At 71.1% G+C, this 82,582-nt stretch carries 66 protein-coding genes, 1 pseudogene and 1 riboswitch; of the genes and pseudogenes, 35 read left to right on the top strand and 32 right to left on the bottom strand.

Features of this window, described 5'->3' with window-relative positions; all coding sequences use genetic code 11:
- Window positions 1–181: 181 nt before the first annotated feature.
- Both ABZS54_RS09910 and ABZS54_RS09905 read left to right on the top strand, forming a co-directional pair.
- Entirely contained in the window at window positions 182–586 is a 405-nt protein-coding gene (locus ABZS54_RS09910; protein ID WP_355532955.1) for an SSI family serine proteinase inhibitor, read from the top strand.
- A 184-nt stretch (window positions 587–770) separates the two neighbouring features.
- Window positions 771–2,054, top strand: a complete 1,284-nt coding sequence (locus ABZS54_RS09905; protein ID WP_355532953.1) for an APC family permease — start codon at window positions 771–773, stop codon at window positions 2,052–2,054.
- Between the two features lie 113 nt (window positions 2,055–2,167).
- Here the strand turns inward: ABZS54_RS09905 and ABZS54_RS09900 are convergent, their stop codons facing one another.
- On the bottom strand, window positions 2,168–2,482 hold the full coding sequence (locus ABZS54_RS09900; RefSeq protein WP_355532951.1) for a PadR family transcriptional regulator: 315 nt from the start codon (window positions 2,480–2,482) through the stop codon (window positions 2,168–2,170).
- A 210-nt stretch (window positions 2,483–2,692) separates the two neighbouring features.
- Entirely contained in the window at window positions 2,693–3,835 is a 1,143-nt protein-coding gene (locus tag ABZS54_RS09895) for an FAD-dependent monooxygenase (protein ID WP_355532949.1), read from the bottom strand.
- Window positions 3,836–3,934: 99 nt separating this feature from the next.
- Here ABZS54_RS09895 and ABZS54_RS09890 point away from each other — a divergent pair, with 99 nt between their 5' ends.
- Both ABZS54_RS09890 and ABZS54_RS09885 read left to right on the top strand, forming a co-directional pair.
- Window positions 3,935–4,537 (top strand): TetR/AcrR family transcriptional regulator, encoded by a 603-nt coding sequence (locus ABZS54_RS09890; protein WP_355532947.1) that lies wholly within the window; start codon window positions 3,935–3,937, stop codon window positions 4,535–4,537.
- Window positions 4,538–4,795: 258 nt separating this feature from the next.
- Window positions 4,796–5,236 (top strand): hypothetical protein, encoded by a 441-nt coding sequence (locus ABZS54_RS09885; RefSeq protein WP_355532945.1) that lies wholly within the window; start codon window positions 4,796–4,798, stop codon window positions 5,234–5,236.
- Window positions 5,237–5,641: 405 nt separating this feature from the next.
- Here ABZS54_RS09885 and ABZS54_RS09880 read toward each other — a convergent pair whose 3' ends face one another.
- From ABZS54_RS09880 to ABZS54_RS09870, 3 genes are all read right to left on the bottom strand, one after another.
- Complete coding sequence (locus ABZS54_RS09880; RefSeq protein WP_355532943.1) at window positions 5,642–6,244, bottom strand: dihydrofolate reductase family protein; 603 nt, start codon at window positions 6,242–6,244, stop codon at window positions 5,642–5,644.
- Between the two features lie 97 nt (window positions 6,245–6,341).
- Window positions 6,342–6,932 carry a TetR family transcriptional regulator gene (locus ABZS54_RS09875; RefSeq protein WP_355532941.1) on the bottom strand — a complete coding sequence of 197 codons (591 nt, stop codon included), beginning with the start codon at window positions 6,930–6,932 and terminating at the stop codon, window positions 6,342–6,344.
- 221 nt (window positions 6,933–7,153) lie between these two features.
- Window positions 7,154–7,462 (bottom strand): hypothetical protein, encoded by a 309-nt coding sequence (locus ABZS54_RS09870; protein WP_355532939.1) that lies wholly within the window; start codon window positions 7,460–7,462, stop codon window positions 7,154–7,156.
- A 236-nt stretch (window positions 7,463–7,698) separates the two neighbouring features.
- Between ABZS54_RS09870 and ABZS54_RS09865 the strand changes: the two genes are divergently transcribed.
- The 6 genes from ABZS54_RS09865 (at window position 7,699) to fxsT (ending at window position 18,710) form a co-directional block, all read left to right on the top strand.
- Window positions 7,699–9,867 (top strand): tetratricopeptide repeat protein, encoded by a 2,169-nt coding sequence (locus ABZS54_RS09865; protein WP_355532937.1) that lies wholly within the window; start codon window positions 7,699–7,701, stop codon window positions 9,865–9,867.
- A gap of 126 nt (window positions 9,868–9,993) precedes the next feature.
- Entirely contained in the window at window positions 9,994–10,182 is a 189-nt protein-coding gene (fxsA, locus tag ABZS54_RS09860) for an FxSxx-COOH cyclophane-containing RiPP peptide (protein WP_355532935.1), read from the top strand.
- 41 nt (window positions 10,183–10,223) lie between these two features.
- A complete protein-coding gene (locus tag ABZS54_RS09855) occupies window positions 10,224–11,372 on the top strand; it encodes an FxsB family cyclophane-forming radical SAM/SPASM peptide maturase (protein ID WP_355532933.1) in 1,149 nt (382 codons plus the stop codon).
- Entirely contained in the window at window positions 11,369–13,501 is a 2,133-nt protein-coding gene (locus tag ABZS54_RS09850) for an AAC(3) family N-acetyltransferase (protein ID WP_355532931.1), read from the top strand. The genes ABZS54_RS09855 and ABZS54_RS09850 overlap by 4 nt, the downstream gene beginning before the upstream one ends.
- Before the next feature lie 32 nt (window positions 13,502–13,533).
- On the top strand, window positions 13,534–14,727 hold the full coding sequence (gene fsxC, locus ABZS54_RS09845; protein ID WP_355532929.1) for an FxsC protein: 1,194 nt from the start codon (window positions 13,534–13,536) through the stop codon (window positions 14,725–14,727).
- Window positions 14,724–18,710: an FxSxx-COOH system tetratricopeptide repeat protein gene (fxsT, locus tag ABZS54_RS09840; protein WP_355532927.1), complete on the top strand. Its 3,987-nt coding sequence runs from the start codon at window positions 14,724–14,726 to the stop codon at window positions 18,708–18,710. Before fsxC ends, fxsT begins: the two co-directional genes overlap by 4 nt.
- 205 nt (window positions 18,711–18,915) lie before the next feature.
- Here fxsT and ABZS54_RS09835 read toward each other — a convergent pair whose 3' ends face one another.
- On the bottom strand, window positions 18,916–21,237 hold the full coding sequence (locus ABZS54_RS09835; protein ID WP_355532925.1) for a UvrD-helicase domain-containing protein: 2,322 nt from the start codon (window positions 21,235–21,237) through the stop codon (window positions 18,916–18,918).
- Window positions 21,238–21,780: 543 nt separating this feature from the next.
- Here ABZS54_RS09835 and ABZS54_RS09830 point away from each other — a divergent pair.
- Window positions 21,781–22,980, top strand: a complete 1,200-nt coding sequence (locus ABZS54_RS09830) for a hypothetical protein (RefSeq protein ID WP_355532923.1) — start codon at window positions 21,781–21,783, stop codon at window positions 22,978–22,980.
- A 170-nt stretch (window positions 22,981–23,150) separates the two neighbouring features.
- Here ABZS54_RS09830 and ABZS54_RS09825 read toward each other — a convergent pair whose 3' ends face one another.
- From ABZS54_RS09825 to ABZS54_RS09800, 6 genes are all read right to left on the bottom strand, one after another.
- Entirely contained in the window at window positions 23,151–23,927 is a 777-nt protein-coding gene (locus ABZS54_RS09825) for an enoyl-CoA hydratase (RefSeq protein ID WP_355532921.1), read from the bottom strand.
- A complete protein-coding gene (gene mmsB / locus ABZS54_RS09820; RefSeq protein WP_355532919.1) occupies window positions 23,924–24,850 on the bottom strand; it encodes a 3-hydroxyisobutyrate dehydrogenase in 927 nt (308 codons plus the stop codon). The genes ABZS54_RS09825 and mmsB overlap by 4 nt, the downstream gene beginning before the upstream one ends.
- Window positions 24,847–25,926, bottom strand: coding sequence for an enoyl-CoA hydratase/isomerase family protein (locus ABZS54_RS09815; RefSeq protein ID WP_355532917.1), 1,080 nt, complete (start codon window positions 25,924–25,926; stop codon window positions 24,847–24,849). The genes mmsB and ABZS54_RS09815 overlap by 4 nt, the downstream gene beginning before the upstream one ends.
- Entirely contained in the window at window positions 25,923–27,065 is a 1,143-nt protein-coding gene (locus ABZS54_RS09810; RefSeq protein ID WP_355532915.1) for an acyl-CoA dehydrogenase family protein, read from the bottom strand. The genes ABZS54_RS09815 and ABZS54_RS09810 overlap by 4 nt, the downstream gene beginning before the upstream one ends.
- 4 nt (window positions 27,066–27,069) lie before the next feature.
- A complete protein-coding gene (locus tag ABZS54_RS09805) occupies window positions 27,070–28,569 on the bottom strand; it encodes a CoA-acylating methylmalonate-semialdehyde dehydrogenase (RefSeq protein ID WP_355532913.1) in 1,500 nt (499 codons plus the stop codon).
- 197 nt (window positions 28,570–28,766) lie between these two features.
- Window positions 28,767–28,937, bottom strand: a riboswitch (cobalamin riboswitch).
- A 155-nt stretch (window positions 28,938–29,092) separates the two neighbouring features.
- A complete protein-coding gene (locus ABZS54_RS09800) occupies window positions 29,093–29,545 on the bottom strand; it encodes a pyridoxamine 5'-phosphate oxidase family protein (protein ID WP_355532911.1) in 453 nt (150 codons plus the stop codon).
- Window positions 29,546–30,132: 587 nt separating this feature from the next.
- Between ABZS54_RS09800 and ABZS54_RS09795 the strand changes: the two genes are divergently transcribed.
- The gene (locus tag ABZS54_RS09795) at window positions 30,133–31,260 is read left to right on the top strand and encodes an acetate/propionate family kinase (RefSeq protein ID WP_355532909.1); all 1,128 of its coding nucleotides are present in this window, start codon (window positions 30,133–30,135) and stop codon (window positions 31,258–31,260) included.
- Window positions 31,261–31,343: 83 nt separating this feature from the next.
- On the opposite strand, the gene ABZS54_RS09790 is transcribed toward ABZS54_RS09795, so the two are convergent.
- Together ABZS54_RS09790 and ABZS54_RS09785 are read right to left on the bottom strand one after the other, a co-directional pair.
- Window positions 31,344–33,707, bottom strand: coding sequence for a phosphoketolase family protein (locus tag ABZS54_RS09790; protein WP_355532907.1), 2,364 nt, complete (start codon window positions 33,705–33,707; stop codon window positions 31,344–31,346).
- Window positions 33,708–34,293: 586 nt separating this feature from the next.
- Window positions 34,294–34,914: pseudogene (locus ABZS54_RS09785) on the bottom strand (epoxide hydrolase); the annotation flags it as partial.
- Between the two features lie 310 nt (window positions 34,915–35,224).
- Between ABZS54_RS09785 and ABZS54_RS09780 the strand changes: the two are divergent.
- Window positions 35,225–36,505 carry a serine hydrolase domain-containing protein gene (locus ABZS54_RS09780; protein ID WP_355532905.1) on the top strand — a complete coding sequence of 427 codons (1,281 nt, stop codon included), beginning with the start codon at window positions 35,225–35,227 and terminating at the stop codon, window positions 36,503–36,505.
- A 50-nt stretch (window positions 36,506–36,555) separates the two neighbouring features.
- Here ABZS54_RS09780 and ABZS54_RS09775 read toward each other — a convergent pair whose 3' ends face one another.
- Both ABZS54_RS09775 and ABZS54_RS09770 read right to left on the bottom strand, forming a co-directional pair.
- Window positions 36,556–36,831: a hypothetical protein gene (locus tag ABZS54_RS09775; protein ID WP_355532903.1), complete on the bottom strand. Its 276-nt coding sequence runs from the start codon at window positions 36,829–36,831 to the stop codon at window positions 36,556–36,558.
- A gap of 334 nt (window positions 36,832–37,165) precedes the next feature.
- Window positions 37,166–37,576: a hypothetical protein gene (locus ABZS54_RS09770; RefSeq protein ID WP_355532901.1), complete on the bottom strand. Its 411-nt coding sequence runs from the start codon at window positions 37,574–37,576 to the stop codon at window positions 37,166–37,168.
- 231 nt (window positions 37,577–37,807) lie between these two features.
- On the opposite strand from ABZS54_RS09770, the gene ABZS54_RS09765 reads away from it, so the two are divergent.
- Entirely contained in the window at window positions 37,808–38,029 is a 222-nt protein-coding gene (locus ABZS54_RS09765; RefSeq protein WP_355532899.1) for a hypothetical protein, read from the top strand.
- Between the two features lie 243 nt (window positions 38,030–38,272).
- On the opposite strand, the gene ABZS54_RS09760 is transcribed toward ABZS54_RS09765, so the two are convergent.
- On the bottom strand, window positions 38,273–38,491 hold the full coding sequence (locus ABZS54_RS09760) for a hypothetical protein (RefSeq protein WP_355532897.1): 219 nt from the start codon (window positions 38,489–38,491) through the stop codon (window positions 38,273–38,275).
- A gap of 232 nt (window positions 38,492–38,723) precedes the next feature.
- Here ABZS54_RS09760 and ABZS54_RS09755 point away from each other — a divergent pair, with 232 nt between their 5' ends.
- From ABZS54_RS09755 to ABZS54_RS09735, 5 genes are all read left to right on the top strand, one after another.
- The gene (locus tag ABZS54_RS09755; protein WP_355532895.1) at window positions 38,724–40,859 is read left to right on the top strand and encodes an MMPL family transporter; all 2,136 of its coding nucleotides are present in this window, start codon (window positions 38,724–38,726) and stop codon (window positions 40,857–40,859) included.
- A gap of 413 nt (window positions 40,860–41,272) precedes the next feature.
- Window positions 41,273–42,322 carry a twin-arginine translocation signal domain-containing protein gene (locus ABZS54_RS09750; protein ID WP_355532893.1) on the top strand — a complete coding sequence of 350 codons (1,050 nt, stop codon included), beginning with the start codon at window positions 41,273–41,275 and terminating at the stop codon, window positions 42,320–42,322.
- Between the two features lie 303 nt (window positions 42,323–42,625).
- On the top strand, window positions 42,626–44,719 hold the full coding sequence (locus ABZS54_RS09745) for a SpoIIE family protein phosphatase (RefSeq protein ID WP_355532891.1): 2,094 nt from the start codon (window positions 42,626–42,628) through the stop codon (window positions 44,717–44,719).
- Between the two features lie 177 nt (window positions 44,720–44,896).
- On the top strand, window positions 44,897–45,982 hold the full coding sequence (locus ABZS54_RS09740; RefSeq protein WP_355532889.1) for a hypothetical protein: 1,086 nt from the start codon (window positions 44,897–44,899) through the stop codon (window positions 45,980–45,982).
- Window positions 45,983–46,015: 33 nt separating this feature from the next.
- Window positions 46,016–46,555 carry a hypothetical protein gene (locus tag ABZS54_RS09735; protein WP_355532887.1) on the top strand — a complete coding sequence of 180 codons (540 nt, stop codon included), beginning with the start codon at window positions 46,016–46,018 and terminating at the stop codon, window positions 46,553–46,555.
- Between the two features lie 325 nt (window positions 46,556–46,880).
- Here the strand turns inward: ABZS54_RS09735 and ABZS54_RS09730 are convergent, their stop codons facing one another.
- A complete protein-coding gene (locus ABZS54_RS09730) occupies window positions 46,881–47,378 on the bottom strand; it encodes a carboxymuconolactone decarboxylase family protein (RefSeq protein ID WP_355532885.1) in 498 nt (165 codons plus the stop codon).
- A gap of 96 nt (window positions 47,379–47,474) precedes the next feature.
- Between ABZS54_RS09730 and ABZS54_RS09725 the strand changes: the two genes are divergently transcribed.
- Window positions 47,475–47,828: a GNAT family N-acetyltransferase gene (locus ABZS54_RS09725; protein ID WP_355532883.1), complete on the top strand. Its 354-nt coding sequence runs from the start codon at window positions 47,475–47,477 to the stop codon at window positions 47,826–47,828.
- Between the two features lie 16 nt (window positions 47,829–47,844).
- Here the strand turns inward: ABZS54_RS09725 and ABZS54_RS09720 are convergent, their stop codons facing one another.
- The 3 genes from ABZS54_RS09720 to ABZS54_RS09710 all read right to left on the bottom strand — a co-directional run bounded on the left by ABZS54_RS09720 (window position 47,845) and on the right by ABZS54_RS09710 (window position 52,447).
- Entirely contained in the window at window positions 47,845–48,807 is a 963-nt protein-coding gene (locus ABZS54_RS09720; RefSeq protein ID WP_355532881.1) for a helix-turn-helix domain-containing protein, read from the bottom strand.
- Complete coding sequence (locus tag ABZS54_RS09715; protein ID WP_355532879.1) at window positions 48,804–49,640, bottom strand: amidohydrolase family protein; 837 nt, start codon at window positions 49,638–49,640, stop codon at window positions 48,804–48,806. The genes ABZS54_RS09720 and ABZS54_RS09715 overlap by 4 nt, the downstream gene beginning before the upstream one ends.
- Before the next feature lie 113 nt (window positions 49,641–49,753).
- Window positions 49,754–52,447: a SpoIIE family protein phosphatase gene (locus tag ABZS54_RS09710; protein ID WP_355532877.1), complete on the bottom strand. Its 2,694-nt coding sequence runs from the start codon at window positions 52,445–52,447 to the stop codon at window positions 49,754–49,756.
- A gap of 1,030 nt (window positions 52,448–53,477) precedes the next feature.
- Between ABZS54_RS09710 and ABZS54_RS09705 the strand changes: the two genes are divergently transcribed.
- The 5 genes from ABZS54_RS09705 to ABZS54_RS09685 all read left to right on the top strand — a co-directional run bounded on the left by ABZS54_RS09705 (window position 53,478) and on the right by ABZS54_RS09685 (window position 59,770).
- Entirely contained in the window at window positions 53,478–53,987 is a 510-nt protein-coding gene (locus ABZS54_RS09705) for a SigE family RNA polymerase sigma factor (RefSeq protein WP_355532875.1), read from the top strand.
- Between the two features lie 62 nt (window positions 53,988–54,049).
- Entirely contained in the window at window positions 54,050–55,276 is a 1,227-nt protein-coding gene (locus ABZS54_RS09700) for a hypothetical protein (protein ID WP_355532873.1), read from the top strand.
- Window positions 55,277–55,512: 236 nt separating this feature from the next.
- Entirely contained in the window at window positions 55,513–56,016 is a 504-nt protein-coding gene (locus tag ABZS54_RS09695; RefSeq protein WP_355532871.1) for a GtrA family protein, read from the top strand.
- Window positions 56,013–58,376 carry a hypothetical protein gene (locus ABZS54_RS09690; RefSeq protein ID WP_355532869.1) on the top strand — a complete coding sequence of 788 codons (2,364 nt, stop codon included), beginning with the start codon at window positions 56,013–56,015 and terminating at the stop codon, window positions 58,374–58,376. The genes ABZS54_RS09695 and ABZS54_RS09690 overlap by 4 nt, the downstream gene beginning before the upstream one ends.
- A 194-nt stretch (window positions 58,377–58,570) precedes the next feature.
- On the top strand, window positions 58,571–59,770 hold the full coding sequence (locus tag ABZS54_RS09685; protein ID WP_355532867.1) for an erythromycin esterase family protein: 1,200 nt from the start codon (window positions 58,571–58,573) through the stop codon (window positions 59,768–59,770).
- A 128-nt stretch (window positions 59,771–59,898) separates the two neighbouring features.
- Here the strand turns inward: ABZS54_RS09685 and ABZS54_RS09680 are convergent, their stop codons facing one another.
- Together ABZS54_RS09680 and ABZS54_RS09675 are read right to left on the bottom strand one after the other, a co-directional pair.
- Window positions 59,899–60,789, bottom strand: coding sequence for an SDR family oxidoreductase (locus ABZS54_RS09680; protein ID WP_355532865.1), 891 nt, complete (start codon window positions 60,787–60,789; stop codon window positions 59,899–59,901).
- Window positions 60,790–60,825: 36 nt separating this feature from the next.
- Window positions 60,826–61,767: an EamA family transporter gene (locus ABZS54_RS09675; protein ID WP_355532863.1), complete on the bottom strand. Its 942-nt coding sequence runs from the start codon at window positions 61,765–61,767 to the stop codon at window positions 60,826–60,828.
- Window positions 61,768–61,858: 91 nt separating this feature from the next.
- On the opposite strand from ABZS54_RS09675, the gene ABZS54_RS09670 reads away from it, so the two are divergent.
- Window positions 61,859–62,371 (top strand): MarR family transcriptional regulator, encoded by a 513-nt coding sequence (locus ABZS54_RS09670; RefSeq protein ID WP_355532861.1) that lies wholly within the window; start codon window positions 61,859–61,861, stop codon window positions 62,369–62,371.
- Between the two features lie 27 nt (window positions 62,372–62,398).
- Here the strand turns inward: ABZS54_RS09670 and ABZS54_RS09665 are convergent, their stop codons facing one another.
- Window positions 62,399–62,908 carry a hypothetical protein gene (locus ABZS54_RS09665; RefSeq protein ID WP_355532859.1) on the bottom strand — a complete coding sequence of 170 codons (510 nt, stop codon included), beginning with the start codon at window positions 62,906–62,908 and terminating at the stop codon, window positions 62,399–62,401.
- A gap of 766 nt (window positions 62,909–63,674) precedes the next feature.
- The gene (locus tag ABZS54_RS09660; protein WP_355532857.1) at window positions 63,675–63,911 is read right to left on the bottom strand and encodes a phosphopantetheine-binding protein; all 237 of its coding nucleotides are present in this window, start codon (window positions 63,909–63,911) and stop codon (window positions 63,675–63,677) included.
- A 325-nt stretch (window positions 63,912–64,236) separates the two neighbouring features.
- Here ABZS54_RS09660 and msrA point away from each other — a divergent pair, with 325 nt between their 5' ends.
- The 3 genes from msrA (at window position 64,237) to ABZS54_RS09645 (ending at window position 67,099) form a co-directional block, all read left to right on the top strand.
- Entirely contained in the window at window positions 64,237–64,785 is a 549-nt protein-coding gene (msrA, locus tag ABZS54_RS09655; protein ID WP_355532855.1) for a peptide-methionine (S)-S-oxide reductase MsrA, read from the top strand.
- A gap of 278 nt (window positions 64,786–65,063) precedes the next feature.
- On the top strand, window positions 65,064–66,137 hold the full coding sequence (locus tag ABZS54_RS09650) for a proline racemase family protein (protein ID WP_355532853.1): 1,074 nt from the start codon (window positions 65,064–65,066) through the stop codon (window positions 66,135–66,137).
- Window positions 66,134–67,099 carry an ornithine cyclodeaminase family protein gene (locus ABZS54_RS09645; protein WP_355532851.1) on the top strand — a complete coding sequence of 322 codons (966 nt, stop codon included), beginning with the start codon at window positions 66,134–66,136 and terminating at the stop codon, window positions 67,097–67,099. The genes ABZS54_RS09650 and ABZS54_RS09645 overlap by 4 nt, the downstream gene beginning before the upstream one ends.
- A gap of 144 nt (window positions 67,100–67,243) precedes the next feature.
- On the opposite strand, the gene uppS is transcribed toward ABZS54_RS09645, so the two are convergent.
- From uppS to ABZS54_RS09630, 3 genes are all read right to left on the bottom strand, one after another.
- Window positions 67,244–69,106, bottom strand: a complete 1,863-nt coding sequence (gene uppS, locus ABZS54_RS09640; RefSeq protein ID WP_355532849.1) for a polyprenyl diphosphate synthase — start codon at window positions 69,104–69,106, stop codon at window positions 67,244–67,246.
- A gap of 269 nt (window positions 69,107–69,375) precedes the next feature.
- The gene (locus ABZS54_RS09635) at window positions 69,376–69,663 is read right to left on the bottom strand and encodes a hypothetical protein (RefSeq protein WP_355532847.1); all 288 of its coding nucleotides are present in this window, start codon (window positions 69,661–69,663) and stop codon (window positions 69,376–69,378) included.
- Window positions 69,664–69,706: 43 nt separating this feature from the next.
- Window positions 69,707–71,215, bottom strand: a complete 1,509-nt coding sequence (locus tag ABZS54_RS09630) for an MFS transporter (protein WP_355532845.1) — start codon at window positions 71,213–71,215, stop codon at window positions 69,707–69,709.
- A 923-nt stretch (window positions 71,216–72,138) separates the two neighbouring features.
- On the opposite strand from ABZS54_RS09630, the gene ABZS54_RS09625 reads away from it, so the two are divergent.
- The gene (locus ABZS54_RS09625) at window positions 72,139–74,202 is read left to right on the top strand and encodes an ABC transporter ATP-binding protein (RefSeq protein WP_355532843.1); all 2,064 of its coding nucleotides are present in this window, start codon (window positions 72,139–72,141) and stop codon (window positions 74,200–74,202) included.
- 90 nt (window positions 74,203–74,292) lie between these two features.
- On the opposite strand, the gene ABZS54_RS09620 is transcribed toward ABZS54_RS09625, so the two are convergent.
- Both ABZS54_RS09620 and ABZS54_RS09615 read right to left on the bottom strand, forming a co-directional pair.
- Window positions 74,293–74,739, bottom strand: a complete 447-nt coding sequence (locus ABZS54_RS09620; protein WP_355532841.1) for a PPOX class F420-dependent oxidoreductase — start codon at window positions 74,737–74,739, stop codon at window positions 74,293–74,295.
- A gap of 272 nt (window positions 74,740–75,011) precedes the next feature.
- Window positions 75,012–75,752 carry an NAD(P)H-binding protein gene (locus ABZS54_RS09615; protein ID WP_355532840.1) on the bottom strand — a complete coding sequence of 247 codons (741 nt, stop codon included), beginning with the start codon at window positions 75,750–75,752 and terminating at the stop codon, window positions 75,012–75,014.
- A gap of 147 nt (window positions 75,753–75,899) precedes the next feature.
- Between ABZS54_RS09615 and ABZS54_RS09610 the strand changes: the two genes are divergently transcribed.
- Window positions 75,900–76,406: an Rrf2 family transcriptional regulator gene (locus ABZS54_RS09610; protein ID WP_355532838.1), complete on the top strand. Its 507-nt coding sequence runs from the start codon at window positions 75,900–75,902 to the stop codon at window positions 76,404–76,406.
- Between the two features lie 174 nt (window positions 76,407–76,580).
- Window positions 76,581–77,000, top strand: a complete 420-nt coding sequence (locus ABZS54_RS09605; RefSeq protein WP_355532836.1) for a TOBE domain-containing protein — start codon at window positions 76,581–76,583, stop codon at window positions 76,998–77,000.
- Between the two features lie 317 nt (window positions 77,001–77,317).
- Here ABZS54_RS09605 and ABZS54_RS09600 read toward each other — a convergent pair whose 3' ends face one another.
- On the bottom strand, window positions 77,318–78,889 hold the full coding sequence (locus ABZS54_RS09600; protein ID WP_355532834.1) for an ABC transporter substrate-binding protein: 1,572 nt from the start codon (window positions 78,887–78,889) through the stop codon (window positions 77,318–77,320).
- A 435-nt stretch (window positions 78,890–79,324) separates the two neighbouring features.
- On the opposite strand from ABZS54_RS09600, the gene ABZS54_RS09595 reads away from it, so the two are divergent.
- Both ABZS54_RS09595 and ABZS54_RS09590 read left to right on the top strand, forming a co-directional pair.
- The gene (locus ABZS54_RS09595) at window positions 79,325–80,452 is read left to right on the top strand and encodes a M20 family metallopeptidase (RefSeq protein WP_355532832.1); all 1,128 of its coding nucleotides are present in this window, start codon (window positions 79,325–79,327) and stop codon (window positions 80,450–80,452) included.
- Window positions 80,453–80,851: 399 nt separating this feature from the next.
- Window positions 80,852–81,364, top strand: coding sequence for a DUF6328 family protein (locus tag ABZS54_RS09590; RefSeq protein WP_355532830.1), 513 nt, complete (start codon window positions 80,852–80,854; stop codon window positions 81,362–81,364).
- A gap of 131 nt (window positions 81,365–81,495) precedes the next feature.
- Here ABZS54_RS09590 and ABZS54_RS09585 read toward each other — a convergent pair whose 3' ends face one another.
- Window positions 81,496–81,900, bottom strand: coding sequence for an STAS domain-containing protein (locus tag ABZS54_RS09585; protein WP_355532828.1), 405 nt, complete (start codon window positions 81,898–81,900; stop codon window positions 81,496–81,498).
- A 191-nt stretch (window positions 81,901–82,091) separates the two neighbouring features.
- On the opposite strand from ABZS54_RS09585, the gene ABZS54_RS09580 reads away from it, so the two are divergent.
- Window positions 82,092–82,475 carry a helix-turn-helix domain-containing protein gene (locus tag ABZS54_RS09580; protein ID WP_355532826.1) on the top strand — a complete coding sequence of 128 codons (384 nt, stop codon included), beginning with the start codon at window positions 82,092–82,094 and terminating at the stop codon, window positions 82,473–82,475.
- Window positions 82,476–82,582: the final 107 nt, after the last annotated feature.

Genomic DNA, 82,582 nt, shown 5'->3' with positions numbered 1-82,582 from the left:
CCAAAAACCCCAAAACCAATACTTTTTTGTGGTTAGTGTTGTTCTGAGGTGTGAACTACCTATCGGCGGCTGGGGGGTCGGTTACCGCCGACTCCGGGGTGGGGGGGGTATGCGTGCGGATCCGCCCCGCACCTTCGTTACCCTCGCGCGCGATGTCGTGCGCCCGTTTCGGGAGTCGCCCATGTTGTTCCGTCGCCTCGTCGTCGTCGCGGCCGTGGTCGTTGCCGCCGCCCAGTGCCCGATTTCCTCCGCCGTCGCCCGGGCGGTGGACCGCCTCACCGTGACGGTGGCCGACAATCCCGAAGGGGCGCAGACGTACACCCTGGAGTGCCATCCGGCCGGGGGCAGCCACCCGCAGCCCGCGCCGGCATGTGACCGACTGGACGCCGCGACCGCCGGTGGCAGGGACTCCTTCGCGCCGGTTCCCGACGGCGCGCAGTGCACGATGATCCATGGGGGACCCGCCACCGCGCGCATCGCCGGAACGTTTGCGGGACGTTCGGTGGACGCCCGCTACAAGCGCACCAACGGATGCGAGATCGCCCGCTGGGACGACCTCGTGCCGGTGCTGCCGCAGCCGCGCTGATCCGCATCCGGGGCAAACCGTGGGTTCGGGGCTGCTCGCCGGGCCGGGCCGACGCACGGTGCGGGCTCCGGCGGGCACGGGTGCTCCGGTTCGGTCCGTGCCTTGCGGCACGGCCCGGGATGGCACGGCAGCGACGCGGTCCTATATCGTGTCCCGATATCGGGAGCCGTAACAGGCGTGGACCATGTTCGAGGAGCGAGCGGTGGGGGCGTCGGCGGCATCCGCTGAAGTGGGGCAGCTGAAGCGGCATCTGGGTGTGTTCGATGCCGTGGTGATCGGACTCGGGTCGATGATCGGCGCCGGGATCTTCGCCGCGCTCTCCCCGGCTGCCGACGCGGCGGGGTCCGGCCTGCTGATCGGGTTGGCGCTGGCCGCCGTGGTGGCCTACTGCAATGCCACCTCCTCGGCTCGCCTGGCGGCCCGCTATCCGCAGTCCGGCGGCACGTACGTCTACGGGCGCGAGCGCCTGGGCGACTTCTGGGGCTACCTGGCCGGCTGGGGCTTCGTGGTCGGCAAGACCGCCTCGTGCGCGGCCATGGCGCTGACCGCCGGCTCCTACATATGGCCCGCGCAGGCACACGCGGTCGCGGTCGCCGCGGTGGTGGCGCTGACCGCGGTGAACTACGTCGGCGTACAGAAGTCCGCATGGCTGACCAGGGGGATCGTCGCCGTCGTCCTCGCCGTCCTCGCCGCCGTGGTCACCGCGTGCCTGAGCGGCGACACGGGCGACACCGCGCACCTTCGCATCGGCGCGGACGCCGGCTTCGGCGGGGTGCTTCAGGCGGCCGGGCTGCTGTTCTTCGCGTTCGCCGGCTTCGCGCGCATCGCCACGCTCGGCGAGGAGGTCCGCGACCCGAAGCGCACCATCCCGCGAGCGATCCCGACCGCGCTCGGCATCACGCTGGTGGTGTACGCGGTCGTCGCCGTGGCCGTACTCGCGGTGCTCGGGCCCGACCGGCTCGCCCACACCGCCGATCCGGTGGCCGAGGCGGTGCGCGCCGCCGGTGCGGCGGGACTTGCCCCGGTGGTCCGCGTCGGGGCGGCGCTCGCGGCGCTCGGCTCGCTGCTGGCGCTGATCCTGGGGGTTTCGCGTACCGCGCTGGCGATGGCTCGCGACCGACATCTGCCGCACGCACTGGCCGCCGTGCACCCGCGGTTCGGGGTACCGCATCGCGCCGAACTCACGGTCGGCGCGCTTGTTGCCGTCCTGGCCGCGACCACCGACGTACGCGGCGCGATCGGTTTCTCCTCCTTCGGTGTACTGGCCTACTACGCCGTCGCCAACGCGGCCGCCTGGACGCTCACCCCCGCCGAGGGCCGCCCGGCGCGGATCGTGCCGATCCTCGGTGCGGCAGGCTGCCTGGTCCTGGCCTTCGCACTGCCGTCGGCCTCGGTGCTGTGGGGCGCCGCGGTGCTCGCGGCCGGTGCCGCCGGCTACGGCCTGCGCAGGGCGACCGGACGCGCCTGACGGACCGGGCCCTTGCTCCGGGATTGGTGCCGGTGCCGTAACCGGTGTCGGGCCCACACCGCCCAGGGGTGCGCCCAGGTCATGAGTGCCCACCGGGCCGGGGCACGCCCCGGCTACGGGCGCGGTCGGTCCGCCTCGGGCAGCACCTCGCGGGCCAGCTCCGCGAGCGCGCGTCGATCCTCGGCCAGCGCCGCCCGTCCCGCGTCCGTTGCCCGGTAGACCCGCCGCGTGCGGCCTTCGACGACCCGCTGCTCGGAGGTCAGCAGGCCGTCCGCCTCCATCCGGTGCAGGGTCGGGTACAGCGTGCCGGGGCTGATCCGGTAGCCGTGGCCGGCCAGTTCCCGGGACATCCACGCACCGTGGACGTCCTCCTCGGCCGCGTGATGCAGGATGTGCAACCGCACCGCGCCCCGCTGGAACTCCCTCACCCGTCAACCGCCTTCCCGCTCCACCGCTGAGGTGACGAACCCGATATCGAACTCCGATACTACGGGCGCCCGCCGGCCACAACGTTCCCCGACGGTCTGCGGCCTTCCCTCGTCGGACGGCCGAGGAGCGCCGTCCGCGCGGCCCCGGCGAGCGGCCCGGGACGCGGTCGCTCAGGGATTCGGTGGTGCCGGTCTCGCGGTGCGGCGCGCTCAGCGACGGGGGTCGTCGTTGTCGAAGTCGGGTACGTCGGCGGACAGCAGGTGTTCGGCGGCACCTTCGAGGGCTTTGGCCGTCTCGACGGAGCGGGGGAGCATGCTCTCCTCGTAGCTGCGGATGGCGTCGTCGACGGTGGCGGCGTGCGCCAGCGCGAGGGCGAGCTCGCGGGCGTCGAGCATGGCGAGGTTGACGCCGACGCCGAGCGGGGGCATGAGGTGGGCGGCGTCGCCGAGCAGGGTCACCGTCGGGCTGTGCTCCCAGGTGTGCGGGACCGGCAGGGCGAAGAGCGGGCGGTCGACATAGGAGCCGTCGTTGTCGGCGATCAACCGGCGCATGCGGGGCGACCAATGGGCGTACTCGTCGAGGAGCAGGGCGCGGATGCCGTCGGTGTCGTCGGCGGTGAAGCCGCTCCTGGTGATCCAGTCGACCGGGGCTCGTCGGATGATGTGGACGCGGATGCGGTCTCCGCTGTTGCGTTGGGCGAACAGGCCGCGGTTTCCGTCGGCCGCAGCGGCGCTGCCCGGGCCGACCAGTTCGGCGATGTCCGGATGCCGGTTCTCGACGTCGGAGAACCATGCCTCCAGGAAGCTCACCCCGATGTACTCGGGTACGGCGAGGGACACGGCCGGGCGTACCCGGGAGAAGGCGCCGTCGGCGCCGATGACCAGATCGGTCTCGACAGTCGTGCCGTCGGCGAAGTGCAACCGCCGCGGTCCGTCGGCGAGTCCGCCGACCGTGTCGAGGGCGCGGCCCCAATGCACGGTTCCCGGTTTCAGCGAGTCGAGCAGCAGGTCGCGCAGCCGGCCGCGGTCGATTTCCGGCTTGAAGCGATCGTCGGCCGCCGGGACCTTGTGATACGTGATCTTGCCGGTGCGGTCCATCTGGCGCATTTCCTGCCCCTCGGGGCGGGCCAGTCGGAAGAACTCGGCGAGTAGCCCGGCTTCGCGCAGGGCGGTCTGGCCGTTGTCGGCGTGCAGGTCGAGGGTGCCGCCTTGGTCGCGCGCGTCGGGGCCCGGGGCGCGGTCGTAGACGGTGACCGTCATGCCGCGCTGCTGCAGGATCCGGGCGCAGGTCAGTCCACCGGGTCCGGCGCCGATGATGCCGATCCTTGCGTGGGCGGGTTCGGGAGAGTTCATGGTCGTTCCCTTCGTCGATGAGGATAGAAAAGCAGACCGAGTAGAAAAGTGCAACGAGACAACTTTTCTTCTGATGCCACTATCGGATACGCTCAAGTCATGACCTCGTCCCCTGTAGGCCGTCGCGAACGCAAGAAGGCGGCCACCCGGCAAGCGATCGCCGATGCCGCACTGCAGCTCTTCCTGGAGCGTGGCTACGACCAGGTGAGCATCCGGGACATCGCCGACGCGGCCGACGTGTCGACCACGACGGTGTTCAAGCACTTCACCGGCAAGGAAGCGCTCGTTTTCGACCGGGAAGACGACCGGGAGTCGGAACTGGTCGCCGCAGTGCGGCAGCGACCCGCCGGCCTGAGCATCCTCGACGCGCTCCGACGGCACGTCCTGGACACCTGGCTGCTGCTTTCGGAGCATCCGCAGATCGCCGAGTTCAGCGATCTGGTCGACTCGACGCCGGTGTTGCGCGCGTACGCCGAGCACATGTGGACTCGGCACGCCGGCGCCCTCGGCGCGGCCGTCGCCGACGAGATCGGCGTGGAGCACGACGACCTCGCATGTATGGCCCTTGCTCGATTCGTCCTGGAGATCCCGGCTCTCACGCGCGGCCGGCAGGATCGCCGAGCCGCCGTCGAGGCGGTCTTCGACATCCTCGCGCGCGGCTGGGAACCGCCTGGCAAGCAGCCCGCCCGCCGCGGCGGTTAGGTGTATTCGCGTTGGCGGAGCGGCCGGAGGGAGTGCCCACTGCGATCCGCTCTCGGGCCTCTCCGGGCGATCCGGGTGGCTTCGTATCCCGTGCGTGGACTGCGGCATTCGTGGCATTGTGCCCCCCCATTCGGCGCGCTCCGGACGCGCGGGTGGGGTGGGCGTGCTGGAGTCGATGGCGTGCCGGGCTGTGGGTGCGAGGACGAACGTGTCCGCGGCCCGGTCGACGTATCGGCGACGGGTCCCGCAGGAGTTGCGATGACATCCGACATCCACATCGAAGACCTGGACGAGGACGGCCCCTGCCCGCTGGGCGCACGCTCGACGCACGCGTGCGGCGGGCCGACCGACGAGTGGGGTGTGCCGATGTGGGGTCGAGTGCCCGGCATCGGTGAGGTCGGCGACAGCCTGCCCGGCTGTGGGGTGCACGTGGGCGAGGTCCTGGTGACCCGGGACCCGGAGCTGTGGGTCGGCCTGCTGTTCGAAACGCCCGCCGGCAACACCGATCCGGACCGCGAGGAGCGGGCGGCGGTGACGGAGTTCGCCGAACGCCTGGCCCTGGACGTCATCGACCAACGAGCCGGCGATGCCGACGACCCGGACGACGTGCTGCGGCCGGTGAGTGCCGACGAACTCGTGCGGGCGGTGGAGTACGCGGTGGGCGCTGTCGGCGTCCATGTCGGCGTCGGCGTCGGATAGCAGACGCCACACCCGGCCCGATCCGGGCGAGTTCACGGCGGGCCCGGGGTCGCCCGCTCCCCGCCACCTGGTGCGCAGGCCCCGACAGTGAACACACCGTAACGCCACGAGCCGAGGACTTCATCGAGAAGTGCGACACCGCCACCTGCTCAACTGACGGCTCGGCGCGTGAGCGCGACGTCTCGGGTATGCGGGCGACCGGCCGAGGCCGGGTGAGGGTGGCCGCGGATGCGTTCGGGAGCGTGAACGCATCCGGGCCCGAGCACCGACGATGCCGGCCGGTGCAACGACGTGGGAGCAACGAAAAGATGGCTGTCGCAGCCCGAAAGGATGCGATACCCGGTAGTCCCCTGCCGCCGCCCTCCTGGGCCCCGTGCGCGAGGAGGGCGGCGGGCGGCCGGGGGACTACGGCGTGCCGGTGCCGCGGTCGTAGGTGAGGAAGGCTGCTCCACCCTTGAGGATGGTGTGGTCGACGAGTTCCCAGGCGTTGGGAGCGAAGGCCGCGGTCCGCCCGAAGAGGGGTATGCCGGAACCGATGGTGAGCGGGCTCAGTTTGACGATTACGCGGTCGATCTCGCCGTAGACGGCGCCGGCCAGCTCCCCGCCGCCGACGAGCCAGATGTCCTTGCCGCCGTCGCGCTTCAGTTCTCGTACCCTCGCCACCGGGTCGTCGGCGACGAGTTCGACTCCGGGGTCCGGGCTTTCGGTCAGCGTTCGGGAGAACACCAGGTGCCTGAGGTGGGGGTAGGCGTCGGTCACGCCGGCCGCGAGGCCGATCGCGTAGCTGTTGCGGCCCTCGATGACGGTGTCGAAACGGGTGCCTTCGGCAGTGACGCCGAGCGCGGTCCGCGCGGGGCCCGGCAGGGTCTCGGGGTACTCCTCGATGAGATGCCGGATGTAGTCCTCGGACGGGGACCAGAAGCCGCCGGGGCCGGTGGGGTCGGAGCCGTCGGGCCCGGCGATGAAGCCGTCGAGCGTGGCGGCGATGAAGTACACGAGCTTGCGCAAAACGAGTCCCTTTGTCGATCTGTTGCGATTGTGATCGCGGTTGCGATGGAGTTCAGGGTGGCGGTGTGCGCCGGCCGGGGTGGGTGCCGGCGCGGCGTTACTTTGTGGTCGTGGGGAACGGAGCGACGATGCGCTCCACTGCCCGGGTGACGAGTTCGTCGCGCTCGGCGTCGGTGAAGACGCCCGGCAGCGTGAGTTGCTCGACGACCAACCAGTTAATTGCCAGGTACATCAGTAGGACGGCGGTTGCGCCGCCGGGCAGGCCCGCGGCCTCGTGCAGAGTGACGTTCTCGTCGATGTCGGCCCGGACCCGCTCGGTGAGCAGGGTGCGCAGCTTCGGCTTGCGGGTGGCCTCCAATCGAAGCTCCAGCAGCGCCAGATGCCCGGACGGGAAGGCGGTGACTCTGCCGACACTCTCCCGCAACATCGCGCCGTACGACGCGGCGTCCCGCGCCTGGTCGAACATCTCGGCGAGCGCGTCCTCTTTCGGCCTGAGCCGCTCGTAGACGCGGGCGCCGGCCTGGACGAGCAGATCGTCGCGGTCGCGGAAGTAGTTGGACGCGGTGCCGACGGGCACCCCCGCCTCCTTGTCGACGGCGCGCTGAGTCAGGCCGCGCGCACCATCGCGGGCGAGCACCTCGATGGCACCGTCGAGCAGCGCGGCCCGACGGGCCGGGTTTTGACGCATCTCGCACCCCCTCCTCGTTCCGAAGTAGGTCGAGTGAAGCACTTCATGCAAAGTACGTCAAGTGAAGTGCATCAAATGAAGTACTTCAAGTGGAGTGGTTTGAATGCCATGCGAGGTTGCGCGAATTCGGCGCCGCTCCAACGAGGGCCGCCCGGAACGTGCGCGGTCCGTGTCGCGGCCGAGGCGCCCGACGCCCCACGGCGGTGCCCGGCCGCGAAGCCTCAGCGTCGGACCATCAGTTGCAGCAGGTCGGCCAGCGGGGCCAGGACGTCGAGCGTGGCGTCCGCGGTCCGGCGACGACGTCGGACGGGCTCCGTCGTCGCGTCGTCGGCATCCGGGCGCACGACGTCCTCGCCCGCGGGCTCGGACCCGTCGGACCCGTCGGCCCGGTCGGCGCCTCGGGCGCGGTCGGACGGAGCGGGCCGACCGCTGTGCCGGTCGGCCGACCGCACGTTCGCGACCAGTGCGACCACGGCACGCACCAGGATCAGCAAGAGCACCGTCAGATGCGGGACTTCGGACATGTTCAACGCAATAGTGTTCATCGGACCCTCGCTTCTCCATCCCTCCCGGGCACCTCATCCCGGCTAGGCTTCGAGTACAGCCCGGTACGGGGCCGGGAGTTCGGATCCAATACGTGATCCGGACGAAAAAGACATCCACGGTGCGGGTTCGGGTGTCCAAGCGTTGCTGTCACGTGTCTTGTCCGGGTGTCCAAGACAGCTGCGGTCGCGGATCCGACGCGCAGTGCGCGAGGGGGTCGAGCGTGACCGAGGCGAGGATGCCGCAATCGTGGACGGAGTTCCGCGCGTCGTTGCGCCGGCTGCGGGCCATGGCGGGGGACCCGACGTTTCGATCCCTGGCCGAATCCTCCGAGCGGTCGGCCGAGAACCCGTCGGTGCCGATGCGACCCTTCTCGCACAGCACGGCCCAGAACTACATGGACAATCGCAACACTCCGGTGGGTACCCAGTGGGACCCGGTGCGATCGGTCCTGATCTGCCTCCTGTGCCACGCTCGCCAGGGCGAACTGCCGGTGGAGCCACCGCTCGACGACATGGTGTGGTGGGAACGGGGCTGGCAGTCGCTCGTCGACGGTTCGGCGCCGCGGGGACGTTCGCCGCGGCGGCCCGACGCGTCGGTCGCCGCGGAGCCGTTCGGTGCGTGGGACCGGACCCCACCCGACGGTTCGTTGCTCGGAGTGCCCTGGGCGGAACTGGGCTTCGGCCCGACGGCCGAGCCGGCGCACCTGGCCAAGCTGTTCGTGATCATCGGCTTGGCGGAGGAGGTCGGTGCACCGCAACTCGCCTGCACGAGCGCCGAACTCCTCGAACGATGGGCGCGCGCCGAGCTGGGCCCGAACCATGCCACGAGCCTGGCGGCCCGCTACGCGGTGGCATTCTTCGCCCAGCACGTGCGTTCGCCGGCTGCGGCGCTGCACCTGACCGGCAAGCTCCTCGACGACTGTGCCCGGGTACTGGGCGAGGAGCACCCGATGACCCGTCGCGTCGGCCTGCTCCGCGCGGAACTCACCTGGCGGTGCGGCTGGTTGCAGGACGCCCGGGCCGAGTACGCCCGGCTGATCCGCACCGGCAGCGCCCGGCACGGCCCCCGGGACCGCATCGTGCTGTCGGCGCGGCGCGGCGGTGCCATGGTCGCCAAGGCGCGCGGCGACTGGTTCTCCGCCCGCGACTTGCTGGCCGACCTGGTGCCCGATTTCCGGGCCGTGTTCGGCGCGGATGACGCCGCGACCTTCGAGACCGAAAGGGCGTACGCGCTGGCCATCGGGGACACCGGCGAGGTACAGCCGGCCCGCGAGTCGCTCGTGGAGCTCGTCGAGCGGGCCACCCGGGGCATGCGCCCGGACCACCCCACCGTGCTGGCCCTGCGGCGCTCGCTCGCCGCGCTGACCTGGGCGGTCGGAGACGAAGCCGAAGCTGTTCGGCTCGCCGAGGCCGTCGCGGCGGACGGCGCGCGGGCCCTGGGCGCCGAGCATCCGAGCACCCTGGAGAGCCTGCACCTGCTCGCGGTCCTGTGCACCGACACCGAACCGGAGCAGGCCAGACGCCTGTTCCTGGACGTCGCCGAGGCCCGCGAACACAACCTGGGCCGGGACCACCCCGACACGCTCAGCGCCCGGCACGGGCTCGCCCTGGTCCTCAATTGGCTCGAAGGGCCCGCGCCCGCCCTGCGCTTGCTCGACGAGGTACTCGAGCGGCAGCGCCGGGTGCTGGGATCCGACCACCCGTCGACCCTGGGCACCCGACACAACCGCTGTCTGGTCGTCCACGAACTCGGCGACGTGGAGGCCGCCGTGTCGGCGCTGGAGCGTGTGCACGAGGACCGTGAACGTGTGCTCGGCGTCGCACACCCCTCCACCCTCGCGACGCTTCACCGGCTGGCCATGTCGAGTTGGCAGTTGGAGGGCCCGGAGGCGGCGCGCGCCCGGCTGGAGGACGTGCTGGCGCGGCAGGAGCTTGCGTTCGAGCACGATCACCCGGCGGCGCTGGAGACCTGGCACGCCCTGGCGATGGTCGTGCGAGCGCTGGAGGGTCCCTCCGTTGCGCTGCCCATCCTGGCCCGGGTCCTCGATCGCCAGCGCGCCACGCTGGGCTCCGATCACCGGGCGACCCTGCAGACCATGCACAACCTCGCGGTCGTCACGGACGAGTCGCTCGATCCGCGCGAGTCCCTGCCGCTGTACGAGGAAGTGCTCGGGCGGCAGCAGCGGTTGCTGGGCGCGGGTCACCCGGACACCCTGCGCACCGCGTTGAACCTGGCCCTCGCGACCGCGGGTGCACGCGGGCTCGCCGCCGCTCGCGCCCTGTTCGTCCGGGCGCTGGACCTGCACCGGATCCACCTGGGCGCATCGGACCCCGGCACCCTGCACGCACAACGCGTCTTCGTCGAGCGCTATGGCAGCGAGTCCGCCTGAACGGCGTCGATAATCGGCTAGGCTAAGCAACGCAGTTCATCGACCCAGTAATTCGGCAGGGACCACCGTTGTCGGCTGCCGCGTGGACGGAGGCCTGGCCGCGTGTCTCCTGCCGAGGAACCGCCGATGGGCACACACACCGAGGCGGCGGCGGACGACGTGCGATCGGACGTACTCGATCTCTCCGATGTCACGCCAAGTGATCTGGACGCACTGCCGGACACGGCGTTGGCCTCGGCCCTGCGGCGGGTGTTGCGGGACGCGCTGAGCGACGAGTCCGTCTTCTGTGCCTTCGATTCGGCGTTCGAGGACTGACCGGTGCCCAGGCGCCGGGACTCGGTCTCCGAGGAGGCACGATGACGGAGCCGCCGCCCTTCCGCCAATTCGTGGTGAAGCTGCACAGCCGCTGCAATCTCGCGTGCGATCACTGCTACGTCTACGAGGCACGGGACACGTCCTGGCGCAGCCGGCCGCGCGCGATGGCCGCACCGACCATGCGCCGGCTCGCGCAACGCATCGCCCGGCACGCCGATCGACACGCGTTGCCCGTCGTGCACGTCGCGCTGCACGGTGGTGAACCGCTGCTGGCCGGTCGGGACCGGGTCGACACACTGGCCCGGACACTGTGTGCGGCCCTGCCCGCGGGCACCGCCTTGAACCTGTCCGTGCAGACCAACGGCACGCTCCTGGACCCCGAGTGGATGGCTCTGTTCCACCGCCACGGCATCCGCGTCGGAGTCAGCCTCGACGGTGACGCCGATGCCAATGACCGACACCGACGCCGGCGCGACGGAACCGGCAGCCACGCCGCGGCCACCGCCGGGATCGCGCTGCTGCGCCGACCCGAACACCGCCGCCTGTACGCGGGATTGTTGTGCACCGTCGACCTCGCCAACGACCCGGTCCGCACCTACGAGGCGCTGCTCGGGCACGAGCCCGCCCGGATCGACTTCCTCCTCCCGCACGCCAACCGGCAGTTCCCGCCCCCGGGACACGACCCGCTCGGCACGCCCTACGCGCGCTGGCTGCTCGCGGTCTTCACCCGATGGTACGAGAGCCCCGTACGCGAGACGTCCGTGCGGCTGTTCGACGACATCATGGCGGTGTGCCTCGGCGGCTCCTCGCGTTCGGAGGCCGTCGGGCTCTCGGTACCCGGATTTCTCGTGGTGGCCACCGACGGGGCGATCGAGCAGGCCGACTCGCTGCACTCCAGCTACGACCGAGCGGCGGCCACCGGCCTGAACGTCTTCGCGCACGACTTCGACGCGGCCGGCCGGCACCCGCAGATCGCGCAGTGGCGCCTTGGCGAGGCGGGGCTTGCGGACGTCTGCCGTGCGTGTGAGGTGATGAAGCTGTGCGGCGGTGGAATCCGTGCGCATCGTTACCTGCCGGCGTCGGGATTCGCGAACCCTTCCGTCTACTGCGCCGACCTCAAGGAACTGACCGGGCACATCCGCGATCGGGTCCGCGCCGACACCCGCGAACTCCTGCGGAGCCTGTCGTGATCCCCCGGCTCGTCGGCGTGCGGCTCACGGCGCAGGACTTCGGCGAACTGGCCCGCGGCCGGCCCGGGCCCGCCGCGCTGCAGGCGCTGCGTACCGGCCAGCTCAGTCGTCGGCTGCTCCTGGTCCACACGCTGGCCCGAACGGCCCGAACACGCTTTCCCTCCCCCTGGCGGCAATCCGGGGGCGAGCGAGCGCAGGCGGTGCTGACCGAGGTCACCCGGCACGACCGCGGCGCCCTGGAGTCCGTCCTGATGCACCCCCACCTGGGCGTCTGGGCCATGCGCTGCCTGCGCGGGCTGCACGGCAGGTCGCCCGGATTCCGGGTTCGGGACGAACTCGCCTGGTTCACCGCCGTCGCGGCCGCCGCGGCCACCCGCGCCGGGCTGCCGGTCCGGCTCGAACTGCCGGTCCGCGCCGGGATCGTGTCCCTGCCCACGCTCGGGTCCATGCGGGTGCCGGCGGGCATCGTCGTGGTGCGGCTCGAAGACGGGGTGATCCACCTCCCCGGCGGCAAGGTCCGCGTGCCGATCGTGGACGCCGCCGCTCCCGCCCGCGATCCGCGATCGAGCACCGCCGAGGACACGCTCCCGTACTGGCAGCCCGCGCGCGTCGTGACCGCCCGTGCCCCCGATTCCGGACCGGTGCTGCGCGTCGTCCTGGAGGACGGCGACCCCTATCGCGACGCGCATCGCGAGGACATCGGGTCGCCGCTCACGCCGGAACGGGCCGCGCGGTGGGACACGGCGCTGCGCCACGCGTGGGCCGTGCTGTGTGAGCACTTCCCGGATCGGGCCCGGATCTGCGCGAGCCTGTGCACGAGCGTGGTGCCGCTCGCGGCGCGCTCCGGCCGGGCGATGAGCGTCACGGTGCGCGACGCCCACGGCGCGATCGGGATCACCGAGACGGCCGATCCGGTACGTCTGGCGGAGACGCTTGTGCACGAGGCGAGCCACATCGCCCTGGGCGCCCTGACGGATCTCGTGGACCTGCACGAAGGGGACGCGACCCAGCGGTACACCGTGGGCTGGCGACCGGATCGCCGCCCGTTGGAGGCCGTGCTCCAGGGCACTTACGCACACCTCGCGCTGACCGGTCTGTGGGGCCACTACCGACACCTGGTGCCGCCGGTTGCCCGGGCCCGCGCCGAACGGCGGTTCGTGCGCTACCGCGACCAGGTGGACGCGGCGTTGGCGGCGCTCGGCAACTGTCGGCAACTGACGGTTCCGGGACGGCGATTCGTCGACCACATGGTCGAGGAGGCCGCCGACCGGGCCCGCGACGCCCACGACGCCGCCCGGGTGAACCCGCGGCACCCCGGCATCGTGCGAAGCCGCCCGGTCGCGCGCACGGCAAGCGCGACGGCCACGGCACTGACGGAGTCGGGGCTCGGGAGCGGATCGGTGCTGCTCGTCCTGGCGCCGTCGACCCCCCTCGGTGGCGTCGACGGCGGTCCCGACGTGCTCACCCGTGCGCTGCGCGAGGTGCTGGGCGAGCGCGGAACCCTGGTGGTTCCCACGGCCACCAGTGACAACACCGACCCCTCGACCTGGCATCGCACGTGTCACAGCCCGGTCCCCGCCGACTGGTGGCCGGGACTGCGCTCGGAGATGCCGCCGTTCGAACCCGAGCGCACGCCCAGTCACCGGATGGGCGCGCTCGCCGAGCACGTACGCCGACTGCCCGGAGCCGTGCGCAGCGACCACCCCAGGACCTCGTTCGCCGGGATCGGGCCACACGCCTCGGCCCTGATGCGCGATCACGCGCCCGACTGTCACTACGGCGAACGCTCACCGCTGGGCCGCATGGAGCAGGCCGGGGCGCACGTGTTGTTGTGGGACGTCGGCTTCGCCGCCAACATCACCTTCCACCTGGCCGAGTATCGCCTCGGGCAGTCGCCGACGACCGGGTACCGCAGCCTGGTTCGCGACGCCCGAGGCGACCGGCGGTGGGTCGAGGCGATGGACACCCGGCTGAGCAACCACGACTTCGCGGCACTGGGAGAGGCGTTCGAACGCACCGGGGCGGTGCGCGTGGCGGCGGCCGGGCAGTGGCGGACGAGGCTGTTCAGATTGGACGAGGCCGTCGGCTTCGCCACGAACTGGTTGCGCGAGCACCGCCCGGATCGCTGATCCTGGAATCGTGTGATGTGTGAAGGGGACGCATGGGGGACCACTACTTCTACCTGAGCCACGTCCGCAGGATGGACGATCTGTGGGTCCGCGAGTTCTTCGGCGACCTGTCGCTCGTGGTGGCCGAACGCACCGAACGACCCACGGGCCAGGTGGGTGTGCTGCCCGACCGGCGCCTGGGCCCGCCGTCGGCCGAGCTGATGGACCGCTGCCTCAAGCTGGTCGTTCTGCATTCTTCGCGCTACTTCGCGCGGGAGGACTGCACCCGGGAGTGGGCCTTCTTCCAGCAGCGAACGGAGGTGCACTGGTCGCGCACCAAACGCGCCATGGACGTGATCGTCCCGATCATCTGGACCCCGATGCCGCCTGGTGTGGAGCGTATGGCGCCGAGTGGGGACTGGCCCGCCGAGATCCGGGTCTCGTCCCCGACCTACGAGCGGGAAGGGCTGTTGCACCTGCTGCGGTTCAAGCCTCGCTACCGCCGGGAGTACGAGGAGGTCCTGCACGCCGTCGCGGACCGCCTCCTGTCCCCGGCGACATCCGCCCGCGCCCGGGTCGCGCCGCTCGGCCACGGTCTCAACGGGCGTGCGCGGCCGGCTCCGGTCGCCGCGCCGCGCCACACGGTGGACTTCGTGTTGTCCGGCCTCGGGGTGGACGAGCTCCCGACCGAACGCACGAGTCGAAGGTTCTATGGAGCCGATCCGCTGGACTGGGCACCCTACGACCACACCGAATCGAAATCCCTGGTCGCGCTCGCCCGGGAGACCGCGGGCGAGTTGGAGTTCACCTCGACCGTGCAGCTTCTCGACGAGACGCTGCCCGCGTCGGCCGACCGGCACCCCAATCCCGGACAGCTGACCGTGCTTCTCGTGGACGCCTGGATCACCAGGACGGCAGCCCTGCGCTCGCTGCTGGCATCCGTCGACGACGCCGTGGTCTCGGCCGCCGTGCTGGAGCCCAGACCGCGCGACGACACGGAGTCCGCGGCCCACGCCGACGTGCTCGACGCCGCCCTGGACCGATGTCTGCCGCGACTGCGTGGCAAGTACCCCGTACAAAGCGGTTGTTGGGCGGTTCCCGATCGCGATCGCTTCACCCGCGCCCTGCGTGAGACGCTGGCACGGGCACAGAACGACGCGATGAAGGCGGACACGCACCGACGATCCCCCGTCATGCCGACCGGAAGTTTCGACAGGCTCCCCCTGCTTGGAGGTTCCTCCTCGTGAACCAGGACCCGGCCGCCCCCGAACCTTCGGCCCCCGGCACCGTGGTGACGTTCTACTCCTTCAAAGGCGGCACCGGCCGGACCATGGCGCTGGCCAACGTCGCGTGGATCCTGGCCGGGAACGGCCTGCGTGTGCTGACCATGGACTGGGACCTCGAAGCACCGGGTCTGCACCCGTACTTCGGCCCCTTCCTGCGCGACCACGGACTCGACTCCACGCCCGGCGTGATCGACCTGGTGCGAACCTTCGACATGCTCGAACCCAAACCGGCTCCCGAACACCTTCACGAGTACGCCCGGGTCGACCGATACGCCTCCTCGCTGCGCTGGGATTTCGCCGACGGCGGCTACATCGACTTCGTCTCCTCGGGCAAGCGCACACCGGAGTACTCCGAGACGGTCAACACCTACGACTGGCGGGGCTTCTACGAACGGCGCGACGGCAAGAACCTGTTGCTCGCGTTGGCCGCGGACATGCGCGAGCACTACGACTACGTCCTCATCGACAGTCGCACCGGGTTCAGCGACACCTCCGGGATCACGACCCTGCTGCTCCCCGATGTCCTGGTGAACTGCTTCACGCTCAGCACCCAGGCCGTCGACGGCGCCGCGAGCGTGGCCCGGGACGTACAGTACGCGGCCCCTCGGGTGCGGATTTTGCCCGTGCCGATGCGGGTCGACTACTCGGAAATGATCAAACTCGAGGTCAGCCGGGACTACGCCCGCCGAAGGTTCGAGCCCTTTCTCGCCCACCTCTCCGCCGCAGGGCGGGACAAGTATTGGGCGGACGTGGAGATTCCCTACAAGCCCTTCTACTCCTACGAGGAGATCCTGGCCACCATCGGGGACCGCCCGCGCCAGGACACCAGCCTGCTGGCCGCGTACGAACGCCTGACCTCGGTGATCAGCCGCGGCCGGGTCGGGTCGCTCGTGGCGATCCCGGAGGAGCAACGGCGCACACTGCTCGCGCGGTTCGAACGTCTGCGGGCGCACGAGGCCGAACCGGCCTTCGCCAGGGTCCGTATCGAGTACGCCCTACGGGACCGGATGTGGGCGAAGTGGATCGCCGTACAGTTGCGCTCCGTCGGGATGACGGTCACGCTGCGGGCCGCCAGTGTCTCCGCCGAACCGCCTCCGATGCCGGAGGGTTCCGCCGGCGGGGCTGCGGACGTGGTGATCGCGTTGTTGTCGCACGAGTTCGCGCTCACTCCGCTCGCCAGGGAGGTCCTGCAGCTCGCCGGCGACACCGGGCCTGACGCGCCGCGGGTGATCAGCGTGCAACCGTTGGAATCCGTGCTCGACGAACCGGTGTTGCTCAACCTGCCCGGCGCCACGTCGGTCGCGCTGAACAACCTCGACGCGGAGGAGGCGCGTGCGGTGATCCTCGGCGCCTTCGCCCTGTCCCCGCCCGATACGGCGGTGCCGCCCGACCCGAGATTCCCGGGCCAGGGGGCAAAGGTGTCCAACGCCCAACCCCGCTATGGCGTCTTCACCGGTCGTGACGATCTCCTGGAGAACCTTCGCGGCCTGTTGGGCGCCCACCCCCTCGACGGCACGAGCCCACCCGGGGTTGCCCTGGTGTACGGCCTCGGCGGCATCGGCAAGACCCAGATCGCACTGGAGTACGTGCACCGCTACGGCGCGCAGTACGACGTGATCTGGTGGGTCGGCGCCAACCAGCACAGTCGCATCCCGCCGGCCCTGGCGGAGCTGGGCGAACACTTGCACGTGGGGGGCTCGACCGTCGCGGAGCGCAGCCAGGCCGTGTTGACCGCGCTGGAAAGCGACGTCAACGGGCCGTGGTTGTTGGTCTACGACAACGCGGACAGCGAGGAGAATCCCGAGGGGCTCCGGCGCTACCTGCCGGAGCGGGGCCCCGGGCATGTGATCATCACCTCCCGCGACGCCGCCGCCCGAGGCGAGTCGGAGCCCTTCCAGGTCAACGTCTTCTCCCGCCCGGAAAGCATCGCACTGCTCCGGCGGCGCGTCGCGAACCTGTCCGTGCACGACGCGTCCGCGGTCGCCGCCGAACTCGGTGACCTCCCGCTCGCCGTCGAGCAGGCCGCGGCCTGGCTGAGGCAGACCGGCATGCCGGTCGACACCTACCTCGAGCGGGTCCGCAGGCAGGTGGGCCGCACACTGGCCGCCGTCGGCAGCATGGGGGAGGGCACGGCCACCTCCGATCGCACCCCGCTGACCGCGATCTGGCGGCTGTCGGTGAACCGGCTGAAGGCCGAACGCCCCGCCGCCGCACGCCTTCTGGAACTGTGCGCGTTTCTGTCGCCCGAGCCGATCGCCACCCGACTGCTGTACGGCAACGTGATCGGCGGTCATCTCGCGGAGCTGGAACCGGCGGTGCGGGATCCGATGGTGCTCGGCGACCTGATCCGCGACCTCGGCCACTACGCGTTGGCCCGCGTCGAACGGGAGACGGTGCAGGTCCACCGGCTGCTCCAGGCCGCGGCGCGCGAGTGGCTGGCCGAGGACGCCGACGCGTACGAGGCGACGCGGCAACTGGTGCACGAGGCACTGGCCGCCGCCCGACCGATGACCGGCGTGAACGAGGAAAGCCCCGAAGTGCGTTCGCAGTATGCCGAGTTGTTGCCGCACCTCCAGGTCTCCGGAGCGATCGACAGCGCAGCTCCCGCCGTGCGCGAATGGATCGTGGGCCAGGTCCGCCACATGTGGCGCACCGGCGACCACGAGGCGGCGGTCGACCTCGGCGACGAGGTGCTGACCCGCTGGCGGGAGCGGATCGTTCCGGACGACGCGGACACCCTGCGGCTCGCCGCACAGGTCGCGAACCCGCTTCGCTCGCTGGGCCGTTACCAGGAGGCACACGACCGGGACAGGGACACCCTGACCAAGCAGCGCCTGCTGGTCGAGCCGAACCAACGCCACATCCTGGTCACGGCCCGCAACTACGGCGCCGACCTGCGCGCACTGGGCCTGTACCGGGAATCCTTCGAACAGGAACAGAGCACGTACGAACTGAGCAAGCGTGCGTTCGGCCCGAACGATCCGGACACTCTGCGCGCCGCGAACAACCTGAGCATCTCGCTCAACCTCGTGGGTCGCCCGATGGAAGCCCTTCGACTCAACGAGGAGAACTATCGTCGCCGTCGCCAAATCTTCGGTGACAACCACCCGGCGACCTGGCACTCGGCGAACCGGTTGGCCCTGGACCGCCGGGAGACCGGCGACTACCAGGGATCGCTGAGCCTGTTGCTGGACACACGCGAGCGGCAGGTCGCCAAGGAGGGCGAGAGCGCGGACGTGGTCCTGGTCACGGATCGATTCCTGACCGTGACGCATCGGCGGTTGGGCGATGCCGAGGCCGCGTTGACGCTCAGTCGGAGCATCCTGACCATGCTGCGCGGCCGCTTCGGCGAACTGCATCCGGACACGTTGGCTTGCGCGATCGGGTATGCGTGCGATCTGGCCACACTGGCGCGCGAGCGCCCCGCGAATTACGGGGAGGCGGTGGACATCGCGACGGAGACCTACCAGCGGTATCGCGATCGCCTCGGGGACACGCATCCGTTCTCGCTCGCGTGCGCCACCAACCTGGCGATCTTCAACACGCTGTACGGCGAAGCCGCCCTCGCCCTCCAGTCGAGCACGGCCACGCTGGGCTGGATGGAGGAGGTCCTGGGCGCGGACCACCCGATGACGTTGGCCTGCCGGACCACCCGAGCGGGCGCGCTCTCGGTCCTGGGCCGGCATGAGGAGGCGGCGGCCGAAGACGCCCTCGCCAACGCGGGGTTCCGCCGGATCTTCGCCCCCGACCGTCCTCCGCGGGTGCTGTGCTCCGCGTACAACGCGGCGCTGGAGCGCCGGCTGTTCGGAGCACCGGGAGCCGAACGCGAGGTAAGCGAGGCGATGGCACGCGTCGAGTCCCACTCGGGCAGCCGACATCCCACATACCAACAAATGCTCCGAGGCCGCCGCATCAACTTCGACGTGGAGATCCCCCCGATCTGACCGGGGCAGGCGTCGGAAGGATCGTTGTGGCCACGCCCTGTTCGGGAGTACGGGCCCTCGGGAGTCGGTGAGGTCGGTCGCGACCGGATCCCGCCGGACAGGGCCGGTCCGGTCCGGCCCCGGCGGAGCCCGGGAGGGCGCGGGACGCGGCGGGCGGGCCGAACCCCGCCCGCGCGCTCCGTTCACCTCGCCCGGACCGCCCCCGTCACCCCGCTTGGACGAGGCCGGTGAGCCCCGGAGGGAGGTCGCGGGTGTGTACGACGCCGAGTCGCTGCGTTGCCCGGGTCAGTGCCACGTACAGGTCGGCCAGCGCGAACGCGGCCGGCTCCACGACGATCACGGCGTCGAACTCCAGGCCCTTGGCCTGCTTGGGGTCGAGCAGCACCAACGGCCGCGTGAGGTCCGGCTCGACGCCTCGTTCGGCGTGCGGAACCGCCGCCGCCACCGCATCGATCAGCTCGCGCGGCGCGATCACGGCAAGGCGCCCTTCGACCGGAGCCTCCGGATCGCCGCCGGTCCCGTCCCGGGCGCCATCCCGAGCGACCCCCTCGTGGGCGACCGCCCACGCCACGGCCGCCGGCAGGTCCGCGGTGTGGCGCGACCACGGCTTGACGCCGGTCGAGCGCACCGACTCCGGCGGCTCGAACCCCGGCTCGGCGGCCCGCATCACGTCGGCCGCGACCTCCATGATCTCGGTCGGCGTACGGTAGTTCACGCCCAGCCGGACCCGCTCCCAGCGGCTCTCGACATACGGCACCAGGATGCGCTCCCACGACCCGCACCCGCCCGGCTCCGAGGTCTGCGCGGGGTCGCCGACCAGGGTCATCGACCGGGTGGGGCTGCGCCGCATCAGCAACCGCCAGGCCATCGCCGAGAGCTCCTGGGCCTCGTCGACCACGATGTGGCCGTACGCCCAGGTGCGGTCCGCCGCCGCGCGCTCGGCGGAGGTGCGATGGTCGAGCTCCTCCTGGCGTGCGGCGAGGCGCTCGGCGTCCACGAGGTCGTGGGCACCGAGCACCTCGGAGTCCTCGTCGTCGCGGTCCTCGAACTCCTGTGTGCGCGAGCCATACGACAGGTCGAGCACGCCCTGCGCGTACGCGATCTGCCGCCGGCGCTCGGCCGCCGCCGCAGCGCGCGCCAACGAGTCGTCCTCACCCAGGAGTTCGGCGGCCTCGTCGAGCAACGGTACGTCGGCCACCGTCCATTCGTCGGTCATCCACGTCCCGAACACCGGGTCGTACCCGGCCGGACGCCGGACCGCCGCAGCGTCTTCGTCGGATAGGTACACCGGTTCGGCCAGGTAGTCCGCGAGCAGCCCCTGCGGGGTGAGGCGCGGCCACAACTCGTCGACGGCCGCCTGGACGGCCGGGCTCTCGGCGACCGACATCGCCAACTGCGCGATCTCTTCCGAGCCGAGGAAGTTCGGCCCGCCGAACGGGTCCGCGCCGAGCCGGTCGACCAACTGCTCCGCGAGGCCGTCGATCACGCGCGCCGCGAAAGCCGCGCGGGCGAGGTTGTGCGGCAGCAGCGTCGCGCGCGCCTTGCTCCGGGCGGCCTGAGCGATCCCCGCGTCGAGGAACAGATCGCCGTCGTCGTGCCCGATCACCAACGGCGTCCCGGGCACCGTCTGTTGGTCGGCCACGAAGCGGGCGAGCACCTCGGCCATCGCGGCCCGTCCCTTGACCTCGGAGGCCTCCGGGGTGTCGACGGCGGTCGCGGTGACGCCCGGGAACAACTCGCCGGGTGTGGCGAACTGCACGCCCGTCTCGCCGAGCGACGGCAGGACATCCTCGATGTAGCCGAGGAAGGCAGGGTTGGGGCCGACCACGAGCACGACGCGGCGGGTCAGGTGCGTGCGGTTCGCGTACAGCAGGTACGCCGCGCGGTGCAGTGCGACGACCGTCTTGCCGGTGCCCGGGCCGCCCTCGACCACGAGGACGCCGCGATGCGGCGCACGGATGATGCGGTCCTGCTCGGCCTGGATGGTCTGCACGATGTCGTGCATGCGCCCGGTGCGGGCCGCGTCGAGCGATGCGAGCAGGACCGCGTCGGCGTCCGAGCCCTCGAAGCCGGTGCGGCTGTCGTCCGTGAGGTCGAGGATCTCGTCGTGCAGCGCGGTGACCCGCTGCCCGGACGTGGTGATGTGCCGCCGGCGCCGCAGGCCCATCGGGGTGTACCCGGTCGCGAGATAGAAGGGCCGTGCGACGTCGGCGCGCCAGTCGATGACCAGCGGGGTGTGCCGGGCGTCGTCGCGGCGGATACCGATCCTTCCGATGTGGTGGTCGGCGCCGTCGCGGAACAACAATCGCCCGAAGCACAGGCCGTTCGCGCCGGCATCGAATGCCGCGAGCAGGCCCGAATGCTCGAAGACCGCGATGTCCCGTTCGACGCGCGCCTGTCGGGTGCCGTCGTACTCGCGCCCGAGTGCGCTCGTCACGGCGGCCTCCGCCTCGGCACGCAGGTCCGCGAGGCGTGCGTACAGCACATCGACGAATTCCTGCTCGTGTCGCAATTCGGCGTTTGACAATTCGACTCCCGGGCGGCTACTATGTCTCCATAACGCTTCCGAATACCGTGTGGACACCGATATTCAGAACCATTAACTATACCTCGTATAAAACCCCGGACGTCAAGACGTCCGGGGTTTTATTGCAAAGGTCCGCAACGCCGTGAGCGAGCGTGCACGCACCCACGGCACCCCGGTGACGAGTGAACCGCCGACCCGCCCGCGGCACGTACGGCCCCGACCACCGGCGAACTCCGAGTCGGGGGCGATTGCCTTATCCGGCACGGTAGTTGCCGAGGGTCGCCCCTAAGGGCCGGCCCTCTTCGCGGGCGGCGGGCATGTCCCGGGGCGGGCATGTCCCGGGTACGGATGGACCATCGCCGACCGCAGCCGCAGGTGGTCGTGTGGTGCCTGAGTTGCGACAGGCGGCGAGGGGGCGAAGAGTTGTCCTTGTCGATACGTGTGCACCGTTGAGTCCTGGTCTCCGGTGAACGTGGGCCGTCAGTGGCCGAGCCGACAACGGCACAGCAGCACAGATCACCTCGGAACACACCTGGAAGCGTCATGTGCAAAATCGCGCGGCGACAGATCACCCGCATCGTCGGTACGTCCTGCTTGGCGGCCGCACTCGCCTTGCCCACCGCTGCCGCGGCAGCGCCGCACACCCTCGCTCAACAGCGTACGACCGGTGTGCCCGCCGATACTCCGGCGCCACCGCCGTACACACCACCCGCGCCACAGCCGAACACTCCCGGGCCGAACACGCCGGCACCGAACACGCCGAAGCCGAACACACCGGCACCGAACACACCCGGTTCGGAGCAGCCGAAGTCGCCGGGCGCGCCGAGTTCGGGTGGGACGACGAGCGCGCCCGGTACGGGGGGGCCGACAACTTCCCAATCGCCGCCGCAGTTGCCGCCGAATACGAAGAAGGAGGTGGAGGCGAAAATCGCGGCGCTGAATGTACCGGAGGACGTGAAGCAGAAACTGAGAGACGGGCTGAACAAGGCGTTGAACGCCATTCAGGACCCGCTGACATCTGCGGCGGCGAAAGCCGAGTACACGCGGGTCGTGACGGAAATCAACAACGCACTGAAGATCATCCAGAGCCCCACGACATCGCCTGCGGACAAGGCGACGTACACGAAACTCGTCCGGGGAATCAACGAGTCGGTGCGCCTGAGTCTGGACCCGAAGATCGCGCCGGCGGACCGGGACGTGTACCGGAGACTGGCGGCCGACCTCGCCAACTCCATGAAGGGGATCCAGAATCCCAAGCTGTCGCCGGCACAGCGCGCGTACGCCGTGAAGGTCCTGGAGGGGATCAGTGACGGGTTGTTGGCCGCCCAGAATTCGACGACGGCGCCGAAGAAGGCGGCGGATGTGCAACAGATCCAGAAGACCCTGCAGGAGAGCAGCGCAGCGCTGGCGACTCTCCAGGACCCGAACGCGCCGCAGCAGGCGAAGGACGCGGCCAAGAAGACCCTGGATGACCGGGCCGCCTCGGTCCAGAACCCCAAGTACCAGGAATTCTTGGCGGAGGTCAAACGCTACAACCCGTCGGATGCCTGTCTCGCGGCGATCGACAGCCGCACGAATCAGGCTGGTTGGCCGCAGGGATCCCTCTGGGGGTTGACCGACGATGCGTGCTCCGACACCTTGACCCAGGCCGTCGGTGACAACAGCAGTCGGTGGAACCCGCTGTTCCAATGCGTGCAACAGAACGCGTTCTCCACGTGCCTGGTCTACATCCCGCAGGACTGAGAACGACCGCGCCGGTGCCGAGCGTCGGGTGAGCCCACGCAGGCGGGCGTAGTGGTCCGGAACGGCCGGGCCGGCCTTTGTGCCGGCCCGGCTGTCCGCGTTCCCGCCGTCGCGGCAGGTCGCCCAACGGCGCGACGGGCGAGGCAACCCGCCCGCATCGGGTCGGCTGCTCAGCGGTGGATGAACGACGGCGAGCGCTTCCCGGTGAACGCCGCCATGCCCTCCTTCTGATCTGCCGTGGCGAACGTGGCGTGGAACAGCCGCCGTTCGAAGCGCACGCCCTCGGCCAGGGTGGTCTCGAAGGCGCGGTTGACGCTCTCCTTGGCCATCATCGCGATCGGCGCCGACATGCCCGCGATGGTCTCGGCGGTGGCCAGTGCCTCGGTGAGCAGGTCGGCGGCGGGGACGACGCGCGAGACCAGGCCCGCGCGTTCGGCCTCGTCCGCGTTCATCGTGCGGCCGGTCAGGCACAGGTCCATCGCCTTGGCCTTGCCGATCGCGCGGGTCAGCCGCTGCGAACCGCCGATGCCGGGGATGACCCCGAGCTTGATCTCGGGCTGGCCGAAGACGGCGGTGTCGGCGGCGAGAAGGATGTCGCACAACATCGCGAGTTCGCACCCGCCGCCGAGCGCGTAGCCGGAGACTGCGGCGATGGTGGGCTTGCGGACGTCGCCGAGTCGGTCCCACGCGGAGAACCAGTCGGAGAGGTAGACGTCCATGTAGTCGTTGGGCTGCATCTCCTTGATGTCGGCGCCGGCGGCGAACGCCTTCGCGGACCCGGTGATCACCAGGGCGCCGACGTCGGGGTCGCGGTCGAGCGTGGTGGCGGCGTCGACGACCTCGGCCATCACCTGGAGGTTGAGGGCGTTGAGCGCCGCGGGCCGGTTGAGCGTGATCAGCGCGGTGCGATCGTGGCGCTCGATCAGGATGGTCTCGTACTCGGTCATGCGGGGTCGTTCCCTTCGCCGGATGCGGTGTCGGTGCGGTCTCTGATGGCGTGGATGACGGCGGAGAAGTCGCGGTCGGCGCCACCGTTCTCGGCGAACGCCTCATACATCTCGGCCGCGTGCAGGCCCAGTTCGGCGGACACGCCGCCCGCGCGGATCGCGTTGGCGGCCAGCCGCAGGTCCTTGGCCATCAGGGCGCCGGCGAAGCCGGGCCGGTAGTCGTGGTTGGCGGGACTCGCCGGTACCGGCCCGGGCACCGGGCAGTTCGAGGTCAGTGCCCAACACTGCCCGGAGGCGGCCGACGCGACGTCGAACAACGCCCGGTGGGAGAGCCCGAGGTGCTCGCCCAGGACGAACGCCTCGCTCACCGCGATCATCGTGGCGCCCAGGATCATGTTGTTGCAGATCTTCGCGGCCTGCCCGGCACCGGGAGGACCGCAGTGCACCACGCGGCGTCCCATCGCGGTCAGTACGGGCTCGATCGCGGCGAAGTCCTCGTCGTCGGCGCCGACCATGAATGTGAGCGTGCCGGCGACCGCGCCGACCACACCGCCGGATACCGGCGCGTCCAGGGCCCGGCGGCCGGACGCGCGCACCGCGGCGTGCGCGGCGTGTGCGTCGGCGACATCGATCGTCGAACAGTCGACGAAGACCGCACCGACCGGCGCGGCGGCCAGGAGGCCGGCCGGGCCCTGGTAGCAGTCCAGAACGTGTGCCCCGCCGGGCAGCATGGTGATCACCACGTCCGCGTCGGCGACGGCCTCCGCAGGTGAGCCGGCGATCCGCACGCCGCTGTCCCGGGCCTGCTCCAGAGCCGTGGGAGCCACGTCGAATCCGGTGACGACGTGCCCAGCCGCGACCAGGTTGGCGGCCATCGGGCCACCCATGTTGCCCAGTCCGACGAATGCGATGGTGCCGGTCATCGGCCGACCTCCGTGGTCGCGGACGCGAACTCCAGACCCGGGGCACCCTCGGCCGGCGCTCGGAAGAATCGGTCGACGTCCTCGGGCCCCACCGCCTCCAGCGTCGCGGGCGACCAGCGGGGCGCACGATCCTTGTCGATCACCTGGGCGCGGATGCCCTCGGCGAGGTCGGGCGCGCTCAGCGCCGCGCTCGACACCCGGTACTCCTGCTCCAACACGGCTTCCAGGCAGCCGAGTTCTCGGGCCCGGCGCAGGCTTGCCAGGGTCACCTTGAGCGCGGTTGGCGACTTGGCGCGGATCTGCTCGGCGGCCTGCTTCGCCGCCGGTTCCCCGCTGTCCTCGAGGCGATCGAGGATCTCCTCGACGCTGTCGCACGCGTAGCACGCGTCGATCCAGCCGCGCCGCCCGGCGAGTTCGCCGGCCGGCGCCGGCTCGGCGAAGCGCGCGACGACGTCCACCGGTTCGCGCGTGGCCAGCGCATCGATCATCGCGTCGAGGCGGTGCGAGGGCACGAAGTGGTCGGCGAGGCCGCAGGCGATGGCGTCGCCGGGGCCGATCGCGGATCCGGTCAGCGCCAGATGCGTGCCGGACTCGCCCGGGACCCGGGCGAGCAGGTGGGTGCCGCCCACGTCCGGAACGAAGCCGATTCCGGTCTCGGGCATGGCGATCGTCGAGCGATCGGTGACGATGCGCAGCGCGCCGTGCGCGGAGATGCCGACGCCACCGCCCATCACGATGCCGTCCATGACGGCGACGTACGTCTTGGGGTAGCGGGCGATGCGGGCGTTGAGCCGGTACTCGTCGCGCCAGAAGTCCAGGCTCGCGGTGCCGCCGGCGACGGCGTCGGCGTGGATGGCACGAATGTCGCCGCCCGCACACAGGCCGCGTTCGCCCGCGCCGGTGATCACCACCAGCCGTACGCCGTCGTCGTGTTCCCACGCGGTGAGTGCGGCGTCGATCCGCCGAACCATGTCGTGGGTGAGCGCGTTGAGCGCCTTGGGCCGGTTCAGGACGATCCGGCCCAGTGCCGCCTGCCGGTGGGTCAGCACCGGGTCCCGGTCCGTGGTGGGGGTCATCGGGCTGCTCCGATCAGTCCGCGCGCGACGATCACGCGCATGATCTCGTTGGTTCCTTCGAGAATGCGGTGCACCCGCAGATCGCGAACGATCTTCTCGATGCCGTAGTCGGCGAGGTAGCCGTATCCGCCGTGCAGTTGCAGCGCGCGATCGGCCACCGAGAAGGCGGTGTCGGTGGCGAACCGCTTGGCCATCGCGCACAGTTGTGGTGCCCTGGGGTCGCCCTCGTCGAGCGAGGAGGCGGCATGTCGCACCAGCGTGCGGGCGGCCTCGAGTTCCGTTGCCATGTCCGCGAGTTGGAACCGCAGGGCCTGCGCGTCGATGAGCCGCGCGCCGAACGCCTCGCGGTCGGTGAGATGGCTCACGGCGGCCTCAAGCGCGGCCTGCGCGCCGCCCAGCGAGCAGGCGGCGATGTTGATCCGGCCGCCGTCGAGGCCGCCCATCGCGATCTTGAACCCGTCGCCCTCGGCGCCGAGCCGGTGCGCCGCGGGCACCCGCACGCCCTCCAGGACCACCTGACGAGTGGGCTGGGCGTGCCAGCCCATCTTGCGCTCGTTCGGCCCGAAAGACAGCCCGTCGGTGTCGGCCTCCACGACGAACGCGGAGATCCCGTGGGCGCCGTCCGCGCCGGTGCGCGCCATCACCACGTACACCGCGGAGGATCCGGCGCCGGAGATGAACTGCTTGACCCCGTGCAGGACGTAGTCGTCGCCGTCGCGGGTCGCACGGGTGGTCAGAGCGGCGGCATCCGATCCCGCTCCCGGCTCGGTCAGGCAGTAGCTGGCCAGTTCGCGCATCGAGCACAGACCCGGAAGCCAGCGTGCGCGCTGCTCCGGCGTACCGTGCCGGTCGATCATCGAGGCGACCATGTTGTGAATGGAGTAGTAGGCGGCGATGGTCGGGCAGCCGCCGGCCAGCGCCTCGAAGATCAGTGCGGAGTCGAGTCGATCGAGCCCCGAACCGCCTTCGTCCTCGCGGACGGTGATGCCGCCGAGGCCGAGGTCGGCGCCCTTGCGCAGGACGTCGACGGGGAAGTGGCCGGTGCGGTCCCATTCGATCGCGTGCGGGGAGAGGTGTTCGCGGGCGAAGTCCCGGGTGGTTTCGACGATCGCGAGCTGGTCGTCGGTGAGCGCGCTCACCGGGTCAGTCCATCGTGGGGATGTCGAAGTTCGCGCTCTCGCGCGCGGTCGAGGGCCAGCGCGAGGTGATGGTCTTGGTCCGGGTGTAGAAGCGGATCGAGTCGGGCCCGTGTTGGTTCAGGTCGCCGAATCCGGATCGCTTCCAGCCGCCGAAGGTGTGATAGGCCACCGGCACCGGGATGGGCACGTTGACGCCGACCATGCCGGTGTTCACCCGGCGGCCGAAGTCGCGGGCGGTGTCGCCGTCCCGGGTGAAGATCGCCACGCCGTTGCCGTACTCGTGTTCGCTCGCCAGGCGCAGCGCGTCCTCGTAGGAGGCCGCGCGGACCACCGACAACACCGGGCCGAAGATCTCCTCGCGGTACACCCGCATCGAGGGCGTCACGTGATCGAACAGCGACGCGCCGAGGAAGTAGCCGTCCTCGTGGCCGGGTACGCGTACGTCGCGGCCGTCGACGAGCAGCTTGGCGCCTTCGGCGACGCCGATGTCCAGGTAGCCGCGCACCCGTTCCAGTGCATCCCGGCCCACCAGGGGGCCGAAGTCGGCGTCCCGGTCGTGCGAGGGGCCCACGCGCAGTGTGGCGATGCGGGCGACGAGCTTGTCCACCAGTGCGTCGGCGGTCTCGGCGCCGACGGGCACCGCGACGGAGATGGCCATGCAGCGTTCGCCGGCGGAGCCGTATCCGGCGCCGATCAGCGCCTCGACGACCTGGTCGAGGTCCGCGTCCGGCATCACGATCAGGTGGTTCTTGGCCCCGCCGAAGCACTGGGCGCGCTTGCCGTTCGCGGTGGCCGTCGTATAGACGTACTCGGCGATCGCCGTCGAGCCGACGAAGCCCAGGGCCTGCACGCGCGGATCCTCCAGGAGCGTGTCGACGCTCTCCTTGCCGCCGTGGACCACGTTCAGGACGCCGGGCGGCAGTCCCGCCTCGAGGAAGAGTTCGGCCAGGCGCAGCGGCACCGAGGGGTCGCGCTCGGAGGGCTTGAGCACGAACGCGTTGCCGCAGGCGATGGCCGGGGCGATCTTCCACAACGGGATCATCGCCGGGAAGTTGAACGGGGTGATGCCGGCGACCACGCCGAGCGGCTGACGCAGCGAGTGCACGTCGATGCCGGTGCCCGCGTTGTCGGTGAACTCGCCCTTGAGCAGGTGTGGGATGCCGATGGCGAACTCCACGACCTCCAGGCCGCGTTGCAGGTCGCCGTGCGCGTCGGCGATGGTCTTGCCGTGCTCGGCCGACAAGAGCTGGGCGAGCGATTCGCGTTCGGGCTCCACCAGTTGAAGGAAGCGGGCCAGAACCCGGGCGCGTCGCTGGGGGTTCCAGTCGGCCCACGCGGGTTGTGCCCGTTCGGCGTCGGCGATCGCCGCCAGGGTGTCGGCGCGATCCGCGAGCGGAACGCGTGCCTGTACTCGTCCGGTGTTGGGGTCGTACACGTCGCCGAACGCGCCGGAGGCACCGAGGACGTGCTTGCCGCCGATGAAGTGGGAAAGCTCGCGGACCATGAACGACCTGTCTCTCGTCAGGTGCGATCCGGAGGAGGGCATGACCCGCCCACGCAACCTCGGCGCGGGTGCGCGTGGTTGCCCGGTGCGGGTCGACGTCGAAATGATCAGGAACTCCTGGGGAGTTCGACGTTCGCAGGATCATCCGGGGCGGGTGCGCGGACCGGTGTCATGCGTGTTTGCTCCATCCTCGTGGACAACACGGATATACCCGCGGCCGGTATCCTGACTTCCGGATCCACGCACGATGCCCGCCTTCCCGGCCTTCGCCAGTGGCTTGGTGCTGCGGCAGCGCACTCCCCGGTCACAGTGGCGGGACCATGCCGGATTCACACCGACTTCCCTGCACCGCGGACCTTGTTGTTGAAGACGATATAGTCGGACGTCCTAGTAAGTCCAGCGCCGGCTCCACCCGGTACGGTCACCGACCGGCCCGCGGCCCGCCGGCCATCGGCCGCGTTGCGGCGCGGCATTTCGGGATCGGGCGGAGGATGCGCCGGGGATACCGGGTGAACGGCGGCTTTTACGCCTGTTGGGCGTCGGGAACCGCGGACGGCGTGCCGATTGTTCGGCGTTGGCTGAGGAGACCGGTGACGAACTCCGAGCTGACCCGGATCCACGCCTGCTCCCCTTCGTCGCCGTCGACCTCGGGGAGCAGGCGATCCAGATGGGCGACGGCCGAGGGATCGTGGACTCGCGAGGCGTGGCCGGTGACCGTGCCGGTCCAGCCGGTCCGTGCGGCCGGGTCGATGTGGTCGGCCTGGAAGGCGACCACCGCATCGAGTGCGGCCTTCGCGAGCGGGGAGCCGAGCGGAGCCCGAAACACCACGCACTCCCGGTCGAGCGCGAAGGCCACCACGTGAACGGCCGGAAGCGCGCCCTCGCTGACGACGACACGGCCCACCCGGGCGCTCGCCATCAGCTCCAACGTCTCCCGGCGGCCGAGGGCGCGTTTTGTCACGGGGTGTTCGCTCATTTCTCAACCCTCGAATCCCGTCCGGGCGCCGACCAGGGCCGAACGGCCCTGTGTCGGTCGGTTCCCTCTTGTCGACGCCGCGCCCGATGCCGGCGCGCTCGGCCGTGCGCTCGGGCCGTGGCTTCAGCCTCCCGCGGGCGTGACGCCCGAACCAGGGCCGACCGGCCCGAATCGGCGGGTCCAACAGCCGGTTGTCGCCGAGACGCCGGCTCGGCCGACCGGCCCCGAGCGGGGCCGATGCGCGCGGCGGTGCGAGCCCGGTCGTGACTGCCCGTGGCCGCCCGAGCATGGGTATGGTTTCGATTGGCGCGCCGTCGACGCGTCAGGGCCGTACGGCCCCAGGCCCCGGGCCGTTCGGCCCGGGTGCGCGAAAGCGCGATGCGGTGTCCTGAAAACCGCATCGACGCATGGACCTCGGAGGCCGTCGCCGTGTTTTGCCTTGCCCATCCTGGGACACCCCGCCCACCCGCGCGCCGTCGCCTCCTCGGCCGCCGCGAAGCACGGTACGCCGTACGGTTGTTCGAACAGCACCGGACCCACCGCCGGCCGCGAGCCGGGGCGCGTCCCGGCCGACGTGGTGGTGCGCGATGAGCGCTGACGCGACCCGGTCACAGTCAGCCGTCCCCGGTCGGGTCCTGGTCGTCAACGCGGGCTCGTCGAGCCTGAAGGTGTCGGTGGTCGAGTCGGACGACACGATCGAGTGCACCTCGAACCTGCGCTGCGCCGACACGTTTCCGTCCGCGGCGCTCGCCGAGTTCGTGCACGCGGCCGGGCCCGTCGAAGCCGTCGGACATCGCATCGTGCACGGTGGTGCGGACTTCACCGGCCCGGCCCGGCTCGATCCGCACGTGTACGAGCGGATCACCGCGCTGCGCCCGCTCGCGCCCCTGCACCAGGACCGGGCGCTCGCCGGCATCGACGCGATCCGCGCATTGTGCCCGGACCTTCCCGCGGTCGCCTGTTTCGACACCGCCTTCCACCGCACCTTGCCGACCGAGGCGCACACCTATGCGCTCCCGCAGGCGTGGCGCACCCGATGGGGTCTGCGGCGCTACGGCTTCCACGGGCTGTCGCACGCCTACGCCTCGGCGCGGGCGAGCGAACTGGTCGGCCTACAACCGTCGTCGGCGCGTGTGGTCAGCTGCCATCTCGGCGCGGGGGCGTCGTTGGCCGCGGTTCGGGGCGGGGTCTGTGTCGACACCACGATGGGCTTCACTCCCACGGAGGGCCTGGTGATGGCCACCCGCGCCGGTGACCTGGACCCGGGCATGCTCGTCTGGCTGCTTCGCAACGGCGTCGAACTGGAGGAACTGGAGCGGGTGTTGGAGCACGAGGCCGGTCTGAGCGCGCTGGCCGGGCAGGGCGGCGACATGCGTGCGATCCGAGCGGACGCCGACGCGGGCGATCCGCGCGCCCGATCGGCACGGGCGATCTACGCCTACCGGGTGCGTACCCGGATCGCCGCCATGGCCGCCGCGATGGGCGGCCTGGACGTGCTGGCCTTCACCGGGGGAGTGGGCGAACACGACGACGCCCTGCGGGCCGCGACGGTCGCCGAGCTGGGCTTTTTGGGCGTGGCTCTGGATCCCGGTGCCAACGCGCGGGCATGGGCCGACGCCGACATCGGCGCCTCGGGTGCATCGGTGCGTACCGTGGTCGTCACCGCCCGCGAGGACGTGGCGATCGCCCGCGAAACCCGCGAGACGGCGGGCTGAACGCCGATCCGCCAACGGGAAACGCGCCACCCGTCGTGCGCCGGCACACGACGGCGTGAACGGATGGCGCGGCTTCCCGCGCGTCAGTGGCGACCGGGCGGGTCCGTCGACCAGGTCCAGTCGCGGACCTCGGGCATGTCCTCGCCGTGTTCGAGGATCCAGGCGCGGTGTCGGGTACGGGCGTCGAGCATGCTCTGGCGCACCGACGCGGCGCGCGCACCCAGGCCGGGGACGCGGTCGATCACGTCGATCACGCGTTGGTAGCGGTCCATGTCGTTGAGCACGACCATGTCGAACGGGGTCGTCGTGGTGCCGTACTCCTTGTATCCGCGCACGTGCAGGTGTTCGTGGTTGTGCCGGCGGTAGGCGAGGCGGTGGATCAGCCACGGGTAGCCGTGGTAGGCGAAGATCACCGGGACGTCGGTGCCGAACAGCGCGTCGTACTCGGCGTCGGGCATGCCGTGCGGGTGCTCGCTCTCCGGGAGCAGCCGCATCAGGTCCACCACGTTGACCACACGCACCCGCAGTTCGGGCAGGTGACGGCGGATCAGATCGACGGCGGCGAGCGTCTCCAGCGTGGGTACGTCGCCGGCGCAGGCCAAGACCACCTCGGGGTCGCCGTCGTCGTTGGAGGCCCACTCCCAGACGCCGGCGCCGCGGGTGCAGTGCAGGACCGCCTCGTCCATGGTCAGCCAGTCCGGGTTGGGCGTCTTGCCGGCGACGATCACGTTCACCAGGCCGCGACTGCGCAATACGTGATCGCCCACCGACAGCAGGGTGTTGGTGTCCGGCGGCAGGTAGACGCGGACGACCTCGGGCCGCTTGTTGATCACGTTGTCGACGAAGCCGGGATCCTGGTGCGAGAAGCCGTTCTGGTCCTGGCGCCACACGTGGGAGGTGAGCAGGTAGTTCAGCGATGCGATGGGGGGCCGCCAGCCGATCTCGCGCGAGGCGTGCAGCCACTTGGCGTGCTGGTTGAACATCGAGGACACGATGTGGGTGAACGCCTCGTAGCACGAGAACACGCCGTGCCGCCCGGTCAGGAGGTAACCCTCCAGCATGCCCTGGCAGGTGTGTTCGGACAGGATCTCCACGACCCGCCCGTCCGGGGCCAGGTGGGTGTCGAGGTCGGTGACCGGTTCCTGCCAGGCTTTGGCGGTGGCGCCGTAGACCGCGCCGAGTCGGTTGGACTCGGTCTCGTCGGGGCCGAACAGGCGGAAGTCGCGGCGAGTTGCCGTTCGGGCGAAGACCTCGCGCAGGTATTCGCCCAGCGCCCGGGTGGGTTCCGACGAGGAGGCGCCGGGTTCGACGACCTTGACCGCGAAGGCGTTCGGGTCGGGCAGCGGTAGATCCCGCAGCACCGTACCGCCGTTGGCCTCGGGTACCGCGCCCAGGCGCGTGTCGCCGGTGGGCACGTTGGCGAGCACGATCGGGGTGGGTCGGCCGCCTCGGTCGAAGAGTTCGTCCGGGCGGTAGGAGCGCATCCATGCCTCGAGCAGGGCCAGGTGCTCCGGGTTCTCGCGCACCCCGGCCAGCGGGACCTGATGTGAGCGCCACGTGCCCTCGACGGGCACGTCGTCCACGGTGTGCGGTCCGGTCCAGCCCTTGGGGGTACGCAGCACGATCATCGGCCACCTCGGGCGCCCCTGCGCGGTCGCCTTGAACTCGGCGATCTCATCCAGCGCTTCCTCCAGCGCGGCGGCGAACGCGGCGTGCACGCGGGCGGGTTCGTCGCCCTCGACATGGATCGCACGCCAGCCGTACCCGGTCAGCAGCGCGTCCAGTTCCGCGCGCGGCATGCGGGCGAGCAGCGTCGGGTTGGCGATCTTCCAGCCGTTCAGGTGCAGGATCGGCAACACCGCTCCGTCGGTGCGCGGGCTGAGGAACTTGGTGCCGTGCCAGGACGCGGCGAGCGGGCCGGTCTCGGCCTCGCCGTCGCCGACCACACACGCCACGACCAGGTCCGGATTGTCGAACGCGGCGCCGAAGGCGTGCGAGAGGCTGTAGCCGAGTTCGCCGCCCTCGTGGATCGAGCCGGGCACTCCGGGCGCGATGTGGCTGGGCACGCCGCCCGGATAGGAGAACTGGCGGAACAGCGTGACCATGCCGGCCGCGTCCTTGGAGACGTTCGGATAGCGCTCGCTGTAGGTGCCGTCCAGCCACGACGCGGCGAGTGCGGACGGGCCGCCGTGCCCGGGGCCGGTGACGTGCAGGGCATGGGTGCCGCGTTCGCGGATCACCCGGTTCAGGTGTGCGTAGATCAGGTTCAGGCCGGGGGAGGTGCCCCAGTGCCCGAGCAGGCGCGGCTTGACGTGCTCGGGGCGCAGCGGTTCGGTCAGGAGCGGGTTGCCGCTGAGGTAGATCTGGCCCACCGCGAGGTAGTTCGCCGCCCGCCACCAGGCGTCGACCGTCGCCAGGTCCGGACTTTCGGGAATCGCCATCGTCATCGGTCTACCTCTCGTGGGACGTCGGAACTGCCCTCGTTCCCACGCTCGCGCCCTTCACGCGCACAGTGAAGGGCCGAACGGCCCTATGGGGACCGGGCCCTCCCGGGCGGATACGCGTCACCGAGCCGGCCGAGCGCGTCCGCAGCGCCTGTACCGTCGGCCCCGACCACCCCGTCCCGAACGGATCGTCCGGTCGATGGGGCGTGGGCGCTGCTCGACTACACGCCGATCCCCATCGCGATCCGGGCGCAGGCCGACGCATTCACGTGGCTCGCGGCGGCGGCGCTGATCCTGGCGTGGCCTCTGATCGCACCGGTGTGGCGTCGGGTCCTCGCCGGCCGGCCGCCGGCGGCGTGGTGTGATCGGGGCGGGCGGGCCTCCTCGGCTCGTCCGCCAAAGTCGTTTCGGTCCCCGCACGCGAGCCCGGAACGCGGCGACGGCGACGGCGAGTTCACTCCGGGCGAAGAGCAACAGGCGTCGTGGTCGAGGGCCCGGCCGCTTCCCCGGGCGATGGGTGCGACGGCCGGACCGATCATGGGTACGCACGGAAGATGGTGACGGGTTCGACCACCGTCTCCGCGAGGGCCGAACGGTGCACGGCCACGACCCGGTCGGGGTGGTCGAGGGCGAGGTAGCGGCTCACGTGGCTGCCGATGTCGCCACCGGACGCGCCGAAGCGCGGATAGCCGAGGATGTCCATGAGTTCGGCCCACAAGGCGGCGACGGCGATCGCGTCGAGCGCCGCGCCGGTGGGACGGTCGGAAAACCCGTGGCCCGGCATGTCGGGCACGACCACGTCGAACGCGTCGGCGGGATCGGCGCCGTGCGCGCCGGGATCGGTGAGGAGCGGAACGACCTTCGTGTAGCGCCAGAACGAGTCCGGCCACCCGTGGCCGAGCACCAGCGGCAGCGCGGGCCCGTTCGGCGCGACGGCCCGGGCGTGCACGAAGTGGATCCCGAGGCCGCCGAGCGGGACACGCAAGCACGGGAGCCGGGCGAGTGCCGCCTCCTGCGCGGGCCAGTCGAACCCGTCCGCCCAGTAGGCGACGAGCTCGCGGAGGTAGTCGAGGTCGGTGCCGAGCGACCACCCGGCCTCCTCGGGCGTGTCCGGCCGGCGCGTCGCACGCAGCCGCGACCGCAGATCCTCCAGCGCGGCGGGCGCCGTCTGCGAGGTGAACGGCTCGGGACGAGGCAGAGCATCCGACATGGCACGCATGCCAGCGCGGCGACAACCGCCGGATCGCAAGCGGAGCGGCCGGCGAAGGCGTTCCCGGGACGGCTCGGTTGCTCGATGCGCGGGCTGATCCGCTCATCGGGCGGGTCGGCCGCCGGTCGACCGGGCGTGGGCGATCGCGTACCGCGACGACGACCGGATCGTGGCCGCGACCCCACTCGCTCCCACCTCCCGACGTCGCCCGGTCCGGCGCGAACACGCCCACCGGTGGCGCAACATCGGCCGCGAGTCGAAGGCGCGAGGTATCTGTGGTTCCCTCGCTCCCGAACGAAACGGACCCCTTGTGCGAATCCGACAGCCGCGTCCGCTCCTGATCCCCGCACGACGTCCGCACCGCACCGGGTCGGCCCGGCGCCGTGCCCGACTCGCCGCAGTGGCGGTGGCGGCGCTGCTGAGCCTGACGGCCGCAGCGCCGGCGCCGGGCACCTCGGTGCGATCGGACGCACCCGCCGGATCCGCACAGCGGGTCCCGTCCTTCGCCGAGACCCTGACCCCCGAACTGATCGCCCTGATGCAGCGGCTGCGCGTGCCCGGTGCGATCGTCTCCATCCGCACTCCCGAATGGGGTACGTGGACCACGACCCTGGGCACCGGCAACCTGGCCGACGGGACACCCATGCGCACCGCGGACCACATGCGGGTCGGGAGCATCACGAAGACCTTCACCGGGACGATCATCCTGCAACTCGTCCAGGAGGGGCGGTTGTCGCTGGAGGACCCGGTGGCCGCATTCCGGCCGGACGTGCCCGACGGGCAGCACATCACCATCCGTCAGCTGCTTCAGATGACCAGCGGTCTGTACAATTACACCGAGGATCCCGACTTCAACCGCACCCTGGACGAGCGCCCGCAGACCTCGTGGACCCCCGACGAACTGTTGGCGATCGCGTTCCGGCATCCGTCGTACTTCCCGCCGGGAGGCGGGTTCCACTACTCCAACACCAACACCGTCCTGCTCGGACTGATCGCCGAGAAGCTCACCGGCCGCCCGCTCGCCGAGCTGTTCGAACAACACATCTTCCGCCCGCTCGGCATGTCCGAGAGCAGCCTGCCGAACGACTCCGGGCTGCCCCTCCCGCATGCGCACGGCTACGAGTTCATCGGCAACGTCGAGAGCCTGACCGCGCCGGTGCTCACCGGCAAGGACGCGGCCTGGGCCGACTGGTCAGCGGGCAACCCCAAGGACGTCACGGACGCGAACCCCTCGTGGGCCTGGGCGGCCGGCGCCGCGGTCTCCACCGTCGACGACCTGCTGCGCTGGGCCCCGGCGCTGGCCACCGGCACCCTGCTCAGCCCGGAGATCCAGCGCGAGCGGCTGACCTTCGTGCCCACGTCCGACGCACCGGGCGCGCCCGGCTACGGTCTCGCCATCGCCGACTTCGCCGGGTTCCTGGGTCACGACGGGCAGTTGCCCGGCTACAACAGCTTCGTGGGATACAACCCGCAGTCGTGCGCGACCATCGTGGTCCTGGCCAACCTCAACCAGTCTCCCGACGGCAACGCCCCGGCCGACGAACTCACCAAACTCATCCTCGCGAAGGTCTTCCCCGGGTCGCACTCGTAGCCTCCGACCCGGGACGGCTGGTCGGGTGCGCACGCACGGAGCGCACCCGGCTATCCGGGGTGGGCGTTCAACGCGTGCTCACCGGTGCGGAGTTCGCCGTCCGCCCCGAGCAGGGCGGCGCGCGTGCCCGGTGCTGCGGCCCGCCAGGTGGGGCGCAGACCGAGGAGGAAGGCGTGCCGGTACGCGGATGCGATCGCCGTCGCGCCCGCCTCGTCCAGTACCTCCGTGTCCATCAGGTCGAACGTCACCTCGTCGACGTCGTCGCCCAGGGCGTTGATCCGCGCCACGAGGTCCTTGCGCAGACGATGCGCGAGGGATGCGTCCACGACCCTCGGTATCACCACCCGCGCACAACCGTGTTCCACCAGACACTCACGGTCCCAGGCGTCGGTCACTGCCTCCCCCATCCCCACGTCGAAGAACACGCCCGCAGGGCGAGCCGTTCCGCTTCCTCGAGTCCACCGCACGCCGGGAGTCCCCGTGCGGTCCGATACGCAAACGAGACGAAAACGAGGGCATCGGGTTCGGCGGCCGGCCGGCCCACACCGGCACCTTCGACGGCCGCCGAAGCGTAGCCGGAGGCGGGTCGGATCGCCACGCGGATCGACCACGAATTCCGGTTCGGGCGGGTGAAATCGGTCTCGGGGCGGGTCCGAGCGGTCACTCGGCCCATCGGGGCTGCGCGGGTTCGGCGGGGGTACCGTCCCCGATCGCCCGGGCGCCGAGCGCGCGTGCCGTCCGGGCGAACGCGCGTACCCGGGCGTTGTCGCCGGCGGTGGCCCACACCAGCGCCCATTCGGTGGGCGGCGCGTCGTGGATCGACAGGAACGTGATGCCGGGAGGCGTGTAGCACCGACGCACGTGGGCGTTGACCGGGCTGACCGCCTGACCTGCGGCGATCAACACCAGGATCTCGTGGAAGGTGCGGCCGGCCGGACCGCGCGCTGCGCCGTCCGCCGGGCGTGTGCCGGGGCACCATGGCGTTCGGGGCGGATCGTTTCGGTACTCCTCGACCTGTGCGACCAGCCGCCGGATGGCGGCCACGTCGCGCTGTCGTTGCGGATCGTCCACCGGGTGTCTTCCTGTTCGGGGTGCCGAGGGGTGGAACGGCGAGAGGTGGATCGGCGTGTCGGGTTCCGCCGGGTCGATCGGTTCGTGGCGGGTCGCGTTCGAACGCGACCGCCGAAGCGGCGTCGTCGAGTCGGCGGGGCCGGTCGACCCGGGTGCGGTGGCCGCGGGTCCCGCCGGCGCTCGTGCGCTCCGGCGGTCGAGTGCCACGACATCCGTTTCATCGGCTTCGACGTGGCGATCGTGGCCTGCGTCGAGCACGTCTTCGACAACCGGTGCACGCCGCTGCGCGACGGCCCGGACAGCCGACTGCCCGTCCGGATGGGACAACTGACCTACGTCCTGGTCCGGCACCCCGATGCGGGCGCCGACCGGGCGCCCGGCGCGGAGGGTGAGCCGGATGCCGAGCACGGGTGGCTGATCAGCAGCGCCCAGACCACTCCGATGGCGATCTGAACCGCACGCATACGCCCACCGTCCGCGCCGAGCGTCGACCCGGCGACGATCCCCGAGACGAGGCGGCCCCGGCCGAGAAAGCCCCAGCCGAGAAAGCCCCGGCCGAGAAAGCCGAGACGAGGAAACCCCGGACGACGACGCCCCGGAGGAGGAAGCCCGAGAGCGGGCCTTCCCCGCGGCCGCAGTCCTCGGACGCGGCCGCCGCGGCCGCGCATCCACCCGGAGACCCTCGGAGTACGTACGTCACCCGGCGTCGCCCGCCGGCCACTCGTCGCCGCCCTCCCAGGCCACCCGGTCCCGATCGGCCGGGTCGAGACCGAGCCGGGCGGCGAGGCCGTCCAACTCGCGGCGGCTGTGCAGTTGCCGGTAGGTGCCGTCGGCGAGCATCACCAGCCGGTACGAGTCACCCGGGCGATACGCCTCGACCACGAGGTCGAAGCGGCCGTGCGCCTTGTCGCTCATGGCTTCCACGGTCGCGCACCCGGGCCCGTTCGGCCACCCCGGTCGGCACCCGCTCCCGCTCGTCCGAGGCGGCCCGCTCGAATCACCCGAAGCGGTCGGCGGAGCGGCCCGATCACCGCGCACGCTGCCCACGTGCCGTTCCAGCGGACGCGCGATGCAGTGCCCGATGCCATCCTGAGGAGAGTGTCCTCGGGCGACGCCGGAACACGTTCGAGCGGTGGAGGTGTCGGGGATGGGTGGAGCGGGGCGAGTCGCGCGACTGGTCTGCGGCCGGCGCGCCAAGTGGATCATTCTCGTGCTCTGGATCCTGGTGCTGGCCGTTGCCGTGCCGGCGGCGAGCAAGCTGATGGACGCGGAGAAGAACGACGCCTCCGCGTGGTTGCCCGGCAACGCCGAGTCGACCAAGGTCGTCGACCAGTCGAAGGCATTCCTGCCGCAAAACGTCACGGCCGTCGTGGTGTACGCCCGTGAATCGGGCCTGACCCCGGCCGACGACGCGACGATCGCCGCCGACGCCGCGCGCATGCGAACCCTCACCGAACACGGGATCGTCGGCGCCCAGGTGCAGGGCCCCGTCCCCGACCGCGCCAACGCCCCACGCGCCGCGCTGGTCCTGGTGCCGATCACCTTCGGTGACAACGGGTGGAACAGCATCGCCGATGCCGTGGACGACATCCGCGCGATCGTGGACACCCACCCCGACACCGGACTGGAAACCCACATCACCGGGCCGGGCGGCGTGGCCGCCGACAGCAGCGACGCGTTCCAGGGCATCGACGGAACCCTGCTGTTCGCGGCCCTGGGCGTGGTCGTGGTGATTTTGCTGCTCACCTACCGCAGTCCGACGCTGCTCCTGGTCCCGGTCTTCTGCGTGGTCGGTGCACTGTTCGCCGCCCAGGCGGTGATCTACGTACTGGCCCGGCACGCGTCCCTGGTGGTCAACGCGCAGAGCGCGGGCATCCTGACCGTCCTGGTGTTCGGCGCCGGCACCGACTACGCGCTGCTGCTCGTCGCCCGCTACCGGGAGGAACTGCGCCGACACGAGGACCGGCACGAGGCGATGGCGCTCGCCCTGCACCGCGCCGGCCCTGCGGTGATCGCCAGCGCCTCGACGGTGATCCTCAGCATGCTCTGCCTGCTCGCCGCCGAGATGAACTCCACCAACGGCCTCGGGCCAGTCGCCGCGATCGGTGTCGCGGTGGCCCTGCTGGCGATGCTGACCCTGTTCCCGGCGGTGCTGCTGATCGCCGGGCGGTGGATCTTCTGGCCCGTCATCCCGCACCTGGGCTCGCCCGAACCGACCGAGACCGGACGGTGGGCCCGGATCGGCCGGCGCATCGCCCGCCGGCCGCGCGCCGTGTGGATCGGCACCTCGGCGGTCCTGGCCGCGCTGTCCCTGGGCCTGTTGGCCCTGAACGCCACCGGCCTCACCACCGCCGAGAGCTTCACCGACAAGCCCGACTCGGTGGTCGGCCAGGAGGTCCAGGCACGCTACTTCCCGGCGGGTACCGGGCAACCGCTCCAGGTGGTCGCCGACACCCGTTCGGTGGACGCGGTTCGCGTGACACTGGCGGCGGTGCCCGGCGTGGTGCCCGACAGCGTGCGGGTGCCGCCGGGCGTGCCGGTGGAGCGTGACGGGCGGTCGTACCTGGAGGCGACGCTGGTCGACGCCGCCGACAGCAGCGCGGCCCGGAACACCGTCGACGACGCCCGTACCGCCGTGCACGCGGTGCCGCAGGCCGACGCGCTCGTGGGCGGCGGCACCGCGGCCCAACTCGACAGCAACCGGGCCTCGGTACGCGACGAGAAACTGCTGATCCCGGTCATCCTGGCGGTCGTGCTGGTCATCCTGGCGCTGCTCCTGCGCGCCCTGGTCGCACCGGTCGTGCTGATCGCCACCGTGGTGTTGTCCTACACCGCGGCGCTGGGCATCAGCGCACTGGCGTTTCGGCACGTGTTCGACTTCGCCGCCGAGGACACCTCGTTCCCGCTGCTCGTCTTCGTCTTCCTGGTCGCCCTGGGCATCGACTACAACATCTTCCTGACCACGCGGGTGCGCGAGGAAAGCATCCGCACCGACACCCACACCGGTGCGCTGACCGGGCTCGCGGCGACCGGCGGTGTGATCACCTCGGCCGGCCTGGTCCTGGCCGGCACCTTCGCGGCGCTGGCCACGCTGCCGATCGTCGGATTCGCCGAAATCGGTTTCGCGGTGGCCCTCGGTGTCCTGCTGGACACCCTGGTGGTCCGCTCGGTGGTCGTCACCGCCCTGATCCTCGACCTGCGCGAGCGCATGTGGTGGCCGAGCGCCCTGTGGCGCAGAGGTGCCCGAGCCGCGGACGCGCCGCCCACCCACCGACGTCCGTGAGGACGAACTCCGGGCGGTGGGGCGGGCCGACCCGCGGGTGGTCGGCGGTGCCCGGCGCCGACCACCAGGTACGGCCGCGCCGACGCCCGGCTGATGCGCGACTTCCGCGCTCAGGACCTGCCGGCCGCGTGCGGTAGACCGGACGGGGCAACCCATGGTGGTGGGCCGGCCCGGCCGGGTACCGGCTCGCGGTCCCGGTCGTGCCGCGTCCACGAGCCGATCCGCCTGCGCCCGCATCGCGGCCCGACCGGGCGCAGATGCGGGATCGCGGCGGGCGAACCGGAGGGCGGATCCGCGACGGGTGGGCGGCGGAGGCGACGTCGGTGTCGTCGGTGTCCGGGCACGCGACGCGCGATGCCGTGCGGCGGGCCGGCACGTGGTCCCGAGGATTCCACCCATCGAGGAGCAATCGTATGGACCACCCCACCCGACGCGGCGTACTGACCGCCGCTGCCGCCGCCGCCGCGGTACTGGCCACCGGCGTACCATCCGCGTCCGCCGTACCGCAGCTGCGACCGGGGCCGTTCGGCGCCGAACCGTATCCCGACGTGGTGAACGGACATGCCGACACGCTGTGCCCCGAAGGCGCGACCTGGGATCCCGAGCGTCGCCGGTTCCTGGTCGGCTCGTTGCGCCACGGCACCGTCGCGGTCGTACACCCGGACGGCGGCATCGAGGTCCTGGTGGACGACCCGGACGTGCTGGTGTCGGTGGCCGGTCTCCATGTCGACGTGCGCCGGGATCGGGTGCTGCTGGCCAACTCCGACCTCGGGGTGAGCGTGCGTTCGTCTCCCGCGACCCAGGGTGTGCTGGCCGGTGTGGGGGCCTACCACCTGGCCACCGGGGAGCGGGTGTTCCACGTCGACCTGGCGACGGTGGCCGGTGACGGGAAGCCGCACTTCGCCAACGACGTGGCCGTGGACCGGCACGGGACGGCGTATGTCACGGACTCCTTCGCGCCGATCGTCTACCGCGTGGGGGCGGACGGTTCGGCCTCGGTGTTGGTACGGGACGACCGACTGGCCCCGCCGCCCGGTGGCTTCGGCCTGAACGGCATCGCCTGGCAGCAGGGGCCGGCGGGTGGGCACCTGCTGATCGGCAAGTCGGACGACGGCACGTTGTGGCGCGTGCCGATCGCCGATCCCACGGCCGTTCACCGGGTCCAGGTGAGCGGAGCCGAGGAGGTGTTCGTCGGCCTCGACGGTCTGCTCGCCCGCCCCGACGGCACGCTCCTCGGTGTCCGCAACCGCCTCGGCGGCATCGGGCCGGTCGACGCGTGGATCGAATTGCGCTCGCGCGACGGCTGGCACACCGCCGACCTGATCGCCGTACATCCCTCGCCCGATCCGGTCCCCACGGCCCTGACCCCGGGCCCCGACGACACCGTCCACCAACTCTCCGGCCGGGTAGACCTTCTCCTCGCCGGCACCCCCGGCGACACCTTCGTCCTGCGGAGAATCTGACGGGCGACGGAAGCACCTCGCGGACAACCGATGCGAAGACTCCGGCGTGGTGGGGGACAACCCCGTACCTCGCACCACGCCGGGCGTCCCATTCGGCGGCCCCGAACCGGTGTCCGGGCCCGCCCTTCGGGCACAGCCGCCGGTCACCCGCCACGCATGAGTGACGACCGCCTGCGCCGGCGGGGGCCGGGGGCCGCCCCGGTGTCCGGTGCGGCCGGTCGGCCGCCCGTCCGGGCCCGTGTGGATGGCCGCCCCAAGTGGTAGATATTGGGCAAATCGCTTCGCGTCCGGAGGGATGGAAGGGTGGCGGAAGACGGTCACGACGCGTCCGACTTCGAGCTGCCCGCGGAGTGGACGGGCCCCTTGGCGCACGCCGTCTTCGACCAGGGCGCGATGCTCCTCGCGGCTGTGGACGCCGACCTTCGGATCCTCGCCACCAACGCGTCCGCCGAACGCTTCGCTCGCATCCCGATGAGCCGCGGGGACGACATGAGGGCCGCCTTCACCACCCTCGGTCTCGACCTTCTGGTGCCCGCGCTCGAAGGGGCGCTGTCCCCGGCGGGTCCGGCCCTGCGGCGGTGGCAACTGCTCACCGCGCGCGCCGCGAACGGCAAGCCCCTACACCTGGGCCTCGGCATCCTGCGCGTCGAGCGCACGGCGGGACGCACGCTCGGCCTGCTCGTCACGATGAACGACACGACCGAACTGGTGCGCGCCGAAGCCCGCTTCGACGTGGTCCGCGAAGCCGCCCGGAGCATCGGCGCATCCCTGGACGTCGTGGAGACCGCACAACAACTCGCGGACCTGCTGGTGCCGCGCTTGGCGAACTTCGCCGCCGTGCACCTCGCCGAGACGGTTCTGGTCGGCGAGGAGCCCGCGGTCGACCCGGCGACCGGCTACACGCCCGATGTCCGCGCCGGGGTGGCCCACACGGACGAGGCATGGCCCGCGGCACTGGTCCAGGTCGGCGAACGGCTGCCCGTTCCGCCCGACATCCCGGAGATCCGGGCCATGGAGAGCGGGGCCACCCTGCTGATCCCGCGACTCGCGGTGCTCCCCGCCGACGCCGTGGACATGGGTGTCGTGCCGGAGAACGCCCACAGCCTGTTGGCCGTACCGCTGTTCGCGCGCGGCCACGTGCTCGGCAGCGTGCAACTGTGGCGCACCGACCGCCGGGAACCCTTCGACGAGGGCGATGCCCGCCTGCTCGAGGAGATCGCCTCGCGCGCCGCGCTGAGCGTGGACAACGCCCGCCGCTACACCCGCGAACGCAACCTCGCGCTCGCCCTGCAACGCAGCCTCCTGCCCGAGGAGAGCGCCGACGAACCGGCTGCCGAGACCTTCGCCGCCTATCTGCCCACCTCCTCCGCGGCCGGGCTCGGCGGCGACTGGTACGACATGATTCCGCTGTCCTCGCTGCGCTTGGCCTTCGTGCTCGGCGACGTGGCCGGGCACGGACTCCAGGCCAGCGCGACGATGGGCCGCCTGCGCACCGCCGTTCAGGCGCTCGCCGACATGGACCTGCCCCCGGACGAGTTGCTGACCCACGTGGACGACCTGGTCCAGCGCTTCCCGAACCGACCTGGCGCCGCCGCCGACGTGGCCGGCGCCACGTGTCTGTACGCGGAATACGACCCCGTCACCAGCCGCTGCCGGATGGCCTCGGCCGGGCATCCGCCGCCGGCGGTCCTGCAACCCGACGGACGCGCCCACTTCGTGGAGTTGGAGGCCGGCCCGCCGTTGGGGGTCGGCGGCATGCCGTTCGAGATCGCCGAGATCGACCTGGCGCCGGGCAGCGTCCTGATCCTGTACAGCGACGGCCTGGTCTCCGGCCCCGACCACGATCTCGCCGCCGGCATGCGACGCCTCCTCGATCGCCTCGAACACAGCGACCTCGCCCACCGGGACCTGGGCGTGGTCGGGCGCGAACTGCTCGACGCCGCGACGGACGGATCACGTCACGACGACACCACCCTGCTCCTGGCCCGGGTGCGCCCGCTGTCCGACCGGGACAGCGTGCTCTGGGAGTTGCCCGCCGATCCGGAGCAGGTGGCCCGGGCCCGCGAGCTGACGACCGCGCAACTCGGCGCCTGGGACCTGGACCACCTCGTGTCCACCACCGAACTGGTCGTCAGCGAACTGGTCACCAACGCCATCCGCTACGGCGAACACGGCCCGGTCACCGTGCGGCTGGTCCGCGGCCGGGACGTGCTGATCTGTGAGGTCTCCGACCCCAGCAACACCCAACCGCGCCTGCGCCGCGCCCGCTCCACCGACGAGGGCGGGCGCGGGCTGTTCCTGGTGGCGCAGCTCACCCGCCGCTGGGGGAGCCGCTATCAGCAGAGCGGCAAGACGATCTGGGCCGAGCAGGAGACCTCGCCGGTCGCGGACGTGTGAGACCTCGGCCGACCCCGGACGCCGTGTCGCGAGCCGGCCCGGCCCCGACCTCCTGTTCGAGATTCGGAACGATCACATCGAATTTTCGAAACTTCCCTTGTGTGTGACGACCCGTCGGCCTACGTTCGGCACTGGCCGAGACCACCTGCGGCCGTACCCCGACTCGGAAGGAAACCGATGGCGGTGCACGCCGAAACACCCCTCCACGAGCCGGGCCCCGGGAGCATCCCCCTGGCCGACGAGAGCCCCGAAGCGCTGTACGCGCTGCTCTCCGAACGCGGCTGGGGTGACGGACTCCCCGTCGTCGCGCCCACCCCGGCACGCGTGGACGCGATGCTCGCCGGATACGACGGCGATCCCGACGAGGTGGTCGGTGTCCTGCCGCCGCGCCTGGGCGAGGCCACGCCGCGGGTGCTGGCAGCGAACGCGGTCATGGCCGGATGCCCACCGGAAGTGCTCCCGCTGCTGGTCGCCGCCGTGCGCGGGATGTGCGCACCGGAGTTCAACCTGCGGGGCGTCAACTCCACCACCCACCCCGTCTCGGTGATGGTCCTCGTGCATGGGGACGCGGTGCGCCGCTGCGGCTTCAACGCCGGTACCGGCACCCTGGGCCCGGGCAATCGGGCCAACGCCACCCTGGGCCGCGCGGCGCGCCTGGCCCTCTTGCACATCGGCGGCGGCACCGCGCACGGTGTCGGCGACCAGGGCATGGGCGACGCGGCCACCCACGGCCAGCCGTCGAAGTACACCTTCTGCTTCGCGGAGAACGCCGACGCCAGCCCGTGGCCGACGTACCCGCGCGCGCTGGGTCTGGACGCGCCGAGCGCGGTGACGGTGGCGGGGATGGAGAACCCGCACAACCTGCACGACATGGAGACCCGGGAGAACCCGGCACCCATCCTGGACAAGGCCGCCACCGTCATGGCGACCTTCGGCACCAACAACGCGGTCGTCTCCAGCGCCGAGTACTTCGTCGTGCTCGGCCCCGAACACGCCGCCACGCTCGCGGCGGCGGGCTGGGCGCGCCAGGACGTGCAGGCCTACCTGTTCGAGAAGGCCCGCCGCCGCGCCGGCGACTTCCGCGCGCACTTCGGCGCGGTGCTGTGGCGGCCGTGGATGCGCGCGCTCGGCGACGACGACCTCCAGCCGATGACCGACAGCCCCGACAACATCCGCGTCCTGGTCGCCGGCGGGCCCGGCAAACACTCGCTCGTCGTCCCGAGTTGGGGCCTGACCCGCAGCGTCACCGTCCCGACGGCCTGACCACCGAGCCTTCCCCTCCACGGAGCGCCACCCATGAGCATCACGATCATCGATCCCACCGGCCGTGTCGGCGAACTCGCCAAGCGCCTCGCACCCGGCCTCGACGTCCTGGCCGGCAAGCGCATCGCCGTGCTGGACAACCTCAAGCCGCACGCCGGCCACATCCAGGGCGGCATCGCCCGCCTGCTCGCCGAACGCACCGGCGCCTCCCTCACCCTGGAGATCGCCAAGACCAGTGCCGCCCTGCCCGCCGAGCCGGCAGTGATGCAACGCATCCGGGAGAGCGCCGACATGGTGATCACCGGGTCCGCCGACTGCGGCTCCTGCACCTCCTGGAGCAGCCACGACACCGTCGAACTCGAACAACTCGGCATCCCCACCCTGCTCCTGGCCACCGCCGGCTTCACCGAGATCGCCCGCCGGGTATGCACGCTGTACGGGCTGCCCCAGGCGCGGATCCTCACCGTACGCGGCCCGCTCGGCGGGTCGACCGACGCCGAACTCGACACGATGGCGGCCGAGGCCGTCGACGACGCGCTGCTCCTGGCCACGACCACGCCCGTCGCGCCGTGACGGGGTCCCGGACGGCGCACGCAACGGCGCACACCATGGGGAGCGGCGGCGGTGGAGATCGACCCGTCAGGCCGTGGCGCCCTGGTCACCGGAGCCGGAGCCGGAGCTGGAGCCGGTGCCGGCATCGGGCGGGCGGTCGCGGTCGTGTTGGCGGCAGGGGCGTTCCTGTCCCGCAACCGCCCCGAACCCACCGTGGACCGACCCGCGTTCCGTCGGCGAATCGTCGGAGTGCCGGGCATCGCACCCGCCGCCGCCCGTGCACGAACATCGACCCCGCGCACGGCGGATCGATGGGCCCGGCCCTTCGTCCCCTCGGCGCCGCGGGTCAGGCCGACGGTATTGCGCCGGTCGGGCGCACGGGGTGTTTGCTCATGACGGACACCCGGTTGAAGGCGTTCATGGTGATCGCCACCCAGATCACCGCAGAGATCTCGTCGTCGGACAGGGCGGTCCGCGCAGCGGCGTAGGCGCTCTCCTGAGCGCCGGCGTCCGCGGGATGCGTGGTGGCCTCGGCCAGGGCCAGTGCGGCCCGCTCCCGGGCGCTGAACAACGCGGTGTCGCGCCAGGCCGGCAGCACCGCCAGCCGTTGCGCTGTCTCGCCCGCGCGCAGGGCCGTCCGGGTGTGCAGGTCGAGGCAGAACGCGCAGGCATTGAGCTGGGAGACCCGTATGTTGATCAGCTCGACCAGCGGTCGGTCCAGGCCGGCTTCGGCGGCGACCTCCCGGACGGCCTCGGCGGTCCCGGCCAACGCCTTGTACGCCCGCGGGCTTTGCTTGTCGACGAACACTCGTCCGCCGGTGGTCGCCACTGCCGTCTTCGTCACGTGCACTCCCTCATCGCGCGATCTCTCGTCGCGCGTCCTATCATCGATCCCGTAGTTGTTGAAAGTAGAACTTTATGGCGGGGAAAGGAAATGCGGATGACGGACCAGGCCGTGGCGCCCACCGTTCGGCAGGTTGCCGACAAACACCGCTACGAGATTCGGATCGACGACGCCTTCGCCGGTCTCACCATGTACCGCGACCGGGGTGAGCAGCGCGTCTTCTACCACACCAGGATCGACGACGCGTTCGCCGGGCGCGGCCTGGCCTCCGTGCTCGTGCGGGAGGCGCTGAACGACGTGCGCGCCACGGGAAGGCGCATCGTTCCCGTCTGCCCGTATGTCAAGCAATTCCTGGGCAAGCACGGGGAGTTCGCCGACATCACAGACCCGGTCACCGCGGAGATCCTGCAGTGGCTCGACGAGGCCGCCAAGCAGGAGGCTTCTCGGTAGCGGGCGTGGGCCGGCGCTACTTCGGCTCGCGGGCGCGCCGAGGCTCGCCGTCGGCCGGCCGGCCGCCCGTGGACCTGGTGATGTCTGCGGCGGCCGCCAGCAGGCGCTTGCCGGCACGGGAGATCTCGGCGCCGCGCAGTGGCTTGGCCATCAGCAGGGAGAGTACGACCGAGGTGCGTCCGTCGGCGTCGAATGCGGGGGCGGAGATCGCGTTCACGTTGTAGCGGGTGCGGTCGTCCAGGCGTTCCGGCAGCGAATCGATGTGGCTGAGCTGGGTGTAGAGCAGGGAGACGGCCTCCTGTTGTGACGCGGAGAGGTCTTCGCGCAACAGCCCGTAGAGCGCCTCGCGCAGCCGCATGGACGCCGTGCTCTCGCGGTGCACGTCGTAGCCGCGCCGGCGGATGGTCTCCAGCACGCCGACCAGCCGATTCCGGAAGTCGTCGTCGGCGCGGGGTGCATGATCGAGCCAGGCCCGGATCTCGTCCTCGCCCGACCAGGCGATCTGGACCGCGCCGTACGGCGGCACCAGGGGAATGCGCAGACCGATCCCGGAGGCGTCGCCCGGGGAACGCGGCCCGGCCGCGTCCACGACCGTGATCGTCTTGCTGTCGTGCACCGCGGCGGTACACGGCACGCCGAACTCCTCGGCCAGGGACACCAGATGGTGCTGCGCGGCGCGCGCGGCCGGGAACGAGCGTTCGGCCGCGTGGCCGACCGCGATCAGGGCCGGTCCCAGGGAGTACCCGGTCGGCGTGTGCAGCAGGTAGTGCGCGTCGGCCAGTCGGCGTACCACCGCGTGGCAGGTGGCCTTGCTGATCCCGCTGTGCCGGATGATCTCGGTGAGCGTGAACTCGCGGCCGGGGTGGGCCGAGAGCAGGTCGAGTACGGCGATCACCCGGTCGGTGGGCGGGGAGGCGGACCGATCGCCCGGTTCGGCAGCCGGATGCGCGGGCGCGTGGGGCGGCTGGGGCATGGTCATGTGGCGCTCCACCAGAGGCTGAGTGCGGTGCGGCCGAGGAAGTCGTCGCGATCCGCGGGGGAGAGTCGGCGTGCGGCCCGCCGGCCCAGGGCGACCATAGCCGGATACGTCGAGCCGGCGGTCTGCGGGTGGTCCGACCCCCACGCCATCCGGTGCGCGCCGAACGCCCGCGCGAGCCGGTCCACCACATCGGCCGGATCGCCCTCGGCCGCCGCGAGGTTCAGCACGTGCGTGGACACCTTGACCCGCACCGCCGGGAGGGCGGCGAGGTCGAACAGCGGAGCCGCCGCGAACGGTGTGCTGCCCGTCAGGTCCACGAAGCCGCAGTGGTCCAGCGCGACCGGGACGTGCGGGTGCCGGGCGACCACCGCGCCCAGCCTGGGCAGCGCGTCGGGGAACAGCACCGGGACCACGGTCAGCCCGAGCTCGCCCGCCGGCGCCCACACCTCGTCCGCGCGCCCGTCCTCCAGCCAGCGGGGCCGGCGTCCGTACGCACCGAACGCCCTTACCCCGCGCAGGAGTTCACCGGCTTCGCGGGCCAGGGCCGCGAGTGCGCCGGCGGGGTCGGCGCAATCCATGTCCACCGCGCCGACCAGGGCGAACCGGTCCCGGTCGGTCCGCACGGCGTCGATCGCGTACGAGCAGTCGTATCCGTAGGCGCCCACCGCCTGCACCACCACCGCGCGGTGCACCCCGCCCGTGTGCATCGCGGCCGTCAGCTCACGGGCGCCGACGTCGTCCGCGTGGAACCAGGGGCTGCCGACTCCGGAGGGTGCGAGCGGAAAGCGCGCGCGGTCCGCCGACGCCACGTGCACGTGGGCGTCGACGACCAACGGTGTCCGAATAATCGGATCAGTAGGACACATAGTCGAATTCTAGGAGTTCGGGCGCGTCCGGGACAACGTGGCAGTGCTTGCCGGACAGCTCGAAGGTCGGCCGCGCCGGCTCAGGTCTCGGTGCCGCCGGCCGGCGCCGGCAGCGCCTGCTCCGCCCAGATGACCTTGCCGTCCGGGAGGTAGCGCGTGCCCCAGCGCGCGGCCAGTTGGGCGACGAGGAACAACCCGCGGCCTCCCTCGTCCGTGGTGGCCGCGTAGCGCATGTGCGGTGCGGTACTGCCGCCGTCGGTGACCTCACAGATCAGGCTGCGGTCGCGCAACAGCCGTACCCTGATCGGCTCGGACCCGTAGCGGATGGCGTTGGTGACCAACTCGCTGAGGATCAGTTCGGTGCCGAACGACAGGTCCTCCAGCCGCCATTCGTCCAGTTTCGCGGAGACCGCCTCGCGCATCCCGGCGACGGCGGCCGGATCCGCGGGCACGACCCACTCGGCCACCCGGTCCGCCCCCAGTACGCGGGTGCGGGCGATCAGCAGCGCCACGTCGTCCCTGGGACGAGTGGGCAAGAGCGCCTCCAGTACGGCGCGACAACTCTCCTCCGGCGACCGGCCCGCGTGCGCCAGGGCCCGGCCCAGCAGTTCCATGCCGACGTCGAAGTCGCGGGTGCGGTCCTCGATCAGGCCGTCGGTGTAGAGCACGAGCGAACTGCCCTCGGCCACCTCGAACTCGGCGGTCTCGAACGGCATGCCGCCCAGTCCGAGCGGCGGCCCGGCCGGGAGGTCGGGGAACTCCACGCCGCCGGCGGGGTCGACCAGCGCGGGCAGCGGGTGTCCGGCCCGGGACATCGTGCAGCGCCGGGACACCGGGTCGTAGATCGCGTACAGGCAGGTGGCGCCGATGATGCCCGACCCGACCTCGGCATCGGCCTCGTCCTGGTCGATCCGGGCGACCAGGTCGTCCAGGTGGTCGAGGAGTTCGTCGGGAGGCAGGTCGAGCGTGGCGAAGTTGTGCACGGCGGTGCGCAGCCGCCCCATGGTGGCGGCGGCGTGCAGGCCGTGGCCGACGACGTCGCCGACGACCAGCGCCACCCGGCAGCCGGAGAGCGGGATCACGTCGAACCAGTCGCCGCTGACCCCCGATTGCGCGGGCAGGTAGCGGTGGGCGACCTCCAGGGCGCTCTGCTCGGGCAGGGCGCGCGGCAGCAGGCTGCGTTGCAGGGCCACCGCCAGGGTGTGTTCGCGGGTGTAGCGGCGGGCATTGTCGATGCTCACCCCGGCGCGGGCGACCAGTTCCTCGGCCAGGGACAGGTCCTCCTCGTCGAACGGCTCGGGTCGCTCCAGGCGCCAGAAGTTGGCCACGCCCAGCACGGCGCCCCGGGCCTGGACGGGAACGGTGATCAGCGAATGGATGCCGTACGCGACGATCTCACCCGCCCGCTCCGGATCCTGGGCGTGCCAGCCGGTCGCGGTGGACAGGTCGGCCACGATCTCGGGTCGGCCGCTGCCGAGCCCGCGCGCCTGCGGGGTGGAGGGGACGAAGTCGATGAGCATGCCGCGTGGGTACAGGGGGTGGTCCTCGCGGATGCCGCGGACGGCGATCCGGCGCATCTTGGCGCCGTTGCCCGCCGGCTCGCCTCCCTCCAGGACCGGGTCCGCCACGTCGATGGTGGCGAAGTCGGCGAACCGGGGGACCGCGATATCGGCGAGTTCCTCGACTGTGCGCACCACGTCCAGGGTGGTGCCGATGGAGCCGCCGGCGTCGTACAGCAGCCTGAGTCGCCCGCCCGCCACCTCGACCTTTCCGGCGAGTGCCGTCAGTTCCGTCGAGTCGCGGATGGTGGCGACCGTGCTCGGGGGGCCGCCGTGACGGTCCGTAAGGCGCTGGTTGACCGCCAGCAACCGGCCTCCGGCAAGGTGGACCTCGTCGGTGACCGGGCTGCCGGAGGACAACAATTGCGCCATGTCCGGATCGAGGTCGGGCAGGTCGGTGATCCGCCGGCCCTCGGCGTCGGGCGGCAGGTCGAGCAGCCGTGCGGCCTCGTCGTTGGCCAGCAACAGCCGGGCGTCGCCGCCGACGATGAGCACACCTTCGCGGACGGCGTGCAGCACTGAGTCGTGGTGCTCGTACATGCGGGTCATCTCGGCCGGGTCCAGGCCGTGGGTCTGGCGCCGCAGCCGCCGGGTCACCAGCGCGGTTCCGCCGGTGGCCACCGCGAGGCCGGCCGCGGCGGTGCCGAGGATGACCGGCATTTGCCGGTCGACCACGCCGTGCACGTTCTCGACCTTGAGGCCGGCGATGACCAGACCCCGGACCGAGCCGTTGGCATCGATGACGGGCACGACCGCCTGTTCCTCGTGGCCGAGCGGACCGTAGACGCTCTCCACGAGGGTGTGGCCGGCCAGTGACGGTTGGATGGTGGCGACGACGCGCCGTCCGATCAGTTCCGGTCGGGGGTGCGTGTAGCGGATCCCCTGGGTGTCCGTCACCACGATGAAGTCGACGTCGGCGTCCATGCGGGCGGCCTCGGTCAGCGGTTGCAGCACGCTGCTGGGGTCGGGCGATTCGAGTGCGGCCACGAGGCCGGGGGAGTGGGCGAACGTCTGCGCGACGGAGACCGCCCGCTGCCGGGCCTCCTGGTTGTTGTCGTACCGCGACTGCAGCACGAGCGCGAGCACCGCGCCGGCCACGAGCAGGACCACGACGGCCACTTGCAGTACGAAGACCTGCCCCGCGACGCTTCTCGGGCGCCTGTCGGACGGCGGCTGAGCCGATGCGCCCCGGAACCGGCCGAAAGTGTCGGCCATGTCTATCGTTCTACCCCGCTCGGCCGGGTCTGACCAACGGGCACCCGGGCGGCGCGGTCGGCGATAACGGCGCACCGGGCGGGGTGGGCGCGGTCGCCCGTCGGCCCCGAATCGCCGCCTGCCGGCGTGCGAGGCAGCGCCCCGGGAGATTCCGGCACCGATGCGCGACACACGCGAACCTCACGGACCGCCCCGGACGCCGTCGGCGGCCGCACCGCGGCCATCGGTTGGTGGTGAACGGTTTCCACCGCTTCATGCCTGCGAGGTCCCAGAGCCGTACGGAGCGGTCTTCGCAACCCGTGACCGCGACGGGCCGACCGTCCGGGACGGTGAGCGCCGTTGCCGGCACCCGACGGGCGTGGCCGGTGAGGGGCCGGGTGACGGGCCGGGTGGTGGTCGGGTTCCGGATCGCTGCGGCACGGCCGGCCGAGAGGCTCACAGCGGCCGGCCGGCCGTCCGTCCAGGACGGCACATGCCACCGTCGGCACCCGGTCGATGCGCTCCGTGAGAGGTTGCCCGACGGGTCGGCCCGACGCCGGATCCCACACCCGCACCCCCGTCCCGGTGCTCTCGCGCAGTCGGGTGATGTCCGCGTCGGGGTGGCAGCGGGCACCGATGCCGCCGGCGCGATCGGCCGACACCTCCGGGGGCAGGCCCCGGCCCTGGGCATGGGGCCAGGGCAGGAGTCTGCGCACCCGGGTACCCGGGAGCAACTCGATCCGGGTCGCATCGTGCAGCACAGCCAACCCTCCCGCTTCGACATCCCACTTGAACCCACCACGGTAGGGGTCGACCGCGCCGGCGACACGGGAATACATCATTTCCCCGGTGAACCCGGGTCCTCGTGACGCCACGCGGCCTCGGGAACGGCGGCCGCCCTTCACGGACCGGATGGACCTCGCGCGCAGCGGTCCGTTCCGTCGACGGGCAGCCGCCTCGGCAGCGGGTCCCAAAACAAATTCCGATCCAGGGTGTTATGAAAACGCGTGGTCGAGGCGTTACTCGTGTGACGCCAATGTGTGGAGGCCCCATGTCGGGAAGCAAGGCTGCGGACTTCGAAGAGTTCGCGCATGCGCGCAGCAGCCAACTGTTGCGTACTGCCTGCCTGCTCACCGGCGACTGGCACCTCGCCGAGGACCTGGTCCAGGAGACCTTCGGCAAGCTCTTCCCCCGCTGGAACCGGGTGAGCACGATGGACGCCCCGATGGCCTACGCGCATACGACGCTGGTGCGCACGTTCCTGTCCGCCCGCCGGCTCAAACGCTGGTCTGAGCATCCCGCCGAGGAACTCCCGGAGCCGCACGCACCCGTCGACGACGACATCGAGTTGCGCCTGACCCTCCTGGAAGGTCTGGCCCGACTGTCCCCGGCCGACCGCGCGGTCCTGGTGCTGCGCTATTGGGAGGACTACTCGGTGAAGGAGGCCGCGGACATCCTGCGGATAGCGCCCGGCACCGTACCGGTCCGCGCCAAGCGGGCCCTGGGCCGGCTGCGCGCCCTCCTGGGCACCGAACTGCGAGCCCCGGCGGCGACATGTTGACCGGACCCGAATCCGACCACCAACCCCGACCCCGTGACCGCGACCGGAAGGACGTGAAGGCCGTGTTCACCGATGCGGACCCGTTCAGCGACGAGGACTTCGAGCGGTACGAGCGGGAGTTGCCCGGGGCACTGCGGGCCGCCGGCGACACGTTTCCCGGGCCCAGCTCCGACCTGGTGGCCCGAGGTCTCGCCCGCGGCCGGCAGCGCCGGCGGTTCAGAACCCTGCGCCGGAGTGCCCTCGCCGCCGTCCTGGTGACGGCGAGCGTCGCCGGATGGGCCACCGCCGAGGGCGTGTTCGACTCGCATTCCGGACCCGCCGACCGTACCGGCGCCCCCTGGGTGACCGACGCGCCGCGCGACCTGGTGCCGCTGCTGGCCAAAGCTGTTCCTTCGGACGGTCAACTGACCAACAGCTACAGTTACTTCGCGGCGGGTTCACCGAGGGTACTCCGCTCCCAGGCGGAAGTCATGGCGACCTACACGACCGCGTCCGGATCCTCCGAGCTCGGCGTGCTGATCTCCCGCCCGGTTCCCGGCAGCCGCGACGACAGCGACGCGTACTGCGACGAGACCCTTTCGAAGAGTGAGTGCAGCCGGTCGCCGGAGCCGGACGGAGCCGTGCTGACCACGCGCAGGACCATCAAGGACAAGGGGGACAGCACCGACCCGTTGCAGTTGTGGCGGGCTCTGTACACCCGACCCGACGGCGCACGCGTCGACGTCCGGGCCAGTGGCGACTACCTCGTGGTCGGCGACATCGCCGGTGTCTCGGGCCTGAACATGGAGCAGATCGCCGCCATCGCCCGCAGTGCGAGCTGGGAACCGGTCGGCGCGGCCGTAGCCACCCCCGAGCAGCAGGTCACCGGGTTGGTGCCCGCCCTGTTGCGCTCCGGGGCGCGCGTGGCCTCGGCCGACGGGTCGTCGAGCACGAGCGAGTTCGTCGTGGACACCGACTCCGAAACCCATAGGCTGAACGTGAGCGTCGACTCCGGCCCGATCGAGGTCTGCCCGCCCGCCGCCCCCAAAGCAGATTCCACGGCCGGGACCTGCGAGATGGTGAAACTGTCCGACGGGACATCGGCGAGGATCGACCGCGCGCGCACCGCGCAAGGCAGGTACGCACCGTGGGCCCTGACCGCCTTCCGCGCCCACGGACTCCGGATCCGCTTCGAGCAGGACCAGTCTTCCGAGAGCAAGCGCGACAAATCGACCTCCTTTGCCGGACCCTCCATGCTTCAGGACCAGGTGAAGGCGATCGCGGCCTCACCGCGCTGGGACGCCCCCTGACCCGCGGCGACACCTGATCCCGGCCCGGGCTGCCGATACGCCCGGGCCCTGGGCCCTGATCTCCCGTCTCGGCCCCCATCGCCCGGACGACCCGCTCCGTCGGTCACTCGATCCCTTGTAGGCAGCCGCCGCGCCGGCCCGGCCCGGACACACCGCGCCGGGGCGTGCTTCGCGCTGCCCGAAAGCGCCGAGCCGCGCGCATCGGACCCGCCCCCCACAGCGACGAGAAAGCACTCATGTTCCCTGCACCATTCGAGCGCCTGCGCCGCCTGGCACCGGAGATATCGAGGTTCGCCCTGGTGGGCGGCCTCGGCTACGCGACCGATGTCGTCCTGTTCAACATCCTGCGGGCACTCCTCGACACCCCTTCCCTCCTCGCGAAGTTCGTCTCGCTCAGCGCCGCCACCGTGATCGCCTACCTCGGCAACCGCCGCTGGACCTACGGCCACCGCGCCACGCCCGAGGAAGCCGCCGACGCACGACGGCGATTCCTGCTGTTCGTCGGCTGGAGCTGCGGCGGCCTGACCATCCAACTCGGTTGCCTCTCGCTCTCCCACGACGTCCTGGGCTTCGACAGCCTGCTCGCGGACAACATCTCGGGCAACGTGATCGGAATGGCCCTGGCAACGGCGTTCCGCTTCTGGGGCTACCGCACCTGGGTCTTCCGCGCCACGCCACCGGCTCCCGACGCGGCCTCCTGGGCGTCGAACGCCAACGACGTATCCGGACCGGCGCGGTGAACGCCGCCGCACTCGTGATCGCCCTGCTGTGCACGTCGGCCGGATGCTGGCATCTGGCGTGCGCGAGCGGGATGCGCCGGGCGGTGGACATCGTGCTGGTGTGGCTGCTGTTGAGCACGGCCCAACTGTCCGCCCTGACCCTGCTGGTCGGCGGTCTGCTGCGGCGCCTCGAAGCGGGCGCCCTGTTCGGCGCCGCGGTCGCGCTCGCCGCAGTGGAGGTCGTGGCCACCCGACGGACCGGCGCCGACGCGGCCCGACGCCGCGGTGTCGCCGTCGCAGCGGGGTTGTGGCCGCGCGTACGGCGCTGCCTGCGGCATCCGCTGGTGGTCGTGTTGGCGCTGCTGGTGGGCGGCCAGTACTGCTGGCGTGCCGCGCTCGCCGTGTTCCTGGGCCCACTGGACTACGACGGACTGTGGTACCACCTGCCCGGACCCACCATCTGGCTCCAGCAGGGCTACGTCGGGCACACCCCGCAGGTGTTGTGGGCCGACGTCTACCCGCAGGGCCAGGAACTGCTCACCGGCTTCACCGGCGCGTTCGTCGGCGACACCCGACTCGGCTGGGCATCCGGCCTGGCCTTCCTCGCCCTGGGTGCGGTCGCCACGGCCGGCCTCGCCCGTACCGCAGGCGCCCGCCGCGCGCACGCCACCCTCGCCGGCCTCGGCATCCTGGCCATCCCCGCGGTGTTCCTGGAAGCCTCCACCACCTACGTCGACTTCGCCACCGCCGCGACCACCCTGACCGCCCTGCATCTGACCCTCGGCATCCATCCCGCCGTCCAAGACGCCATCGACCACGGCCGGGACGCGAGCGCCTGTCTGCGCCGCCGGGTCCTGATCGTCGGGATCGCACTGGGACTGGCCATCGGCGTCAAGTCCTCGAACCTGCTGACCGCCGTGATGGTCGTAGGCCTCGTGATGGTGCAGACCTGGCGCATGGTCGGCGCGCTGGGCCGCCGCGCCTCGCCGCCCACGGAGCGGCAACCGGCCACGCGCTCGGCCCGGTTGCGCGCCCACGCCGCCGCCACCGCTCGGATCGCGTTGCCGAACGCGGCCGTACTGGGCCTGCTCGCGTCGGCGTTGGGAGGCTACTGGTACATCCGTACCTGGATCAGGTACGGCAACCCCTTTTACCCCTTCACCATGCTCGGCTTCCACGGCAGGGGATCGGTCGACGAACTGATCATCGTCCACAACACGGTGCCGCAGCTCGCCGGCGAGAGCAAGCTCCGCGCCACCTGGCACTCGTGGCTCTTCGACCGAGAACGCGTGGCCTACACCCACGATCAGCAACCCGGGGGCTTCGGCCTGCAATGGATCTACGTCCTGCTCCCGCTCGTGCTCGTCGGTCTCGCCCTGTTCGTGCTCAGGCGCCGCTTCGACCTGCTGTGGGGGCTGTTGCTTCCGCTCCTCGTCTCGGCGACGGCGTCTCCGGCGCCGTGGTGGGCGCGATACCAGTTGATCGTGCCGGCGTTCGGCTGCGTGTGCCTGGCCGCCGTGCTGACCGCCGTGGCGCAACGGCCGAGGGGCGGTCCGGGTGTGCGTCATGTGACGGTGCCGCCGCTGCTTCGAAGCTGTGTGGCCGGGCTGGTGGCGGGCGCGTTCGTCGCGACCACGTCGATCTCCATGTGGTGGGCCACCCAGCCGACCAACACCTGGATCGGCGACCGTGCGTTCGCACACCGCGCGACCGTCCGCGAGACCCTGGGCCTGATGCGCGACCCGAACCGCGACCGACGCATCCTGCCCACGGCCGCCTACGCCGCGATGAACCGCGTCCCCGACGGCCGGACCGTGGCCTTCACCGAATTCACCTACCAGCACTTCGTGCAACTGATCATGGGCGAACGCGGACAGCGGCGCGTCACCAGCCTGGGCGAGCCGCGCGATGCCGCAGACTTCACCCGCCGACTGCGCGCATCCGGCGCCCAGTACGTACTGCTGACCACCGATGGCCGGGACCGCGACCTGTGGCTCGCCGTACAGCGCGACCGCGCCCACTACCAGCCGGTGGCGCGCGGGAGCGGCGCGATCGGCTGGTTCGGCGGCGGATCCGACGCGGAACTCTTCGAGGTCGGCGACTTCGCCGCGACCGTATGCGCAAACCGCGCGCCTCGACTGGCCGTCACGAAGTCGGGCCCGGACACGATCGCCGTCTCGCTGCGGGACGCCTGTGCGACACCGCTGTTCGACGTCGAGGTGACGCTCGCGGACGAGACCGCGACGACGACCGCCCGCGCGTGGACCACGGGGGAAGGCGAAGCCGTCCTGCGCATACCGTCCGACCTGGCCGGAAAGCCGCTGCGCGTGCGCTTCGCGGGCGACGGCTACTACGGCCCGGCCGAGACCACGGCCGGCTGATGCCGCAGCGGCGGCGCCCGTCCGTGCCGGTGCGGCCGTTCTCCCGGGTGAGGGCCCGTGCAGGCGGGACCGGTCGGACCGGAGGCGGCGGATTCCGGGCCTCGGGTACTTGTCGTATCCGACAGAAGGGGTACCGGAGTCCTGGGTCTCCCGGACGAGGCGCGCGGCGGGGTGCGTTGCCTAGCGTCTGAGTCATGAAATCAGATGATTTTCCCTCCTCTGGCGATACCGCGAGCCCGGCGGCCGAGCGCCGGTACGGGCCGGGATCGAAGCCGACCCTGGGCCTGATCCCGGTCCGTCCGCCGTCGCGCACGGCCACCACGGCCACCACGGCCACCACGGCCACCACGGTCGCCGGCGCACCCGCGCGCACCGCCGCCGTCCCGTCCGCGACACCCCCGACGCCCACCGATACCGCCGCATCGCGCGGTGACCCGGCGTGTGCCCTGGCGCGCCGCGCGTACCCGTTGGGCAGCACCGTCCCGGGCGCTTCCGCGGCGGATCTGTCGGCGTTCGACACGATGGTCCGCGGCGCGGACGTGGTCGGCGTGGGCGAGGCCACCTGCGGCTCGAGCGAGTTCTGCACCGTCAAGCACCGCCTGTTCCGGCACCTGGTCGAGCACCAGGGTTTCCGGAGCTTCGTCTTCGCCGTCCGCTGGGGTGCCGGGGTCCGCCTGGACGCGTGGGTACTGCACGGTACGGGCCACCTGAGGACGATCATGGACGAGGAGTTCCAAGCCGGCAGCAGCCGGTGGAACACCATCGAGACGCGGGATCTGTTCCGATGGATGCGGACCTGGAATGTACGCCACCGCGACAGCCCGGTCCGGGTGGCCGGGGTCGGCGCCGACCCCGCGCTGTTCGACACCACCGGCGAAGCCGCGCCCGCGATGCGCGACCGCGAGCGGGTCGTGGCCGACACCATCCTGTGGTGGCAACGCCACACCGGCACCAAGGTCTTCCTCTCCGCGCACAACAGTCACATCGCCGCCGAGACCCCGACATCAGTGCCGGACCACCGGCCCGAGACCCCGGGGCGGATCCTGCGCGAACAACTCGGCACCCGCTACGTCAACGCCGGATTCACCTTCGGCCAGGGATCGTTCAACGCCATCGACGTGAACGCCCCCGGCACGCCCTGGCGTCGCTTCGACATCGGTCCGGCCATCGCGCGCGGCAGCGAGGACGTGCTGGAGCAGGTCTCCCGACACGACTGGTACCTCGACACCCGCACCATGCCCCCCGGCACCGCGCGCGACTGGCTCGCCGCCACGCACCCCACCCGCAGCCTCCGCCCCTACTGGCCGTGCAACGAATACGAGAACACCCGCCTGCACCCGAGCTACGACATTCTCATCCACCTGCACCACATCAGCGCAGCCCATCGACGCTGACCCACCGGAGCGGCTGTCGGCCGCACCCCTGCCCGTGGCAGGCATGCCCGCGCCGGTCAGGAACTGACGGCCGCGGCGCCGGTCGGCGGGCGCCCTGCGGGCGTGCGCACCGGGCATCCGCCCCGATGTCAGGCCGCCCTCGGCCCCTTCGCGGTGAACGCGTCGGCGTGGTCGCGGGCGAAGTCCGCCACGCTCCGGGGCCGCCGGCCGGTGACGTCCTCGACATCGGTGGTGGTGAAGTCTCCCCAGCCGCAAGCGTATGCCTGCGCGTACTCGGTCAGCATTCCGACGATCCATGCGGGCACGCCGAACCCGAGCAGACGCGCCTCGCGTTCGTCGTCCGTGGTCGGGACGTAGCGGATCGGGGTTCCGAGTACCCGCTCGAATTGCTCCGCCACCTCGGCGAAGCCGATCGATCGGGGCCCGGTGGGGGTGTAGATCCTTGCGTGGTGGAGGTTCGGGCCGTCGGTGAGTACCTTCGCCGCGAGTTCGGCGATGTCGCGTGCGTCGACCATGCCGAGGCGACCATCCGCCGTATTGAGTCGGAACGTGCCCTCGGTCGCGATGTCGTCGGCCTCGTTGAGCAGGTTCTGCATGAACCAGTGGGGTCGCAGGATCGTCCAGCCGAGGCCGGACCGTTCGACCTCGTGGTCCGACAATGCGTGCAGGCGCCCGCTGCGGGTCGGGGCGTCGTGGGCCGCGTGCACCGCCGACAGGCGCACCACGCGCTCGATGTTCGCCTGACGAGCGGCCCAGATCGCGTTCATGTTGTTCTCGCACGCGCGTGGACCGTTGGGGGTCAACATCCAGAGGTCGTGGACGCCCTCGAAGGCCGGCGGCAGGGAGCGTGGGTCGTCGAGATCGCCGATGAAGGTCTCGACACCGCGTGCCCGCAGTGTTTCCGCCTTCGACGGGTCGCGGAGCAGCGCCCGCAGCCGAAAACCGGAGTCGTCGAGCGCGTCGATCAAGGCGCCGGACACGGTGCCGGTGGCTCCGGTGATCAGCAGGGTGCGGTTCAATGTTCTTTGTCCTTCGTGGGATGAAATGCCTTGGGATCAGCGAGGTGCGGCGGGGCTCCTGCGGAACAGGGAGAGGGCGGCGTCGGGGGTGAGCTGTGCGGCTGCGATCGACAGCAGGGCGAGCGCGAACCCGACACCCTGGAGCGGAGTGAGGGACTGATCCAGCACCAGCCAACCCAGCGCGGTGGCCACCGCCGGTGACAGCAGGGTCAGGAACGAGACGGCCGTGACCGGGAGTCGGCCCAGGCCCTGGAACCACAGCGAGTGCGCGAGCGCCGTGGCGAGGACGGCCAGCCAGGCGTATCCGCCGAGCGCCGCGGCGTCCGGTGCCGGGGGCAGCCCCTCGACGGCGAGCGCGACCGGTGCGAGCAACAGGCCACCCGCGGTGAGCTGCCAGCTGGTGAAGGCCAGTGTCCCGGCGCCCGGCGGACGCCCCCAGCGCTTGGTCAGTACGACCCCGACCGCCATCGATGCGGCGCCGCCGAGGCCGGCGAGTATGCCGATCAGGTCGAACGAGATCTGCCCGCGGAGCACGATCAGGCCGACGCCGACCACGCCGGCCACGCCCCAGCCGAGCTGCCATCGCGTCGGTCGCACGCCCAGCAGCACGAGGGCGATTGCCGCGACCAGGAGCGGCTGTACGGCGCTGAGCGTGGCCGCGACATCCCCGGGCAGCCGGTAGGCCGCGACGAACAGCAGCGCGAACAGTGCCCCGATGTTCAGCGCGCCCAGTACGGCCGAGCGCCACCACCAGTCGCCACGCGGCAGCGTCCGGGAGATCAGGAGCAGGAGCAGGCCCGCCGGAAGCGCCCGGATCACCCCGGCGCCCAGCGGAACGCCCGAGGGCAGGTATTCGGTGGTCACCAGGTAGGTCGTGCCCCAGGTCACCGGGCCCACGGCGGCGAGGCCGGTGAACCCCCAGGTGTGCGGGGGGCTCTTCGCGGCGGTGGGGCCGGCGACCTCACGAGTTTGGGCCATCGCCCATCCTTTCAACGTTGAACTGTTCAACGTTGGTGAAGGTAGTGCTCCTGTTAGCATCAGGTCAAACAGTTCAACGTTGAGGAGTGGCGTGCGAGACAACGTCGACTGGCGGCTGGACCAGTGGAGAGTCGAGCGACCCGACATCGACCCCTCACCGATGGGTGTGGTCGGCCGGATCCAGCGCGCCTCCCGCTTCCTGGACCGCGAGCTGCATCGGAACTTCGGCACCCATGGCCTGCAACTGTGGGAGTTCGACGTGCTGGGCACCCTCCGCCGGGCCGGGTCGCCCTACCGGCTGACCACGGGCGCTCTCGTCGACGCGTCCATGGTCACCTCCGGCGCGATCACCAACCGCATCGACAGACTGGTCGCCAGGGGATTGGTGACCCGCGAAACCGATCCCGCCAATCGGCGCTGTGTCCTGGTCACCCTGACCGATCAGGGCCGTGAACTCGTCGACGAAATCCTGGGCGATCACGTCGACTTCGAGAAGGAACGCCTGACACCGCTGAGCCCCACCGAACAGGAGCAGTTGGCCGGGCTGCTGCGCAAACTTCTCGTCGGCCTCGGCGACGGGGCAGCGGAGCAGAGCCCGCCGTGAGTCGGGGGCGGCTTTTGCCGGGATCGATTATTCGATTCCCTGGTCGCGCAGGCCGCATTCGAACTCCTGGAGGCGTTGCGGCAGCGGTTCGGTCGCCGAACCGCCCTCCGTGGTGGGGCCGGAGTCCGGAGTTGCCGGACTCGGCTGAGGCCAGGCATCGAGGGCATAGAGGACGTCGAAGTCGCAGAGGTCCATCCAGCCGATGGGGTGGTCGGGATCGTGCTCCGCGTCGCCGAGCAGGACGGCCGCGGTGCCTTCGTGCGGGCGGAGGTCGAGGGCATGGCGCACGGCGAGCACGCGGACCAGGCCCGGGGAGAAGTCGGCCGTGGGCGCGAAGTCCGCGCGTAGGCGCCAGGTTTGCCCGGCTTCGGCGATCAGCCAGGGCGAACCGTCGGCGAGCCGCTCGCACGCCACGCGGGTGGCCGCCGCCCGGCTGAGGAGATCGTCGGTCATGAAGGCGTCGATCCACGCGTTGACGAGGGCCCCGGCGGCCTGGGCACCGAGGATTTGATCGATGTGCTTGTCGTCGGGGCTCACGAGAGTCTCCTGAGGTGACGGCCTTCGGAAAAGGCGCTGTGTGGACGGCGATCGGGTGCGGGTGGGCGGTGGATCCGAGTGACGATGGCGGGTTCGGCGAGGTGGTGCGGATCGTGTGTGAATTGCGTGAACGCCGCGGGCGGCGGTGCCGGATCGTCCGCCGACCGGCATCCGATCCGGGACAACACGAGCGATGGCGAGACCCATACCGGCGAGGAGTGTGATCCTGTCGGCACCGTGCAAAGGGAGCGATCGCCGCTCGGCGCGGGCCGAGGTCGAGGGGCGTGCGTGGGTGCGGTGCGTGCGTGGGTACCGCGCATGTCGGCCCCTACTTGAATACGAATCCCGGATCCGCCCGGTTGCCCCATGCGGCGCTTCTTCTTCGCCGGAACCGGCGCGGCCGCGTGATCACCGCCGCCCGGACGCCGCGTTCGGGAGCATACGTGCGTTCCGGGACGCGCTCGATCACGACGAACTCGTACGAACGGGCCGTGCCCGCACGGATGCGAGCGCCGCCGGTATCGGCCACGTGAGAGCCTGGCATCGGTCGCGCCGAGATCGGTAGCGGCGCACCGGCGGCGCACACGAGTTACCCGCATCAATCGGGAGCGCACCGGGGGAGGCGCCGAGGAACGGCTCCGCCCGGGAGAGGATCACCAACGACCGGCACATCGCCACGCCGCTCCCACGCCGCGGCCGGCGGCAGGCCGGGCGCACACACGGTCGCCGGGCGCCGGGGACGGCGCCGGCTGCGGGGCGGGTTCGGTTACGGGGCGCTTTTGGCGGCGTCGATGGCTGCGGTGACGTCCTCGATGGTGACCAGGCCGTCCCTCGCCCTCAGGGTGACGCCGTGTTCCCGCTCCAGGTTGAGGAGCAGTTCCGCCTTCTGGATCGAATCGAACCCGAGGTCGGCTTCCAGGTTCGTCGTCCCGGTGATGTCGTGCATGCTGACCCAGGCCAGATTGGCTGCGGTCGCGATGACGGCCTTCTCGATTGTGGTCAACTCGTGCTCCAGGGTTCGCTGCCGAGCGAGCAGCCCGGCCTTCGAAGCCGTGCTCCTGCGACCGGTGCGGCGGTGCACGGCCCGTTCAGGACAAGGATCTCACGATCCCGTCGGCGCCAAACAACGATTGGGTGTCTCAATGCTCCCGTTACGGCAACGCCGCCGATGATCGAGTACAGAACAAACCCCGGTGACTGTGCGGTCGGCCGCGTGGGAGTGGGAGATGTCGACGCGAATGAAAAGGGTTCCGTCCTGTAACCGAACGGTTCGATCCTGCTACTCTTCGGCGCAGAATGCGGAAGTGGGTTCCCGGGGGAGGATTCCGATGGTCGAGGCAATGTCCGAAGACAAGAATATCGAGACCGTGACGCTCGGTCCCGGCTGTTTCTGGTCCTTTGACGCGGTGGCGCGCCGAACCCCCGGGATCATTTCGAGCGTCGCGGGATACGCCGGGGATCACGGCCCGCCGCCGGACTACGAGGCATACGTACGCCACGGACTCAACCCGCAGAAATTCGTCGAGGCGGTACAGCTGACGTTCCGGCCCCACGAGATCTCCTTCGAAGAAGTGCTGATCTTCTTCTTCCGGAGCCATGACCCGACCACGCCGAACCAGAGCGGCGCGGATCACGGCTCCATCTACCACTCGACGATCTTCTACGCGGACGAGGAACAACGCGTGCGTTCGGAGAAGGTCATGGATTCGGTACGGCGGCAACTCGGCCGCGATATCGTCACCGACCTGCGGTCGTACGGGCAGTTTTTCGAGGCGGAATCCGACCAGCAGGACTTCTACAACAACCATCGTTTCGAGCCGTATTGCCGGGTGGTAATCGAACCGAAGCTCCGCACGCTGGGGCTGGACGTCGACTGAGCACCTGCCGCCCCACCTGCCGCGTCCCGTGGGTGCGGCACGATCCGACCGGAGGCCGCGGCCGTTGTCGTGACGGCCGTGGCCGGCGCCTCAGGCGGCGGCTGATGCGAAGCCCTTGCGGTGCTTCTCTGCCTCTCAATACAATGTCACACCTTATTGAGGTGTTGTCCGGCGGCGACGGCGTCGTTCCGGCGGTCCACCGGGGAAGCGCACACTCCCACCGTCGAGGAAGGCGTTCGCATGATCACCATCGACCCGCCGATCGCGTGCCGTTTGGCATGCCCGTTCCGTACGGAGGCGGCGAGTTGAACGCCCAGTCGAGCGCCGAGCCCGTGGTCATCGACACCGTCGACTACCACACCGCCGGCGAACCCTTTCGGATCGTCTCCCGCGGCCTGCCCGTCATCGCCGGCGACACCGTCGCCGAGCGCCGCGCGATCGCCCTCGGCGCGGGCGGTACCGCCACCGCCCCGCGTCCGGGGCCGCTCGACGACATCCGCCGGCTGCTCACCCACGAACCGCGCGGACACGGCGGCATGTACGGCGGCTTCGTCGTACCCCCCGACGACAACGAGGCACACCTGGGAGTGCTCTTCTGGCACAAGGACGGCTACTCCACCGCCTGCGGCCACGGCACCATCGCGCTCGGCGCGTGGGCCGTGGAGTCGGGGCTGGTCGCGGCACCCGCGGACGGTCCGGCACGGGTGTACATCGACGTACCCTCCGGCCGAGTCACCGCCATCGTCCACCGCCGAGCCGGTCGCACCACCTCGGTGACCTTCCGCAACGTGCCCACCGGCATCGCCGCCAGGAAGATCCCGGTGGCCACCTCCCGCGGACTGGTGCGCGTCGACCTCGCCCACTCCGGGGCGTGCTACGCCTCCGTCTCCGCGACTTCGCTCGGCCTCGCCGTCACCCCGGAGCGACTCCCCGAAATCACCGCGATCGGCCGGGAGATCCGCGCCGCCCTCGCGGACGAACCCGCCACCCGGCACCCCGACGATCCGCGACTCTCCGGCGTCTACGGAGTCATCCTCCACGAGGAACTCCCGGCCACTTTGGCAGGACCCAACCAACGCAACGTCACCGTGTTCGCGGACGGACAGATCGACCGATCCCCCTGCGGCTCGGGGACCTCCGCCCGGCTGGCCCTGCTGGCCGACAGCGGTCTGCTCGGGCCGGACGACGAACTGCGCCACGAATCCATCATCGGTACGGTCTTCACCGGCAAGGTCGTCGCAGCCCACCCCGCAGGAGTGATCACCGAGGTCACCGGCACGGCACGACGCACCGGCGAGCACCGCTTCATTCTCGATGCCGACGACACCCTCGGAACCGGATTCCTCCTGTGACGGCGGATCAACTCCCGACGATCCCGGTCGAGTTGACGCCGATCGAGGCCGTCGAGACGATCGAGCACACGCTGCTGGCGGGGCTGGATCCCGAGCGTGTCCCGCCGCGTTCGAGCGTCGCCGTGCCCGCCGGGGAGCTGCTGCTGATGCCCGCGGCCGGGTCGTCGCACGTGGGCGTCAAGATCGCCGGAGTGGCCGCCGGCAACCCGGCCAGGGGCCTGCCTCGCATCACCGGCACCTACCTGCTGCTGGACGGACCCACGCTCCAGCCACTGGCCCTGTTCGACGGCGCCACGCTCACCGCCGTGCGGACCCCCGCCGTCACCGCCGTCGCCATGCGCCGCCTCGCGGTTCCGGACGCCTCGCACCTGGTGCTGTTCGGCACCGGCCCCCAGGCCTACGGGCACCTGCACGCGATGGCCGCCATCCGTCCGCTGACCCGGCTCACCGTGGTCGCCCGCAGTGCCGCCCCCGCCAGGGCACTGGCCGACCACGCCCGCTCACTGGGCCTCGCGGCGACGATCGGCAAGCCGGACGCGGTGGCCGACGCCGACCTCGTGGTGTGCGCCACCACGGCGCGCACTCCGCTCTTCGACGGCACCCTGGTGCCCGCCCACGCGGCCGTTGCGGCGGTGGGTTCCCACGAACCGACCGCACGCGAGGTGGACACCGCGCTGGTACGTCGCTCCGCGGTGTACGTCGAGGCCCGCGGCGCCGCGTCCCGGGAAGCCGGGGACCTGCTGGTCGCCGGGTGGGACGAGGTCTTCGACGGGGAATCCGGGCCGGGCAACCTCGCGGAGTTGGTGCACGGGCGGATCGCCGTTCCCGACGACCGGCCGCGCCTGTTCAAGAGCGTGGGCATGTCCTGGGAGGACCTGGCCGTCGCGGTCGCGCTGCACCGTCGCAGCCTGATCGATCCCGACGCTCCACAGTTGCCGCAATCCCGGGCTGCGCAGGGATAGTTCGCGGATCAGACCGGGGTCGGTGCGGTGGTCAGGGTGGTCAGGTGACGTAGGGCGTGGGCCGCTGAGGGCCCGGCCGGTGTCACCGGCGGCAGTGCGAGGACGGCTGCCGCGAGGAGGTGAAGCTCCGTGTGGGACGGGCTGTCAGTGACCCGGCGCGTCCGCGTCGCAGGCGGGTTGCCCCGCGGCGGGTCGAGGTGCGGCAGGCCCGGGCACGGCGCCGAAGTTGCGGGCGCGGTCGGTGTAGGTGGTGATGGCCTGCCACAGGTCGCGGCGGTCGACGTCCGGCCAGCGGGTGTCGCTGAAGTGCAGTTCGGCGTATGCGGCGTGCCAGGGCAGCAGGTTCGAGGTGCGGCGTTCGCCGCCGGTGCGCCACAGGAGGTCGACGTCCGGCAGGTCGGGTAGGGCCAGGTGGGCGGCGAACATGCGCTCGCAGATGTGCGCGGGGTCGATCCGGCCCGCGGCGGCGGCTCGGGCCAAGGAGGCGGCGGCCTGGGTGAGTTCGATCCGGCCGCCGTAGTTGATGCACAGGGTCAAGGTCAGGCCGGTGCGTTCGCCGGTGCCGTGTTCCAGTCGGACCAGCTTTTCCAGGACGTCCTGGGGCAGTCCCTCGACGGAGCCGGCCCAGCGCACGCGGATGTCGTGGTCGAGGACGGTCTCTTCGACCATGTCGTCGCGTACGAGCGCGAGCAGGCCGTCGATCTCCTCGGGTCGGCGGCGCCAGTTCTCCGTGGAGAAGGCGTAGAGCGTCAGGTGGCGCAGGCCGACTTCCAGGGCGCCGTGGACGACGTCCTGCATCGATTTCCCGCCCGCGCGGTGGCCTTCGGTGCGGGGGAGACCCCGGTCGGTGGCCCAGCGGCCGTTGCCGTCCATCACGACGGCCACGTGCCGGGGGAGCCGGTGCGCGGGCCAGGTCGGTGGGCGGGTGCCCGAGGAATGCGGCCGGGGAGGCGCCGGAGCGTCGGAGCGGGGGGCCGGCAGCAGGCCGGCCAGGGTCGGTGCGCGCGATGTCGTGCCCTCCTGTCGAGAGTGCGCGGGGGCGATCGGCGTGAGGAACTTCCAGGCGACGTGAGCCTTCAGCCGGGCCGGGAGGAAGATGCGCCAGGTCGCCGTGCGGGGCAGGCGGGGTTTGCGGCGCAGCAGCTCGATCCCGGTGCGTTCGATGCGGTCCAGGCGCAGCCGGCCGATGTCGGTCACCGCACGCGCCACCACCGCGAGTGCGGGGGGCAGTTCCCGGAACAGGTCGGGCTGGACGAGCCAGGTCCGGGCCTGTGCGGCCAGCCGGCCGATCAGGGCCTCGACGGGTGTATCCGTCGCGCCGTTCGGGGCGCGGTTCCGTGGCGCGCTTCGAGCGGCGCTCGCGAGGTCTGCTGCCGTGAGGGCGTGGTCGGCGAGGATCTCCATGGGCATGGTGATCCGGCCCTGGGCGAGGTCCTCCGCGAGGTCTTCGAGGTTGTCGATGATGCTGAGGGCGTCCACCCACTGCCGGGCGGCCTCCAGGTAGCGCAGCCGCAGGGGCAGATACAGGCCCGCGGCGGCCAGCAGCGCCGCGCCCTGGGCGAAGAAGGAGGTGTTGACGGCCTGGGAGTAGGTGCTCCACGCCTGCCAGGTGGGATGCGTACGGCCGTCGATGTCCGCGCGGGTCGCGGCGAAGGCCGCCGACAGGCCGTCGGTCGGCAGATCCCAGGTCCGCATCGTGTGTACCAGGGCGCGACGTACCGGGTCGGCGCTGTCACCGCGCCGCAGGTCCTCGTGGAACGCGGTGGTCCAGGCGTCGAACAGCGCCCCTCTGCCGGTGGGCTCGCCGGTGTCGGCGATGTCGTCCAGCACCCGGCCGGCCGCGTAGATCGCCCACAGCGCCGGTCGTAACGCCGGTGGCATCAGCTGGGCCGTTCGGTACTCCGTACCGCCCGCCCTGCGGATCGCCGTGCGGCACGCATCGTAGGCTTCGACGAGACGCGGGTCGTCGATCGCGGCCGCGCGGTGGACGGAGCGGGGACGGGGCATGGGACTCCTCGGCCGGACGTGACGGTATCCGCCGGGCGGCGGGCACATCGATGCTGGTCGGGCGCACCCCCGAAGGCGGAGACCACACGGATCCCACCCGACTCCGGGCAACGCCCCTGCCACCACGCGGCGTTGGCGTATCGACCCGAACACGGGAAGAGACAACCGGCTATCGGCGCGCCGTGTCCCGCGGATGGGTCAAAGATGCCTCGTAGGGGTGACGTCGCCAGGGCCGAACGGGTGACAGGTGATCGGTATCGGGAGGTCGATCAGGTGTGTCGACCATACGTGCGCGGCGTTTCGCGGCCGCTGATCCGGGTGACGTGCTCTCCGCTCGCGATGACCACGAACGGGTGCGCGACGGTGGTTGGCTCGGTGCTCAGGCGCAAGGCACCTTCGGTGCCCGTGTCCAGGACGGGGCCGTTGTCGATGATGGCGCTCCAGGTGCGAGGGAGAATTTCGCCGTCGATCGGCCAGTCGAAGAGGTCGAGTCCGACCTCGATGTCGCCGTGACCGGGGATCGTGAGGTGTCCGGTGGCCTGATGGATCTCCATCATCCGAGTCTGCGTCGGTCCGCACGATCCCGCCGGCGTACGGATCTCAGCTGCTCGCCGCGTTGCGGTCGACGGAGGAGAGGGGTGGGGCGATGTCCTCGAGGGAGCGGCGTTCGGCGTCGATGGCGAGGAACGCGGCGACGATGCCCGCGGCGAGCATGAGGCCGGCGCCGACGCAGAAGGCGAGGACGGTGTCCGCGACGTCGCCGGACTTGGTCAGGTCGGAGAAGACCAGGGGGCCGGAGATGCCGCCCGCCGCGGTGCCGACCGCGTAGAACAGCGCGATGGCCGACGCGCGGGCCTCCATCGGGAAGATCTCGGAGACGGTCAGGTAGGCGCTGCTCGCACCGGTGGAGGCGAGGAACAATACGACGCACCAACACGCGGTCAGCGTGGTCGCGTTCAGGTGGCCGGCCCCGAACAACCAGGCGGTGGCGAAGAGGGCGACGGCACTGCCGATGTAGGTCGAGGTGATCATCACCCGTCGACCGAGCGAGTCGAACAGTGGACCGAGCAGCAACGGGCCGAGCAGGTTGCCGACCGCGATGACGGCGAAGTAGTAGCCGGCGCGGTTGCTCGGCACGTCGTAGAAGGTCTCCAGGATCGACGCGAAACCGAAGGTGATGGCGTTGTAGAGGAAGGCTTGTCCGATGAACAACGACAGGCCCAGGACCGAACGGCGCGGATGCTCCCGCACCACGCTGCGTGCGATGGCACCCAGGCCGGTGGCCTTGCTCGTGTCGATGGTCAGTTCGCCGTGCGGTTCGGGCAACGTGCGGCGATCGCCGGTGCCCTTCGCGGTCTCGGCCACCACCTCCCGCTCGACGTCGGCGACCAGTTCTTCGGCCTGCTCGCCGCGGCCGTGTAGGTAGAGCCAGCGCGGCGATTCGGGGACGTGTCGGCGGACCAGCAGGATGACCAGGCCGAGCACGACACCGAGGGCGAAGGTCAGGCGCCAGCCGAGGTCGGCGGGGAAGAGCGAGGTGTCCAGCATCAGGACGGACAGCAGTGCGCCGCAGGCGGCTCCGGCCCAGTAGGTGCCGTTCACGGCCAGGTCGACCCGGCCTCGGTAGCGGGCCGGCATCAGCTCGTCGATGGCGGAATTGATCGCCGCGTACTCGCCGCCGATGCCCAGGCCGGTGATGAACCGGAATAGGAAGAACATCCAGGCCTGGCCGGACAGCGCGGTCAGCGCGGTGCCCGCGAGGTAGACGGCGAGCGTGACCATGAACAGTTTCCTGCGGCCGAATCGATCCGTCAGCCAGGCGAAGAGCAGTGCGCCCACACACGCCCCGGCGACGTACATCGCGGCGCCGGGCCCGGTGACCTGAGCCGCGGTGATGTCGAGCCCGCTGTCCGGCTCGGACAAGCGGCCGGCGACGTTGCCGACCACGGTGACTTCGAGACCGTCGAGGATCCAGACCGTGCCCAGACCGATCAGGATCCGCCAGTGCCACCGTGACCAGGGCAATCGGTCCAGGCGGGCCGGGACGTCGGTGCTGAAGGTCGTGGCATCGGCCGGTGTGTGGCTGCCTGGGTTCGTCGCGGTGGGCATCGCGTTGGTCCTCCGATCCGTCGCCCTCGCGGCTGCCCGGGCAGCGGCTCGGGAAACCCCGTCCCATGATCGGCAGTTCAGGCGCAGTGCCCTCCACCGCCGAGGGCGGCAGGTCGGGGGTCTCGCGCAGCCCGGCGAGTCGTCCTGGGTGCAGCGGCGACAACAGGCCGTTGCCGAGGCAGTGGTGCTGCCGGGGCGCATCGTCACCGGCCCGGCTTTCGTCCCGTCGAAGCCGGAGCCTGTTGCCGAGGCCGGCGCCGGTGCAGCCTCACTACTCGCGAACTTCCGCTGTTCATCCGCGAATTCATGTCCTTGCGCTCGGCGAAGGTCGCGCGGTGGGGGTGCGGGTCTGTCGCGTGGCGGCGCGGAAGTGGTGGACCACACGTCCGGCGAATCGGCGGCGATTCGTGCCGAGCAACGCACGTGCCTTGCCGTGATCGCAGACGACCACCGCGGTCGCACCCGCCGTGATCACCCACCAGCCGGCCACGGCAAACGCTCGAGTCACCGGTGCCAGGTCGGCCAACGAGGCGCGCCGAGCCGCGATGTGGTTCACCGACCACTGGGAGGGCGGCGTGGACCACATCGCCGACTTCGCCTCGGACAACCGCGCCGAAGCGCTCGCCGATACTCGCGCACCGAGACGGATATCCGTGATCGCGCCGCCGGGTAGGTAGTCGACGGGTCGTCAGGTGAAGGGCGGTGACAGCGGCCCGAATCCGCCGACCTCGGGACGAGGCCGCGCGTGGGGGGACTTCGCCGAGCGTGCGACGAGCCGCGCGTTTGCAAATACGCAAGCGTGCGACGAGCCGCGCGTTTGCAAATACGCCCCTCGCACGCTCTCCCCGGCGCGGACGAACACGGCACAGCATGTTCAACCCGCACCCTGCCCGGGGCGGACCCAGCGACGAGACGATCGAGGGATGCACATGGCCCAGGACACCCGGCAGCCGCAATCGGCCCGCCCGTTGCGCCGCCGTGCCCGCGGCGACAGACGACGCGCCGCACACGACGCCGCGCGTGCGGCGGGGGACACCACCGCGGCCACCCTGTTCGGAGGCAGCCTCACCCCCGTATGGAGCGGATACCAACGACGCGGCCAATCATCGGAGTTGTCCTTCCTGGGCACGCTGCGCCGGCTGCCGCGGCTGGTCGCCCGATCCCTGCGGCTGGGGTGGCAGGCCGATCAGGGGGCGCTGGTCGTCGTGGTGGTCGCCGAGATCGGCCAGGGGTTGACCGCCGCGTTCGGCCTGTTGGCCACGAATCAGATCCTGCTGGAACTGTTCTCCGCCGGCCCCACACCCGATCGGGTCCGCTCCGCCGCGCCGGCCCTGCTGACCGTGGCGATCCTCGGCTGTCTCGGGGCGCTGTTGAGGGCCGCCTCCACGGCCGCCACCGGCCGGCTGGAGCCGAAGGTCGAACGTGCCGCCGAAATCGAACTCCTGGAGCGGGTCATCCGAGTGGAGATGACCAAGATCGAGGATCCCGAGTTCAAAAAGCTGATGAGCACGGCCCGTTACGGCACCGATGCCAGCCGCCTGATGATCACCTATGGCGTCCAGGTCGTGAACGCTCTCGTGTCGCTGATCGCCGTGGGCACGGTGCTGGCCGTTCTGCACCCGCTGCTGCTGCCGCTTCTCGTGCTGATCATCGTGCCGCAGGGCTGGGGGACGGTGCACTCGGCGCGCCGCAGGTATCGCTCCGTGCTGGCCTGGACGAACCACAGTCGCCAGCAGGCTGAGATCGCCTACTCCCTGTCGCACCACAGCACCGGCCAGGAGATCCGGGTCCACGGTGCCGGGTCCTACCTGCTGCACCACTACCGCGTGATGGCACGCTGCTCCGAAGCGGAGCAGACCCGGCTCGCCCGTGCGGACGCCACGACCGACCTGCTCACCTCGGGACTGTCCGGCGTCGCGTCGGGCATCACGTACGCGACGCTCGCATGGCTCGTCCTCAACGGCCACACCAGTCTCGCGACCTCGGGCACGGCGGTGCTGGCCATTCGGACCGGCACCGCCAATCTCGGCGCGCTCGTCCGGGCGATCAACAGCCTGTACGCGCAGGCCCTGTGGCTCAACGACCTCGAACAGGTCTGCGCCATCGCCGACACCCACGCCATCCCCGACACGGGAGTCTCGCTCGGGCCGCCGACGACGATCGAGGTGCGCAACGTGTCCTTCACCTACCCCGGCCGTGACAAGCCCGCCCTGGACGACGTGACCCTGACCCTGCCCCGGGGCAGGGTCATCGCCCTCGCGGGGGAGAACGGTTCGGGCAAGTCCACCCTCGCCAAGATCCTCGCCGGCCTGTACCTGCCCTCCGACGGGCACGTCCTGTGGGACGGCGTGGACATCCGCGAAGCCGACCGCACCGCCTGGTTCGAGCACATCGGCCTCGTCCAGCAGGACTTCGCGCGCTGGGACCTCACCGCCCGAGCCAACGTCGTCATGGGCCGCCCCGACGTCGCGGCACCCCCGGATCCGATCCGGTTCCAACAGGCGTCCGACTACGCCCAGGCGCACAAGGTCACCGACGAGCTTCCCCGGGGCTGGGACACCCTCCTCGACCAGACCTACGACGGCGGTGTCGAACTCTCCGGCGGCCAATGGCAACGCCTGGCCCTGGCCCGGGCCCGATTCCGCAACGCCCACGTGGTCGTCTTCGACGAACCGACCGCCGCTCTGGACGCGCACGCGGAACACGAGGCGTTCACCCGCATGCGCGAACTCGTGCACGAGGGCGTCACCGTCATCCTGATCACCCACCGGCTCGCCTCCGTACGACGCGCCGACCACATCCACGTGCTCGACCACGGCCGCGTCGCGGAGTCGGGCACGCACGAGGAACTGATGGCCGTCGACGGCCTGTACGCCCGGATGTACAAGATCCAGGCCGACCAATACCGCCAGGAGCACCCGAAGCCGGCGCCGTCCGCGCCGGCCACCGCCCTCGACGGCGACCCGTCCCCGGACTGCCGGTCGTGATCAGCTGTGACGGGGCTCGCGTTCGGTTGCGGTGGGCTTTCGGGAGGGCGGGTGCACGCCCGGCTCGGGTCTCGCCCGGGGCCGGTTCGGCTACTCCGCGCCCGCCGCGGTCCGGCTGCCGCCCGCCTGGTCGTTGTCCTTGAGTGTGCCCCAGCCGTGCCAGCGGTCGATCCGGACCCAGGCGCTGACTCGGCCTCGGTCTCGCTGCGGATATTCCTGGTCGGTGTAGTGCCGGGCCAGCCGGTCGATGTCGACCATGTCCTTGTCGTCGCGGATCTCGTCGATGTGGCCGACGATGCTCAGGTGCGTGTACCAGTTCCCGGTTTCGAGCACGGTGAGGGAGACGCGGGGATCGTTGCGGATGTGTTCGAGCCGCTTACGCCCCTCATCCATGTTGAGCAGGATGCGCCCCTCGTCCCACAGGTACCAGGTCGCCGTGGAGACGGGCTGCCCGTCGGCCCGGAGCGTGGTCACGACTGCGGGATTGGGCTGCCGCAACATCGCGATCGCCTCTTCGGGCAGCGGCGGCTTCGACATGTGTCCTCCTTGTCGGTGTCCGGCCGCGGTGGGAATCGCGGCGAACTCGCCGCACCGGGACCGCAACGAAACACTACTCCCGGGTTCATGGGATTCCGTGAGTGCCGCACGCGAGAACACGGGAACGCGCTCCGGCTGCTCCCGGAAGCACACCCGACGCGCCGTGCGTGCCCGCCTTGCGATCGCGGGCACCCCGACGAACGTTCGAACGCCGCCGCCCGAAACTGCTTTCGGCGCGGGGGGATTGTCGCGACCTTCGGGCGGCGGTGCGGTCAGTGGGCGCTTCGGATCCAGTCCCCGTAGTGCGTGGGTGCCAGGTGGGCGTCCGGTCCCGCGACGAGTACGTCGCCGGGGACGACCGCGAACATACCGGCCGTGGCGTCGGTGACCACGGTGCGGGCGTCGTCGCGTGCGGCCAGCGTGACCCTGCCGAGTTCGTCGAGGGGGAAGACCTCCGGGCCCGCGACGTTGCGGATGCCCTGGAGCGGGGCGCCGGTGGAGACCTCGACGACCGCGTCCACGACGTCGGCGGCGGCGATCGGTTGGACCGGGGTGGAGGGCAGGCGGACGGCGTCGTCGTCGGAGGTCCAGGACAGGACGGCGTCCATGAACTCGAAGAACTGTGTGGCGCGCACGATGGAGTACGGCGTGGGCCCCTGGCGGAGCAGGTCCTCCTGCAGAGCCTTGGCTCGGTAGTAGTCCAGTTGGGGCACCTGGTCGACGCCGACGATCGAGAGGACCATCTGGTGCCGCACGCCGGCCTTCGCTCCCGCTTCGAGCAGGTTGCCCATCGACGTGCGGAAGAAGTCCGGGGACTTCTCGTCGAAGGTGGGCGAGTTCGCCAGGTTGACCACGACCTCGGCGCCCTCCAGCGCCTCCTCTAGGCCCGTTCCGGTGATCAGGTCGACACCGGTGGAGAGCGCCGCCGGGACGGCCTCGTGTCCGATGGAGGTCAGTTTCCGGACCACCTGCGAGCCGATCAGTCCGGTGCCGCCGACGATGGTGAGCTTCACGGCTGTCCTGCCTCTCATCGAGCGCGCTGGGCGCGCGGGCGCATGGGGGCGCGAGGTTCCCGAAGGGCGCACCCAAACTCGGATACATCTTGTCCGTGACAATACTCGGATACTCTTCATCCGAGTCAACCGGAGAAGGGCGAGTGCATGAAGCTGTCGGGCGGGGTGGAGTCGGCTCTGCACTGTTGTGTGGTGCTGACCACGGCGACGGACCCGGTACCCGCTGTACGGCTCGCGGAACTTCACGGCGTCTCCGGCAGCTATCTGGCCAAACAGCTGCAGGCGCTCTCCCGCGCGGGTCTCGTGGGTTCCGTCCAGGGCAAGGCGGGCGGATACGTCCTGACCAAGGCCCCCGAACGGATCACCGTCCTGGACGTCGTCACGGCCGTGGACGGCGCGGAGCCCGCGTTCGTCTGCACCGAGATCCGGCAGCGGGGCCCGCTGGCGATGCCGCCGGAGGCCTGCACCCGGCCCTGCGCGATCGCGCGTGCGATGGCCGCCGCCGACGCTGCCTGGCGCGGGGCCCTACAGGCGATCACCATCGCGGACCTGGCCGGAGGCGTCGACGAGGACTTCGGCCCCACTGCCCTCGCCGGCATCCGCACGTGGCTGAACGGCGCCGCCGACGAGGACACCGCGCCGTCCACCGACTGACCACACCGCGGCCCGTACTCGTACTCACCGCGTGTGTGGGACGAAGGCCTCCCTTGGAGTGGCATCCACGACCCGCCCTCGTGTCTGCCCCGACCTGGGGATTCGTCCGTTTAGGGTGACGGCTGCGCGTTCGGGAGATCGGCTTCCGGCGATGAGGGATCCAGGTGTGTTCGCATGTCGCTCAGCATCCGCAACCAGTTCCAGGGCACCGTGACCTCGGTGACGACCGGCGAGGTGATGGCCACGGTCAAGGTCCGCCTGAACTCCGGCCGCGAACTCACGGCCGCGATCACCGTCGACGCGGTCACCGACCTCGGCTTGGCCGAGGGCGGCGTGGTGCTGGTCCTGGTGAAGTCCACCGAGGTGTCGCTCGCCACCGGCGCCGTCGGCGGTCTGAGCATCCGCAACCGGATTCCCGGCACGGTGACCGCGGTTGCCGTCGGCGGCGCGATGGCCGGCGTCAAGGTCGCCATGGAGGACGGCGAGTTGACGGCCGTCATCACCGCCGAAGCCGCGAAGGAGCTCGGCCTGGCGTCGGGTTCCTCGGTGACCGCCCTGCTCAAGTCGACCGAGGTCGCCCTCGCCTCGGTCTGACCTGATCCGTGCGCCCCTTTGCCTGGACGACCCGGAGCCGTCCCCTGTGTTCACGAGGTCACGAACAAACGTCTGCGGGTTCGCATCGCCCTGCCCGAATCTCGCCCGAAGCGGCAAAGGCGGGAGAGGGAGCGGCCGCGGTTGCGCACACGGCGCGCGCCGACCCGGCTCCCGGACCGGGACCGGCCGAGCCGGCGCGTTGTGCACCATCCGGACGAACCCTGCCCCGGCACCCGGCCCGCGCCGCCGGCCGCGCGCATGGCTGCCGGGATCGTTCGTGGCGGGGCCGGTAAGGCGTCAGGGCGCGGCCGGTGAGGTCATCGCCCGCCGGCTCTGCGCAGTGTGGTCGGCAGGATGCCGCCGCCGTCCACCTCGAAGGCGTAACGCCGGGTGAACCAGGGGGTGTTGGAGTCCATGAAGGTAACCGTGTCGACCCGCTTGATCAACTCCGATTCGGCCGCTGTCCATTCCGCGCAGCCGGCCGTGTCCGACTTGGTCATCGCCAGGCCCGCGAGGCGCCGGTACTCGGGGTTGTCGACGGCACTGAAGTTGAGGCCCTCGGGCGGCTTGGGCCCGGAGTAGAACGGCAGGTTCTGGTCGGGCGTGGGCACCGAGATCGGCGCCCAGGCGACGTCCCACTGGCCGGCCATCAACGTGGAGACGTGGGTCGACTGGGCGGTCTGGGTGGTGCTGACCTTCACGCCGAAGGAGTTCCACTGCCGGACCGCCAACTCGACGGCGGCGATGACCTGACTGCCCTGGTAGCCGGGGTAGGGCACCGAGACGGACAGTTGTCGGCCGTCCTTGGTCCAGCGCCCACCGGACTTCTTCCATCCCGCCGCCTGCAGTGCCTCGGCGGCGCGGGCCGTGTCGTGCGGCGGGAGGTTGGCGGTGATCGAGTCGGTGGGGCAGGGCGGTGTCATCGTGGTGCCGAGCCGGGTCGCGGCCACGCCCTTGCCGCCGGTGGCCACCGCACCGAGCTGCTTGAGGTCGAGCGCGGCGACCAGGGCCCAGCGCACCCGGGCATCGGCGGTGACGCGGTTCGGGGCCTCGTTGAACAACAGCTGGCCGAACGGGTCCCGTTGGATCTCGAATCCGAGGCCGGCCGCGGTCAGGCGGGCGCGATCGGCACCGACGACCCGTGCGATGTCGAGTTGCCCACCCAGCAGCAGGTTGGTCCTGGTGGACTCGTTGCCGACGAACGTGAAGACCACTCGGTCCGGCGTGTCGGCGTTGCCGACACCATCCGGACCCCAGACGTATCCGGGGCGCTTGGTGAAGGTGAAGTGGTCACCCGGCACCACCTCGCTCAGCCGGTACGGACCCGTGCCGTCGGACACCTGGTTCAGCTTCTCCTGCGACCGCATGCCCGAGGGGCAGACCAATTGCACGGTCCCGGCGCTGCGCAGCAGGAACGGGGTGGGCTCCGGGGCCTTCAGCGTCAGGGTGCCCGCGGTGTCGTCCGCGGTGGCGGTGGTGCCGACGGGCACCATCAGACCGGCCATGGGCGACTTGTTGGCCGGGTCGCCGATGTAGTTGTACTGCGCCGCGATCGCGGACGGGGTCAACGGTGTTCCGTCGTCGCACATCACGCCGCGTTTGAGGGTGAAGCCGGCCGTGGTCGTGTCGGCGGTCCACGTCTCGGCGACGCCGGAGGCGATGCGCCCGTCGGGCTGGATGTTGACCAGCGAGTCGTAGGCGAACCGGTTCATCATGAGCGCGCTCGAGGCCAGCGCGGTCAGCGGGTTCATGCCGCCGGGGTCGCCTGCGACCCCGATGGTGACCGTGTTGCCGCCGTCGGCCCCGGCCCCGCTGTCGGTCCCCCCGCACCCGGCAGCCAGCAGTCCCAGCGCGACCGCGGTCACGGCCCCTCGCGAGACGCGTCTCATCGCACACCTCCCGTGAGACGGTCGGCCTTGGCGTGTCCTGCGCCGTTCGCCGCACCCGACTCGACGCCCACCGCCCATCGGCGGTGTTCGGATGGCGCACAAGGCAGTTCGGATCGTCCCAGCACCGGATACCTCCTTGGAAGGCGGCGCGTGCCGCGGAGAATGATCACGTTAGGCAGGCCCCGACAACCTCGAATCGTCGCCGTGCACGAAGAACGGCCGACGATTCTGTAGGCGTCGCCGACGCCCGGCCGGAGCGCCTTCGCGATCCTCGGCACCGGCCGCCCGGTCCGCACGATCACCGGGGGAGTGCCGGGCGCAACGCGAAACGTGGCCCCGGCCCGGATTCGTGTCGACGACGGCTTCCGAAGCCCGACATCGAGGTGACCCCACTTCGAGGTGAATGGGACCGGCCGGCTGGACAGGAATCCGGGTATGGCTCCCTCCCAGCGGTATCTCCAGGACATGTCGGCCGAACTCGACGCGATGGTGGCTCTGTTGCGCGAACTGGTGACCTGCGAATCCCCGTCCGAGGATCCTGTCGCCCTGGACCGATGCGCGGAGTTGCTGGCCGCGGTGGGCACGCGGTTTCTCGGACGCGAACCCGAGCGGGTCGTCCTGGGCGGCATCACGAACCTGGTCTGGCGACCGCGCGGGAGCGGTCCGTTACTGCTCGGGCACTACGACACCGTGTGGCCGTCGGGGACCCTCGCGGAGTTGCCCTTCTCGGCGCGGGACGGGGTCGCCCGCGGCCCGGGCGTATTCGACATGAAGGCAGGCATCGTGCAGATGTTGTACGCCGCCCGGATCTGCACCGCGCGTGATCGCGTCGGGCTGCTCCTGACGGGCGACGAGGAAACCGGTTCGATGACCTCTCGTTCCCTGGTCGAGGAACTCGCCGCCAAGTCCGGCGCCGTACTGGTGGGCGAACCGAGCGCGGACGGCGGCGCGGTCAAGGTCGCACGCAAGGGCGTGGCCCGATTCCGGGTGCGGGTCCGAGGGCGGGCCGCCCATGCCGGCCTGGAACCCGAACTCGGTGTGAACGCGACCGTGGAACTGGCCCACCAGGTGCTCGCGATGTTGTCGGCGGCGCGGACGGACCTGGGCACCACGGTCACCCCCACCGTCGCCGGGTCCGGATCCACCGTCAACACCGTTCCCGAGACGGCGACACTCGACATCGACGTCCGTGGCTGGAGCCGCGCCGAACTCGACCGTGTCATACGGCACATGCAGGGGCCGCGGGCCGTTCTGCCGCAGGCCGAGCTGTTCGTCACCGGCGGCGTCAATCGCTACCCGCTTGAGGAGAGCATGTCCGCCGACCTCCTCGCCCATGTTCGAGCCGCTGCCCGCGAGATCGGCATCCCCGAGCCGGGGTCGGTCCGCTCCGGCGGCGGCTCGGACGGCAACCTCACCGCCGCGATCGGCATCCCCACCCTCGACGGCATGGGCGCCGTCGGAGGCCACCCGCACGCCCGCGGCGAGTTCGTCGACATCACGACCATGCCCGCCCGAACAGCCCTCCTGGCGGCGACACTCGACCGACTCGGCGGCGCCGGGTAGCCGGTCCGACCCGCTGCGTGGCAGCGGGCGCGCGTTCGCACGGGGGCGGCAGTTGCCCACCCCGAGTTCTCCAGGCGCCCGCCGGAGGCACCGACCTCCGCCGGCGGCCGACGGGCTGAACGGTTCGTGTGGTGCCGCCGTCGACGAAAGCACTCCATCGGCGAACACCGGGCGCATGTGGACCAGGTGTTCCTGGACGTGACGCGGGCCGGAGCCGGGGAGCGCCGGGAGGCGCATCGGTACCGCGGGTCGTTGGACGAGGCCACGGGCAAAGGCGAACCGTTGTCGGCCGAGTGAGCCGTGGCTCGGGCGCGGAGCAGTACGAATCGAGCCGGTGTGTCCCGCGATTGCCGGGGAAGTCGTCCCCGCACACCCGGAAGCGCCGACGAAAGGGACGCCATGAGCGAGGGGGACGGCCGGCGCGAAAGCGCGGACGAGCGCGCGGATCGGCGCTGGATCGAACTACTCCAGGAGGTTCGCGTCGTACAGACCGGCGCACAGGTGCTGTTCGGTTTCCTGCTGAGCGTCGTGTTCACCCCGAAGTTCGACACCTTGAGCAATTTCGACAACGGCCTCTACGTGGCTGCCGTCGTCCTCGGTGCGGCCTCGATGGGTGTTCTGGTGTCCGTGGTCTCCCTGCATCGCGCCGTCACGGGACAACACCGCAAACCCCGGCTGGTGCGCGTGGCGAACCACCTTGTCACGGCGGGCGTGGGCCTGTTGGCGTGCACGATCGGCTGCTCGTTGTTGCTGCTGTTGCGCGTGGCCACCGACACCGCGACCGCGGCGGTGCTCACGGCGTCCGCCGCGGCGTGGTTCCTCGGCTGGTGGCTCGTCCTGCCGCTGGTTCTTCGCCTGCGCGAACCGCAGCCGCGGGCACGAGAGAAGAAGCCGGACAGGCAGACGGTCTGAGAGTTGGCCGCACGCCGGCTGCCCGGCGGATCGACGTGCCGCTCGATGCCGCCGGGGGCCGCGCGCCGTTGCGTGCGGCTGTGGCCCCGCCGAAACCTTCGCCGGGGCCACAGCCGCGGTCCGCGAGCGGGTCATGGGAAGGCGAGTGGGGTGAAGAGGTGTGCGGTGTCGGTGACTTCGAGCAGGCGGCGGAGTCTGTCGCCGGGCGCGAGACCGAATCGGGTCCCGGATTCCAGGGCTCTGGCACGAGCGTGGAGCAGGGCGTGCAGACCCGTGCTGTCGCAGAACGTGAGGTTGCGCATGTCCACATCCACCTGACGCGCCCCCGTGTTCAGCGCGATGTCGAGGGCGCGGCGCAGGTTTGGTCCGGTGTCGATGTCGAGTTCACCGCCGATGCGCAGCAGGACCCGGTCGCCGACGATGGTCGCCCGAATACGCAGGTGCTTCGGCGCGGATTCGCGGCGGTCGGTTCGGCGGGTCCCGGGCCGGCCCGGTGGGTGGCACGGGTGGCGGGTGGTGGGGCGTCTTGGGGCCATGACGGGCTTCCCTCCCTCGCATGTCGGGCGGGGACCTCGATCGTTCGGCGGCGGCATGGGATTTCTCTTGGGTCGAGTGGCTCTTGTCTTCGTGGTCTCCAGCATCGGTCGTCGCCGAACGCACGTCAAGGAATTCATGAACTGCAATTCGTGTGTCGAGTTGCCGGAATGATCGCGCCTATGATGGTGGCATGAGCGATGCGGAGCAGTCCCGGCCGTCGTGGACGTTCTTTACCAATCACGCCCGCGTACTCTCGGTGATCGCCCGTGATCCGGGAGTGCGGGTGCGTGACATCGCGGCGGCGTGCCTTCTGACCGAGCGCGCGGTCCAGGCCATCCTGGTGGACTTGGAGGACGGCGGATATCTGACCCGCCGGCGCAGCGGTCGGCGCAACATCTACCAGGTCGTGCCCGGGACCGAGGTACGACATCCGGCCGATCGTGGCCGGGCCGTCGCCGATGCCCTCGACCTGCCCGAACCGGAGTCGCCGAGTGGGACGGCCGCCGACGCGCCTCGGGCCGACACGGGGGAGCAGGAGTTGGGAAGGCGCGATCGCATGGATTCCGGGGGTTGAGCAGCGCACCCCCGCGCGCCCGCCGACCGGCGTGACAGCCACTGTTCGGACAGGGCCGCCGGGGCCCGGGGGGGACGGGGGGGGCGCCCGCCGGCGGCTTGGCCCCG

The organism is Embleya sp. NPDC005575, from assembly GCF_040605455.1.
Lineage (GTDB): Bacteria > Actinomycetota > Actinomycetes > Streptomycetales > Streptomycetaceae > Embleya.
This window is presented reverse-complemented; position numbering and strand designations above follow the sequence as displayed.

Bases quoted from the DNA above. Each gene is read 5' to 3' on its own strand.
- ABZS54_RS09910 (WP_355532955.1), top strand. From the start codon at position 182: ATGTTGTTCCGTCGCCTCGTCGTCGTCGCGGCCGTGGTCGTTGCCGCC.
- ABZS54_RS09905 (WP_355532953.1), top strand. From the start codon at position 771: ATGTTCGAGGAGCGAGCGGTGGGGGCGTCGGCGGCATCCGCTGAAGTG.
- ABZS54_RS09895 (WP_355532949.1), bottom strand. From the start codon at position 3,835: ATGAACTCTCCCGAACCCGCCCACGCAAGGATCGGCATCATCGGCGCC.
- ABZS54_RS09890 (WP_355532947.1), top strand. From the start codon at position 3,935: ATGACCTCGTCCCCTGTAGGCCGTCGCGAACGCAAGAAGGCGGCCACC.
- ABZS54_RS09885 (WP_355532945.1), top strand. From the start codon at position 4,796: ATGACATCCGACATCCACATCGAAGACCTGGACGAGGACGGCCCCTGC.
- ABZS54_RS09875 (WP_355532941.1), bottom strand. From the start codon at position 6,932: ATGCGTCAAAACCCGGCCCGTCGGGCCGCGCTGCTCGACGGTGCCATC.
- fxsA (WP_355532935.1), top strand. From the start codon at position 9,994: ATGGGCACACACACCGAGGCGGCGGCGGACGACGTGCGATCGGACGTA.
- ABZS54_RS09855 (WP_355532933.1), top strand. From the start codon at position 10,224: ATGACGGAGCCGCCGCCCTTCCGCCAATTCGTGGTGAAGCTGCACAGC.
- fsxC (WP_355532929.1), top strand. From the start codon at position 13,534: ATGGGGGACCACTACTTCTACCTGAGCCACGTCCGCAGGATGGACGAT.
- ABZS54_RS09830 (WP_355532923.1), top strand. From the start codon at position 21,781: ATGTGCAAAATCGCGCGGCGACAGATCACCCGCATCGTCGGTACGTCC.
- ABZS54_RS09825 (WP_355532921.1), bottom strand. From the start codon at position 23,927: ATGACCGAGTACGAGACCATCCTGATCGAGCGCCACGATCGCACCGCG.
- mmsB (WP_355532919.1), bottom strand. From the start codon at position 24,850: ATGACCGGCACCATCGCATTCGTCGGACTGGGCAACATGGGTGGCCCG.
- ABZS54_RS09815 (WP_355532917.1), bottom strand. From the start codon at position 25,926: ATGACCCCCACCACGGACCGGGACCCGGTGCTGACCCACCGGCAGGCG.
- ABZS54_RS09805 (WP_355532913.1), bottom strand. From the start codon at position 28,569: ATGGTCCGCGAGCTTTCCCACTTCATCGGCGGCAAGCACGTCCTCGGT.
- ABZS54_RS09800 (WP_355532911.1), bottom strand. From the start codon at position 29,545: ATGAGCGAACACCCCGTGACAAAACGCGCCCTCGGCCGCCGGGAGACG.
- ABZS54_RS09795 (WP_355532909.1), top strand. From the start codon at position 30,133: ATGAGCGCTGACGCGACCCGGTCACAGTCAGCCGTCCCCGGTCGGGTC.
- ABZS54_RS09790 (WP_355532907.1), bottom strand. From the start codon at position 33,707: ATGACGATGGCGATTCCCGAAAGTCCGGACCTGGCGACGGTCGACGCC.
- ABZS54_RS09760 (WP_355532897.1), bottom strand. From the start codon at position 38,491: ATGAGCGACAAGGCGCACGGCCGCTTCGACCTCGTGGTCGAGGCGTAT.
- ABZS54_RS09755 (WP_355532895.1), top strand. From the start codon at position 38,724: ATGGGTGGAGCGGGGCGAGTCGCGCGACTGGTCTGCGGCCGGCGCGCC.
- ABZS54_RS09750 (WP_355532893.1), top strand. From the start codon at position 41,273: ATGGACCACCCCACCCGACGCGGCGTACTGACCGCCGCTGCCGCCGCC.
- ABZS54_RS09740 (WP_355532889.1), top strand. From the start codon at position 44,897: ATGGCGGTGCACGCCGAAACACCCCTCCACGAGCCGGGCCCCGGGAGC.
- ABZS54_RS09735 (WP_355532887.1), top strand. From the start codon at position 46,016: ATGAGCATCACGATCATCGATCCCACCGGCCGTGTCGGCGAACTCGCC.
- ABZS54_RS09725 (WP_355532883.1), top strand. From the start codon at position 47,475: ATGACGGACCAGGCCGTGGCGCCCACCGTTCGGCAGGTTGCCGACAAA.
- ABZS54_RS09720 (WP_355532881.1), bottom strand. From the start codon at position 48,807: ATGACCATGCCCCAGCCGCCCCACGCGCCCGCGCATCCGGCTGCCGAA.
- ABZS54_RS09710 (WP_355532877.1), bottom strand. From the start codon at position 52,447: ATGGCCGACACTTTCGGCCGGTTCCGGGGCGCATCGGCTCAGCCGCCG.
- ABZS54_RS09705 (WP_355532875.1), top strand. From the start codon at position 53,478: ATGTCGGGAAGCAAGGCTGCGGACTTCGAAGAGTTCGCGCATGCGCGC.
- ABZS54_RS09695 (WP_355532871.1), top strand. From the start codon at position 55,513: ATGTTCCCTGCACCATTCGAGCGCCTGCGCCGCCTGGCACCGGAGATA.
- ABZS54_RS09685 (WP_355532867.1), top strand. From the start codon at position 58,571: ATGAAATCAGATGATTTTCCCTCCTCTGGCGATACCGCGAGCCCGGCG.
- ABZS54_RS09675 (WP_355532863.1), bottom strand. From the start codon at position 61,767: ATGGCCCAAACTCGTGAGGTCGCCGGCCCCACCGCCGCGAAGAGCCCC.
- msrA (WP_355532855.1), top strand. From the start codon at position 64,237: ATGGTCGAGGCAATGTCCGAAGACAAGAATATCGAGACCGTGACGCTC.
- ABZS54_RS09650 (WP_355532853.1), top strand. From the start codon at position 65,064: ATGCCCGTTCCGTACGGAGGCGGCGAGTTGAACGCCCAGTCGAGCGCC.
- uppS (WP_355532849.1), bottom strand. From the start codon at position 69,106: ATGCCCCGTCCCCGCTCCGTCCACCGCGCGGCCGCGATCGACGACCCG.
- ABZS54_RS09635 (WP_355532847.1), bottom strand. From the start codon at position 69,663: ATGATGGAGATCCATCAGGCCACCGGACACCTCACGATCCCCGGTCAC.
- ABZS54_RS09630 (WP_355532845.1), bottom strand. From the start codon at position 71,215: ATGCCCACCGCGACGAACCCAGGCAGCCACACACCGGCCGATGCCACG.
- ABZS54_RS09625 (WP_355532843.1), top strand. From the start codon at position 72,139: ATGCACATGGCCCAGGACACCCGGCAGCCGCAATCGGCCCGCCCGTTG.
- ABZS54_RS09620 (WP_355532841.1), bottom strand. From the start codon at position 74,739: ATGTCGAAGCCGCCGCTGCCCGAAGAGGCGATCGCGATGTTGCGGCAG.
- ABZS54_RS09610 (WP_355532838.1), top strand. From the start codon at position 75,900: ATGAAGCTGTCGGGCGGGGTGGAGTCGGCTCTGCACTGTTGTGTGGTG.
- ABZS54_RS09605 (WP_355532836.1), top strand. From the start codon at position 76,581: ATGTCGCTCAGCATCCGCAACCAGTTCCAGGGCACCGTGACCTCGGTG.
- ABZS54_RS09600 (WP_355532834.1), bottom strand. From the start codon at position 78,889: ATGAGACGCGTCTCGCGAGGGGCCGTGACCGCGGTCGCGCTGGGACTG.
- ABZS54_RS09595 (WP_355532832.1), top strand. From the start codon at position 79,325: ATGGCTCCCTCCCAGCGGTATCTCCAGGACATGTCGGCCGAACTCGAC.
- ABZS54_RS09590 (WP_355532830.1), top strand. From the start codon at position 80,852: ATGAGCGAGGGGGACGGCCGGCGCGAAAGCGCGGACGAGCGCGCGGAT.
- ABZS54_RS09585 (WP_355532828.1), bottom strand. From the start codon at position 81,900: ATGGCCCCAAGACGCCCCACCACCCGCCACCCGTGCCACCCACCGGGC.
- ABZS54_RS09580 (WP_355532826.1), top strand. From the start codon at position 82,092: ATGAGCGATGCGGAGCAGTCCCGGCCGTCGTGGACGTTCTTTACCAAT.